The organism is Gordonia jinhuaensis, assembly GCF_014639795.1.
GTDB classification, from domain to species: Bacteria; Actinomycetota; Actinomycetes; order Mycobacteriales; family Mycobacteriaceae; genus Gordonia_B; species Gordonia_B jinhuaensis.
The window spans coordinates 171,773-258,086 of sequence record NZ_BMGC01000003.1 but is presented as its reverse complement, the minus strand read 5'-3'; the positions used below and the strand labels follow the sequence as shown (position 1 = coordinate 258,086).

General features: G+C 66.3%; 72 protein-coding genes. 31 read left to right on the top strand and 41 right to left on the bottom strand.

What is annotated here, in order from left to right; all coding sequences use genetic code 11:
• Positions 1–371: 371 nt before the first annotated feature.
• Both IEW22_RS03795 and IEW22_RS03790 read left to right on the top strand, forming a co-directional pair.
• Positions 372–1,325: a DUF222 domain-containing protein gene (locus IEW22_RS03795; RefSeq protein ID WP_188585240.1), complete on the top strand. Its 954-nt coding sequence runs from the start codon at positions 372–374 to the stop codon at positions 1,323–1,325.
• Positions 1,322–1,606 carry an HNH endonuclease gene (locus IEW22_RS03790; protein WP_188585239.1) on the top strand — a complete coding sequence of 95 codons (285 nt, stop codon included), beginning with the start codon at positions 1,322–1,324 and terminating at the stop codon, positions 1,604–1,606. Before IEW22_RS03795 ends, IEW22_RS03790 begins: the two co-directional genes overlap by 4 nt.
• A gap of 354 nt (positions 1,607–1,960) precedes the next feature.
• Here IEW22_RS03790 and IEW22_RS03785 read toward each other — a convergent pair whose 3' ends face one another.
• From IEW22_RS03785 to IEW22_RS03775, 3 genes are all read right to left on the bottom strand, one after another.
• A complete protein-coding gene (locus tag IEW22_RS03785; RefSeq protein ID WP_188585238.1) occupies positions 1,961–2,524 on the bottom strand; it encodes a YdcF family protein in 564 nt (187 codons plus the stop codon).
• A 138-nt stretch (positions 2,525–2,662) separates the two neighbouring features.
• Positions 2,663–3,313: a hypothetical protein gene (locus IEW22_RS03780; RefSeq protein WP_188585237.1), complete on the bottom strand. Its 651-nt coding sequence runs from the start codon at positions 3,311–3,313 to the stop codon at positions 2,663–2,665.
• A gap of 392 nt (positions 3,314–3,705) precedes the next feature.
• Positions 3,706–5,115: a sugar transferase gene (locus IEW22_RS03775; RefSeq protein WP_308421354.1), complete on the bottom strand. Its 1,410-nt coding sequence runs from the start codon at positions 5,113–5,115 to the stop codon at positions 3,706–3,708.
• Between the two features lie 1,087 nt (positions 5,116–6,202).
• Between IEW22_RS03775 and IEW22_RS03770 the strand changes: the two genes are divergently transcribed.
• Positions 6,203–7,315 carry a glycosyltransferase gene (locus IEW22_RS03770; RefSeq protein ID WP_188585235.1) on the top strand — a complete coding sequence of 371 codons (1,113 nt, stop codon included), beginning with the start codon at positions 6,203–6,205 and terminating at the stop codon, positions 7,313–7,315.
• Positions 7,316–7,500: 185 nt separating this feature from the next.
• On the opposite strand, the gene IEW22_RS03765 is transcribed toward IEW22_RS03770, so the two are convergent.
• Positions 7,501–9,186: an alpha/beta hydrolase-fold protein gene (locus IEW22_RS03765; RefSeq protein WP_188585234.1), complete on the bottom strand. Its 1,686-nt coding sequence runs from the start codon at positions 9,184–9,186 to the stop codon at positions 7,501–7,503.
• A 573-nt stretch (positions 9,187–9,759) separates the two neighbouring features.
• Here IEW22_RS03765 and IEW22_RS03760 point away from each other — a divergent pair.
• Entirely contained in the window at positions 9,760–10,434 is a 675-nt protein-coding gene (locus IEW22_RS03760) for an acyltransferase (protein ID WP_229742142.1), read from the top strand.
• 116 nt (positions 10,435–10,550) lie between these two features.
• On the opposite strand, the gene IEW22_RS03755 is transcribed toward IEW22_RS03760, so the two are convergent.
• Together IEW22_RS03755 and IEW22_RS03750 are read right to left on the bottom strand one after the other, a co-directional pair.
• A complete protein-coding gene (locus tag IEW22_RS03755) occupies positions 10,551–11,615 on the bottom strand; it encodes a lipase family protein (protein WP_188585233.1) in 1,065 nt (354 codons plus the stop codon).
• A 197-nt stretch (positions 11,616–11,812) separates the two neighbouring features.
• Positions 11,813–13,126 (bottom strand): polysaccharide biosynthesis tyrosine autokinase, encoded by a 1,314-nt coding sequence (locus IEW22_RS03750; RefSeq protein ID WP_188585232.1) that lies wholly within the window; start codon positions 13,124–13,126, stop codon positions 11,813–11,815.
• Between the two features lie 304 nt (positions 13,127–13,430).
• Between IEW22_RS03750 and IEW22_RS03745 the strand changes: the two genes are divergently transcribed.
• From IEW22_RS03745 to IEW22_RS03720, 6 genes are all read left to right on the top strand, one after another.
• A complete protein-coding gene (locus IEW22_RS03745) occupies positions 13,431–14,054 on the top strand; it encodes an acyltransferase (RefSeq protein WP_229742141.1) in 624 nt (207 codons plus the stop codon).
• Positions 14,055–14,183: 129 nt separating this feature from the next.
• Positions 14,184–15,305 carry a glycosyltransferase gene (locus IEW22_RS03740; protein WP_188585231.1) on the top strand — a complete coding sequence of 374 codons (1,122 nt, stop codon included), beginning with the start codon at positions 14,184–14,186 and terminating at the stop codon, positions 15,303–15,305.
• On the top strand, positions 15,302–16,405 hold the full coding sequence (locus IEW22_RS03735) for a glycosyltransferase (RefSeq protein WP_188585230.1): 1,104 nt from the start codon (positions 15,302–15,304) through the stop codon (positions 16,403–16,405). The genes IEW22_RS03740 and IEW22_RS03735 overlap by 4 nt, the downstream gene beginning before the upstream one ends.
• Before the next feature lie 34 nt (positions 16,406–16,439).
• Positions 16,440–18,029, top strand: coding sequence for a lipopolysaccharide biosynthesis protein (locus IEW22_RS03730; protein ID WP_188585229.1), 1,590 nt, complete (start codon positions 16,440–16,442; stop codon positions 18,027–18,029).
• Positions 18,026–19,126, top strand: a complete 1,101-nt coding sequence (locus tag IEW22_RS03725) for a glycosyltransferase (RefSeq protein ID WP_188585228.1) — start codon at positions 18,026–18,028, stop codon at positions 19,124–19,126. The genes IEW22_RS03730 and IEW22_RS03725 overlap by 4 nt, the downstream gene beginning before the upstream one ends.
• The gene (locus tag IEW22_RS03720) at positions 19,123–20,697 is read left to right on the top strand and encodes a hypothetical protein (RefSeq protein ID WP_188585227.1); all 1,575 of its coding nucleotides are present in this window, start codon (positions 19,123–19,125) and stop codon (positions 20,695–20,697) included. Before IEW22_RS03725 ends, IEW22_RS03720 begins: the two co-directional genes overlap by 4 nt.
• Before the next feature lie 398 nt (positions 20,698–21,095).
• Here IEW22_RS03720 and IEW22_RS03715 read toward each other — a convergent pair whose 3' ends face one another.
• Complete coding sequence (locus IEW22_RS03715; protein WP_229742140.1) at positions 21,096–21,641, bottom strand: arsenate reductase/protein-tyrosine-phosphatase family protein; 546 nt, start codon at positions 21,639–21,641, stop codon at positions 21,096–21,098.
• A 32-nt stretch (positions 21,642–21,673) separates the two neighbouring features.
• Here IEW22_RS03715 and IEW22_RS03710 point away from each other — a divergent pair, with 32 nt between their 5' ends.
• Complete coding sequence (locus IEW22_RS03710; protein WP_188585226.1) at positions 21,674–22,090, top strand: VOC family protein; 417 nt, start codon at positions 21,674–21,676, stop codon at positions 22,088–22,090.
• A gap of 20 nt (positions 22,091–22,110) precedes the next feature.
• On the opposite strand, the gene IEW22_RS03705 is transcribed toward IEW22_RS03710, so the two are convergent.
• Positions 22,111–23,154, bottom strand: coding sequence for an LLM class F420-dependent oxidoreductase (locus IEW22_RS03705; RefSeq protein ID WP_188585271.1), 1,044 nt, complete (start codon positions 23,152–23,154; stop codon positions 22,111–22,113).
• 339 nt (positions 23,155–23,493) lie between these two features.
• Here IEW22_RS03705 and IEW22_RS03700 point away from each other — a divergent pair, with 339 nt between their 5' ends.
• The 9 genes from IEW22_RS03700 (at position 23,494) to IEW22_RS03660 (ending at position 34,758) form a co-directional block, all read left to right on the top strand.
• Complete coding sequence (locus IEW22_RS03700; RefSeq protein WP_188585225.1) at positions 23,494–24,726, top strand: inorganic phosphate transporter; 1,233 nt, start codon at positions 23,494–23,496, stop codon at positions 24,724–24,726.
• Positions 24,727–24,750: 24 nt separating this feature from the next.
• Complete coding sequence (locus IEW22_RS03695; RefSeq protein WP_188585224.1) at positions 24,751–25,038, top strand: hypothetical protein; 288 nt, start codon at positions 24,751–24,753, stop codon at positions 25,036–25,038.
• A 114-nt stretch (positions 25,039–25,152) separates the two neighbouring features.
• Positions 25,153–25,437, top strand: coding sequence for a DUF3349 domain-containing protein (locus IEW22_RS03690; protein ID WP_188585270.1), 285 nt, complete (start codon positions 25,153–25,155; stop codon positions 25,435–25,437).
• A gap of 317 nt (positions 25,438–25,754) precedes the next feature.
• On the top strand, positions 25,755–26,159 hold the full coding sequence (locus tag IEW22_RS03685) for a DUF3349 domain-containing protein (protein ID WP_188585223.1): 405 nt from the start codon (positions 25,755–25,757) through the stop codon (positions 26,157–26,159).
• On the top strand, positions 26,156–27,340 hold the full coding sequence (gene menE, locus IEW22_RS03680; protein WP_188585269.1) for an o-succinylbenzoate--CoA ligase: 1,185 nt from the start codon (positions 26,156–26,158) through the stop codon (positions 27,338–27,340). Before IEW22_RS03685 ends, menE begins: the two co-directional genes overlap by 4 nt.
• A gap of 77 nt (positions 27,341–27,417) precedes the next feature.
• Complete coding sequence (gene malQ, locus IEW22_RS03675) at positions 27,418–29,520, top strand: 4-alpha-glucanotransferase (RefSeq protein WP_188585222.1); 2,103 nt, start codon at positions 27,418–27,420, stop codon at positions 29,518–29,520.
• Positions 29,521–29,903: 383 nt separating this feature from the next.
• Positions 29,904–31,085: an alpha/beta hydrolase gene (locus tag IEW22_RS03670; protein WP_229742139.1), complete on the top strand. Its 1,182-nt coding sequence runs from the start codon at positions 29,904–29,906 to the stop codon at positions 31,083–31,085.
• A 1,874-nt stretch (positions 31,086–32,959) separates the two neighbouring features.
• A complete protein-coding gene (locus IEW22_RS03665; protein WP_188585220.1) occupies positions 32,960–33,922 on the top strand; it encodes an ATP-binding cassette domain-containing protein in 963 nt (320 codons plus the stop codon).
• Positions 33,919–34,758, top strand: a complete 840-nt coding sequence (locus IEW22_RS03660; protein WP_188585219.1) for an ABC transporter permease — start codon at positions 33,919–33,921, stop codon at positions 34,756–34,758. The genes IEW22_RS03665 and IEW22_RS03660 overlap by 4 nt, the downstream gene beginning before the upstream one ends.
• 15 nt (positions 34,759–34,773) lie before the next feature.
• Here the strand turns inward: IEW22_RS03660 and IEW22_RS03655 are convergent, their stop codons facing one another.
• The gene (locus IEW22_RS03655; RefSeq protein ID WP_229742138.1) at positions 34,774–36,075 is read right to left on the bottom strand and encodes an MFS transporter; all 1,302 of its coding nucleotides are present in this window, start codon (positions 36,073–36,075) and stop codon (positions 34,774–34,776) included.
• The gene (locus tag IEW22_RS03650; RefSeq protein ID WP_188585218.1) at positions 36,072–39,362 is read right to left on the bottom strand and encodes a BTAD domain-containing putative transcriptional regulator; all 3,291 of its coding nucleotides are present in this window, start codon (positions 39,360–39,362) and stop codon (positions 36,072–36,074) included. The genes IEW22_RS03655 and IEW22_RS03650 overlap by 4 nt, the downstream gene beginning before the upstream one ends.
• A 133-nt stretch (positions 39,363–39,495) precedes the next feature.
• Between IEW22_RS03650 and IEW22_RS03645 the strand changes: the two genes are divergently transcribed.
• Complete coding sequence (locus tag IEW22_RS03645; RefSeq protein WP_188585217.1) at positions 39,496–40,380, top strand: 1,4-dihydroxy-2-naphthoate polyprenyltransferase; 885 nt, start codon at positions 39,496–39,498, stop codon at positions 40,378–40,380.
• Between the two features lie 16 nt (positions 40,381–40,396).
• Here IEW22_RS03645 and IEW22_RS03640 read toward each other — a convergent pair whose 3' ends face one another.
• From IEW22_RS03640 to IEW22_RS03625, 4 genes are all read right to left on the bottom strand, one after another.
• Positions 40,397–41,359 carry a Clp protease N-terminal domain-containing protein gene (locus IEW22_RS03640; protein WP_188585216.1) on the bottom strand — a complete coding sequence of 321 codons (963 nt, stop codon included), beginning with the start codon at positions 41,357–41,359 and terminating at the stop codon, positions 40,397–40,399.
• Between the two features lie 131 nt (positions 41,360–41,490).
• On the bottom strand, positions 41,491–41,730 hold the full coding sequence (locus IEW22_RS03635; protein WP_188585267.1) for a helix-turn-helix domain-containing protein: 240 nt from the start codon (positions 41,728–41,730) through the stop codon (positions 41,491–41,493).
• 482 nt (positions 41,731–42,212) lie between these two features.
• Complete coding sequence (locus tag IEW22_RS03630; RefSeq protein ID WP_229742137.1) at positions 42,213–43,340, bottom strand: L-cysteine desulfhydrase Cds1; 1,128 nt, start codon at positions 43,338–43,340, stop codon at positions 42,213–42,215.
• Positions 43,337–43,672, bottom strand: coding sequence for a DUF4229 domain-containing protein (locus tag IEW22_RS03625; RefSeq protein ID WP_229742136.1), 336 nt, complete (start codon positions 43,670–43,672; stop codon positions 43,337–43,339). Before IEW22_RS03625 ends, IEW22_RS03630 begins: the two co-directional genes overlap by 4 nt.
• 325 nt (positions 43,673–43,997) lie before the next feature.
• Here IEW22_RS03625 and IEW22_RS03620 point away from each other — a divergent pair, with 325 nt between their 5' ends.
• From IEW22_RS03620 to IEW22_RS03610, 3 genes are all read left to right on the top strand, one after another.
• Positions 43,998–44,195 (top strand): BldC family transcriptional regulator, encoded by a 198-nt coding sequence (locus IEW22_RS03620; RefSeq protein WP_188585265.1) that lies wholly within the window; start codon positions 43,998–44,000, stop codon positions 44,193–44,195.
• A gap of 403 nt (positions 44,196–44,598) precedes the next feature.
• Positions 44,599–44,802 carry a hypothetical protein gene (locus IEW22_RS03615; protein ID WP_188585214.1) on the top strand — a complete coding sequence of 68 codons (204 nt, stop codon included), beginning with the start codon at positions 44,599–44,601 and terminating at the stop codon, positions 44,800–44,802.
• A 460-nt stretch (positions 44,803–45,262) separates the two neighbouring features.
• On the top strand, positions 45,263–45,694 hold the full coding sequence (locus tag IEW22_RS03610) for a helix-turn-helix domain-containing protein (RefSeq protein WP_188585213.1): 432 nt from the start codon (positions 45,263–45,265) through the stop codon (positions 45,692–45,694).
• A 149-nt stretch (positions 45,695–45,843) separates the two neighbouring features.
• Here the strand turns inward: IEW22_RS03610 and ccsB are convergent, their stop codons facing one another.
• The 7 genes from ccsB to IEW22_RS03575 all read right to left on the bottom strand — a co-directional run bounded on the left by ccsB (position 45,844) and on the right by IEW22_RS03575 (position 54,107).
• A complete protein-coding gene (gene ccsB, locus IEW22_RS03605; protein ID WP_188585212.1) occupies positions 45,844–46,851 on the bottom strand; it encodes a c-type cytochrome biogenesis protein CcsB in 1,008 nt (335 codons plus the stop codon).
• A 26-nt stretch (positions 46,852–46,877) separates the two neighbouring features.
• The gene (gene resB, locus IEW22_RS03600) at positions 46,878–48,710 is read right to left on the bottom strand and encodes a cytochrome c biogenesis protein ResB (protein ID WP_188585211.1); all 1,833 of its coding nucleotides are present in this window, start codon (positions 48,708–48,710) and stop codon (positions 46,878–46,880) included.
• A gap of 24 nt (positions 48,711–48,734) precedes the next feature.
• Positions 48,735–49,613 (bottom strand): cytochrome c biogenesis CcdA family protein, encoded by an 879-nt coding sequence (locus IEW22_RS03595; protein ID WP_188585210.1) that lies wholly within the window; start codon positions 49,611–49,613, stop codon positions 48,735–48,737.
• Positions 49,610–50,164: a TlpA disulfide reductase family protein gene (locus IEW22_RS03590; RefSeq protein WP_229742149.1), complete on the bottom strand. Its 555-nt coding sequence runs from the start codon at positions 50,162–50,164 to the stop codon at positions 49,610–49,612. Before IEW22_RS03590 ends, IEW22_RS03595 begins: the two co-directional genes overlap by 4 nt.
• Positions 50,165–50,272: 108 nt before the next feature.
• On the bottom strand, positions 50,273–50,902 hold the full coding sequence (locus IEW22_RS03585) for a histidine phosphatase family protein (protein WP_188585208.1): 630 nt from the start codon (positions 50,900–50,902) through the stop codon (positions 50,273–50,275).
• A gap of 4 nt (positions 50,903–50,906) precedes the next feature.
• A complete protein-coding gene (hemL, locus tag IEW22_RS03580) occupies positions 50,907–52,286 on the bottom strand; it encodes a glutamate-1-semialdehyde 2,1-aminomutase (protein ID WP_188585264.1) in 1,380 nt (459 codons plus the stop codon).
• A 315-nt stretch (positions 52,287–52,601) separates the two neighbouring features.
• Positions 52,602–54,107, bottom strand: coding sequence for a PucR family transcriptional regulator (locus tag IEW22_RS03575; RefSeq protein WP_188585207.1), 1,506 nt, complete (start codon positions 54,105–54,107; stop codon positions 52,602–52,604).
• Positions 54,108–54,209: 102 nt separating this feature from the next.
• Here IEW22_RS03575 and gabT point away from each other — a divergent pair, with 102 nt between their 5' ends.
• From gabT to IEW22_RS03560, 3 genes are all read left to right on the top strand, one after another.
• Positions 54,210–55,571: a 4-aminobutyrate--2-oxoglutarate transaminase gene (gene gabT / locus IEW22_RS03570; protein ID WP_188585206.1), complete on the top strand. Its 1,362-nt coding sequence runs from the start codon at positions 54,210–54,212 to the stop codon at positions 55,569–55,571.
• On the top strand, positions 55,568–57,583 hold the full coding sequence (locus tag IEW22_RS03565) for a primary-amine oxidase (protein WP_188585205.1): 2,016 nt from the start codon (positions 55,568–55,570) through the stop codon (positions 57,581–57,583). Before gabT ends, IEW22_RS03565 begins: the two co-directional genes overlap by 4 nt.
• Positions 57,584–57,732: 149 nt before the next feature.
• On the top strand, positions 57,733–59,208 hold the full coding sequence (locus IEW22_RS03560) for an NAD-dependent succinate-semialdehyde dehydrogenase (protein WP_188585204.1): 1,476 nt from the start codon (positions 57,733–57,735) through the stop codon (positions 59,206–59,208).
• Between the two features lie 7 nt (positions 59,209–59,215).
• On the opposite strand, the gene IEW22_RS03555 is transcribed toward IEW22_RS03560, so the two are convergent.
• Complete coding sequence (locus IEW22_RS03555; protein WP_188585203.1) at positions 59,216–61,051, bottom strand: sigma-54-dependent Fis family transcriptional regulator; 1,836 nt, start codon at positions 61,049–61,051, stop codon at positions 59,216–59,218.
• A 198-nt stretch (positions 61,052–61,249) separates the two neighbouring features.
• Here IEW22_RS03555 and IEW22_RS03550 point away from each other — a divergent pair, with 198 nt between their 5' ends.
• From IEW22_RS03550 to IEW22_RS03540, 3 genes are all read left to right on the top strand, one after another.
• Entirely contained in the window at positions 61,250–62,851 is a 1,602-nt protein-coding gene (locus tag IEW22_RS03550) for a flavin-containing monooxygenase (RefSeq protein WP_188585202.1), read from the top strand.
• Positions 62,852–62,927: 76 nt separating this feature from the next.
• On the top strand, positions 62,928–64,133 hold the full coding sequence (locus tag IEW22_RS03545; RefSeq protein ID WP_188585201.1) for a serine hydrolase domain-containing protein: 1,206 nt from the start codon (positions 62,928–62,930) through the stop codon (positions 64,131–64,133).
• 218 nt (positions 64,134–64,351) lie between these two features.
• On the top strand, positions 64,352–66,331 hold the full coding sequence (locus tag IEW22_RS03540) for an acyl-CoA dehydrogenase family protein (protein WP_188585200.1): 1,980 nt from the start codon (positions 64,352–64,354) through the stop codon (positions 66,329–66,331).
• 99 nt (positions 66,332–66,430) lie between these two features.
• Here the strand turns inward: IEW22_RS03540 and IEW22_RS03535 are convergent, their stop codons facing one another.
• From IEW22_RS03535 to IEW22_RS03490, 10 genes are all read right to left on the bottom strand, one after another.
• A complete protein-coding gene (locus tag IEW22_RS03535; protein WP_188585199.1) occupies positions 66,431–66,676 on the bottom strand; it encodes a hypothetical protein in 246 nt (81 codons plus the stop codon).
• The gene (locus IEW22_RS03530; RefSeq protein WP_308421353.1) at positions 66,673–67,335 is read right to left on the bottom strand and encodes a hypothetical protein; all 663 of its coding nucleotides are present in this window, start codon (positions 67,333–67,335) and stop codon (positions 66,673–66,675) included. Before IEW22_RS03530 ends, IEW22_RS03535 begins: the two co-directional genes overlap by 4 nt.
• A gap of 10 nt (positions 67,336–67,345) precedes the next feature.
• Positions 67,346–67,729 (bottom strand): hypothetical protein, encoded by a 384-nt coding sequence (locus IEW22_RS03525; RefSeq protein WP_188585198.1) that lies wholly within the window; start codon positions 67,727–67,729, stop codon positions 67,346–67,348.
• Positions 67,729–68,739 carry a hypothetical protein gene (locus IEW22_RS03520; RefSeq protein ID WP_188585197.1) on the bottom strand — a complete coding sequence of 337 codons (1,011 nt, stop codon included), beginning with the start codon at positions 68,737–68,739 and terminating at the stop codon, positions 67,729–67,731. Before IEW22_RS03520 ends, IEW22_RS03525 begins: the two co-directional genes overlap by 1 nt.
• 100 nt (positions 68,740–68,839) lie before the next feature.
• Entirely contained in the window at positions 68,840–69,826 is a 987-nt protein-coding gene (hemB, locus tag IEW22_RS03515; protein WP_188585196.1) for a porphobilinogen synthase, read from the bottom strand.
• A 174-nt stretch (positions 69,827–70,000) separates the two neighbouring features.
• Positions 70,001–71,611, bottom strand: coding sequence for a bifunctional uroporphyrinogen-III C-methyltransferase/uroporphyrinogen-III synthase (locus tag IEW22_RS03510; RefSeq protein WP_188585195.1), 1,611 nt, complete (start codon positions 71,609–71,611; stop codon positions 70,001–70,003).
• Entirely contained in the window at positions 71,608–72,657 is a 1,050-nt protein-coding gene (hemC, locus tag IEW22_RS03505) for a hydroxymethylbilane synthase (protein ID WP_188585263.1), read from the bottom strand. Before hemC ends, IEW22_RS03510 begins: the two co-directional genes overlap by 4 nt.
• A 96-nt stretch (positions 72,658–72,753) precedes the next feature.
• Entirely contained in the window at positions 72,754–74,124 is a 1,371-nt protein-coding gene (locus IEW22_RS03500; protein ID WP_188585194.1) for a glutamyl-tRNA reductase, read from the bottom strand.
• Positions 74,121–75,014 (bottom strand): winged-helix domain-containing protein, encoded by an 894-nt coding sequence (locus IEW22_RS03495; protein ID WP_188585193.1) that lies wholly within the window; start codon positions 75,012–75,014, stop codon positions 74,121–74,123. The genes IEW22_RS03500 and IEW22_RS03495 overlap by 4 nt, the downstream gene beginning before the upstream one ends.
• Positions 75,015–75,119: 105 nt before the next feature.
• The gene (locus IEW22_RS03490; protein WP_229742135.1) at positions 75,120–75,368 is read right to left on the bottom strand and encodes a glutaredoxin family protein; all 249 of its coding nucleotides are present in this window, start codon (positions 75,366–75,368) and stop codon (positions 75,120–75,122) included.
• A 94-nt stretch (positions 75,369–75,462) separates the two neighbouring features.
• On the opposite strand from IEW22_RS03490, the gene IEW22_RS03485 reads away from it, so the two are divergent.
• Positions 75,463–76,770, top strand: a complete 1,308-nt coding sequence (locus tag IEW22_RS03485) for an HAD family hydrolase (RefSeq protein ID WP_188585261.1) — start codon at positions 75,463–75,465, stop codon at positions 76,768–76,770.
• A gap of 431 nt (positions 76,771–77,201) precedes the next feature.
• Here the strand turns inward: IEW22_RS03485 and IEW22_RS03480 are convergent, their stop codons facing one another.
• The 9 genes from IEW22_RS03480 to IEW22_RS03440 form a co-directional block, all read right to left on the bottom strand.
• Entirely contained in the window at positions 77,202–78,401 is a 1,200-nt protein-coding gene (locus IEW22_RS03480) for a lysophospholipid acyltransferase family protein (protein ID WP_188585192.1), read from the bottom strand.
• 124 nt (positions 78,402–78,525) lie between these two features.
• Positions 78,526–79,575 (bottom strand): NAD-dependent epimerase/dehydratase family protein, encoded by a 1,050-nt coding sequence (locus tag IEW22_RS03475; protein ID WP_188585191.1) that lies wholly within the window; start codon positions 79,573–79,575, stop codon positions 78,526–78,528.
• A 197-nt stretch (positions 79,576–79,772) separates the two neighbouring features.
• Positions 79,773–79,874 (bottom strand): 30S ribosomal protein bS22, encoded by a 102-nt coding sequence (locus IEW22_RS03470; protein WP_003402602.1) that lies wholly within the window; start codon positions 79,872–79,874, stop codon positions 79,773–79,775.
• 339 nt (positions 79,875–80,213) lie between these two features.
• Positions 80,214–80,435 carry a helix-turn-helix domain-containing protein gene (locus IEW22_RS03465; RefSeq protein ID WP_188585190.1) on the bottom strand — a complete coding sequence of 74 codons (222 nt, stop codon included), beginning with the start codon at positions 80,433–80,435 and terminating at the stop codon, positions 80,214–80,216.
• A gap of 280 nt (positions 80,436–80,715) precedes the next feature.
• On the bottom strand, positions 80,716–81,573 hold the full coding sequence (proC, locus tag IEW22_RS03460; protein WP_188585189.1) for a pyrroline-5-carboxylate reductase: 858 nt from the start codon (positions 81,571–81,573) through the stop codon (positions 80,716–80,718).
• A gap of 60 nt (positions 81,574–81,633) precedes the next feature.
• On the bottom strand, positions 81,634–82,533 hold the full coding sequence (locus IEW22_RS03455; protein WP_188585188.1) for a thioesterase family protein: 900 nt from the start codon (positions 82,531–82,533) through the stop codon (positions 81,634–81,636).
• Between the two features lie 68 nt (positions 82,534–82,601).
• Positions 82,602–83,486, bottom strand: coding sequence for a sugar phosphate isomerase/epimerase family protein (locus tag IEW22_RS03450; RefSeq protein ID WP_188585187.1), 885 nt, complete (start codon positions 83,484–83,486; stop codon positions 82,602–82,604).
• Positions 83,487–83,545: 59 nt separating this feature from the next.
• Positions 83,546–85,294, bottom strand: coding sequence for a hypothetical protein (locus IEW22_RS03445; protein WP_188585186.1), 1,749 nt, complete (start codon positions 85,292–85,294; stop codon positions 83,546–83,548).
• Position 85,295: 1 nt separating this feature from the next.
• Complete coding sequence (locus IEW22_RS03440; RefSeq protein WP_188585185.1) at positions 85,296–86,288, bottom strand: Ppx/GppA phosphatase family protein; 993 nt, start codon at positions 86,286–86,288, stop codon at positions 85,296–85,298.
• Between the last annotated feature and the right edge of the window lie 26 nt (positions 86,289–86,314).

The following is an 86,314-nucleotide window of genomic DNA, read 5'->3' as shown; positions in this document are numbered from 1 at the left end:
GTCGCGGAACTCCTGGGGATAGGGCTTGGGCACAGCTGGCATCCTTCCAGGCCGCCCGGCAGGGCAAGCCAGATCAGATGTCACCTACTCGTGCACCAGCCCCACATGACACAACAGGCGGTGTCCACGCAGGTCACGCGGCTGGACAATTACTGGGCACGCGATTGTTCGCCCGCAGCTCGAATGGGATGCGACTGACGGTGGCGGGCGAGATCTGCTCGATGTGGGCACCGCACCGATGTTCGGCATGCAGTCGTGCATTGTGACGCAGATTTACCGAAGTGATCATTGGTTATGAATGTGACCATTTCGCAACATGAGTCAGCACAAACGCATCCAGTTTCGAACATGTGTTCGTATACCTTGGAGGCATGAAGGCACCCGCTCTCGCCGCGACTAACCTCACCGCGGCCGATCTCGCCGGGAAGGCACTCGACACTGCACTCGATGTCACCGTCGACGATGCTGCGATCTTCTCGGATGCCCAAGCGTGGGCGAGAACTCGCAATGTCGCCGAGGCACGTCTGGTGGAGGCTGCAGTGGAGATGGACTCCCGAGGCCTGGCGCGCAAGCATGGGCGCCGACCGCGTGAACTGATGATCGCCGTGGGGCTCACACCAGGTGTCGCAACGCAGATCGTCCGGTTGTCGGACCGGATGCCCACACTGGATCGCATCTACACAGATCTTCGGGAGGGTCGCATGGGAGCGGAGATGGCAGACGTGATCGGCAAAGGTATCGCCCTCATCGAGCGGCGCGTCGGAAACCTCACGGAGACAGATCGATTCGACTGTGAGTCAAAGCTTCTCGCGCAATCGCGCTCGGCCGCGGCACCCCGCGATGTCGCCGACACCGCACGCGGTCTGGCCAACCGTCTGAGCGCCGAGTCGGACGAGGGTGTCGATCCGGCCACCGATCGGAGCAGCAACGACATGACGATTGTGCGCACCGATGACGGCCGGGTATGCCTGTCGGCGGATATCGATGTCACCACCGGCTCGGTGATCGCCGCGGCGATCGAGACGTTGGCCAAGCCACGACCCGAACCCGACGGCTCCCCTGACACGCGCACGGCCGGACAACGGAGAGTCGATGCGCTACTGCAGATCGCCTCCCTCACCGGCAACACGGTGTCCAAACCACACGTGTCGGTGACGGTCTCGGCAGAGGCACCCGAAGTGCCGACAATCCCCTGGCTGGGTGTGGTCCCCACGCTCACGGCACAGGTGCTGGCCGCGATTCGAAAGTCGAGGCGCTGGTGGTGGACGAGAACGGTGTCCCACTGGCGATGGGGAGAAGTGAGCGAACATTCCCGCCTGCGATGAAACGTGCACTCGCCGTTCGAGACAATGGTTGCATCAAGTGCGGTGCCCCAGCCGGCTGGTCGCACGCACACCACATCGTCTACTGGTCGAGCGGTGGCGCCACCGAGATCAGCAATGGTTGCCTGCTGTGCCCTGCCTGCCACGCCGCGATCCACCACGACGGGTGGGAGGTCGTCATGGGCGACGACGGCCATCCGTGGCTCAAGCCGCCTGCCAGTGTCGATCCGCGGCGTCGCCTACTGCGGTCGTACCACCGACGAACCATGACGCTGGCCGCCTGAGGTCGCTCACCTGGCCTGTTCGACAGACTGACCGCTTACCACCCTGACCGACAGGGCACCTGAACTACTGCACTGCGTGAATGCAGGGCCGGTTGCACACTCTGTGGCACTGGACCCCCAGAGCCACATGTCCTTTGACAACTCCATAGCGATATACCGGTCCAGTGTCCGGCGCGGCTGAGTTGATGCACATGTCTGCTGCGGTGCACATGTTCTCCTGATGCACTCGCGGCACTTCGCATGCGCACCTCGTCGCGCCGGACCACCTGGATGCACTCGTCTCGGCAAAGACCAGCGGGATCGAGATGTGCCTGACCCAGACAGGCAGGGTTGAGACGGGCAGGGTCGAGGGGCTCAGCAACCCAGAATCGCGGCCTTGACGAAGCCGACCGTCTGATAGACGTAGGTGTACTGCCACATCCCCACGCCGTAGTCGTACGTCCGTGGCACCGCGCGCATCGTGGTCTGGCCGCTGAAACACTGATGGAAGATGTAGCGCGCGCGGGGAAGGTGAAACCGCCAGCTGATGGCGATCACGTGATGCCATCCGTACTTGCGCGCCATGTCGCGGGTGAACATCGCCTCGCCGCGAGTTGTCGACGGATCGGGCGCGAAGCAGATGATCCGCACGCCGAGGTCCTCCCCGTTGCAGTAATGCTGCATGAAGTCCTCGCCGGGCGTTCCGCTCGGGTAAGGATTCGACAACAACACCGTCGACGCATACCCCTGTTGCGCCAATTGCACGCCGTACTGCACGCGGCCATCCTGTTCGCCACCCAGCACCACAATCGCATCGGCGTGGCTCAACGGGTCCTCATGGGCGCGAGTGAACAGGAAATAGCCCGTCACATTCAGCACGACCAGCGCTACCACCACAACGACGACAACGGACAGCACACATCGCCGTATCCACCGCATGCCCAAGAGTATGCAGGACCACCGATCTCACCTCGCCGATCGACCGGTACGTGACGAGGTGATCTCCGCGACGTCGATGCGTCACCGACCGCGGCCGCCGTCACTGACTCACGGGTCACTGGCTCACTAGCTCACGGTTCACTGGCTCACCGCCGCCGTTCCAGCGTGACCAAAGTGTGCGGCGGTCGCCGCGATCGCCTCGTCGTTCTCCCCACCCAACACATTGCCCCATGCCAGACCAGCGCCCCACGTCTCCACCCGTGACGGCGCAGTCCACGGCACCGACCTCGTCTGGCGAATCGGGATCCCCACCGCGGTCACAGCGAAGTGCAACCACACATCGTCAGCTCTCGGGCACAGGATCTTCCACGCGTCCCCGGCGTCACGGATCGCACGCTGTGCGGCCGGCCCGTACAAGACCCCCGAGGTGCCAGTGGCAAAGTTGTCGAGTGAGGCACGCGTGGTACGGCATTCCTTCCACGTGACATACGGGGCGATGCCTGAATCCTCGTGGCGCACCACATGAGCGCGATGACAGACCACCGGATCACGCCGGGCGGCGGACTGCTTGCCTATCCCCACCATTTCGTCACGGTACGAATCGTCGAGTCTGCGTAGCCACCAGCGGGGATAGATCACGTCGTCGTCTGCGGTCACCAGCACGTGGTCGTCACCCGCAAACTGCTCGCAGTACGGGTAGTACTTCTTGTGCGGCCCATAATCGGGACAGTGTCTGATCTCGAGCCCGCGCGCGACCAGTCGACGCAGCATCGCGGGTGGATTCTGCACTGCCCCCGCGTCATCGAGCCAGAGAATCAACCGAGTTGGTCGTTGCGCACCCCAGCAGATCGACTCCACAGTCGCGTACACACCCCGAATTCTTTTGCCATACGAGGTCAGACTGACGTCGATCGCGGAGGACGCAGCGCTCGAGCCGTCGGCCGCAGAAGTTCCCTCGCGGTCACACGCTACGACGCTGCGTGAGGACATTCGATTGGATACCGCATACACGGTGTACATCGCGTATGAATAACCCAAGGAGGCAACTGATTTCGCGCCATCGCGCAACAGGTGCAGCACACTGCCCATCTAGCACGACACCGGTGAACAGACGATGGCCAGGGCCGAAGCTCACGACGTATGGATGGTGAACTCGCCGCACATCCCGGCTCGGCAAGATGTCAGTACGCGCCGTCAGAGCCGATGACGGCTTTGGCGGTACGCCACAGGATCAGCATGTCCTGCATGATCGACCAGTTCTCCACGTAGGAGAGGTCCAGCCGTACCGACTCCTCCCAGGAGAGATCCGACCGCCCCGACACCTGCCACAGCCCAGTCATGCCGGGGCGAACCAACATTCGTCGCGCCACCTGACCGCTGTACTGTTCGACCTCGGACCTCAGCGGAGGCCGCGGACCCACCAGCGACATCGAACCGCCCAACACGTTGAACAGCTGAGGAATCTCGTCGAGCGACAAGCGCCGCAGAATCTTGCCCACCCGAGTGACCCGCGGGTCCTCACGCATCTTGAACAGCACCCCGTTGCCGTCCGACAGATGTACAAGATTGTCGACCTGCTTGTCCGCGTCGGCGACCATCGATCGGAACTTCCACATCACGAACGGTTCGTTGTTGAGACCGATCCGTTCCGCTCGATAGAAGATGGGGCCACGCGACTCGCATTTGACCGCGATGGCGCATGCGATCAGCACAGGCGTGATCATGACCAAGAGGACTAGCGAACCCAGGCGGTCGAACGTGGCCTTGAGGTAACGGTTGGCGCCCTCATAACGAGGCTTGTCGATGTGCAACAGAGGCAGTCCAGCGACCGGGCGCACCATCATGCGAGGGCCGGAAACGTCGACCACTCCAGGCGCGACAACCATGTCAACGTCCATACCCTCCATCTCCCAGGAGAGCTCACGCATTCGCGAATGCCCGAGTACTTCTGCGGAGGTCACCGCCACCACGGTTGCACCCGAGAGCGCGACCGCCTCACGGGCGGAGTCGAATTCGCCGTACATGGGGATGATCTTGCCTTTGATCTCCAGGGGTGCCCCACCCTTGTGATCAACGGGCAGACATACCCCGACGACCTCGTATCCGAGCCCCGGACTTGCCAGCAGTCGCTCGATCAACGGCTTGGCAGACTCAACCGACCCGATCACCAACACCTGATTGAGATCGAGTCCGCGCCGGCGGCGACCCGTCAGGTGACAGCGCCACATCCATCGTGTGAAGAGAAGTGCCGCCGCGCCGAGGGGGAAAGCCACCACCAGGAATCCCCGCGCCAGGTTAAGGCGGAAAATCGAATCCAGAATCGCCAGGACACCGAAAGCGAGGAAACTCGCACCGACCACTCGTGAGTATTCCGAACCACCCTCGGCCACCACGCGACGGTCGGCCGAGTGGGTGAGTCGAAGTGCGATGAGCCAGACGACGGCGAGGAATCCCGACACCATCCACATCGGAATCAATGCGCTGGTGGCTCCGACACTCGCCCCGCCGAACCGCACCCACTGCGCGACAACCACTGCGAGAGCCACGGAGAGGAAGTCGGTCACCACGATCCGACGGAGGTAGCGGTACACCCAACCATCAGCGCGGGTACGAATGAAATGGGATTGGTGCCGAACACCGACGGGTCCGGGGAACCGGTTCGTCCCGCGCATCGGATTAGCCACCGTGACACACCCTCCCCATCGAAATACTGCCCCGCCGAGGTGGGGCGCAGAACCGAAAGAGGATCGACGTCGATCCGCTGGCGCGATCGGTGTCGAATAGTGCGCAGGTCGTCAGACCGCGTCGATCGTCTTCATAAAGGGTAAGGCATTACGCTCAACACCGATAACCGAGTAGCCGTTGGCAACGCACTATTAACCCGTTCGGACGACGCGAGTGACGTGAGTCTCAGTTCAAGCGGCGTGTTCGATAAACATGGTGCGCCACAACGTATTCACTGCTTCGGATAAGTACTCCTCCACGGATGAGTCGACACCGACCCGCAGCATCGCGCGGAGTCCCCTCCGAACACACGGTGACATGGGAGGCGTTGACATGCGCGGGGTTCGCTTTGGTGACGACCGGGTCGCCCGCGGGAAACCTCATTCGCATCGTCCACCCGTTACCAGCCGAACGACATTCGATCGCATGATCGTGACGTACCGCATCGGGTGCCAGCCGGTCGGGTTTCCGATCCACAGCGAATTCTTAACAGGATCAGAATATCGGACAAATCGGCCAGTGACTTTCCACAAAACCGATCGCACGTTTTGTACCCGAATACAGCTACGTGAAATTCATGTGAACCCAGATCAACTCTGCGTGATCCCAACGGTGTTCACTGGCGCACACGCCCACCGATAATCGTGTCAAATCACCGCGAGAACAGCGCGAACAACGCGCCTCGCCGACGTCGTTGTCCGGCAGGGACCTCTGCGGACGGTGATAATGAATGAGATTGCATTTCAGGCCGGGAGTGGTGAGCCCGTGAGATCAGCACCGCCGACCCGCGATCGCCCGCGAGGCAACACGGCCTCAAGCAATACGCCCGATCCGTCAAGGAAGTGGCCCGATCCGTCGAAGAAGTGTCGCGTGATCGATCCACACCACATGAGATCCAACAGCCGGCAGTCCCACGCCCCACCATGGCAGGACCCCGGAAAGGGAGATTTTGCAATGTCGCCAACCGGAAGACGATGGACGATCTCGCACGACTTCTCCTTCGTGTTCGGCGGGGCAGAGCTGGTCACCAAGGTCATGTCCGAGGCACTGTTGCCCGACGCCGACGTCACGGTGCTCGCCGGAGACGACTCCGTGACAGCCCAACTCGGCAGCCGCACCCGCCAGCTGCTGTCGACCCGTCTGACCGCAGACAACTACCGCTATCTGCTGCCCGCGTATCCGTCACTGCTGGCCAGACAGCCGGTGATCGAAGGCGACATCCTCGCATCCTCCTACGCGTTCAGTCACCATCTGCAGTGCACGGGAAGAAAAATCGTCTACTGCCACAGTCCATTTCGACAGATCTGGAGCGCGGCTGAGGAGGTTCAGAGCAGCGGCCTGGTGCCACGACTGGCGCTGGAAATGTTCGGTGGTCGGTTGCGCGCGGCCGATCTGCGGGCCGCGTCGAGCGCACACCAGTATGTTGCGACGAGCATGGCAGTCAAGCGGCGGATCGAGGACTATTACGGTCGCCGCGATGTTCCGTTGATTCCGCCGCCCCTCGACCTCCCTGAACTCCACCCGAGCGGTGTGACAACCGATTCCGAACGCGACGGACTTCTCTGGGCCGGCCGAGTGATCGAACCGTATAAGAAGCTCGCACTTCTCGTGGAGACCATGCGATCATTGCCCGACCTCACCCTGACCGTCGCCGGTGACGGACGCGACCTGCCGGCGATCAAGGCCAACGCTCCGGACAATGTGCGTTTCGTGGGATGGCTGTCGAAACATGACCTCTACCAGGAGTATTCGCGAGCCAAGGTATTGGTCTTCCCCAGCGAGGATGATTTCGGCATCTCGGCGGTGGAAGCCCAGGCATTCGGCACCCCGGTGGTCGCGTATGGACACGGTGGTGCACTAGACACGGTCGAGGACGACCTCAACGGTCTCTTCTTCAGATCACAGACCGTCGATGACCTCCGAGAAGCGATTCGGCGAGCGATGAAACGGCAATGGGCACACGAGTGCATCGCTGCGAAGGTCCGGGAAAATTACGGAACACGTCGCTTCCTGCGCCAGATGCGCGAACTCCTCGACGAGTCGCCCAGCAGCCAATACGTGGCCTGACCAGGGAATCTGGTCGGGGTACGAGGCTGGCCAGGGGATATATCTGACCGGAGACAAACATCCGCCCGGAGACAACCCCTGACAGATACCACTCCGTCGGGAAATGGCTCTTCCCAAATGCGATTCTGCCGCCACACCTTTCGATGTGGCGGCAGAATCAGTGTCGACGGACGAGAACCGCGTTGCTACGACACAACCGTGGCCGGTGCCGTTGCCGGCTTGGTCACCGCAGTCGCCGATGCCGTCGAAGCGGTCGATGCCGTCGCGGTCGTATCCGTGGGAGCCGACTCGGCGGGTGCGGAGTCGGTGGCCGGCGTCGAATCGCCCGAGGTGGTCTCGACCGGTGCCGATTCCGACGGTGCCGGGGTCGCCGCGGTGTCCGTGGATGCGGGCGCCTCTGTGGTCGGATCGGTGGTGACCGGTGCTGGCTCCTCCGTATTCGCCGGAGTGCTCTGCGACTCCCCAGTCTCTCCAGTGGGAGCTGTGGTGCCCTGGGATCCGTCATCGGACGTCGAAGCAGGTGCCGTGCTCCCGGACCCGGTGGCCGCCGGATCCGAGTTCGTGGACTCCGTTGTGTCCGTGGGTGTTCCAGCCTCGGTGGTTTCCGAGGACACCGGGGTCACTCCGGCACTTGGGGTACCTTCGGGGGCGTCATCGGCAACGGTAGCTTCGGTGCCAGTGCCGCTCGGGTCAGTGCTGGCCGGGTCAGTGCTGGCCGGGTCAGTCGTGGCCGTGGTCGTCGTCGAGGTGGTCGTCGTCGCGGTGGTCGACGCGATCGACCCGTCGCTGTTGACCACGGTCACGGTGGGCAGTGCAGCCAGCTGATTCTGCACCCACAGTGCGTCACTGGGAAGGTTCTGCTCCCAGTGCGTCCAATCGTGCGCGCCGAAGGTGTAGACGAATTTCACCGGTGCACCGGTGATCGCTGCCTGAATGTTCAACACGACCGTCGACACCAGTGAACCGAGCTCCAGCCCCACGCCGACGCCGATGTTGTAGATGGTGGCAATCGGGTCGCCACCCATCGAGGTCAGCAGCGCACTCCACTCGGCCAGCGAACCCGGGAGCCCGATACCCACCGATACGATGGCCGTCTGCCCGTTCTTCTTCAGCTGGGCGAGATTCAGGCCGGCGTCGTTGATACCCCACGAGTTCGTGGGCGAATGCGGGTCACCCCACATCGCGGTCGAACCGTTGTTGATGCCGGCGGTGTACTTCTGGATGAACGGGATCAGGAACCAGCCGAGCGGGTTGTCGGTCTGATAGAAGCCCGACGTGCCGTCGGCGACAGACCACACCGTCGGATGCTTCTCGGCCAGCGTCAATGCCGAACCACCCGACATCGACAGGCCCACAATGGCATTACCCGATGTGCTGACACCGAAGTTCGTGTTGAGATAGTCCGGCAGCTCGGAAGACAGGAACGTCTCCCACTGTTCCTTCTGCGTGGTGCCGTCGGTCATCTGCGCGTCGGAATTCCAGTCGGTCATCCACGATCCGGCGCCACCGGCGGGCATCACGAGCGTGTACTGGGCGCTGTAGGCACCGTATGTGCCGATCTGCGGATACGACCAGGTGTTGCGATCAGCCGGAGCGCCGATGCCGTCGAGGAAGTACACGCCGCGTTCACCGTTGGTCGACGACCCGTCGGACGCACGGATATTGACCGTCACGTATTTCTGCATCGACTCGCTGTATACCGAGCACGACTGGACGAGGTACTGCGTGTCCACCCAATCACAGTGGGGCCGCAGCACGGCCTGGGTGTTCGCCGCATAAGCCGTGCCGACGCCTGCCACCATCGACGCACCGACGACGAGTGCGGTGACTGCGGTGACACGACGAGCGGGAACCCGGCTCCGGTCGCGCATCGACCGCGTTTGCGGCTCATCGATGCCGACGTGGTCGGCAGTCAAGACGGGAAGACCGGACGCAGCATCTCCCGCGCGAATCCGATCGGATGTGTGAGTTGCACGTTGCGCCCCCCTCGGTTCGGAGGAGGTGACAACCCACCCCGATCCGCAACGCGTCGTGCTGTCCACGCTGTCAGCGTGACGTCTGTGTCGCATCCTCCTGAAACCCTTCCCCCCAACCAGCCATTGAGAAAATCGGCGCACACATCGTGATCACGCACGATGATTGCTTCCGACGCCCATCGGACGGACCCCTCGAATTCAGCCCGATGCATGTGAAAATTATCATGCGCAACTCCATACGGCGCGCTGAGAAGTCGATCCGCCGAGAATCCCCACCGAATTACATCGTTCGACTGACGCCGACTTCATCTATCGAGAACATCATCGAGGTGATCGGCTCGATGATGTTCTCGTAACAATATGCACCGCCGGAGAAAATGCGCCCACCCGCGATCAGCTTTATCATCCAGTAGGCACTCGCTCGGTGATCTCGGGATCACCGATCAGGCAGGAGAAGGTGAGCCCAGCATGACCCACGACGCCGTGACCGACGAGTCCCTGCTCGACGACTCTTCCGCGCTCAACCAGGCTGCCGACACTCCCCGGCCCGCGTTCTACGACAATCAGGAAGCCCCGCACCTGGACTCCGAGTGCGTCCACCGCAACTGGCGGCATTCCGACAAGCGCGAAGTGCTCATGGAACGGTTGTTCAACTGGGCGGTCACCTACGTCCCCTCGCACACCGTTCGTCAGACCTGGTTGCGACTGTCGGGTGCCACCATCGGCAAGAACACGTCGATCATGTTGGGCACCAAGGTGATCGGGCCACTGAGTCTCACCGTCGGCAACAACTGTTCGATCGGTTCGCGGTGCCTGCTCGACGGTCGCGGCACGCTCACGATCGACGACGACGTGGTGGTGGCCAGCGATGTACAGCTGATCACCGGACATCACATCGTCAACACCGACGATTTCCATGGCCACTACAACGCAGTGCACATCGGTCATCACGCCTGGATCGCCAGCCGTGCGACCGTACTCGACGGGGTGGACATCGGCGCCGGAGCGGTGGTCGCGGCCTGCTCGCTGGTGCGCTTCGACGTCGAGCCCATGACGATCGTCGCCGGCATCCCCGCGAAACCCACCGGAAAGCGCGACTCCACGCTGGAATATCACCCCGATTATCGGCCACTTCTGTACTGACAGATCACCCAGGTACGTCAGCGCACAGCGGTGCACGAATGCCCGGGGGAAATCGTTGCTCTCGGGAAAGATTCCGTCCGGCCCACGGCCAGAAAGATGAATCCGGTTTCGAATTGTCACGGCCTGGTGGTCTCGCTGCACCCGGCCGGAATCTGGGCTGGATTCCCCAGACGCTGCGCCATCCACTCAGTCGCGTCGTAATCGTTGACACCGGAATGGCCGGCCTTCGGTGAGAACGTGGTCTCGATCCGGGAACCGAGGCCGCACGCCCGCGTGATCGCTGCGGCCGTCCACTGCGGATCGATGAAGGTGTCGGCCCCCGCGTAATAGACACGCATAGGTGCCGCGGCGCGCGTGACGGGCAATGCCATCTGCTGCAATACCGCGCGCAACCGCTGTGCGGCAGCGGCATTGGCCGGGGCGAGATCGGCGGGGTCCAGATGATCCAATGCGTTGGTGCGCGCACCAGAGGATGCGCTGTCACACGATGTGAGCAACCCCCACTGAGATTTCGCCGCTCCTCGACGATAGTCGTCGACCACCACGTCGGGGTGCGTCCGCGACACGGTGTCGACAACCGCGACATAGGCCCCCGCCTGATCGCGGCTCATACGTCGGTCGACCGCGAGATCGACCAGACCGCTGATGTCGGCGGGTGGGACGACACTGACGGTGCCCAGCAGGTTGAGATCGGGCGCATACGCGGCACTTTCCTCATTCGCGGCCCACACTGCAGCACCGCCCTGCGACGGACCGTAGGCCACCCACACAGCACCGACGTCATGCGAGGCTCGCCGCGCAGCGCGCACCGAGTCGATCACATTGCGTCCAGCCGTCGCCGCGTCGAGATAGGGGTGCACACCTGGCATGCCGAGCCCCTGATAGTCGGTGGCCACCACCGCAACCCCCGAGGCGAGGTATCCGCTGAGCTGCTTTCCCGCGCCGCCGAGTTCTCCACTCAGCGACGGTGCGCAGGACTCCTGGATGCCACTGGTCCCGTGCGCGAAAGCGAGCACCGGCCAACCACCTGCCGGCGGGGTTCCGTTGGGTAGCAGCAGAAATCCCGACACCTCGGTGGCGTGTCCGTCGGGTGCGTAGGTGGAGCGGTACACGATTCGCATCGCTCGGCTCGTCGCGGCCGCCACATCCCCGTCGAGGTAGGGGATCGTGCTCGCCGACACGAGAGAACCCGGTGACGTGCCCGAGGTGTCCACACCACTGATCGGGACGGCGGTCCGCCGCGGCGGCTCGCTGTCGCCTCCAGAACAGCCGGCCGATATCACCGTCACGGCAACCGCCGCCGCCATTGCCGTCGTGTGGACCCGCATTCGGGACAGGCGGGAGGCATCGATCCGACGACGCGCGCTGAAAAGACCGATCACAGCCCCGATGTCGCACGGTGTGCGTCGGCGAGCACTGTGCCGACGATGCCCGAACCACTCTGGTCGAAGGTCACCACGGCCTCGGCGACCTCCTCACGAGTGGCGCCGCCCTGCTCGACGGTGAACAGAACACCGTCGGTGGCCGGCGCGACCACCACGCCATCAGTGGACCGCGCAAGCGCCGGCGTGGCGACCAGGACATAGGAGAACTGCCCGCGCAGCTGCTTGAGGACGTCGACGAACGCCGACGAACCGAGAGCTCCGGCGGTGACCCGTGATCCGGTGCCACGCGGAAGCAGGCTCACGTTGTCGACCGACGTCTCGGCGAGCACGTCATCGACGGATACACCGCCGGCGAGGACGTCGGTGAGGCCTCGGCTGTCGCCGGCACCCATCTCCTCACTCACTCCGGCCGGGGTGTCAGAGGATTCGGCCGAGCCCAGACCGGCATCGAGAACCAGTACGCTGCGGCCTGTTTCGGCGATCGCAGCAGCGAGGTTGCGCACGTACCCGATCCCGTCGGCGCCCGCAGAGGTCCCGGTGAGCGTGACCACCGATCCGGTGTTGGTACGCGCCTGGGCGAACAACATGGTGCGCAGTTCACGGAACGCCTCGGTGATCGCACTTGCACCCGCGACTCCGAACACCTCCCCCTTCTTCGCGCGAGGAATCCGCGCGAGCACCGGGGCCGGCGCTCCGGCACCGGCCAGATCGCCGACAGTGCGGATGCGGTGATCGGTCTTGTCGCGCACGACCGCGGCGACGATGCCGATCACCACGCCCACCACCAGTGCGATCAGCAGATTCAGTCCCCAGTTGGGCGACGAGGGGCTCGAGGGGATCGTCGCGTTGTTCACCACCTCGGCCCGCGCCACCTGTGCACCCTTGCTCGAGGCCTCGAGATTCTCGATCGCCGAGGCGGTCTGCTTGGCGACCTCGGTGGAGATGTCACGGGCCGTACGCGCATCGGAGTTGCTGGCGGTGATCGACAGCATCACCGAGTTACTCGGTGCCTCAGCACTGATCTCGGACTGCAGTTTCTCCGGCGTCATCGCCAGACCCAGCTCCGCGATCGAGGCCTTGGCCACGTCGATACCGGTCGCGATGTCGACGTAGGTGGAGATGCGGTCCTTGGTGAACAGGCTTCCCTGATAGGCGTCACTGGCGGTGCCGTCACCGGATGCACTGAGGAAGATGTCTGACTTCGCCTCGTACGTGGGCGTTGTCGCGGCGGACACGCCGGCCGCCACTGCGAGTGCGATCACCACGGTGATCACCACGACCAGCCAGCGGCGGCCGATGGCAGCCACGTATTCCCCGATCCCCACTCGATCAACTCCCCACACGGAACACAGAATTATTTTGCGTACACGAATCCGAGAAATGAATTCGATGAAAACTTCGGTCTCGAATTGCATCCGCCACGGAGTTTCAGCGCTGACCTTCCGCCCTGCACACCCGAGCCGCCACCACAATGGCTGCCCGTCACGAACATCGTAAAGGCACCGAACCATACATCGCACGCCAACGTGCTTCGCGATCGTGAAGAGTTGGCGGTCACACACAACCGTCTCCAGACGAGCGAACCTGTTGCGACGACGTTACTGTGCTCGCATGACGCAGACCACCGCATCACCGTCAAGCGCGCACGGGGATCCCGCTGATTCGGTGCCGCCGGCCACGACGTCGGTTATTCGCACGTCATACGAACAGACGCGTCGACAGAAATTCGTCGAGCGCTTTTTCAATCTGCTCGTCACCCATGTGCCCTCCCACATGTTCCGCCAGGCATTTCTCCGATTCGGCGGGGCCACCATCGGCACCGACACCGCGATCATGCTGGGTGCCAACATCATCGGACAGGAATCGCTGGTGATCGGCGACAACGTGTCGATCGGGCCCGACGTGATGCTCGATGCACGCGGCGGACTGACCATCGATGACGACGTGGTGATCGCCGGCGACAGCCAGATCATCACCGGCCGGCATCTGGTCAACTCGCCCGATTTCGCAGCCGAGCTCGCGCCGGTGCACATCGGTCACCATGCGTGGCTGGCCTCACGCGTGACCGTCACCATGGGCGTCACCATCGGTTATGGCGCGGTCATCGGTGCATGCTCGCTGGTGACCAAGGATGTCGGCGACATGCGCATCGCCGCGGGCGTACCCGCCAAGGAACGCGGCACGCGCGAGTCGTCGCTGGACTACCACCCGACCTATCGGCCGATCATCACCTGAGCTCACATCATCTGATTTCACGACGACGTGACGAGGCCACAACGACACCCGGGCGGCACGTCGTGCGACGATTCGCCACGGGCCGCCGTGTCACCCCACCCGACACCGGTGAACCAGGAGGAGCTGATCATGAACTCGTCACTGGACGCTCGACTGGTGTACGTAGCCCCCGCCTCAGGCGGCGGAATCGGTGACTACGCAGAGGAATTCGCCTCTGCTGTCGCTCCGCACTTCACCGAGGTGATCCACTACCCGGTGACCGACTATCAGGCGACATCGCCGCGTGAGATCGCACGCGTCATCCGCGAGGTGCGCGATCTGGCGATCAGCACCGCCGATCGTGGGCCGGCGATCACTCATGTCGAGCTCGGTGGCCAGTCGACCCCGAGCTTCTGGGCGATGGCCTCACTTCCCGCACGCGTTCTGGCAACCGCCACGATCCACGATGCGCCACAACCGGTCTGGGCACCGTTCAAGATCGGGCCGGTCGCCTGGCACCCGCTGCTGTTCCACGGTGTGCACGTGCCCTTGCAGCCGGTGAGTCGCCGCGTGCAGCGGCGGGCACTGAGGGGTCGCACCGTGTTCACCCTGACCGGGGTCGCGGGTCGGCCGACCGAGGAATTCCTCACCGGCAGCGATGTGGTCACCGCACGGCATTTCATCCTCCAACGCCCCGATCTGGGTGCACTCACCGACCGGCCCACCGCTGTGGGCATGTTCGGCTACGTCTACGACGGCAAGGGTTTTGACCTCCTGGGCCGATTGCGCGAGGAACTCGACCCCGACGTGGGACTGGTGATCGCCGGCCGCGGCACCGAACACCTCGACGCGGTCGACGGCGTGAGCATCCTGGGCGAGGTCAACGGCACCGACGAGGACAAGTTCTTCGCCTCGATCCGCGCTCTGCTCGTCCCCTACAGCAAGGTGTTCCGCTACGGAAAGGTCTGGGCCGCGAGCGGAGCAGCCGCGCGTGCGCTGGCCTACGGCGTTCCCGTGGTGACCATCGACGACGCCGCGCAGGCCGAACTCATCGCCGAGGGAGGTGCGCTCGGAGCGGCGTCGGTTCACGATCTCGCGACCACGGTCAACGCCCTGATGCGCGACGTACCGCAACAGGTGGCGCTCGGTGAGCAGGTTCGCCGACTGCGCGAGGAGCGTACGCCGGCGCGGGCGGTCATGCCGTTCGTGAACACCTGGCGAACACTGTTGGGCGGCTCCGGCGATGCCCCGACGCGGACCGTGGCGTCATGACCGCACTCTCTGACGCTCGCCTGATCGACGCGCGCCTGATCTATGTCGCGCCGACCACCGGGCGCAGCGGCGTCGGCGATTACGCCGACGACTTCGCTGCCGCCCTCCGACCGCATGTTCGCGAGGTGATCGAATACCGGATCGCCTCCACCGGAAGCGAGTCGGTGGCCGACATCATCGGCGACGTGCGGGCCGTGCGCCGCCTTGTGCGAGCATGCGCACGGCGTGGACCGGTGATCGCGCACTTCGAGATGAGCTGTGGATCGGTGGCTCCCTTCTGGGCATCGGCGCTCGGCGCGGACATCGTCGTGACGGCGACCGCCCATGATGCCCCGCAGCCGGTGTGGTGGCCGTTTCGCACCGCCCTGCTCTCCCGCCACCTGCTGGTTCACCATGCGGTGCATTACCCGTCACGTCCGCTCATCGACGCCCTGCAGACGCGAATCACCGCCGGACGGACCCTGTTCGCACTCACCGGGATCGGCGCCGAGCAGATGGCTCGGCGCTATCCGCGAGCCCAGGTCCACGAGGCACGTCACTACATCCCCAAACGCCCCGATGTGACCCCGCTGAGCGGTCGTCCGCGTGCAGTCGGACTGTTCGGGCACGTCTACAAGGGCAAGGGATTCGATCTCATCGGCGAACTGCGTGCACACCTCGACGACGATGTGGAGATCGTCGTCGCCGGCCGCGGTACCGCTCAGATCGCGCCGATGCCCGGTGTGACCGTGCTCGGAGAGGTCAACGGTCCCGACGAGGAGAAGTTCTTCTCGTCCATCCGCGCACTCGTCGCACCGTATTCGAAGAGCAATTCCTACGGCACCATGTACTCGGCCTCGGGTGCGGCCTCGCGCGCCATCGCCTACGCGACGCCGCTGGTGTGCGTACCCGACGGCGCACTGACAGAACTCGTCGACGACGGTGTTGCCGTGGCGAGCGGTCCCGAACCGCATGCGATCGCTGCGCAGATCCGCGCGGTCATCGATGACGAGGCCAGACTCGACGCGTTGGAGCATGCCGCCTCGACTCTGCGCGCCGCCCGCTCGATCGACCGGGCCGTCGAGCCGTTCCTCGACGCATGGGCGGATCTGCTGTCATGACGTCGGCGCAGTCATCAGTGCGAGCGCTGCTCTCATGAAGATCTCGAACATCGCCAGCGCCAACGTGATCCGTACCGGGATCGCCGCCGCCTGGAATTACAGCGGCCGAGTCGTGGGACTCGGGTGGACCGCCGCATTGATCGGCTCACTCGGATTCGGCGCATACGGACAGTATTCGATCGCCTCGGCGGGTGCGGCGATCATCAACGCGACCGCCGACAACCCGTTCTTCGTGCGCTCGTTCCGCATCGACGAGGAGCGTTACAAGCGCGAGCTGTGCACCCGCACCGCGTATGCGACGGTGGCGATGTGCGTGGGCATCGCGGTGTTCTCGGTCAACTATGTGGTCGGCATGGCGATCATGAACGCGGCCGGCGAGCAATTGTTCAACGCGCTCAAGAGCAAGGACCTGCGGGCCGGGCGACCCGACAAGATCAACCGGTGGGACACCATCCGGCAGATCTCCAGCATCACTCTCGCCGTCGCATTCCTCTATCTCGCACCGATGTTCGGCCACCACCCGACATTGAAGACCACCACCGCGATCTACATGCTGCCGTATCTGGTGATACTGGTGGCCTCTCTGCGCTTCATCCCCGGTCACCGACCTGCGATGCCCGGCTGGCCCAAGGAGATGCTGCTGCTCTCCTCGGAAGCGTGCGCGGGTGCGATCTACGCCCAAGGCGCGGTGATCGTGATCGGATGGGTCTCGGGCGCCCAGATCGCCGGCTACTACTCGGTGGCACAGGTCAGCGCCCTGGCGATCGCGATGATCGGCACCAACTACGCCTCGACGTTCGTGGAGAAGCTGCGCGCCTCGGGTGGCCATGTGTCCACCGCACCGCCGGCGAGCCATGTCGTCCGGTTGGGTGCACTGACCGGCGGCGCGATGGTGGCCATCGGTGCCGCGATCCTGGTGTGGGGCGGCCACGACTACATCGGCTGGCTGTGCATCCTGATGGCGGGTTTCACCGCACTGCGGTCGATCAACTCGATGCTCGCGGTGGTGTTGTTCCTGCAGAAGAAGGACTGGCTGCGGGTGCGCACGACGGTGGGCGTCGCGCTCCTCCAGGTGGCGCTGCTGTTCCCGCTGGTGAAGTATCTCGGCGGCTACGGCGCGGCCATCGGCTGCATCATCTGCGACACCATCATGTTCGTCGTCTACTACCGCGAGATCTATCACACACCTGCTGCCGCACAGGATGATTCCGACGCACACCCCGCGGCGGTGATCGATGCGCCGACACCCGACATCGTGGCCGCAGACGAGCTGGTGGACACCGCCGCGATCGACACCACTGCTACCACCGATACCAGCGCTACCACCGATACCAGCGCTGCGCCCGATACCGCCGGCAGACATGCGGTTCGCCGTCCCCCGGCCGCTGATACCTGGGTGACGAGGAGACGTGATCCGGCACCCGGCCGTCACGACAGCGGGCAGTCTGCACCGGCCCCCGACGACGGCCCCACACCCACGGCCCGGTCCCGGGAGCACTCCCACACGACACCGGGGATCCCGACGACACCGGGGATCCAAACAACACCGGGCATCCACACGACACCGCGCAGCCAGACGACACCGCGCACCCAGACGACACAAGGAGGGGTGATGCGCCGATGAAGGTGACCTTCGTGCTCCCCAAGGATCCCTCGCATGAGGCCGGCGGCGACGTGACGATGCCGAAACTGGTCGCGGCACTGGCCCGCGAATCCCACGACGTGAACGTGGTCTGCCTGTCGGCGCAACCGGAGTCCACCGCCGATGGACACATCCGCGTGTTCAAACCCGCGCCGCGAGCGCGTGATCTCGCGGTGCGCAGCATTCTCGGCAATCGGAGTCTCGTACACACCCGATTCTCGATCGACGGTGTGACCGAGGCTGTCGACCGCCTCGACAGCGACCGGTTCGTGGTCGAACACGCCTACATGGCCGAGCCGCTATTGCATTCACGCCGACACGATCCGGCGGAATCGATGGCGATCAGCACGTCGGTCAGCGAGGTCGATGTCTGGCGGCGCACCCGCGGACGGATCGGACAGATCGAGGCACCGCGGATCGCTCGTGACGAACTCCGGACCGCGCGGGCCGCGCGGTCGGTGGGTTCCTACTCGGTGGGCGAGGCGCGACATCTGGCCGCGCACGGGGTGGCGCGTTCACATTTCCTCGACCTGACCCTGCCGCCGAACAAGCAGGTCGACATCGCCACCACGGGCCCGCGGCTGCTGTTCGTCGGCGACCGCAAGTGGCCACCGAATCAGCAAGCGTATGAACGCCTGCTGAGTCTGTGGCCGCAGATCTCCGCCGACATCCCCCACGCCGAACTGCTGGTGATCGGTCAACCGGATCCGGCGGCACCCCCGGTCGCGATCCCCCCGGGAGTGACCGTCGCCGGCTTCGTGCCCGACCTCGACGAGATGGTGGCCTCCTGTCGCGCACTGGCCGCCCCGGTTCTCACCGGCGGCGGGGTGCGGGTGAAACTGCTCGACATGGCCAGCCGTGGGATGCCGGTGGTGGCCACCAGCCACGCCGTCGGGTCGCTGGGAGATGCCCTGAGCATCGAGACCTTCGACGACACCGACGAATTCGTGGATCGCTGCCGCCGGTACCTGCTCGACCGGGAATGCGCCGCCGCTGACGGCAGGGCGCTCTACGAACGGAACTCGTCGCGATGGTTCGACGAGGTGCCCCACCGATCGGTCGAGGAGTTCCTGCGATGAGTCGCGCGATCAGCTCACGAAATGCCGGGCGCGCCCGGCCCGCCGCACAACACAGCACCGCCGGGTCCGCAGACAGCGCGCCCACTGCCGTGCGTTCGACGGTGAGTGAGCGCACCGGCAAGGTTGCGGTGGCGGTCCTCGTCGTTCTCGCCGCCGCGGCATGCGCGCTGATGCACTTCGGCACATTCGGCCTACTTCTGGGCGTGATGGCGACATTGGGGATCGCGGCTGTGGCGGTCGCGATCCTGAGTCCGCGGTGGATCTACGCGCTGCTGGGATTCCTGATGGCATGTCTGGCCAATGCCTCGATCCCGGGTGCGGGTATGTCGTTCGGCTTCGTGCTGACACTGCTCGCGTGGGTGGCGGTACTCACCCACCCGGTGACCCACAAGCGGATTCACTCGATGGAAATCGCCGTCCTCGCACTCGTGATCGCCTCATTCGTGGCCACCCTGGTATCGGCACAGAACAAGCACGACGTGAAGCTGTTCCTCACCTGGACCGTGGCCACCTCGCTCGTCTTCCTGCTGCTGCGGCTGTCCTCACGTGACCTCTTGCTGTTCGGCCGGGCGTTCACCCTCGGCACCGTCGCCGCCGCCCTGTTCGGCCTGTTCATGCTCGCCTTCGACAAGCAGGGCACCCTGCTCAACCATCTGTGGTTTCTGGGATACGGGACCGGACCTGACAGCGGCGGGACCAATCTGCGCTACTACCTCGGCGCCGACGGCACGCAGGCGGTCCGGCTCAGCGGCACCTACATCGATCCGAACGCCGGCGGCATCTTCTTGTTCATCGGGCTGGGTCTGTCACTGGCGCTGTACCGCGGAACCACCCGGGTCGTCTTCTCGGTGGTGATCGCGGTCGCGATGCTCGCCACGCTCAGCCGCTCGGCGATCGCGGCGACGGTCGTCGCCGCGATCATCCTGGTGTTGTTCCATCGCATGCGCACCGCCTCCCGGACGAACCTGGTGATCGGCATGGTGGTCTGCGCGGCCGCCGCACTGTCGGTCCCCACCGTCGCCGAACGGCTGCTGTCCTCCTTCGGATCGTCGGACAAGGGTTCCGCCGACCGTGGATCGGCGCTGGCCGAGTACCCCTCGCAGATGGCCGGCCACTGGTGGTTCGGACGCCCGTGGGCATCACCGGAATTCGTCGACGCGAAGGTCAACTACCAGACGAACTTCGTGGCCAACAGTCCGCTGCTGTCGACCTACCGGGGCGGTGTGTTCGTCGGTCTGGCGTTCACGGCGGTACTGATCGTCGGAATCCTCGTCGCCGCCCGGCGGGTTCGGCACCGCCGATTCGAGGTGGCGCTGCTCGGTGCCGGTTTCATCTCCTTCGCCATCACAGCCCTTCAGCTCGACTATCCGGTGGTCACGCTGACGCCGGTCACCGCGGTGTTCAGCATGTTCATCGCCTTCATGGTCGCCGCACCGCGGGTGGTCACACAGGCCGAACCCTCGCCCGAACCTGCGACGGAATCATCACCGGGAGCCCACCGCGCACCCGAATCCGGTCCACGCACAGTCGATCCGACACCGCGCCCACACGCGGAACCGCCCGTCGTCTGAACAGCGGGATGAGCACACGATTGAGCAGACCATAAAGCGACAGATAGTCTCCTGACGCACAGGAAGTCTGCACATCTCACGCGACGCGGCGACCTCCACCGGTGCCCGACTGTCACGAACAGGTCTCATCACTCCGGACGTTCCGACACCGTTCAGTGGCACAGTTGTTACACAGATTCCCGCAGAAGATGCTGACAAGGACTGATTTCTGTGGTGGCATGGACAGCGGCGGAGTTCTGGAAAATCCCCCAGCTTCAGACCCGCCGATCGAGGGAGGGGTTCCTACGGCTTTACCCCCCGAAGCCGTAGGCCCCTCCCGACACAATCCGCCTCCCGGAACATCCGGGAGGCGGATTTTTTGGTATGGCTTGGTACGGCGCTGCGTCGGCGACCAGACCTCAGCGTGCGTCGTCGCCGGGGCGGCTCATCACCCAGCGGGCCACGCTCTCGACAAGCGGCCAGAGCTTCTCGGCGGTCGACTCGAAGGCCTCCAGCGGTTGACCCATCGGGTCGAGAATGTCCCACTCGGGAGAATTCGCGTCGAGTCGTGGTCGGATCGACTCGTCGTCGAGGGCCGAGACCCCGTGTCCCACTTCGAGTCCAGCGACGAACTCGCTGAGAGTGAAGATCCGCTTCCACCGCACCGGGACCGCCTGCTGCGCCAGCTTGCGGTGTTCCCGCGTCATACACAGCACCAGATCCGCTGACTCCACGATCGCCGGGGTCAGCATCCGGGAGGCGAAACCGGCGGTGTCGATCCCCCGCTCGCGCAACGCCTGCTCGGTAAGGGGGTGCATGGCCGACCCGTTCATGGCGCCGGTTCCGGCGCTGGCGACCACCGGCGCGTCGACACCGGCGGGGACGAAATCGGTCTGGTGGTTGAGCATCCGTTCGGCCATCGGCGACCGGCAGATATTTCCCGTACACACGAAGAGAATCCTCACGGACGCCACGGTATCTGTGACACCGTGGGCGCATGGAGATTCTGGCCGCCCGTACCATCCTGATCCCCATCGACCCTGCGGTCACCACGTCGTTCTATCGCGACGTGGTGGGTCTGGCGACGGCGCGTGACTATCCGGGCGGCACGGTGTTCTTCGCCGGCAACGGTCTGATCGAGATCGCCGGACACATGCAGCGCGAGCCCGATAGCGATACCGATGCGGCGAGCATCGACGCGACCGCGACACCCGGCGATGACGCGGTGCTGTGGTTGCAGGTCCGCGACATCGCCGACGCCGCGCGGACATTGGGCGATGCCGTGGTGCGCGAGGCACGACACGAACCGTGGGGTCTGGTCGAGATGCACGCGATCGACCCCGACGGACGCCGCCTCATCTTCGTGGAGATCCCGCCGGAGCATCCGCTCCGGCGGGACGTCCGTGGTGACTGACCGACGCCAGGCGGGCCGGCTCAGGCCCCGATGAATCCGGCGACTGTGCCCATCTGTTCCACGCGCTCGGCGTGGGTGGGTGCCACCGCCTGCGCGAGCAGACAGCTGACCCCGGCCGCGCGGAACACCTCCACCCGTTCCTTCACGTAGGACGCGGGTCCGATCAGCGACATTGCGCGGACCAGCTCGTCGGGAACGGCAGCGGCGGCCTCGGTCTTCTTGCCGTCGAGGTAGAGGTCCTGGATCAGCTTGGCCTCGTCGACGAAGCCGTAGCGCTGGGCGAGTGTGTTGTAGAAGTTCTTTCCTCGGGCACCCATCCCGCCGATGTAGAGGGCGGCGAAGTTGCGCACCACCGACAGCGCGTTGTTCTGCGCGGTCTCGTCCTCGCTGATCAGCAGCGTCACCTGCGGGACGATCCCGAGCTCACCCAGAGCCGGATCACGCTTGGCCTTTCCCTCGGCCAACGCCTCACCGAAGGCCACGTCGACGTAGTCGGGATGGAACAGGAACGGCTGCCACTCCTCGAACATCTCCGCGGCCAGAGCGGTGTTCTTCGGTCCGATCGCGGCGAGCATCATCGGGATCCGTTCGCGGACGGGGTGATTGATGAGCTTGAGCGGCTTACCCAGTCCGCTGCCACCGTTCTCCTCGGTCAGCGGGAGGTGGTAGTACCGGCCGTCGTAGACGGCGCGTTCACGACGCCAGATCATGCGGCAGATGTCGGCGTTCTCGCGGGCGCGACCCACCGGCGCGTCATATTTCACGCCGTGGAAACCCTCGATCACCTGCGGCCCGGAGGCGCCGATGCCCAGTACCATGCGGCCGCCGCTGACGTAGTCCAGGCCCGCCGCGGTCATCGCGAGGTTCGTCGGCGTGCGGCTGTACATCGGCAGGATGCCGCTGGCGATCTCCATCGTCTCGGTGCGTGCTGCGATGTAACCGAGCTGACTGACGGCATCGAAACTGTATGCCTCGGGAACGGTGATCCGGCCGACGCCGACCGACTCGTAATCACCGAGATTGTCGATGGTCTCCCGAAAATCTCCCGCATAGTTGATCGGCATTCCCAGCTTCACTGCGCCTCCTCGCGCCGGATAACGGTCCCGACCGCACCACGATGTCCACCGGTTCGGCCGCGTCTGTGATCTCAGTCTCGCACAGGGGCATTGATCGGCCCGGACACGCTCGGCACTTCGCGCAGCGAACACGCACCCGTCGGTCGGGCACGCGCGAATACACCCGAGTCGTACAAATGACCCACACGAATCGGTGGACGGTCCGCAACGGCAACATGAACAGTTGGTGAACAGCGCTAAGAAGAGGACAAAACCGCTGGTCACGCGCACGGTTGCGGCACCGAGCGGTTGGTCAAATGGCACCCCGACCAACCACAATCTTCAGTCATGACCGCAGAGACCGCGATCCTCGTGCTCCTCATCATCACAGCGCTGGGGTTCGACTTCACCAACGGTTTTCACGACACCGGCAACGCCATGGCGACCTCGATCGCCACCGGCGCCCTCAAGCCCAAGGTCGCCGTCGCCATCGCAGGCATCCTCAACCTCGTCGGCGCTTTCCTGTCGGTGGAGGTCGCAGCGACCATCACCAAAGACGTGCTCAAGATCCAGAGCAAGAGCGGGTCGCTGGTCGACGGCCTCAACGCCGAGACTGCGGTGATCATCATCTTCGCCGGCCTCGTCGGCGGCATCCTCTGGAACCTGCTGACCTGGCTGTTCGGCCTGCCGTCCAGTTCCTCGCACGCCCTGTTCGGCGGCCTCATCGGCGCCGGCCTGGCCGCGCTGGGCACCTCGGGCATCAACTGGAACGGCACCATCGACAAGATCATCATCCCGGCCGTCGCGTCGCCGATCATCGCCGGCATCGTCGCCGCGTGCGGCACCTGGCTGGTCTACGCGATCACCAAGCGCGTCGGACAGATCACCAAGGAACGCGGCTTCCGCTACGGACAGATCGCCAGCGCCTCGATGGTCTCGCTGGCACACGGCACCGGTGACGCACAGAAGACGATGGGCACCATCGCCCTGGCACTCATCGCCACCGGACATCTCAACGCAGACAGCGTCAAACACGGACTGCCGTTCTGGATCGTGTTCAGCTGTGCCATCGCGATCGCACTGGGCACCTACATCGGCGGCTGGCGCGTGATCCGCACACTCGGCAAGGGGCTGGTGGAGATCGAGTCGCCCCAGGGCATGGCTGCCGAGTCGGCCTCGGCGGCGATCATCCTGACCTCGTCGACCGCCGGCATGGCGCTGTCGACCACCCACGTGGCCACCGGTTCGATTCTCGGCTCGGGTGTCGGCAAACCCGGCGCCACGGTCCGCTGGGCAGTCGCCGGACGCATGCTCGTCGCCTGGGTGATCACCATGCCGTGCGCCGGCCTGGTCGGCGCCGTCACCTACGGCATCGCCCACGCGATCGGCGGGCTGGCCGGTGCCATCACGATCTTCGTCATCCTGGTCGCACTGGCCGCGCTGATGTACTGGAAGGCCCAGCAGCAGAAGGTCGACGCGCGCAACGTCAACGCCGACTGGGACGACACCACCAACAGCGTGGTTCCCACCACCGCCGACGACGACCACTCCGACCGCCCGACCGCCGGCACCCCGGCCTGAGCGACGAAAGCGACCAACGCCGCCATGCATGAATTCCACGCGATCCTGCGAGTGCTGATCGTCGGACTGATCCTGGGCGCCGGACTCCCCGCGCTGTTCGCCATCGGTATGCGCGCCTACACCCTCGGCGAGACCACGCAGGCCGACGGCACCATGACCGGCCGACCCAACCCGGTCGGCCGTGTCGTGGGGTGGGGCGTCTTCGCCCTCGTCGCGATCATCGTCGCCATCGGGCTGCTGTGGGTGTGCCACAACACGATCAAGTACTACACCGGCGTGGATCTGTTCCCGTTCATCCACGCGGCCAAGTGACCGCGACAGCGTCACCGAGACAGACCCCGCCAGTACGACAACCGGGCAGCACCACGCCCGGGCAGCACCCATATCCGGGCAGCATGAGGAGAGATCGCAGTGGCTGACACACCCATGGAGCACGTCCTGAACTGGCTGCGCGCCGGGTACCCCCAGGGCGTTCCGCCGAAGGACTACTACCCGCTGCTGGCGTTGCTGTCGCGTTCGCTGTCCGAAGAGGAGATCACCAAGGTGGTCATGACCGTGCTGCGTGAGAGCGGTGCTGTCGAGCCGGTGACTCCCGAACAGATTCTGATGGGTATCGAGAAGGTTACCGAGCGCGAACCCAATCCCGATGAGATGCATCAGGTCGCCGCGCGACTGGCCGCAGTCGGCTGGCCGCTTGCGGCGCCACTCTGATCGATAACGGCTGATCGGCAACAGCTGATCGGGACTGCCGGTCGACTGCGCTCGGTCAGGGAAAACTCGGTCGGGGAACGCGGTCGGGGAACTCGATGTGAAGCCGCGACCGAGCGCACCGGCGGCCCGCGATCACCCGGAGCCGACTCCACGACGAGCGGGGTCGTGATCGGTCGCCATTCGCCATAAACTAGGTAGTCACCACCCACGCAGCGCGGCCGCGAAGTCACCCCGGACCTGCCTCACTGCGGACTCCGACACCTCGGAGCATCCCGCCCGTCGGGATCACCAGTTCACTCACCACATGAGGAGGGCGCATGGATCGGCCGCAGTTCCTCAGCTCGATCGTGGGCTGGTTGCGCAAGGGCTACCCCAACGGCGTGCCGAGCGGCGACTTCGTGCCGCTGGTCGCACTGCTGCGTCGCCGGCTGACCGAGGACGAGGTCCAGTCCATCGCCGCCCAACTCGTGCGCGGCGAACCCGAGGTGATCTCCGCGGTCGATGCCGGTGTGGAGATCATGAAGGTCACCGACGAGTTGCCTTCGGATTCCGACCTCGAGAGGGTGCGGGCCCTGCTGGTGGCCGGCGGCTGGCCCTTCGACAACGAGTTCGGCGGGGACTCCGACGGAAACCCTGACCCCGGGGAAGACAACCCCGGCGAGAACAACGGCGGCGAGGACGACCTCGGCGAAGGCAGCGGCGCGGGCGGCGATCGACCCTGAAGTTTCTGCGAACACTGCCCATCGGCCACGGCGAGCAGATTCTCGATTCGCTCGACGACCTCGCCGACATCGTCGCCGGGGTGGGCGACGCGCGCCTGCCGGTACCGGCCGACGATCCGGCGGAGACCGCGCGGCTCACACAGGCGCTGGCGCCGGGGACGCCGATCGACGACCGTACGGCGCTGGTCATGGCGACCTCGGGTACCACCGGCGTGCCCAAGGGGGCCATGCTCACCGCCGACGCGCTCGCGGCGTCGGCCGACGCGACGCATGCATACCTCGGCGGTGCGGGAAACTGGTTGCTGGCCTTGCCCGCTCACCACATCGCGGGAATGCAGGTGCTCTTGCGGGCGATCCGCGCCGGCCATACCCCGCACGTGATCGACGTGAGCGCGGGCTTCGATCCCGAGGCCCTCGTCGAGGCTGTCGCGGCGATGGATGCCCCGCGGCGCTACACCTCACTGGTTCCCACCCAACTGCACAAGGTGCTCGACTCCCCCGCCGCCACCGACGCACTGCGTCAGTTTGACGCAGTCCTCGTCGGTGGTGCCGCCACCCCGGCGGCGCTGCACGCGCGGGCCCAGCGGGCGGGCATCCGGCTCACCCGCACCTACGGGATGAGTGAGACCTGTGGAGGCTGCGTCTACGACGGCACCCCGTTGCGCGACACGATCATTCGCATCGACGACCCCGACGCCGACGGAGTGGGCCGCGTACTGCTCGGCGGCCCGACGGTCGCACTCGGCTATCGCGGCCACCCCGACCACCCCGCTTTCGCCGAACCCGGTTTCTTCACCACCGACGACCTCGGCGTGTTCGGCGACGGCGTGCTCTCGATCGTGGGTCGCGCCGATGAGGCGATCTCGTCGGGCGGGCTCACCGTGATCCCACAGGTGGTGGAGGCCGCGATCCTCGCCGACGAGCGCATCGCCGATGCCGCAGTGTTCGGGATGCCCGACGAGCGGTTGGGTGAGCGTGTGGTGGCCGCGGTGGTCGCCGGTGACATCGCCGCCGACCTGGTCGAACAGGCCGTCAAACAGGCTGTCGGTGCACGTCTGGATCGGTACGCGGTCCCCCGCGAGGTGTTCGTGGTCCACGCACTCCCCCGCCGCGGGCCGGGCAAGATCGATCGGCGCACGCTGCGCGAGAAGCTCTCCGATCGCGGTCGGGCTCAGGCCTGAGTCACTCCGGCGTTCACCGGAGTTCACCTCGTCGCGCGCATCCGGCGGGCGGTGGGCAAACCTGGCACGATCAGCACGTGGGCTACGCCGAGGATCTGCGAACACTGGCGACGCGCTGCGGCGTCTCCACCTTCTACACCGGCTGGGACTCGTTGCGTCACGACGTCTCCGACGAGACGCTCGTCGACGTCCTCGCCGCACTCGGTATCGCCGCCGACACCGAGGCAGATGTCGCCGCCGCAGAGGTCATGCTCAACGAGCGGCCCTGGCGGGCAATGCTCCCGCCGTCGCTGGTCGTCATCGAGGGACAGACGCCGACGTTCGCCGTGCACGTTCCGCACGGCGATCCGGTGACCGTGTGGGTGACGACCGAATCAGGTCGCAGCGTGCCGGCACCGCAGCGTGACGTGTGGGTGGAACCCCGGGAGATCGACGGCGCACTGGTCGGGCGGGCGACCTTCGAGGTACCGGCCGGACTCGAACTGGGCTGGCACACCGTGCACGCGAGCACACCAGCCGGATCCCATGCGACCTGCACCCTTGCGGTGACCCCGCCCACGCTCACCACGTTGCCCGAGGGGCAACGCTGGGGCGTTGCGGTGCAACTGTATTCGGTGCGGTCGCATGCGTCGTGGGGTGTCGGCGACCTGTCGGATCTCGCCGACATCGCCGACATCTGCGCCCGCCGGTACGGGGCCGATTTCATCCAGTGCAACCCACTGCACTCGTCGTCGCCGGTGACGCCGATCGAGAAATCGCCGTATCTGCCCACCACACGACGCTTCACCAACCCGCTCTACATCCGTCTCGAGGACATCCCCGAAGCATCGTCACTACCGGTGGACGACTACCGCGCGATGGACCGATCCGCGCGACGACTCCGCCGGCTCGACGACGACCCGAACAGAATCCGGCGCAACCGGGTGTTCAAGGCGAAAATGGCTGCCCTGCAGGATGTTTTCGCAGTCCCACTCTCACCCCGCCGGCAATCCGCACTCGACGACTTCCTCGAGCGCGAGGGATCGGGCCTGGTGGAATTCGCGACCTGGTGCGCGCTCGTGGAACGCTACGGAACGAAATCTCCGCGGTGGGACAAGGACTTTCGCGATCCAGCGACGTTGGAGTCGATCGTCGCCACGCTGGCCGACCGGGTGTCGTTCTACTGCTGGGTGCGGTGGATCTGCGATCAGCAGCTCGAGGCCGCGCAGCGCACCGCGATCGACGCAGGTATGGCCATCGGCATCATTCACGACCTGGCCGTGGGCGTGCAGCGCGGTGGCGCCGACGCCTGGGCGCTCGGCCATGTGCTCGCCGACGGTGTGACCGTAGGCGCCCCGCCCGACGGATTCAACCAGCAGGGGCAGAATTGGAATCAACCACCTTGGCACCCTTGGCATCTCGCCGAGGCGGGCTACGCCCCCTTTCGAGATATGTTGCGCACCCTGCTGCGTCATGCCGGAGGTCTGCGGATCGACCACATCCTGGGGCTGTTCCGGCTGTGGTGGATTCCTGAGGGCAGATCCGCCGCTGAGGGGACCTACGTACGTTTCGATCATGAGGCGCTCATCGGTGTGCTCGCACTCGAGGCGCAACGGGCCTCGGCTGTGGTGATCGGCGAGGATCTCGGCGTCTTCGAGCCGTCGGTGCAGGAGTATCTCGCGCAGCGCGGGATACTGGGTACATCGATCCTGTGGTTCGAGCACGGCCCCTATGCACCGATCCCGCCCGAGCAGTACCGCGAACTGTGCCTCACCGCGGTCAACACGCATGATCTGCCGCCGACGGCGGGTTACCTCACCGGTGAGCACATCCGGCTGCGAGCCGAACTCGGTCTCCTCGAATCCGATGTGGAGACCGAACGCGAGGTCGACGAACGCAACCGAGAATCGATCCTCGACATGGCCCGCGACCGCGGGCTGCTCGCCGAGGGCGCCAGCCTGCCCGAGACCGTGGATGCCACCTATGCGCTCATAGCGCGCAGCCCCAGTCGGCTGCTCGGTGTGGCGCTGGTCGACACTGTGGGCGAGTGGCGGATCCAGAATCAGCCCGGCACCGACGACTCGCAGTACCCGAACTGGTGCATCCCGCTCGCCGACGCGGCCGGGAATGTGGTCAGTGTCGAGGACCTGGGCTCGAATGCACGTTTCGACGAGCTGGTGAAGGCCTTCCTCGCCAGATGAGAGTGGCGCCCGCCGACGGTGGGCCCAGAGCGAGTGGCGCCGGGAGCTGGACTGGCTGGTCTCTGGTCTCTGGGCTCTGGTCGCCAGGCTCGTGACCAGGCGGTTCGCGGAGTCGACTCCGCAAAATCTCTCAGATACTGGGAAGTAGCACTCCAGCCGGACGGTAACGTCGGTGACGGGACGTGATGGTCGACGAGGACCATCACGCCGGACGGATCCGTCAGCATCATCGGCTACAGTGGCGCATCGGCGATCGATCCGGGGGGCGGGCGACTTCCAGTGCGCCATGCGATCCCATCCGCACGCGAGTACACGACGCCACAGCACTGTGGCTTTGGGGGTAGATGGCTTTGGGGGGAAGATCGATGATCAGCAGTAGGCGCATGCACGTACGGCGCATGGGCACGGTGGCGATGGCGACGGCGGCCGTGATGACGTCGCTGACCGCAACCGCTGTGTGTGCGTCGGGCGCCTCGGCCGCACCCGCTACCTCCCCAACTGCGACCTCACCGACTGCGACCGCCGAACCCAAGCCCAAGGTTCCTGCACCTGCGCCCGTACCGGTTCCGGTCGAGTCGGCATTCCCGAACGCCAAGTCCGCACCCGACGGTTCGCACATCGTGTCGGTCAGCAGGGTGTCGCCGCGACGCTTCATCATCGAATTACACTCGGCGGCAATGAATCGCACCGTCGGTGTGCAGATCATCCGTCCCGCCGACACCTCCGTTCCCGCGCCCTCGCTCTACCTGCTCAACGGGGCCGAGGACGGGCGCAGCTACAACGGCAATGCCACGTGGAAGACCGAGGGCGACGAGGTCAAGACCTGGGAAACCGCCACGGACGTCGTCGATTTCATGGCGGACAAGCATGTCAACGTGGTGACCATGATGGACGGTGCGTACACCTACTTCAGCGATTGGCTGCGCGACGACCCCAAGCTCGGTCGCAACAAGTGGCAGACCCTGCTGACCAAGGAACTCCCGCCGATCATCGATTCGGCGCTGCAGACAACTGGTCGCAATGCGATTGCCGGACTGTCGATGTCGGCGACCTCGGCGCTGCAGATCGCCGAGTCGGCGCCGGGCCTCTATCGGAGCGTCGGATCATTCTCCGGGTGCAGCGACATCCAGGATCCGGTGTGCGCGGCCGCGGTCGCGGGGGTGACCTCGCTGGGCGGGGCCAATCTGCTCAACATGTGGGGGGCGCCGGGTAGCCCCACCTGGATCGCGCACGATCCCACCACCGCGGACAACCTCGTGAAACTGCGCGGGAGCAACGTCGTGATCACCACCGGCAACGGCAAGCCCGGTATCCACGACACGTTGTCGGAGACCGACAACGACGCCTCACAGCTGTGGCGTCAGAAGACCATCGGCGGCAACCCCGAAAGTCTGGTCGCGGATTCCACCCACCGGGTCCAGGCCAAGTTCGCCGCCGCCAAGGTGCCGGCCACGTTCATGTTCCGCGGCAACGGCACCCACTCATGGGCCTACTGGCAGGACGACCTCCACGACGCCTGGCCGAGCTTCGCCGCCTCCCTCGGGATCCCGACCACCGGCCAGTAGCTGGTCGGAGCTGTCGACGCGCGTCCTGTGAACTGGTTGCGTTTGTGCCCGCGCAACCAGTTCTCACAAACGCAACCAGTGCAATGGTCGCGTCTACAAGAACTGGTCGCGTTTGTGAGCGCAGCCTGAGAACTGGTTGCGTTTGCGCCCGCGCAACCAGTTCTCACCAACGCGACCAGTGCAATGGTCGCGTCTACAAGAACTGGTTGCATCGACGACCCGCAGCCGACCATCCCGCGAATCGCGAACACCCTCCCGGTGACGCAGCACGCTTCCCAGGCCTCCGAGACCGACATCCGCGCAACCAGTTTCCAAGCAGACAGACTGTGCAATGGCTGCGCGGACACGAGGTGCCTGCGTCCATACCACCGCACCCAGTCATCCCGTGAAGCACGCCACTCACGCCGATCTCCGCATCGCCTCATCGACGCCGAGACGGAGGCGCCGATGCAGCCGCGCCGGATCCGTGGCCTCCGCCCACCCCCAATGAACAGTCGTGTTGCCGAGTTCCCAGAGTCGCTCGTCGCGTCGCCGACTCGCCCAATGTCGATCGGCAACCGACTCCCCTGGGCGTAGGTCCGTCTCGAACTTCGAGCGGCCGTCACACTCGCCGATCAGCTTGAGCTCCTCCCAGTAGAAGTCCACCCGGGCGATCAGGCGCCCACATTCGTCCAAGAATTCTTACTGAAGCTGAGGCATGGGAATGTCGGGAAACGTCAGCATTCCCGCTCGGCTCAGAGTCTCAGCAACGCTCTCTGCACGGTGGTCGGAACTTCCATATGCGTTGCGTGCCAGTGCAATTCCTCGCCATCCACACCCGCGAGCGAGAATGCCCTCGATCTCGTGACGCGAGGCGCCTCGGTGAAGTGCCGAGTCCATCACGACGAGCGCGCTCTCGAACGACTCGCGTGTACGTGCGAGATCGACGGCCGTACGCGCCAGCGATGTGACCGGGATTCCGTCGAGGGACGTGACCTCATACGACAGCAGCGGCGCGCCATGGGTGATCACCGAATGCCGACGGCGGCCACTGCCCCTGCGTGAAGCTGTGAAGTGAACGGCAACCGGTGGCGGCTCGAGCATGTCGATCCCGTGGAGAACAGCCGCCGACTCATGGCTTGCGACCCGATCGGTCATACTGCGGCTCGCGGCGCCGAGCACCTGGTCCCGATACTCCTCGAGACGACTCCTCGGAAGAACGTAGATTCCCCGGCCGGGACGCGACATCGTTCCCTCGCGAAGCGCCACCGCCAGATCGGCGTCGGAGCTTCCGAGAGCGATGGCGTGGCGCCGGAGGACGAAGGGATTGAGTCCGAACAATGGATCAGCCATGCAGCGACGATGACCGATCGCCCAGACACCACTCGGTGGAAGTCGTGTCCTCAGGGCAGATCGGTGGATCGATCAGAGTTTGTGGATAACGCAGCGAGACCGCGTGCCGGACGACTGCGTCCGATGGCGCTGTCGTGGCGACCATCTCACGAGGCTGGTACGACGAACGCAACCACTTCATGCGAACGCAGCCATTGCAAAGGTTGCGTCTGACAGAACTGGATGCGCGAACACAAACGCAACCAGTTCACGAAGCCGGCCCCACAAACGCAACCAGTTCACGCGAACGCAACCATTGCAAAGGTTGCGTCTGACAGAACTGGATGCGCGGACACAAACGCAACCAGTTCACGAAGCCGGCCCGACAAACGCAACCAGTTCACGAAGCCGGCCCCACAAACGCACCCAGTTCACGAAGCCGACCCCACAAACGCACCCAGTTCACGAAGCCGACCCCACAAACGCACCCAGTTCACTGAGACAGATGACCGACGACAGGCCATGTAAGACGCATGTAAGTGCGCCGGGGCACTCTGGTCACCATGAACACACCTGCCATCGAGGCACACGGCCTCGTCAAGAAGTTCGGCTCGTTCCGGGCAGTCGACGGCGTGGATCTGCTCGTGCCCACCGGGTCGGTGTACGGCGTACTCGGCCCCAACGGTGCGGGCAAGACCACCACCGTGAAGATGCTCGCCACGCTCCTGCGCCCCGACGCGGGCGAGGCGAAGATCTTCGGATACGACGTCATCAAGGATGCGGTGGCCGTCCGGTCGATGGTCGGGGTCACCGGTCAGTACGCGTCGGTCGACGAGGACCTCACCGCCAGCGAGAACCTGGAGGTGTTCGGCCGACTCCTAGGTCTGAGCGCCAGACAGGCGAAGGCCCGCGGCAGCGATCTACTCGAGGAGTTCTCGCTGACCGAGGCCGCCAACCGCCCACTCAAGGAATTCTCCGGGGGCATGCGCCGGCGGCTCGACCTCGCCTCCAGCCTCATCGCCACCCCTCCGCTGCTGTTCCTCGACGAGCCGACCACCGGTCTCGACCCACGCACCCGCTCTCAGATGTGGGAGACGATCCGCCATCTGGTGTCCGAGGGGGCCACCGTCCTGCTCACCACCCAGTACCTCGACGAAGCCGATCAGCTCGCCGACCGCATCGCGGTGATCGACCACGGAAAGGTGATCGCAGACGGCACGTCGAGCGAACTGAAGCGCTCCATCGGCTCGAGCACGCTCATCCTCACCCCCGCCGACCGCGAACACGCGGCCGATGCGATGGCCGTGGTCGAACGCGCGCTCGGCGAGAACGTGACACTCTCACCCGAGGCGGGCCGCATCTCCGCACCACTGTCCGACCCCGACCTCGTCACGAATGTGCTTGTGGCACTGCGCGAGAAGAACATCGGCATCGCCGAACTCACCGTCGCCCAACCCACCCTCGACGAGGTCTTCCTCACCATCACCGGCAAGCCTGCCGACGACAGCCCGGAAGAGGCCGCATGACCACCGTGACCACCACCCACACCACGAGCACACCCAGGCCGATCTCGACGGGCACACCGGTACCCACCGTCCGCCGCATCGGCATCCGCGCGACCATCTCGCAGTCGTTGACGATGGCCTATCGCGGCATGCTCAAGACCAAACACAACATCGAGCAACTCTTCGACGTCGCGATCCAGCCGATCATCTTCACGCTGATGTTCACCTACATCTTCGGTGGCGCGATCTCGGGCAGCGTCTCGAGCTATCTGCCGGTCATCATCCCCGGCATCCTCGTGCAGACGGTGATCACCGCGTCGATCACCACCGGCGTACAGCTGTGCGACGACATGGGCAAGGGCGTGTTCGACCGCTTCCGCGCGCTACCGATCTCCCGTGTGGCCCCGCTGGCCGGTGCGCTCATCGCCGACATGACCCGGTATGTGATCGCGATCGTCATCACCTACATCGTCGGACTGGCGATCGGCTGGCGACCAGATGCTCTGGGCGCCTTGGCCTCTGCGATCCTCGTGGTGGTCTGCGCATTCGCTCTCTCGTGGATCTTCGCCCTGATGGGTGTAGTGATGGAGAAATCGGCATCCGTGCAGGGAATCTCGATGCTCATCCTGTTCCCGCTGACCTTCATCTCGAACGCCTTCGTGCCGGTGAGCACCATGCCCGGGTGGCTGCAGGCCTTCGTCAAGGTCAACCCGGTCTCACATCTGGTGACCGCGGTGCGCGAGCTCACCATCAACGGACACTTCGGGATTCACGTCCTCTGGTCACTGCTCGGCGCGGCGGTGGTCATGATCGTCTTCGTGCCGCTGACCGTGCGAGCGTATATGCGCAAGGCGTGAGCGCGGCTGCGGTCCTCACCGCGGGCGCGCAGCACGAGGGTGCGGTGTCGGTGGGCGCAGCCGCAGGTGGCGCAGGGTCGCGATGAGCAGGGCGACCACGGCCAAGATCACCAGCGGCACACCGACACCGGTCACCCCGTCGAGTGAGACGAGGACGAGCGGGAGCACGAACCCGACATAGGTGCCGACGTAGAACACCCCGGTCAGGGTTCCTCGAACCGCCTGCGGCGCCAACGATTCGAGATCGAGCAGTCCCTCTCGCAGACATAGGCCGTATGCGCCACCGAGCAGCATCGCGCACACCACCAGCAGCCACTCCGGATAGGGCCGCGGCGACAGACCGACGACCACGAAACCGACAGCGGCCACAACCAGCCCGATCACTCCCGTCCTCGGGCCCCACCCTCGACCGCGCGCCAGCGTCTGCACCACGATCCCGGTGCCCAATGCCACTCCGGCGGCGATCCCGGCCCACAGCGCCTTGTCGGCGCCCGCGTGCAGTCTCGACGGCATGAACACGAATGCCACGGTCACCGTCGCGAACACCCACGGCGCCAGCGGCAACGCCCATCCCAGCGCACTCGCGGCTGAACGCACCTCCTCGACGGGGCGCACTGAGGCGAATGTCTCGGCTGAGGCCGGACCGGCAGGGAGCGGACCGGCAGGGGGCGCACCTGCGGGGGGCGCACCTGCAGGGAGCGGACCGTTCGACCCTGCGGTCGACGACGATGACCGCGGCCGCCCGGCGAGGGTCAGCACCACCGCGGTCGTGATGGCCACCGCCGACAGCACCGCCGAGGTGAGAAACGGGATCGACTGTGTCACAGCGGGAATCTGTTCGATCATACCCGAGACGACCGGCCCGAGACCGAATCCCAGGGTGAGGAAGACGCCAGCGAGTACGGTGCCGCGCGGACCCCGCAGATCGGCGGCCCAGGCGGTGCACGTGCCGATCGCGAGCCCGGCACCCACACCCACCACCAGCCGCCCGACGACGAGTCCGGATTCGGTCTCCCAGAACGCCAGGATGCGCGAGCCGAGGAAGGCGCAGACGGCCCCCGGCAGCGCGACCGCCGCCCGGCCGTATCGGTCTGACAGCGCGCCGCCGCCGAACAGTCCGGGGAGCAAGCCGATCGCATAGACGCCGAAGACGACGGTCGCGAAGGTTTCGGAGAGGTGCTCGTCGGAGGTGAGTACCGGCAACACCGCCGCGAAATGGTTGGCCGACCAGCCGGTGGTGAGGAGCACGGCGAGTACCGCGACGAACAAGGCCGCCGTGGCCGCCGACTCACGTGGTGTGGAGGTCCGCTGCGTCACAACCCCACGGTATCGACCACGGCGAGCCGATCGAGCAACTCCCCCAGCGCGGCACGCATCGACAATGCCTGCACACGGGCCGACAGATCGGCCCACGTGGCATCGTCGACAGCGCTGTGCGCGCGCAGATCCGACACCACAGCGTTCACCGACGGCATGTCACGTCGAGGCCGGACCCGCAGACCCAGGAGCATCAGTCGTGCGGCGTCAACAGAGCCGGGTTCGACGCATTCGGACGTCACTCCGACCGCGATCGCCGTCGATCCGGCCTGCGGGTAGTCGAAGAACATCGCCGAGTCGAACAACGCCCGGACCGTGGCCGCCGCACGGCGTGCCAGCACCGCGGCGGCAGAGATGCGTCCGGTCAGCACCAGCCCACAGATCGCATCGGCGATGAAGAAGACCACGGTCGGATCGCGTTCGGGCATCGGGTGCTCGGCGTAGAGTTTGACGGCCATCCGCTCGAACAGCGTTGCGGCCCTGTCATGATCGCCGTCGATGCGGGCGATCTCGGCGACGCAGAGTTCGGCGGCCGCAACCACCTCGGGCTGATCGGCGGCAGCCTTGTCGTCGACGTCGGAGTCGCGAAAAGCCTGGAACTGCGTGCTCGCCAGGTCGTGATGTCCAGCCGACAGCAATGCGAGCACCTCGTAGAGTCGCATCTGCAGGGCATCCTCGATGGCGCCAATCTCGAGCATCAGTGCGGCGGCCCGACGGTAGTTCACCACGGCGTCGTCGAATCTCCCGACCGACCCGGAGGCACCGCCGATCTCCGACAGCGCCATCGCCTCGGTCCACTGCTGACCGGAAATACGCGAGATCTCCAGCGCCTCACGGGCATATCGCAACGCTCCGCGGATGTTCCCGAGATTTTCCGCGGCATTGCTCTTCATCATCGCCGCATGTCCGCGGACCAGCGGATTGGACGAGGTATGCGCGCGCACGATGAGACGGAAAGTGCCATAACGTGATTGGCCGAAGCCCAGCGCGACGGCGGTGACGAAGTCCGCCTCGTTGGCGTATGTCTGATCGGGACGATGCAACTGCCGCAACATGATCCGCGCCCTCGCGACCAGTCGCAGGTCGACGGGCGGAATGACCATGATGTGACCGGCGGCGAACAGGACGCTCACCATCGTCAGCACTCGTTCGTCGTCGGTGAGGCGATCATCGCCGCCCGCCCACCGATCGGCCAGTGCGCTGATCACCGGCACAGCCCACGCCCGCACCTCGGCGTGCATACCGCGCGCCGACCAGTACACCGCGAGCACCGGGAAGCAGTGGATGATCACGTCGCGCCCGAGCCCGTCGACCGCTGCACCGGCCATCGACGTACGCACCGACCACACCAGGTTCCCGACCTCCGCAGTCATCCGCGACAGCGCCGTGCGCTGCTGACCGTTCTCGTTCTGCGCACGGATCTCGTCGCAGAAGGCGATGGCCCACAACGCCATGCGATGCTCTACCGCGTCGCGGCCACCTGCGGCGTCCAGACGCAGTTCACCGTATTCGCGCACCATCTCCAGCATCCGGTAGCGGATGTGCCCGTCGGATTCGACCACGGTGAGCAACGACTGGTCGACCAGCGCACCGAGAGCGTCCTCGAGCTCGATGTCGTCCATCCCGGACACCGCGCGGGCCAGGCGGAGGTCGAAACCGCCCGGCAGCAGACACAACGCCGTCCACACGCGCTGCGCGGCGGGATCGAGGAGCTCCCAGCTCCATTCGATGACCGCGGTGAGCGTGCGATGCCGTTCCGGTGATGACCGATCGTTGCTGCGCAACAGCGCGAATCGGTGCTCCAGTCGTTCGGAGATCTCCCCGACGCTCATGGTGCGCACGCGTGCAGCGGCGAGTTCGATCGCCAGCGGCAACCCGTCGAGCTGCGCACACAATCGACTCACTTGTCCGGGATCGAGTGCCACCCCGGGGCGGATCGCACGGGCACGGGCGGCGAACAGTCTCGGCCCGGCCGCATCAGGGCTGTCAGTGTCCAACGGCGGCAGCGGATAGATGCGTTCGGCGGCGATCATCAGTGGCGACCGACTGGTGGCCAGCACCGTCAGGTCCTCGACCGCCCCGACGAGCGTGTCGACGAGCGTCGCGCACGCATCGATCACCTGCTCACAGTTGTCGAGAATCAGCAGGGTGCGCCGCGTCGCCAGCGTCTCGGCAACGCGCAGAGTGAGGTCGTCGACGATCAGCCGCGGCCGGCCGCCGGCACTGAGATCAGTGTCAGAGATGCCGAGAGTCGAAGCGACCGAACCGATCACGTCGGCATCGGCGCGCACAGACGCGAGTGGCACACTGACCACCCGCGGGAACTGCTCACTCATGCGATGACCGACCGCATTGGCCACGCGCGTCTTTCCAGCACCGCCGGTGCCCTGGATGGTGACCACCCGCGAGGTCGAGAGCATCTCCTCGATGCGGTCGAGATCGTCATCGCGACCGATCAGCGCATTGGGTTCGGAGCGAAGGCCGATCGACACCGACCGCCGGGGAACCGTCGCGCCGGGTCCACGCCCATCCTCGGCATCGGCATCGGCATCGGCGAGCAGTCGACGATGCAGCGAGGTGACATCGGCACCCGGATCGGCACCGAGTTCACGTGAGAGTGCAAGGCGCAGGCGGGTGTAGACCGCCAGCGCCTCGGGGACCCGGCCCTGCGCTGCCAGAGTCTGCATGAGCAATGCCGCGGCGACCTCGTCGAGTTCATCTGCGGCGACCAGCGATTCGGCAATATCGCGGGCCGAATCGGGGTCCTTCGACTCCAGGGCAGCACGAATTCTCGCCTCGTCGAGCCGGCGTCGGACCGCACCACTCTCGGCGGCCACCGACCGGGCAAGCTGATCGTCGCCGAGATCGGCGCCGGGCAGTCCACGCCACAACGCGGCCGCGGCGTCGAGCCCACTGCGCTCACCACTGTCGATGAGCCGCCGTGCGCAGCCGATGTCGATCTGATCGTCGCGCAGCGTCAGCCGGTAGCCGTTGGCACCGGATTCGATCGCACCGGCGGGCAGCACACCGCGCAGCCGCGAGATCTGGGTGTGCAGTGCGGCGACGGGCGAGCGCGGCGCCTGCCCATCCCAGACGAGGTCGATGAGCGTGTGGGCCGAGACGTGTACGCCGGGTTCCAACGCCAGCGCGGCGAGCAATCGCCGTGAGCGGGTACCCGACACCGGCACCAGCGCGGACTCGTCAGCATCATCGGTCGCCTCGGACCGACGGGTCGCGACCGGACCGAGCAGTCCGACGACGATCGACCCGACACTGCGATGTTGCACTGCACCCTCTCATCATCCTGGACCCTCTCATCATCCTGGTGTCCCCCTGCACTCACGCCCTGCACCGACGCGGACAAGGTTAGGAACCGATGCCCCCGGGCCGATCCCAACAGTAGTGCGCGAGTATTGAGCCATGTCCTCGCAAATGCACGCGACGCCGGCACAGTGGCTCGAGGGTGCGCGCCCGCGCACCCTGCCCAACGCGATCGCGCCGGTGGTCGCCGGAACCGGTGTGGCCGCCTACTACGACCAGGTGGTGTGGTGGAAGGCGATCCTCGCCCTGGTGGTGTCGATGGCGCTGATCATCGGCGTGAACTTCGCCAACGACTACTCCGACGGCATCCGGGGCACCGATGACGATCGAGTCGGTCCGGTGCGGCTGGTCGGGTCGAGGCTCGCCTCCCCCGGTGCGGTCAAACGAGCCGCCTTCGCCTGCTTCGGGATCGCCGCGGTCTGCGGTCTCGTGCTGGCGATCACCTCGGCGTGGTGGCTGATCCTCGTCGGGCTCGTCTGCATCGCCGGCGCCTGGTTCTACACCGGTGGCGCACGACCCTACGGCTATGCCGGACTCGGCGAGATCGCGGTGTTCGTGTTCTTCGGACTCATCGCGGTGATGGGTACCGAGTTCGTACAGCGCGGCGCGATCAGCTGGGTCGGCCTGCTGTGCGGCATCGCGATCGGGTCGTACTCGTCGGCCGTGCTGGTCGCCAACAACCTGCGAGACATCCCCACCGACGAACTGTCGGGCAAGATCACCCTCCCGGTACGACTCGGCGATCACCGCACCCGCGTTCTCTACACCGCGCTCACGGTGATCCCCACCGTGATGACGCTGGCGCTGATCGGCGCAACACAGTGGGCACTGCTGGGGCTGTTCGCCGCTCCACTCGCATGGCGGGCAGGCGTCCCCGTGCGCAGCGGCGCCGGCGGTCCGGCGCTGATCCCCACGCTCGGCCTGACCGGGATGGCGATGCTCGCATGGGCCATCACCACCGCGATCGGCCTCGCGATCGGCTGATCCCGGCGCTCGAGGATCACTCCTGCTCGGGCGACTGGTCGGGAGAGTCGGTTGATTCTTCGTTGCGGATCGCGGCGAGCAGCGCCTCGGGGCTGGTCGCCGAGGAGATGACAGCGCGCGACGCGTCATCGCCGACCTTGAGGATTCCGCGCAGCACGTGCTCTGCGGTCAACTCCTCGCCGTCGGCACGGGCGTACTCGACGGCGTAGGCGAAGGCGGCCTTCGAATCGGCACTGAAGCGCGGGCGACCGAAGGGTCCGCGCCGGGGTCCGCGGCGACCCCGGCCACCGCCGCGCCGTGGGCCCTCGTCGGGATCACCGGGAAAGCCCGAGGCCGGATCGAACCCGCCCGGACCTGCGAAACCCGGGCCCGCGAAACCCGGACCTGCGAACGCTGCGAAGTCGGGGCGCTCGAAGAAGCGCTCGTCCGCCCGGGGTCCGCGACCATGCGGACCGCGCTCGAGTGGTCCGTCGGCGTCGGCGCCGCGCGGGTGGTGGCCGCGTCGACCGCGGCCATGCTCGTGATGGTCACGTCGGCCGTGTTCGCGGGCGTCCCGCTCACGGCGACGGTCGGTCGGGCGCATGGTCCACCCCTCGGTGATGTCATCACCGAAGCGTGCCTGGACCGCGGCCTTGACCTTGTCGAGGTCGATGCCGATCGCCGCGAGGGCCGCACGGTCCTCGTCGACACGCTCGCGCTCCTCGGTGCGCTGCTGCTCGCGGGCCGCGGCCGCGGCGGCCTCGTCGGCTTTCGTGGCGTCGTCGCCGGCGCGGTACTCCCGCGCGGCCGCACGCGCTGCCTGCAGCGTCAGTCCCTGCGCGGTGAGCGTCGAGAAGATCGGTGCCCTGGCGTTGCAGAGCATGCCGAGCAGTAGATGGTCATTTCCCAGCTCGCCGCTTCCGGCGCCGAGCTCGGAGGCTTCTTGATAGGCGAATGCCATGGTCATCGCGTTGTCACGCGACATATGTGGACCGAACATGGGTGTCTCCAATGTGTGGGCGGGCGGGCCTGTCATCGACCCGCGCCGCGGGATGTGGTCTGTGGGCGGACGCATGCGTCCGCGTCGATGCCGCCCGGCGGTCTCGCCGGCGCGACCTGCACGTCACGCGCTCAGGAGCGCGGTGGACGTGTCTGTGTGCTCCCGTACTTCTGATGAACCGCCTGCCTGCTGATCTGCAGGACGTCGGCAATGGTCTGCCAACTCCATCCCCGCTCGCGGGCGTTGGCCACCTGTACTTCTTCGAGTCGGTCGGCCAGGGTGCGCAGTGCGCGCACGGCGGCGAGGCCGGTTGCCGGGTCGCTACTGGCGGCGGCATCGGTCAGATCACCACAGTCGGTCGAGCCGTTCATGTCGGCACTGCTGTCGATGCTCGACTCCTCCTCGGCTGCACTGTCGCGTTGGCGGGCGTCGTCGTTCTGGGGCACGTTGTCAGGTTAGGTTGACATCAGGTGTGTGTCAATAAATGTTGACGTGCGACTGATGGAAATCTCCGCCTCGACCCGTATCTACTCACTTCTACTCAAGCAAGAACCCGTTTGAGCCGCGGCTACAATGCGGAGATCGTCCAGCGTTATCACTCCGTTATTCATTGGAGCTCAATTCGAGACACACGGGGGCTGTGCATCGTTACCGGTTGCCGCAAAGGTGAAGTTTGTGGCAGTAAAGCCGCATCCCGGTCGGGTGCCGTGCCCCTCGGTACACGACCACAACCCCTCACGTCGCGACCACCGGCTCGTCTCGCGCTCGCTAGCGCGAACGACGCCGGGGGTCGTGACGCCACAGACTCGCCGCGCGAATCCTGGGCAGAGGTGATCGGCGCGATCGAGCGCGATCAGTAGGCGCCGGTCCGGAAGAACCGCTCGATGCGTTCGCCGGCCGACGTGAGATCCAGTCCGGCCTGCGAAATCCATGCGTCGTCGAAGTAGGTGTTCGCATAGCGCGCGCCGTCGTCACACAACAGCGTCACCACACTTCCCGGCGTCCGCGCGGCCACCATCTCCGAGATCAGCGTGAACACGCCGACCATGTTGGTGCCTGTCGACCCACCGACGCGGCGATCGAGCACGTCGCTGACATATCGAGTGGCGGCGATCGACTCCGCGTCGGGAACCGCGATCATGCGGTCGATGACCTGCGAGACGAACGACGGCTCCACGCGCGGTCGCCCGATACCCTCGATTCTCGAGGACATGTCGGCGGGGCCGGTGATGTCGCCGTCGCCGGTGCGATAGGCGTCGAAGAACACCGAGTTCTCCGGATCCACCACGCAGACCCACGTGGGATGTCCGCGATAGCGCACGTACCGGCCGATCGTGGCCGACGTACCGCCGGTCCCGGCACCCACCACCACCCAAGTGGGCACGGGATACTGCTCGGAACCGAGCTGGTCGAAGATCGACTCGGCGATGTTGTTGTTACCGCGCCAGTCGGTGGCGCGCTCGGCCATCGTGAACTGGTCGATGAAGTGTCCACCCATCTCATCGGCGAGCCGGCGCGCCTCGTCGTACACCTCAGCGGCCCGGTGCACGAAATGACAGCGTCCGCCCTGTCGTTCGATCAGGCGAATCTTCTCCGACGAGGTCGACTCGGTCATCACCGCGACGAACGGCACCCCGATCAGTTTCGCGAAGTAGGCCTCCGACACCGCCGTCGATCCCGACGACGCCTCGATCACCGGCGTGCTCTCGGTGATCCATCCGTTGCACAGGGCATAGAGGAACAACGACCGTGCGAGTCGGTGCTTGAGAGATCCGGTCGGGTGCGTCGACTCATCCTTGAGGTACAGCGCGACGCCCTGCCCGCAGCCGTTCTCGTCAACCCAGGAGGCCCAGTCGCCCAACGGGAATCGAAGCAGATGGGTGTCGGCGCTGCGACGACTGTCTGCCTCGATCAGCGCGATGGCGCCCTCGACCCATCGCCGCGAGGAGCGGTGGTCGACCGAGGTCACCGCGGTGGTCACCGGCGGCCCGAGCCATTCGGGCTCCGGCCGGCGCCGCGCATCCGCGCCTCCAGATCAGCGCGACGGTTGCGTCGGGCGGTGTCGACCTCGGCGATGGACTCGTTCACCGCGTTGCGCTGGCGACGGAATGCGAGCATGCCCAGCGGCAATGCGATCAGCACACCGAACACGGCGGCCACCAGCAGTGGCACGGTGACCCCGGCCAGCGCTCCGATCCCCATGATCAGTGCCGCGACCACAACCACCAGACCCAGTCGGATCACGGTGTAGACCAGCAGGTTCACCGCCAGTCGGCGTCCGGCACCCGGTCGTGGTTCGTTGGTCTCGTTCACGGTGGTCAACCTTACTGTGCGCGGAACGTCAAGCCTGACACGCCACCTAGACGGTCGGCTAAGCGGACTTTGGGGAATTTTTTCTATGCTGTTTGGGTCGTGCAATCCAACAAATCGGTGTATTCATAGTGCAGGGGCATTTTCCGAACGAGAACTCGGTACAAGCAGATGCCAGTTCTTCACATCTCGACTTGACCCACCCCACGGGGTCAACAGAGGAGAAGAAATGACCGCGATCGAACCGACCACTGGCTTCACCACGACACCGTCCGTTCCGACTTCCCCTGCTGCTCTGGGCCAGATTCCTGGAGCCGCACCGGTTCCCATGCACATCACGCCGCGCGCTGCCAGCCAGCACACGCTGACACCCGGCCAGGTGGCCGCGATGTTCAACGTCAACCCGAAGACCGTGGCCCGCTGGGCCAGTTCGGGAATCCTCGGCGCGATCCGCACTCCCGGAGGCCATCGTCGCTTCCGCGAGGCCGATGTGGTTGCACTGCTCAACCGTCGCGTCGACGAGTGAGTGGTGTGATCTGACAGGTCGGGTGACGTCTGCACCCCACGCCGATGTCATGTCGATCGACGTGATGCGGACACACTGATCTTCATCGTTTTACTCTGCTCCGGATGGCCGGTTCACCGTCACAGGTGAACCGGCCTTCCGGCATCCAGGGGCCCGCAGCCATCGGACTCCGAGCCGCGATGGTGGACTCATCGGCGCCACAGGCGATTTCAGCCGACACGACTCGCTCGTCTCGAAGCGCCTGTCGGCGTCGGACCGCGTAACCTGACATGCACGTCGTGTGGTGTTCGCATCCGCGTCAGCAGCCTCCGCCATTGGCGGCATCGAGCCTCCGCCATCGGCGGCATCGGCAACGGACGGTGGGGCGGCAGGCGGAGACCGGCGAACGACCCGGAGGAGGGACATGGCACTGCCCTTGGCTTTGCTCGGCGTGATGGCACTCGCCTACCTGCTGTGGCGCGCATTCGGCCCCCAGAGCGAGGAGTCCCACCGCCGCGAGCATGCGCGGACCCCGCAGCGCCGGTCATCGGGACCGATCGGCCCTGATGACGATCCCGAGTTCCTCGCCGGCCTCGACGGTCGCGGCGACTCACACCACGACGAGTGACCACCGCAAAGACTGCCCACACCCCCGGAACGCCAGGTAATCCTCATCTCGGTTCAGTATGTCCGAATTTTGCGATTCTAAGTGACGGCGCTTTATGTCGAGCGTTCGTTCGACAGCTCCCACACTTTCGATAGTGCGCTGACCAGGGGAAATGCTGTTTTCCTGGTGACACGCAGGGAGAACAGGGGTCGGCTTTCGTTTTGCGTGCTTTGCGTACAGGTGTACGCTATTAAGGACCGCAAACATTTGTGCCGAGTATCACTCGACGGGCCGAGCCCGGTGTGATGTCGGGCGCAGGCTGGATCAGAAGCGCGTTCAGAGTGCAGCGCGTTGGTGTCGCACAGTCACTCGGTGCGCATCGAACGATGTCACGGCCACTGCGGGTGGAAGCAGCACTGCACAGACGAGGTCGCACTGAAGCACGGGTTGGTCAGCAAACACATCGGGGAGCGTTTGTCTCATGCATGAGGTTGAGGAATCCAAGTCGTTCGCCGAACGCATCAATGAACTGTTCGATACGGTGCGCGACGAGAACGGCGTGCCCTACACGGGCAAGAAGATCGCGCAACGCGCGAATGAACTCGGCTACACGCTCAGCGATGCCTACATCTCTCAGCTGCGTACCGGCAAGGCCAAGACGCCGTCGTTCAGGACTGTCGAGGCGATCGCACGCGCCTTCGGCATCAGCGTCACCTATTTCCTGAGCGATCCGGACGAGGATCTCAAGCGCGTCGAACAGCAGCGGGAGTACGTCGCACTGGCCGCCGAGACCGGTGCCCATCTCTCGGCGTTTCGACACGAGTCGATCTCACCGGAGACCATCGACGTGGTGATCGAACTGCTCAAGGTGGTCAAGAAGCAACAATCAGAGCGCGAGTCCGACGCCGGCTGATCCCACACCGGCCTCGCTTGTCGGCCGTGGCCGATTCGCCGTGGCAAAAATCATCCCCGTGAGGGCCGCCGAGGGCATAGTGCCCTCCGCTCCGCTCACGGGGATGTTTTTTGCCATCGCCCTGCACGTGCAGGCGATGAACCAGCGGGTCAGAGCCCGGCGTAGGAGTGCAGGCCCGAGACCACCAGGTTGATGATGAACAGGTTGAACAGCATCGCCACGAAGCCGGCGATGTTGATCCAGGCGGCGGCCTGACGCCAGCCGGCCGTCGCGCGGGCATGCAGGTAGGCGGCGTAGATGATCCAGGCGATGAACGACACCGTTTCCTTGGGGTCCCATCCCCAGAACCGGCCCCACGCCGACTCGGCCCAGATGGCGCCGCAGATCACGCCGAGACCGAACAGCGGGAAGGCGAAGACCACGGTGCGGTAGGCGAGCCGATCGAGCGCCTCGGCCGAGGGCACACGCGACAGGATGCGACCCCAGACCGAGTCACTGTCGGAGGCGTCGGGGTACTTGCGCTTGATCAGGTACAACGCACTGGCCACCCCGGACACCAGGAACACACCCGAGCCGATCGACACGATCGACACGTGGATGGCCAGCCAGTACGACTTCAGCGCGGGCACCACCGGCGCGGCCTGGGTGTAGAGGTATTCGCCACCGAAGAACATCAGCAGGGCCACCGGCACCAGCACGAACGACAGCAGCGGCCGCTGCTCGGGGCGGCGCAGCACGATCAGACCTGCGATCACGCCTGCAGCGCAGGTGATCGAGATGAACTCGTACATGTTGCCCCACGGCGCGCGGTGGGTGGCGAACCCGCGGAGCACGATCGAGGCGACGTGGGCGATCGCGCCGACGATCAGCACCGCATAACCCATCTTGGCCAGCTTCTCGCCGCGGGAGACGCGCACGGTGGTGTCCACGACGCGCCCGGGTACGCGGGTGTCGGCGGGCGGCGCGCTGGTGATCGACGTCGAACCACCCGACGACGCCCCGGCGCCGACCAGTTCGGCCTTCTGCGTCACCACGGAGGTGCGGGTCCGCGCCGAGGCGAGCGACCACAGCAGAAGCACCATCGCGATCACGTAGATCGTCAGCGCGGTGCCGAATGACAGGTCGGAGAAGCGTGACAGGTTCTCGTTGACGTCCATGTACCCCGTGTTCCTTCCCGATCCGATCAGTTGTTCCGGGCCCGCTCGGACACGCCCGGTTGAGCATCTGTGGCCGCCTCGTCACGTCCGACGAGACCGGCGGCGAACTTGGGGAAGCCCTCTCCCCATCCGGCCTGATCAGTCCTGGCCAACCCGGCCAGCTCTACTACTGTATGTCGTTGCGCTGCCGGTGCCGAGTCCCCGGCCGATTTCGGCCCCTGGTCGTCAGCCGATTCCGGCACCTGGTCCCCGGCCGATTCCGGCACCGGGCCGCTGATCCGTGCCCACACGCGCCGGCGCTTGATGAGCAGCGAGATCAACAGTCCGACCAGCATCGCGATGGCGCTGATCAGCACCCATTCCTGCGCCGGGTTGTGCGAGACCTGCAGCGACACCCAGCGCTGGTAACCGTCGAACCGCACGGTGGTCCCGTCGGGGAGCTTCGACTGCTGACCCACACCGAGGTTCACGCGATCCTTCTTGAGCAACCGCCCCTGGTTGATCATGTCGCGGTCGAGCTCGTAGACGTTCTGCGGTGCGCCGGTGTCCAGACCGGTGTCGCCCTGATAGATGTCGATCGCCACCGCCGGATTACGCGGCTCGGGGAATGCCGAGCTGAGCAAGGTGCCCTGCAGTGTGGCCGTCGGTGCGAACAACCCCTCCAGCGCGACCTGATGTTTGCGACGCTCGTCGGGGTTCGGGTACAGACCCGCCGGGGTGTCGAACCGCACCGCACCCGAGGACAGCATAATCGACAGCTCGTCGGGACGGAACGGTACGGTCTGGGTCCGCGACTCGCCGTTGGGGAAGGTCACCGTGAACGTCGGGGCGAACCCGTTGCCCAGCACGTACACCCGGTCGCCCTCGGTGCGCAGCGGGTGGTTGACCTTGATGGTGGCGTCCTCGTAATTCTGCGAGTCGAGCTGAGAGGCCTTCTGGTAGTGCACCCGTGCGGTGTACATATCGGGCTGGCCGCTGGGCAGGTAGGTCGCGTCGAAGCTCTGGACGTTCACGCAGAACGGGGTGAGGTCGGTCCCGTCGACCAGCCCACCTCCGCGAAACGAGTCGTAGACGGCCGTGGAGGTGTTGCAGAAGGGCTGTGTCCCGTCGGCGACCACGATGCGGGTGCCCTCGTACCCGTAGACCTTGCCCACGGCGATCGCCACGAGCAGCCCGAGCAGGGCGAAGTGGAACAGCAGATTGCCGAACTCGCGGAGGTAGCCCTTCTCGGCCGAGACCTCGACGGTCACCGAGTCGGCGGCGGCGACATTCGCACGCTGCTCGTCGGTGAGGCCGTCGGCGCCCACCTCGAATGTCTCGGTGCCGGTGGATCCCACGAGCGTGACCCGCATCGCCTTGCGCCACCCGCGCAACCGGCTCATCACCTGCTCGCCGAGCGCGATCGGGTCTGCGTCGGAATCGTCGTAACGGACGTGGCGGGGCAGCCGGTCGAAACGGCGCGGTGCGCGCACCGGCCTGGCCCGCAGCGTGCGCGCCTGTTCGATCATGCGCGGGGTCAGGCAGCCCACCAGCGAGACGAACAGCAGCACGTAGATCGCGGTGAACCAGACACTGGAGAACACCTCGAAGAACTGCAGCCGGTCCAGGATGCGCCCGACGAGGCCGTGATCGGCGATGTACTTGGCGGTCTTGGCCTCGTTCAGCTCGCGCTGGGGTAACAGCGCCCCGGGGACGGCGGCCAGGGCCAGCAGGAACAGCAACGCCAGCGCCGTGCGCATCGCGGTGAGCGATCGCCACAGATTGCGGACCGGCCACCACACCCGGCGGATCAGCACATGCGGCTTCGCGGGTCGGGGCGGCGGTGTCTGCTGCGGCGGCTTGACGTCAAGGTCGGTCATGGTTGTGCGACTCGAATCAGAACTCTAGATCGGGGTGGTGGCATTGGAGACGAACAGATCGCGGACCCACCACACGAAGTGGTCCCACTGCCCGCTGACGAGCAGGATGCCCACGGCGAGCATCAGCACGCCGCCGGCGATCTGAATCGCCCTGGCGTGGCGGCGGATCCAGCCGAATGCCTGCATCATCCAGGCCGAACCCAGCGCGACGAGGATGAACGGCAGTCCCAGACCCAGGCAGTAGGCGACGATCAGCACCACCCCGCGCACCGCGGTGGTGCCCTCGGTCGACGAGGCGGCAGCGATCACCGACGACAACGTCGGTCCCAGACAGGGCGTCCACCCCAGTGCGAACACAGCTCCGAGCAGCGGGGCTCCGACCAGATTGGAGATGGTGCGCGGATGGAACCGCGCCTCGCGCTGCAGCGCCGGGATCAGCCCGACGAACGCGAGACCCATCACGATCGTGATGACTCCGCCGATGCGCTGCAGCAGGTCGTGGCTGACGATGAAGGTGGTGGTGATACCCAGCACCGCCGACGTCGCGAGCACGAAAACCACGGTGAAGCCCAGCACGAACAGCAGTGCCGCACCGGCGACACGCAGTCGCGCACCGGGCGGCATCGACGGGCGCTGCGGACGGGTGCTCACCGCGACCGCGCCGTCGGCACCGGCTGTGGTGGTGCTGGTGGCAGTGGCGGTGCGAGCCATGTCGGGCGCCTCGGCGCCGACCAGTCCGGCCAGATACGACAGGTATCCGGGCACCAGCGGGACCACGCACGGCGAGGCGAATGACACCAGTCCCGCCAGCACGCAGGCGCCGAGCGCGAGCAGCAACGGACCGGTACTCGCGGCGGAGGAGAAACTCTCGCCCACCGACGACGCCACCGCGACGGTACTCACGACCGATTCTCCTGTTCAGCGGCCAGCCCCTGGACCAGCGTGGTCAACTCGTCGGAGTTGACGGTACGCAGGAACACCGCGGCAGCGCGGTGGTCGCGGTCGAGCACCACGGTGGTGGGGACCACCGACGTGGGCGTGGTCAGCGCGACCAGCGACCGGCCGCCGTAGTCGTAGATGGACGGGTAGGCGACGTTGCGATTGCGCACGAAGTCCTGGGCACTGCCCTTGTCGTCGCGGAAGTCGATACCCAGGAACGCCACCCCGCGATCCTTGGTGGCGGCATAGGTCTGTTCGAGATCGTCGGACTCGGTGCGACACGGTCCGCACCACGAGGCCCACACATTGATCACCACGACCTTGCCGGCAAAGTCCGACAGGTGAATCGTGTTGCCGGTCAACAGGTCTGGACCGCTGAGATCGCGGATGTGCTTACGCTCGGAGGGCGGGTTGTAGAAGATCTCGGTCTTGCCGTTGGGCGAGACGAACTGGAAGGTGTCGCCCTGGGAGACCGCATCATCACCGGTCGAGCAGGCGGTGACACCGAGCACCATCGACAGGACGGCCGCCAGCGCCAGCACGAGCGCAGGCCGACGGTGATGACGTCGGCGTGCGGGCGCAGGCGTGTCAGCGCGACGGTGCGTAGGCGATCGGAGCGGCATTCACGCCCCGGTCGTCAGCGGATCCGACGATCCAGCGGGCTCGGAGTACACGATGTCCACGAGTGCGTCACCGTCGAAGAGCAGGCTGGTCAGCGAGGCCAGCGAGCACTGCCGGGCGCGCGGATCGTGCCAGAGCCGCTGCCCCTCGAGGAAGCGTCGCAGCGTGTACACGGGCAGTTGATGACTCACGCACACGGCTTCATGTCCCTGAGCAGCCTCGCGCGCCTTGGTGGCCGCGGCGAGCATGCGGTGGGCGATGTGGATGTAAGGCTCGCCCCACGACGGGGTGAACGGGTCGCGCAGCTTCGCCCAGTGGCGCGGACGACGCAGCGCACCGTCGCCGACGGATACGCGAAGACCCTCGAAGACGTTGTCGGCCTCGATGAGACGGTCGTCGGTCTCGATGGTCAGGCCGTGGGCGGCGGCGATCGGCGTCGCGGTCTGCTGCGCACGCTGCAGCGGCGAGGCGAACACGTGGGTGATGTCGTGGTCAGCCAGCACGTCGGCGACCTTGTTCGCCTGTGCCACACCGTCAGACGACAGCCGGAAGCCGGGCAGTCGCCCGTAGAGGATGCCGTCGGGGTTGTAGACCTCCCCGTGCCGCATCATGTGCACGACAGTGCGCGTCATCGCGCTAACTCACCTCCCCGGACTCGTCACGGCGGTGCCGCGGCCTACTCGTGACAGGCTCGCTCTCGGCTGGTCGTGCCGCGGCTGCGGCCCGCGCGGCCGCCGGCAGGGCGTCGCCGATCACACCGAAAGCATCCTCGTCCAGCGCCGCGGAGACAAACCAGGATTCGAACGCCGACGGCGGCGCGTACACACCGGCGTCGAGCAGAGCGTGGAAGAACGGCGCGAATCGCCAGGTCTGCGTGGCCTTGACCTGCTCATAGTTGAGCAGCGGGGCCGAGGGATCGGAGGTGAAGAACACACTCAACAGGTTTCCGGCGTACTCCACGCGGTGACCCACACCCTCGGCGTCGAGCGCCTCCCCGATCATCGTCCCGAGTCGCTCGGCGTTGTTGTCGAGCGCCGCGTAGACGTCGGCGTCGGCGTGACGCAAGGTCGCGATGCCGGCCGCCACAGCCACCGGATTACCCGACAACGTGCCCGCCTGATAGACCGGCCCGGCCGGTGCGAGGTAGCTCATCACGTCGCGGCGTCCGCCGAACGCCGCCGCCGGCAGACCGCCGCTCATCACCTTGCCGAAGGTGTAGAGGTCACCGGGCACCTGCTCGAGCCCGAACCACCCGGCGCGGCTCACGCGGAAACCGGTCATCACCTCGTCGATGATCAGCAACGCGCCGTGGCTGTTGGCGATCTCCTTGAGACCGGCGTTGAAACCGGGCAGCGGCGCGACCGTGCCCATGTTGCCCGCGGCGGCCTCGGTGATCACACAGGCGATCTCACCGGGATTGGCCTCGAATGCTGCGCGTACCGCGTCGAGGTCGTTGTAGTCGACGACGATGGTGTCGGCGGCTGCCGCCCCGGTGACGCCGGGACTGGTCGGGAGACCGAAGGTGGCCAGCCCCGACCCCGCAGCGGCCAGCAGAGCGTCGGAATGTCCGTGATAGCAGCCGGCGAACTTGATGATCTTGGGTCGACCGGTGAAGCCGCGGGCCAGCCGGATCGCCGACATGGTCGCCTCGGTGCCCGAGTTGACCAGCCGAACCTCCTGCACCGGATCGACACGCGCGATGATCTCCTCGGCGAGGACCAGCTCCGACTCGGTGGGCGCACCGAAGGACAGTCCGGTCTGCGCGGCCTTCTGCACGGCTTCCACCACGGCCGGGTGGGCGTGCCCGAGGATCATCGGACCCCACGACGACACGAGATCGACATAGGTGTTCTTGTCGACGTCGGTCAGGGTGTAGCCCGACGCGGATTCGATGAATCGCGGCGTCCCGCCCACCGCCGCGAAGGCGCGGACGGGCGAGTTCACACCGCCGGGGATGACACCGGTGGCGCGCTCGAACAGCGCCTCGGACTGGGATGTAGATGGTTTGTGCGACACGGTCACGGGCTCCAGTGTTCCAAATCGTTTCGCGGGACCCGCGTCCGAGGTGCTCGGGAGTCCGCTGATCTGCGATTTCACGGATGGTCGGTGGCTTGTCGTCGGGGCGCGGGGGTTCGGGAGTGCGGTTCAGAACTGGTTGCGCGGGTGCAAACGCAACCACTCCTCAACCACGCAACCATTGCACTGGTTGCGTCGAGCAGAACTGGTTGCGCGAAGACAGACGCAGCCAGTTCTCACATGTGCAACCAGTTCGCGACCGCGCAACCAGTCCACGTCCGCGCAACCAGTTCACGACCGACCAGACCCCGGACCTCATCGCGCCTGCGCGTCGTGACCGAGAAGGACCAGCAGCAGCTCGGCACGGGTGCGGGCGTCACGCAGGTCCACCGACAGCAGTCGCTCGATCCGGTCGACGCGCCTGCGCAGGGTGTGGCGGTGCACACCGGCGGCGCTGGCGGCCCGATCCCACTGCCCGCCGGCCTCGAGGTAGTCGCGCAACGTCTCGACCAGTTCGGTCGCATTCGGGTCGTCGAGCAGCGCACCCAGCATCGACGGGTACGCCGCACTCAGCCCAGCGCGGATCTGTTCGTTGGCCAGCAGCGATCGGCTCGTCGACACGTCGAGTACCTCGCCGGGTGCAGCCGTCCGCGCGACCAGCGCCGCGTCGGCATAGGACGCGGCCGTCTCGGCGATCGGCACCGCGAGGCCCACCCCCACTCCGGCCGTCCTGCTCAACCGCTGCGACAGCGACCCGGCCAGCGCCGGGCCGTCGTCGCCGCGCAGCAACACCGCCACCTGGCTGCCGCGCTGGGTCACGAACGCCGGTCGCCACAGGTCCGTACACGCCGAACCCAATTCGGCGACGGAGTTGCGCGCCACCCGTTCGTCGGTGAACGCGAACACCGCCACCCGCACCGTCTGCGACCGACCGCACGCCCGTGCGAGCATCGACGCCACGTGGCCGGTGGCCGCGAGCCCGTCGAGCACACCGGCGAGTACCTCCCCGAGGAGGGCGCGCTGATCGAACACCACCTGGGTCGGCTTGGCGTGTTCGAGGGTCAGCAGCGACGCTGCATGACCCACGAGCACGCGGGCGAGGTCACTGAGCGGCTCCGCTCCGGTCACCACGAGATGGCCGAACACCTCCTTGCCCACGCTGATGCGCTGCATCGTGAACGCACGATCGGCGCTGATGCGCACCCCGCCCGCCGACCGGCGTTCATGGTCGACGAATTCGCGCACCTGGCTCATCAGGTCGGGCGCCGGGACGCCCGGCCGCGCGGCGACCAGTTCGCGGCGCGCGTCGAGCAGGATCACCGTCTGACCGATCGCGACGGCCAGCTCGGCAACCACTCCTTCCACCCCGCGCGAGAGGATCGCCCGCGTCATCGACGGCTGGGTCCGCGAGGCACGAACGAACTGTTCGTAGCGGACCTCGGCGATGCGGTCGAGCACGATGCGCGCGATCGCCGCGAACGGGACGCGCAGCGGCACCCGGACGAGCGGCATCGACAGTTCCTCGGCGGCATCGACGAGTGCCTCGGGGATCTCCGGGTGCGAGAGCCCCACCCCGAAACCCACACCTGCGACGCCTGATTCGACGAGCCCCCGGATGTATTGACGGCATTCGGCGCGACCGTCGGGCAGTCGCAATCCGGTGGTGAGCATGAACTCCCCACCCGACAACCACTGACCGGGGCTGGCCAGCTCGGAGGTGATCACGCAGTCGATCTCCCCGTCGAGACGACCCGACCCGGCGACCAGCGTCAGGTCCAATGCCGGTCGGTCCAGCAGCCAGCGCACGGTAGTCGACGTCACCTGCACAAATATGCCAGCTGTGGACACAATGTCGCACCTGCACGCTCGAATGCGCCATTTTGCACCATCGCTTGATCGCCCCGGAGTGACCACACTTGTCCCATGACGATCTCCTACCGGTTGCCTCAGCAGCGCACGCTCTCCACGGCGGTCCCCGGCCCGCGTTCCACCGACCTCGCCGCACGACGCTCGGCCGCAGTTGCCGCACGTGTCGGATCGTCGGCTCCCGTCTACGCCGCCGACGCCGACGGCGGGGTCATCGTCGATGTCGATGGGAACTCGCTGATCGACCTGGGCTCCGGTATCGCAGTCACCACCGTGGGCGCCTCCAACGCCCAGGTCGCCGACGCGGTCGCCGCCCAGGCCGCCCGGTTCACCCACACCTGTTTCATGGTGACCCCCTACGAGGGCTACATCGAGGTCGCCGAACGCCTCAACCGGCTCACCCCAGGCGATCACGAGAAGCGCACGGTGCTGTTCAACTCCGGTGCGGAAGCCGTGGAGAATGCGATCAAGGTCGCCCGTCTGGCGACCGGACGTGACGCCGTGGTCGCCTTCGACCACGCCTACCACGGCCGCACCAACCTCACGATGGCGCTGACGGCCAAGTCGATGCCCTACAAGCACCGGTTCGGGCCGTTCGCCCCCGAGGTCTACCGGATGCCGATGTCCTACCCCTACCGTGACGACCTCGGCACCGACGGTGTCGCGGCCGCCAAGCGCGCGATCACCACGATGGACAAGCAGATCGGGGGCGACGAGATCGCCGCGATCATCATCGAGCCGATCCAGGGCGAGGGCGGATTCATCGTTCCCGCACCGGGTTTCCTCACCACACTGGCCGAGTGGGCGCGTGAGAACGGAATCGTGTTCATCGCCGACGAGGTGCAGAGCGGATTCGCCCGCACCGGATCGTGGTTCGCCTCCGACCACGAAGGTCTGGTGCCCGACATCGTGACCACGGCCAAGGGCATCGCCGGCGGTATGCCGCTGTCGGCCATCACCGGTCGTGCCGAACTCCTCGACGCCGTCCACGCCGGCGGACTCGGCGGCACCTACGGCGGAAATCCGGTCGCGTGCGCGGCAGCCGTCGCAGCCATCGATTACATGGCCGCAGAAGACCTTCCGGGTCGCGCGGCACACATCGCCGAGATCGCAGTGCCGCGCCTGAAGGCGTTGGCCGAACAGATCCCGGCGATCGGCGATGTGCGCGGACGCGGCGCGATGCTCGCCATCGAGCTGGTGGATCCGCAGACCGGTGCGCCCGATGCCGCACTCACCAAGGCGGTCACCACCGCGGCCCTCGCCGAGGGCGTGATCCTGTTGTCGTGCGGCACATTCGGCAATGTGATCCGCCTGTTGCCACCGTTGGTGATCCCCGACGAACTGCTGCTCGACGGACTGTCAGTCCTGGAATCGGCGCTGCGGACCGCCGCGCTGGCCCCGGCGGTCACCGCGTCATGACCACCGATACCACCGAGGTCGACAACGTGTCGGCGATACATCCGCTCGACCCGCTGTCGGCGGACGAATTCACCCGTGTGACAGAGATTCTCGCGCACGACCGCGGTGTGGGCGAGGGCTGGCGATATGCCTCGATCATGCTGATCGAACCCGACAAGGAGACGCTCTACGCCTTCGGCAAGCACGGTGAGGCACCCACCCGACGGGTGCTCGCGACGCTGTTGAACACCGAGCGCAACGCCACCTACAAGGCGATCGTGTCACTGACCGCGGGCCGGACCGAATCGTTCGACCACGTGCCCGGTGTCCAGCCGAACTTCATGGTCGACGAGTGGGAGGAGTGCGATGCACTCCTGCGCGCGGATCCCGACGTGATCGCGGCGCTGGCCCGGCGCGGTATCACCGACATGGACCTGGTGTTCATGGACACCTGGACCTATGGTGCCGCGGTGATGCCGCCGGAATACCGCGACCGGCGAATCGGCTGGAGCGACACCTGGGTTCGCAGCGGGCCGGGAATGAACCCCTACGCCCATCAGGTCAGCGGATTCCATTGCGTCGTCGATCTCAACACCATGGAGGTGCTGCGGATCGAGGACGACGGCAGCAACGAGCGACCAGAGGTGATGGGCGAGTACGTCCCTCGCCACATCCCCGAACGACTGCGTGCACAGTCCACGCGTCCGCCGGTGAAGCCACTGGAGATCGTGCAGCCGGAGGGCCCCTCATTCGAACTCGACGGCAATCTGCTGACGTGGCAGAACTGGTCACTGCGTGTGGGTTTCAACTACCGCGAGAGTATGACGCTGCATGAGGTGAGCTACGACGACAACGGCACGGTCCGCACGATCGCCAACCGGATGTCGTTCGCGGAGATGATCGTCCCCTACCGCGACACCACCGTCGACCACTACCGGCGCACCGCCTTCGACATCGGTGAGTGGGGTCTGGGGTTCATGACCACCTCACTGGAACTCGGATGCGACTGCCTTGGTGAGATCCGTTATCTCGACGCCACATTGCACAACAGCAAGGGTGAGCCCTACAGCATCCCCAACGCGATCTGCATCCACGAGGAGGACGATGCGATCGGCTGGAAGCACGTCGATCACGACGCCGGAGCCGAGGTGCGCCGGTCGCGTCGCCTGGTGGTCTCCTTCCACGTGACGGTGGCCAATTACGAGTACATCACCTATTGGCGCTTCTACCAGGACGGCAACATCGAGTGCGAGGTGCGTGCCACCGGCATCATGGTGACCACGCCGTTCGCGCCGGGTCAGCAGCCGCCGACGGGCGTCCTGGTGGACACGCAGACCTATGCGCCGTTCCACCAGCATTTCCTGGTCGCCCGGCTCGATCTCGACATCGACACCACCGCCGGCGCTCCTGCCGGCGATGACAGCGCCACCGTCGCCGGACACGAACAACGATCCGGCAACACCGTTGTCATGACCGAGTCCTATGCTCCGCCGATCGGTCCGGACAATCCGTACGGCCTGTCGGTGGTGACCCGCAACGAACCGCTGTGCACAGAGCTGCGCGGCACCGGCGATCTCGACTTCCACACTCAGCGCACGTGGAAGGTGGTCAACCCCAACGTCACCACCGCTCTCGGTCATCACCCGGCCTACAAGCTCGTACCCGGCGGCGCGATACCGGCGATGTTCGACCCGGCAGCACCGGTGCTCCAACGTGCCGGGATCATCGGACACACCGTCTGGGTCACCGCAAACGAGCCCGAGGAGCGTTGGCCGGCAGGTGAATTCGTCAACCAGTCGGAATTCGACACCGGTATCACCGAATGGGTCAAGGCCGATCGCAACATCGAGAACACCGATGTGGTGATGTGGTACGTCTTCGGCATCCACCACATCACCCGGCCCGAGGACTGGCCGGTGATGCCGGTCGACACAGTGTCGTTCTGGCTCAAGCCGTTCGGGTTCTTCGACCGCAACCCGTCGCTGGACGTGCCGGCCTCGCCGCCGTCGCACTGCCACCCCGGCGAGCACTGAAGCGGCACTCGCATGGGTCGCGCCGGCGAGACGCACCGTCGCGCCGGCGCGACCCTGGCCGGGTCGACTGTGGCCGGGGCGACCGTGGCCGGGGCCCCGCATCCCCCTGATTTCCATCCCATCGACAACGAGGGTGTAAGAGCATCATCATGACCGAAACCGCAATCCTGCCCGCCGCCTGCCGCGACCTGCTCGACTCCGTCCCGACAGGACTGTTCATCGACGGCCGGTTCCGCCCGGCACAGTCGGGCGCCACGTTCGCCGTGAGCGATCCCGCCAGCGGCGACACACTGATCGAGGTCGCCGACGCCGGCGTCGAGGATGCCTCGGCGGCAATGGAATCGGCGGTCGGCGCATTCGACGCGTGGGCCGCCACCGCACCGCGCGAACGTTCGGAGATCCTGCGCGCGGCATTCGACCTGGTCCGCAAGCGCGCCGACGACTTCGCACTGCTGATGTCGCTGGAACTGGGTCGCGCACTTCCCGACAGCGTCAACGAGGTCAACTACGGCGCCGAGTTCCTGCGGTGGTTCGCCGAGGAGGCCGTGCGCATCAACGGCCGCTACACCACCTCGCCATCGGGCAACGGGCGGATCCTGGTGACCCACCAGCCCGTCGGTGTCGCACTGGCCATCACGCCGTGGAACTTCCCGCTGGCGATGGGCACCCGCAAGATCGGTCCCGCACTGGCCGCGGGCGCACCGATCATCGTCAAGCCGGCCGAGGAGACTCCGCTGACGATGCTCGCGCTGGCGCAGGTGTTCGACGAGGTGGGGCTGCCGCCCGGTGTCCTGTCAGTGATCCAGACCTCGCATGCCGCACAGGTGTCCGCACCGCTGATCGACGATCCGCGGCTGGCCAAGATCAGCTTCACCGGGTCGACCGAGGTCGGCAGGATGCTGCTGGGACAGGCCGCGCAGAATGTGCAGCGCACCTCGATGGAGCTCGGCGGCAACGCGCCGTTCCTGGTGTTCGAGGACGCCGACATCGACCTCGCCGTGCAGGGTGCGTTCCTGGCCAAGATGCGCAACGGCGGTGAGGCCTGCACGGCGGCCAACCGCTTCCTCGTCCACGCCGACGTCGCCGAGGAGTTCACCTCGTCGCTGATGGACAAGATGGGACAGCTGCAGGTGGGCCCCGGATACGCCGAGGGCACCACGCTCGGACCGCTGGTCAACCAGCAGCAGTTCGATTCGGTCGCTGCCTCGGTGGTGGGTGCCGTGGGTGAGGGCGCCCGTATCCGGCTGGGCGGTGAGGCGATCGAGGGCGCCGGGTACTTCTACCCGGCGACCGTACTCGACGAGGTCCCCGCCGACGCCCCGGTGACGCAGGCCGAGATCTTCGGTCCGGTGGCGGTGGTCTCCACCTTCACCACCGAGGACGAGGCGGTCAGCGCCGCCAACGCCACCGAATTCGGCCTGGCCGCCTACATCTACACCCGCGACGTCGACCGGGCGTTCCGCGTCTCCGAACGTCTCGAGTCGGGCATGGTCGGGGTCAACCGCGGAGTCATCTCCGACGTCGCGGCACCGTTCGGCGGGGTGAAGCAGTCCGGACTCGGCCGCGAGGGCGGCTCCGAGGGCATCTACGAATACCTCACCACGAAGTACATCGCGTTCACCTGAGGCCCCGTCAGATCCCGGTGATGCCGTAACCGCGGATCTTGCGGTATATGGAGCTGCGTGCCATCCCCAGCGAGCGTGCTGCGCGGGCACGGTTGCCGCCGCATTCGGCCAGTGCGGCGACAATCGTGTCGCGTTCGTTGATCTCGAGTGGCGTGAGTACGCGACTGGTGGTGGTCCGACAGAATCCCGGCAGGTCCTGGGACTGGATCTCCCCGACCGGTCTCCTGGAGAGCGCGTACCCCAACGCCTGCCTCAGCTGTGTGAGGTTCTGTGGCCACGTGTAGGCGGCGAGGATACGCGCCGCTTGCGGACTCAGTCGCGTATTCCGCCGGGGCGCAAGCTCTCTGAGCGTCCGATCGATCAGCGCACCGAGGTCCTGGCCGCGTAGGCGCAACGGCGGCAGCTCCACACTGTCGCCGAAGGCGGCGAGCAGCTCCGCGTATGACCCCGGGTCTGATGGGAGGCCGGCCGGATCCATCGTTGCGGCAACGAGATGGCCTGCGGCGCTCGCCGACTCGATCAGCGCCCGCACTCCGGACATACTCGGGATCGCCGGTCGGTCGATGTGCCGGATGACCACCAATCCGGCCACATCCGACTCGCCCACATCCGACCCGGGACCATCCGACCCAGCACCGGCCGGACACGGCGGTATCTCCAGGACGGGCAGCGGTTCGCATGACTGCGCATCGACCACCAGGATGGGCGCCTGCCCGTAGTGCGCGGCGAAGGTCTCGGTGAGCACCGTGGTGCGGCCCGTCCCCGGTTCGCCCATCACGATCAGGTTGCGCTGCTCGGCCAGACACCGCGCGATCTCGGCCTTTGCACACGTCCACGCCGAACTACTCATACCTGCGCGGCCACTCTCCCCGACCGCGTGTGACTGTTCCGCGGACTCCACCGCGTGCAGATGCCGTCCTCCCGCGGCGTCCTCGCGGATCAGCTCGACAACCACCACGGTCCCGACCACCTCGTGATGACTGCTGATGTGTTTGGCGCGCAACCGAATACGTCGACCACCCTCGAGTGAGACGATGCGCGACGCGGCCTCCTCACGTGACATGAGGAAGCGCGCGTACTCCCCCACGTCGTCGATCTCCTCGGGGCTGAGCAACATCCGGGCACGCTCGTTGACCATCACCGAATTTCCGAAGGCGAGAACCGCCTGCCCCGATCTGGCGTCGGCGTGCAGATAGGTCTCGAACAGTGCGCGTGTGGCGTGTCCCCGGTCGAGGAGCAGATTGCGCCCGATCTCGGCGGCCGCCGACCGGACCACGGCATCGACGAGCGGGTTCCAGCTCTCGGCGAGCATGCTTACGTCGAGCACCCCGGCCACCCGACCCGTGAGGGGGTCGGCGATGGGGGCACCGGTACATGCGAACTGCACCAGCGACTGGTTGAAGTGTTCGGAACCGACGACGCTGACTGCCGCGCCGACCTCGAACACCGTGCCCACCCCGTTGGTACCGACCGAACTCTCCTCGAAGGAGAACCCTCGATTGAAATCCACACGATCGAGCACTCTGCCCACCGCGGCCGAGCAGTCACGTCGGTCGACGATCCGGGCGCACGCGTCGGTGAGCGCGATGGTGACCGGGACCTCGGACATGTCGACCGTCAGCCGCTCCAGAACCGGCGTGGCGCATCGCACGAGCCGGGAGTCGACATCGATGTCGTCGTGAAACGGCACCCGATAGACGTCGGCATCGACGCCGGCCGCAGAACTGCGCTGCCACGATGCCGACACCAGATCACAGACACCGCCGGCTCCGGCGGCACCGTATTCGAGGAAGTCGGCACGTGCAGCGGCGATCCGGAGTTGATGTTGACGAGGCTCGGGCATCTGCCAGCTCCTCCCGCGTCGGCGATGTCACGACCCCACGGGCGGATTGTGACGCGGGACACATTATTCCTCGCCGCGCGCCGTTCCACCACCACCGTTCGCCGGGCCCGTGCGTCCCAAATTGGGACACCGCGCTAGTGTGAGACAGGTCAAACATTCTCCACATCGTGAATATCGTCACTCACCTGAGGAGATCGAATGTCAGACACCACGCTCGACGCACTGGTGATCGGAGCCGGCGTCGCCGGTCTGTACCAGCTTGATCAGCTGCGCGAACAGGGATTGACCGTCCGCGCCTACGACACCGCATCCGGGGTCGGGGGCACGTGGTACTGGAACCGCTACCCCGGTGCGAAGTTCGATTCCGAGGCCTACATCTACCAGTATCTGTTCGACGAGGATCTGTACAAGGGCTGGAGCTGGAGTAGTCGATTCCCCGGTCAAGCCGAGATCGAACAGTGGCTCAACTACGTCGCCGACACCCTCGACCTGCGTCGCGACATCTCCTTCGACACCACGATCGTGCGGGCCGTCTTCGACGAGGACACCCATCGGTGGACGGTGACCACCGACTCCGGTGACACCATCGACACGCAGTATCTGGTCACCTGCGCGGGGATGTTGTCGGCACCGATGTCGGATCTGTTCCCCGGTCAGCAGGACTTCGCCGGCCAGATCGTCCACACGGCACGGTGGCCGTCCGAAGGCGTCGACCTCGCCGGCAAACGTGTCGGCGTGATCGGCAACGGCGCCACCGGAATCCAGGTGATCCAAACCATCGCCGACCAGGTCGACGCGCTGACGGTGTTCATCCGCACGCCGCAGTACGCGCTGCCGATGAAGAACCCGAGCTACGGCCCCGACGATGTCGCGGCCTACAAGGCCCGGTTCGACGAGCTGCGCGAGAACCTCCCCCACACGTTCACCGGCTTCGAATACGACTTCACCGACGCCTGGGACGATCTGACTCCCGAGCAACGCCGTGCGCGGCTGGAGGCCGACTACGAGAACGGGTCGCTCAAGCTCTGGCTGGCCTCATTCGCCGAGATCTTCTCCGACGAGCAGGTGAGCGAGGAGGTCTCGGAATTCGTCCGCGCGAAGATGCGTGCCCGCCTGCGCGATCCCGAGCTGTGCGATCTGCTGATCCCGTCGGATTACGGATTCGGCACCCACCGCGTGCCGCTGGAGAGCGGCTATCTGGAGATCTACCACCGTGACAATGTGAAAGCGGTTGCGGTGAAGGACAATCCGATCACCGAGATCGTGCCCGAGGGCATCGTGCTCGCCGACGGGACGCGCCACGACCTCGACGTGATCATCATGGCCACCGGATTCGACGCCGGCACCGGCGCACTGACCCGCATCGACATCCGCGGGCGCGACGACCGCTCCCTCGCCGAAGAGTGGGGTCGTGACATCCGCACGATGATGGGGCTGATGGTGCACGGATACCCGAATCTGCTCACCACCGGCGCCCCGCTGGCACCCTCGGCGGCGCTGTGCAACATGACGACGTGCCTGCAGCAGCAGACCGAATGGATCAGCGACGCCATCGGATACCTGCAGGCGCACGGCAAATCAGTGATCGAACCCACCCAGGAAGGTCAGGACGCGTGGGTGGCCCATCACGACGAGCTGGCCGACGCCAACCTCATCTCCAAAACCACGTCCTGGTACGTCGGATCCAATGTGCCGGACAAACCGCGACGGGTCTTGTCCTACACCGGCGGTGTCGGAACGTACCGGGACGAGACCATCGAAGCGGCCGAGGCCGGGTACAAGGGTTTCGCGATCTCATGAGCCGATCTCGCCCGCACCACGCGCTGTGCCCACAGACCCTGTCAGCAACAACGGAGCCCAGGAAAGGACTCACGATATGACAAGTTCGGTAACAGGTTTCGACACGTCGGTCTTCGGACGGGCCGCCGATGCGGTTCTGCAGTCCGCGGTCGACGACGAGGCACCTGTCGCGGGAGGCGTCGCGATGGTGACCGATCGGGACGGCAACGTCTACGAGGGGGCCGCCGGCAAGCGCCGTCTCGGCGGGGACGCCGAGATCACCACCAACGACGTCTTCGCGTTGTTCTCGACCACCAAGGCGATCACCGCCACCGCGGCACTGCAGCTGGTCGAGGAGGGCAAGCTCGATCTCGATCGCCCGGCCACCGAGTACGTGCCCGAACTGGGCGAGCTGCAGGTGATCGACGGATTCGACAGCTCCGGCGAGCCGATCCTGCGGGCACCGAAGGCCTACCCGACCACACGTCAGCTGCTCACGCACTCAGCAGGATTCGGCTACGACTTCTTCAACGAGACCTATGCCCGACTGGCCGAGGAGAAGGGCCAGCCCAGTGTCATCACCGCCACCAAGGCAGCGCTGATGACACCGCTGCTGTTCGATCCCGGTGAGCGCTGGAACTACGGCACCAACGTGGACTGGGCGGGCCAGGTGGTCGAGCGACTGCGCGGCAAGCGGCTGGGCGAGGTGTTCACCGAGCACGTCTTCGCACCGCTGGGTATCGAGGACATGAGTTTTGTTCTGCGCGAAGACTTCCGGTCGCGGCTCGCCGAGATGCATGCCCGCCACCCCGACGGCACGCTGACCCCGATGGACTTCGAGCTGCCCTCCCCGCCGGAGGTCGACTTCGGCGGCCATGGGCTCTACGGCACCGTCGGCGAGTACATGAAGTTCATCCGGATGTGGCTCAACGACGGTCAGGGCGAGAACGGCCGCGTACTCAAGCCCGAGACGGTCGAGATGGCCGTGCAAAACCACCTCGGCGATCTGGCCGTCACCATGCTGCCCGGTGTCATCCCATCGCTGTCCAACGACGCCGAATTCTTCCCCGGACAGTCGAAGTCGTGGTCTCTGCCGTTCATGATCAACAACGAGCTGGCCCCGACCGGACGCCCCGCCGGCGCACTGGGTTGGGCCGGATTGGCCAACCTGTTCTACTGGATCGATCGCGAGAACGGCTACGGCGGCTACTGGGCCACCCAGATCCTGCCGTTCGGCGATCCCACGTCGTTCGGCAAGTACATGGATCTCGAGACCGAGTTCTATCGCACGCTCGGGAGCTGACCGGCCGGGGGAACATCCCCGGTTCGTGTGCCTGCGGCGCGGGGTCCGCGGGCACACACAGATCCGTGGCTGTCAGGGCCCCGGCGCCATGTGGCGGCGGGGCCCTGACAGCGCTCATGCCGACCGCGCATACGCCGCTCGACGCGATGTCCTGCAGTGCGCAATCGGAGTGAACATACCCACCCTCGCAGATGCGGCTTGATACGTAGGCTTGATCCATGACGGTCACCGATGCCCATACATCCCCAGAAGACACCACGCGGTCAGAGCTCGTCGCCGATCTGGAGCGCACGCTCGACGGCCGCTGGCACGAGCTGCGCGAGTACATCCGTGCCCATATGGACCGCGACGACCTGCTTCCGGATCCGTCGCTGGGGATCGAGGATGCGCGGGACGTGACGTTCGCCCACCTGCGTGAGCTGGCCGATCTCGATTTCGCCGCCGCGGGATTTCGGCCCGAGCACGGTGGCACCGGCGATGTCGGCGGTGCGATCACCGCCATCGAGATGCTCGGCTACGCCGACCTGTCGCTGATGGTGAAGGCCGGCGTGCAGTGGGGTCTGTTCGGGGGTGCGATCGAGAACCTCGGCACCGCACGCCACCACGATGCCTATGTCGCCGACCTGATCAGCCTGGACCTGCTCGGATGTTTCGCGATGACCGAGACCGGGCACGGCTCCAACGTGCAGGCCCTGCAGACCACCGCCACCTACGACCCGGCCACGCAGGAATTCGTGATCGACTCCCCCACGCCCTCGGCGCGCAAGGACTACATCGGCGGTGGAGCACGGGATGCACGCGTTGCCGCGGTGTTCGCGCAGCTGATCACCGCCGGACCCAACGACTCCGAGCCGACCGGTCAGGGTGTGCACTGCTTCGTGGTCCCGATCCGCGACGAGGCCGGCGCCGACCTGCCCGGGGTCACCACCTCGGACTGCGGGGTCAAGGGCGGGCTGGCCGGAGTGGACAACGGCCGCATCGTGTTCGACCACGTACGCGTGCCGCGGGCCAACCTGCTCAACAAGTACGCCGATGTCGAACCCGACGGCACCTACACCTCCCCCATCGAGAACTCCAACCGGCGCTTCTTCACCATGCTGGGCACGCTGATCCGCGGCCGCATCAGCGTCGCGGCGACCGGCGGCAGCGCAGCGCGCAAGGCGCTGACCATCGCCACGCGATATGCCGAGCAGCGCAGGCAGTTCGACGCGCCCGACTCCGACACCGAGATGCTGGTGATGGATTACCGGGTGCATCAGCGCAAGTTGTTGCCGCTGATCGCGAAATCCTATGCGCTGCAGTTCGCGCAGAACGAGGTGACCGCGGAGTTGCACGAGTTGCAGTCGGGTCCCGAACCGAGCCTGGAGGACAAGGCGTTTGCCGCGCGCCAGCGCCAACTCGAGAGCGCGGCAGCCGGTTTGAAGGCGATGAGCACCTGGCATGCCTCCCACGCCATCAACGTGTGCCGCGAGGCATGCGGCGGCGCCGGCTATCTCGCCGCCAACCAGCTGTCGACCATGCGCGGCGACATCGATGTGTTCACCACCTTCGAGGGCGACAACACCGTACTCACCCAGCTCGTCGGCAAGGAGCTGCTCACCGCCTACGCCGATGACGTACAGGGGCTCTCGACGGTCGGTCTGGCGCGCTTCGTCGCCGGCATGGCCCGCGATGTGTTCCTGGAGAAGTCAGCGGCACGACAGGTGGTGCAGACGTTGCTGAACTCCTCCGACGAGGATCTCGAGAAGTCCGATCTCACCAACCGTGGCACCCAGCTGCGGCTGTTCCGCGGCCGCGAGGAGCACCTCCTGCGCACCGCCGCCACCAGGATGCGGCGCGCGACCGGCGATGACGCCGACCCGTTCGAGGTCTACAACTCCGCACAGGACCACATCCTCAAGGTCGCCTCAGCCCACACCGAACGCGTGGTGCTCGAGGCCTTCATCGAGGCGATCGACGACGTCGATTCACCCGAGACCAAGGAGCTGCTGTGGAAGGTCTGTGACCTCTACGTCTACAGCGCACTCGAGAACGATCTCGGCTGGTTCCTCATGCACCGCTTCGTCTCGGTGGAACGCGCCAAGAGCATCCGCCGGGGTGTCAACGACCTCTGCGAGGAACTGCGTCCGCACGCTCGCACCCTGGTCGATGCCTTCGGCGTGCCCGAGGCACTCCTGAAGACCGAGATGATGGCGTGAGGTTCACGGTCTGACAACGATCAGATGAGACCGGTGGTTGCCTGTCGCAGGCGGGCAACCACCGCGGCGCGCTCACTGCGCGTCATCACTGCGCGGTCATCACTGCGCTGGACGGGTCGACCGGGTGAACCCGACGAACACCGCGCACAGCACCATGATGGCGCCCACGGTCGCGATGGCCACCCAGTTGCCATCGATGATCAGCTGGTCGTACGGGCCGGCGATCTGCTTTCCGTTGTAGGTGGTCGGCGGCATCGACGCGGTACGCGTGGCATTGAGACAACCGAGTACGAGCATCACCACCCCCGCCACGGCAACGACGACTGCGATCAACCGGCGGATCATGAGGACTGCCCCTTGCCTGGATCGTCTGCGTGATTCGCATCGCGGCCGGTGTCGTCCTCCGGTGCGGTGTCGTCCTCCGGTGCGGTGTCGGTCGCGGGAGCGGGGCCGGAACCCCTGTCGGACCGCTTCTTTCGCTTCGTCTCGCCGGTCTGCTGTCGAGCGGCGATCTGTGCGGCCAGATGAGCCTCACTGAGCTCCCGCCGGAAGGTGTCGACGTCGCGAGCCCACGCCTGCGCCAGCTTGCCGTCGTCGAATCGCAGCCCGATCCCGTGGCGGCGCCGCGGTACCCCGCTCAACTCACCGAGTGCCGGGGCACTCTCCCACTTCTCGGCATCGCTGCCGCGGTTCTCGGGATAGATCGCGCGGATGTCGGTCAGCGCTATCGTCTTGGTGCCCTGACGCAGGTGCGTGTCGGTCAGTTCGACGCTGACATGTCGCCGTGCCGCGACCACCTGCACCGCGGAGAACCCGGTGACGATGAGGCCGAAGATGATCAGCACCGCCCAGTGCACATGGCCGTCGCCGGTGAAGGCCTCGAGCAGGATCACCGCGAGAACCAGCACCGGCCCGATGAGCACCACCCACCACGAGCCGCCGTCCTCGCGGAAGAGCACCTCGCGGTGTTCTTCTCCGGTCGGCTGCGATGACGGTGTGCTCACGGTGTCGATGTCAGGACTTCGGGTTGAACCACGGCTCGGATGTGGGGCGATAGGACATCAGCGAACCACCGAGCGCGAACAGGGAGGCGAGCAGCAGCATCGCCACCGCCGTCCCGAGAATGACGGCTCCGATCATCGACAACATGGTCACCACGAGCGTCAGCACCGACACCGCCGAGCGCGCCCGCGAATCACGACCGAAGGCGCGGCGCCCCAGCACGATGTCGGCGATGCCGATCAGCACATAGATGATGCCGATCGTGCGGACACCCGCGTGATCGTTCACGGCGGCCACGATGACGCCGAACAGCACCAGCAGCACACCGCCGGTCCACCAGAGCCCGATCGCCCATCGCGCGGTCTTCGGCGGCGTCGTCGCCGGGGTGGTACTCATCACTGGTTGTCCTCGCGGTGGTCGTGGTCGGGTGTCGAGCGGGGATCCGGGGCGGTCGGGCCGCGCTGCGCGCGATCGTCTGCCTGATGTCGACCGGACTGCTCCCCCGGCTGCTGCCCAGATGCAGGGTACTGGCCGGGCTGCGAGTACTGGCCGGGCTGTGGGTACTGGTCGGGCTGCTGGGGCGGACGGTACTGACCCTGCGGATACTGGCCGGTCTGTCCCAGATACTGCTCGGCACCCGGCGGCTGCCCAGACGAGTGCTGACCAGACGAGGGCTGCCCAGATGGGGGCTCACCGGGCCGGTACTGACCCTGCGGGTATTGGCCGGGCGGGTAGTTGCTGGGCGGGTATTGCCCGGGTGGGTAACTATTCGGCGGGTACTGCCCGGGTGGGTAACTACTGGGCGGGTACTGGCGGGGTGGGTAGTTGACCTGCTGATACGGGTTCAGATATCCCGACTTCGCCGCCCGACGCCGCGTGCGCCAGACACTCATGTCGGCGAAGTAGCCCGAGGAGTCGCGCTGTCCGAGCAGGAACAGCGCGCCGAGCGCCGCGACGCCGCCGATCTCGGTGGGCACCATCGTCCACGACGTGCGATCGCTGGTGAACCACACCGACACCGCACCGACCACCACATAGGCGCTGAAGAAGATGAGCACCATGCGCGCCCAGTTGTAGCCCTGTCGGGTGAACCAGACCACCGTGAGACTGATACCGGCCATGATCACGCCGACGACCACCCACATCGTGACCAGGAACGCCGTGGAATTCACCAGATCGGCCGCCTCCGGCGAGTTCGCCGCGTCGCGCATGATGTCCCGGCCGCGCGAATACTCCCCGACGTAGGCCACGATCTGCATGAGGATCACCACCAGCCACAGCTCGGTGGCCATCGCGACATGCTGGACCAGCGGCGGACGCACTGAGGGATCCTTCGGCGTCGTCTGCGGTGGCTGACCGTATGGCGGATACGGACCGGCCTGATGAGGCCCCTGAGAATCCGACATGACACGAGGATAGTGACCGACTCCCGCACGCATTCGACGGACCGGGTCACATCACCGCCTATCGCCCTGCCCAGCGGGCCGTTACCGCGGACTCAGCGGGTCACGACAACCAGCCGGCGACCTCGGTCGCCCAGTAGGTGAGGATGATCGACGCACCGGCGCGCCGGATCCCCACGAGCGATTCGAGGACGGCGGCGTCGCGGTCGATCCAGCCCCGTTCGGCGGCGGCGGTGATCATCGCGTACTCACCGGAGATCTGGTAGGCCGACACCGGCACGTCCACCACATTGGCCACGTCGCGCACGATGTCGAGGTAGCTCATCGCCGGCTTCACCATCACGATGTCGGCGCCCTCGGCGAGATCGAGCTCGAGTTCGCGGATCGCCTCGTCGCGGTTGTGCGGATCCTGCTGGTAGGTCTTGCGGTCGCCCTGCAGACTCGACCCGACCGCCTCGCGGAACGGACCGTAGAACGCCGAGGAGTACTTGGCGGTGTAGGCGAGGATGCCGGTGTCGGTGAATCCCTCGGCGTCGAGCGCGGTGCGGATCGCGGCGACCTGACCGTCCATCATCCCGCTCGGCCCGAGCAGATGCGCTCCCGCGCGTGCCTGCGCCAGCGACATCGACACATACCGCTCCAGCGTCGCATCGTTGTCCACCCGGCCGTCGGCGGCGAGTACACCGCAATGGCCGTGATCGGTGAACTCGTCGAGGCAGGTGTCGGCCATGAGCACCGTCGAATCGCCGAGATCGCTTCGCAGATCAGACAATCCGAGGTTGAGGATGCCGTCGGCGTCGTCGGCTCCCGAACCGAGCGCGTCCTTGTCGCCGGGCGACGGGACGCCGAAGAGCATCAGCCCGCCGACGCCGGCCTGTACCGCCTCATGGGCGGCCTTGCGCAGCGATTCGCGCGTGTGCTGGACCACCCCGGGCATCGACTCGATCGGGCGCGGGGCGTCGATGCCGTCGGCGACGAACATCGGCAGCACGAGATTGCGTGGCTCGAGAGTCGTCTGCGCGACCAGCCGTCGCATCGCGGGGGTGGTGCGCAGTCGGCGCGGACGGATGTAGGGACGATCGATCGACATGACAACCAGCCTACGAGCACAGCTACCGACACTGCCCTATGGGCATTCTCACCAGCGCAGGTGTGAACCCGTGAACGAACGATCCCACCGCCCCGAGGGGAGGTGGGATCGTTCGGTGTCCGGCAGTGGCACACGCGTCACACGACGCGGCGTGAACGGGCGGCGACTCGCGAACTAGGAACGCGAGCGACGGGCCTTCTTACGCGGCGGGGGCAGCGTGCCCTCGGCGCGCAGTCGCGCGGCGTGCTCGGCGAGCGCGTCGACGAGTTCGCAGATCGACGCACTCTCGGGCTGCACGTCCACACGCAACCCGAATTCGATTGCGGTCTCGGCCGTCTTCGGTCCGATGCACGCAACGATGGTGCGCGCGTGCGGCTTTCCGGCGATACCCACGAGGTTGCGGACCGTGGAACTCGAGGTGAAACAGACCGCGTCGAATCCGCCGGTCTTGATCATCTCGCGGGTCTCCGCGGGCGGCGGTGCTGCGCGCACCGTCCGGTAGGCGGTCACGTCGTCGATCTCCCAGCCGCGCTCACGCAGACCCTCCGAGAGCGTCTCGGTGGCGATGTCGGCGCGGGGCAACAGAACTCGGTTCACCGGGTCGAAAACGTCGTCATAGGGCGGGAAGTCGGCGAGCAGGCCGAGGGAGGACTGCTCACCGGATGGCACCAGCTCGGGGTTGATACCGAACGAGCGCACCTTGGCGGCGGTGGCCTCACCGACACAGGCGATCTTCACGCCGCTGAAAGCGCGTGCGTCCAAACCGAATTCGTCGAACTTCTCCCAGACGGCCTTGACCGCGTTGGTGGAGGTGAACACCACCCACTGGTAACGACCGTCGACGAGACCCTTGACCGCGCGCTCCATCTGGGCGGGGCTGCGGGGCGGCTCGACGGCGATGGTCGGAACCTCCTTGGCCACCGCACCGTGTACACCGAGGCGGTCGCTCATGTCGCCGGCCTGATCCTTGGTGCGCGGCACCAGCACGGTCCAGCCGTACAGCGGACGCGACTCCCACCAGTTCAGCCGGCCACGACCGGAGGCGATCTTGCCGATCGTCACCACCAACGGGCCCTGCAGGTCGGCACCGTTGTCGTTGAGCGTGGCCAGTGTGGCTTCGATGGTGCGCTGGTTGGTGGTGGTCCCGCCGACCGTCAGCGATGCCGGGGTCTGGGGTGCCACACCGTGTTCGGTCAGCTCACTGGCAATCTCGGCGAGATGTCCGGCGGTCGCGTGCAACACCAGGGGCGCCGGGGCGGCAGCCAGCGCCGACCAGTCGACACCCGAACGGACGTCGGCGACGGTGTGGGTGGAGCCCAGCGGGGTGCCCGCGTAGGTGGGAACCGCGGCGTGTGAGGAGAGTCCGGGGACCACCTCGAACACCACCGAGGTGCGCGCGACGGCGTTGACCTCGTTCATCACCGAGTCGGCGGTCAGAGGGTCTCCGGCGACCAGCCGGACCACGTCCTCACCGGCCTTCGCCGCGGCGATCAGCGCCTTGGCGACCTCACCGGGATCACCGAGTGCCGGCTGGATCACCGAGGACTGCTCCTGCTCCTCGGGCTCCTCCGGGGTGCGCTTGGAGGTCGGCTCGGGTTGTTTGGGCCCGTCCTGGCCCACACCGACGAGTTCGAGTACGCCGGCAGGCACATCGGGATCGACGAACACGCTGGTCGCGGTCTCGATGATGCTTCGGGCACGAATCGTCAGCAGGGCGGGATCGCCGGGTCCGGCCCCCACGAACAGGATGCGGCCGGGTGTGGTCTTCTTCGTCGTACGGCTCATGCGTTTTCGTTCTCCTGCCCAGTTCGGGCGTCCACTCCCCCGTCGGGAGCGGCTTGTGATGAGTCCACTCGGTGTGCGTCGCCGTCGGTCGCCTGCTCGTCGTCGGCGAGGGCGACCAGTTCGGCGGCGCCGAGATCGAGCAGCTCGGCGGCAAGTTCCTTGCCGAGTTCAGCGGCCCTGTCGACCGATCCGACGACCGAGGCCTTGATCGTGTCGGATCCGTCCACCGCCGCGACGATCGCGCGCAGCGACAGCTCCGTGAAGATGCGGCCGCTCTCGTCGATCGATTCCACGACGTCGGCGATCGCACCGACGGGTGCGGTGCACCCGGCTTCCAGAGTCGCCAGCACCGCGCGCTCGGCGTCGATCGCCGCCCTGGTGGGGGCATCGTCCAACTCGGCGAGAATGCTCACCAGTTCGGCATCATCGGAGCGGCACTCCACGGCCAGCGCGCCCTGTGCGGGTGCCGGCAGCAGTACCGCCGGGTCGAAGGACTCGGCGACCTCGTTCTCGCGTCCGAGCCGGACCAGACCGGCTCGGGCGATCACGATGGCGTCGAGCTCACCGCTCGCGACTTTGCCCAACCGAGTGTCAAGGTTGCCTCGCAGGGGGCGGATTTCCAAACCGAGACCCGATGCCCTAAGCTGTGCGGCCCGGCGGGGAGCCGAGGTGCCGACCACCGATCCCGGGGGCAGCTCTCCCAGAACCCTGCCACCACTGCTGACCAGTGCGTCTCGCGGATCCTCGCGCGTCGGCACGGCCGCGATCGTCAGACCGGGCTCGCCGGCAGTCGGAAGGTCCTTGTAGGAGTGGACCGCGACGTCGATCTCGCCTGCGGTCAGCGCACTGCGCAGCGCCGAGGTGAACACGCCGACGCCGATCTTGGCCACCGGTTCGGCCGAGAGATCGCCCGGGGTGGTGATGATGACCAGCTCGGCGGGATGTCCGGCGGCGATGAGCGCATCGCGCACGGTACCGGCTTGAGTGGTGGCCAATAATGATCCGCGGGTTCCGATGCGAATTGTCTGTTCAGCCACGTCATGCACCGTACCCGCACCCTGCCCGAAATGACGAATCCCGCTCAGTGTATGGTGCACGCCCCCGCACCCCGGATTGTCAAACCGGGCGGGCGGGCGCGGTGGTCAGCCTCGGGTCTCGGAGTTGCCCAGCGCGGTGTCCGACGCCGAGACGGCCTCGGCGGCACCGGGTTTGAGCTCGAACAGTTCGCGCAGCGCCTCGGCATAGTTCTCGCCGTTGGGTGTGGACGCGAGCTGCTTGACCCGCACGGTCGGGGCGTGCAGCAGCTTGTCGACCACTCGCCGGACGGTCTTGGCGACCTCGTCGCGCTGGGTGTCGTCGAGGTCGGGAAGCCGACCCTCCAGGCGCATCATCTCGGCCTCGACCACCTCGGCCGCACGCTGACGCAGGGCGGTCACCGTCGGGGTGACCTCGGCCTGTCGCTGTGCGGTCAGGTAGGCGGCGAGCTCGTCGGCGACGATGCCCCGCGCGGCGGTGGTCTCCGCCGAGGCGGCGTGGGTCCCGGCGTCACCGCGCAGCGACTCGATGTCGATCAGCTGCACCCCCGGCAGTCGACCGGCGGCGGCGTCGACGTTGCGCGGCAGGCCCAGATCGCAGATCACCAGCGGCGAGGTGCGCGTACGAGAGGCCAGGGCCGAGTGCACCTCACCCACCCCGACCACCGAGCCGATGGCCCCGGTGCACGTCACGAGCACGTCGGCCTCACGCATCGCGTCAGCGAGGTCGTCGATATGACGGGCCCGCGCAGCGACGTCGTGTTTGGCGGAAACGTTGCGGGCGAGATTCTCGGCGTTGGAGAACGTGCGGTTGACCAGCGTCAGCTCCGCCACACCGGCCCGGGCGAGATGGGCCGCTGCCAGCCCACCCATCGCGCCGGCGCCGAGCACCACGGCCGAGCGGATCCGACCCGACGGCAACGTGTCCGCACCGGCCGGTGAGTCGGCGAGTGCCGATTCGGCCTTCGACAGCGCAACCGAGACCACCGACGCACCCGCGCGGTCGATACCGGTCTCGCTGTGAACGCGTTTACCCACGTGCAGGGCCTGCTGCGCCAGTTCGTGCAGCGCGCGACCAGCGCTCTGGGTCGCGTCGGCGCTGGCATAGGCCGATCGGATCTGACCGAGGATCTGCTGCTCGCCGACCACCAGCGAATCGAGTCCGGCTGCGACGGTGAACAGGTGCTCGACCGCGGCCTCGGAGTAGCGCACGTAGGCATAGCGGGTCATCTCGTTGACGTCCATACCCGAGTACTCGCCGATCACCTCACCGACGGCCTCCAGCGCGGGGTGGAATGCATCGACCACCGCATAGATCTCCACGCGGTTGCAGGTGGAGACCACCATCACCTCGGAGATCTGCGGGGTGGCCAGCAGCTTGTCGGCGACCTTGGCGCGGTCGTGCTCGTCGACGGCGAGGCGCTCGAGTACCGGAACCGGCGCACTGCGGTGGGAGACGCCGAAGAGGAAGACGCTCATCGCAGTGCCGCCCCGACGCCGGAGGTGCCCGCGCTCGCGGCGCGTTCATCCGCCCCGGCATCAACCGCGGGGTTCGTGGCACGGGAGGCGTCGAAAGCCAGCACCTGCAGCTCCAATCCGATGTCGACGGGTCGCACGACCACATGGTCGGGGACGCGCACCGGCACACTCGTCATGTTCAGCATCTGGCGCACGCCGGCGCCTGCGAATGCATCGCAGGCGGCCTGCGCCGTGTCGTCAGCGGTGGCGATCACAGCGATGTCGACCCCGGCGACGTCGCACACTCGCGCGATGTCGTCCATCGGCTCGACGACGACCTCGTCGGGAACCGTCTGGTCGGCACCCGAACCGATCGACTCATCTGCTCGCGCCTCCGCATACGTCTGTCGGCGCATCGAATACCGACGGCCGATCTCGGCGGGATCGGAGTCGAACATCGCGACGACCTCGAACCCACGCCCCGGCCCAGTGTGCGCCATCAGCATGCGTGCGAGCACACCGGCACCGGCGAGGGCGACGCGGAATTCACCGGTGGCATGCAGTGCCAGAGAGATCCGGGCCGTCAGTCGCGCCACGTCATATCCCACGCCGCGCACGCCGTTGGCGCCGATGTAAGAGAGGTCTTTCCGCAGGATCGCGGGGTTCACCGACGCGGCCGTGGCCAGCTGGGAACTCGACACGATCATCGCTCCCTCACGTCCGAGTGCACGCAGAACGTGCAGGTAGGACGCCAGCCGAGCCACGGATGCCGACGGGATCTCAGCGGTGTCGAGGCGGGCCTCACCGCGTGCGGGACGTGCGGTCACCGACGCCGACGCGGCGCGCGGGCCCAGGTGCGGCGGTACGGCTGCTGTGGCCACGGTGCCACGCGTCTCGGATACTCCCGCCATGGCTGTCGAGGGTATACCGCTTGTGAATGTCTTCACAAAAAGACGCGGGCGGCCGGAGAGGCTGGCGCGGTATGTCGCGTTGTGCGGCCGGGGGTCTGTCGGGGTTCAGCGCAGCGCGGCGGCCAGGTCGGCGCGCAACTCGTCGGGATCCACACCCCAGCAGCTGTGTTGTTCGCCGTCGAGCAGCACCACTGGGACGAGATCGCCGTACTCGACCTTGATCTCCGGATCGAGCGCACGGTCGACGTCGATCACCTCGAGCGCGACGCCGAATTCGGCGGCAATGGGGGTGATGTCGGCGAGTGCCACCTCACAGGTATGACACCCGGCCCTGCTCATCAACGTGATTCGCACGCTGCCAGTCTGGCATGCGCCGATCGGGCCGACATCGGGCCCGGCGATCCGAGCGACTGCTGTCGGGTCGCTGAACTAGTGTGGTCACGTGTCGATGGGAGGTGACGACGTGACCGACGGCTCGAGTCCGGACGAGAACGTGTCCGACGAGGGGTTCGTGGATCCCGAGCCGCGCAACACGGAGTCGGCATCCCCCGATGTCCCTGAATCCCCTGACGTCACCGAATCCCCTGACGTCACCGAGCCCGGAGTCCAGGCAACCGGGGCGGAGGAGACCGGCGACGACCACGGTCAGGTCGAGGACGCGTCGGTGGAGAGTGGGCCGGCCGAGGGCGGATCGGTCGAGGGGGACGACATCAGCGTCGTCGAGGTCGAGATCGTCGAGCAGTTCGAGGACGAGCAGCCCGAGGACGACGACACCACATCGACAGTCGCCACCTGGCTGACCGCACGGGCGAAACTGCCGCGCCGGATCATGTCCGAGGGACGCTTCCGTCAGTCGCCCGCGCAGCTGCGTGCCTCACTCGCCGGCGAGGCGAGTGCCATGGCAGCCTACGAGAAACTGCTCGAACGCGGCGAGACCACCTCTCCCGGAACCGAATTCGATGAGCCCGGAGTACCCGGTGAGGTCCCCAAGGATCTCACCGCAGCCGCCTTCTTCGACGTCGACAACACCCTCGTGCAGGGTGCGTCGATCGTGCACTTCGCGCGTGGCCTCGCCGCACACAAGTACTTCACCTACAGCGATATCCTCAATTTCGCGTGGGTGCAGGCAAAATTCCGCATCACCGGTCGGGAGAACCCCGATGACGTCGCCGAGGGTCGCGACAAGGCCCTGTCGTTCATCGCCGGTCGACGCGTCGACGAGCTGGTCGCGCTCGGCGAGGAAATCTACGACGAGTACATCGCCGACAAGATCTGGCCTGGGACCCGCACGCTGGCGCAGATGCACCTCGACGCCGGTCAGCAGGTGTGGCTGGTGACCGCCACCCCGCTCGAACTCGCCCAGACCATTGCCGATCGCCTGGGGCTCACCGGTGCGCTCGGCACGGTTGCCGAGAGTGTCGACGGCGTGTTCACCGGGCGACTGGTCGGCGACATCCTGCACGGCCAGGCCAAGGCCCACGCCGTGCGCACTCTCGCCGTGCGCGAGGGACTCAACCTCGCCCGGTGCACCGCCTACAGCGACTCGCACAATGACGTCCCGATGCTGTCTCTGACCGGCACCGCCGTCGCGATCAACCCGGACGCCGATCTGCGTCAGGTCGCCAAGGTCCGAGGCTGGGAGATCCGCGACTACCGCACCGCCCGCAAGGCCGCCAAGGTCGGCGTCCCCGCCGCATTCGCACTCGGTGCCGCCGGCGGTGGTGCCGCAGTCGCCCTGCGCCACCTCAAACGCTGAATTCGGTTGCGCCGTAGAGGTTCTGAGTCCATTTCAGAACTGGTTGCGTCCATACGAACTGGTTGCATGCGTAAGAACTGGTTGCGTCCGTAGAAACTGGTTGCGTCCGTGTCCACGCATCCTTTTCTGGTCGATGCATCCTTTGCAATGGATGCATCTACCAGAACTGGATGCGGGAGGTCAGACGCGACCAGTTCGTACAGGCGCGACCAGTTCACGGGCGGACACGGTCCGCGCAACCAGTTCACCGACGGACACACATCAGGCGCAACCAGTTCACGGGCGGACACGATCCGCGCGACCAGTTCATCGGCAGATACACGACAGCCGTAACCACTTCGTACAGGCGCAACCAGTTCACCAAGCCAGCGGCAACACGACCCAACACGTGAACGGTCGCACCCGACAACCTCGAACGGGACGGGAAACCGTCAGAACCACACTCGATCGCGACGCGAGAGCATGCGGTAGAGGGTCTGCTGGATGTCCTCGCGGACCTCGTCGGTGAGGTCGAAGACCACCATCGGGTCGTCGGCTGCCTGGTCGTCGAAGCGTGCGGTCTCGATCGGCTGACCGAAGTGGATGTGCCAGCGCGACGGGAGTGGGATCACGCCCAGCGGACCGAGTAGCGGGAACGTCGGCGTGACCGGGAAGTACGGGAAACCCAGAAGGCGCGCAAGCGGTTTGAGATCGCCGATCTTCGGATAGATTTCCTCCGAGCCGACGATCGAGACCGGGATGATCGGCACACCCGTCCGCAGCGCGGTGGTGACGAATCCACCGCGACCGTACCGCTGCAGCTTGTAGCGGTCCCGATACGGTTTGCCGAGCCCCTTGTAGCCCTCGGGCCACACGGCGGTGAGCTCACCGGACTCGAGCAGACGCTCGGCGTCGGGAACGCATGCCAGCGTTGCGCCGGTGCTGCGCGCGATCTCACTGACGAACGGCGACTCGAATGCCAGGTCAGCGGCGAGGATCCGCAGATGTCGATTGCGCGGATGGTGGTCGTGGACGGCGACCGTTGTCATCAAGGCATCCAGCGGCAAGGTCCCGGCGTGATTGGCGACCAGCAGCGCGCCCCGCTCGAGCGGCAGGTTCTCGGCTCCGGTGACCTCCACGTGGAACCACTTGTCGAACAGGACTCGCAGCGTGGGCAGCACGATGTTGTCGGCGAAGTGCTCGTCGAATCCGAAATCGTCGATCTCGTATTCACCGGTGAGCCGCTCACGCACGAAGGACGCCGTCGAGGTGAGGCTGCCCGCCACCGCGCCGCGCAACCCACCGAGGATGCCGCCACCGCGACTGCCGGCCTCGGCGATCTCACCGTGCAGTGCGACGTCCTCACTGATCGGGGTGACCGCACCCGAAGCGATCTCGGCGGCCGTCGGGCGCCTGGATTCGCCTGCCTTCGTTGCTCTTTCGGGAGCACCGTCACTGCCGGAACGTCCGTCGGCACCCGTCCGGCGACGAGACGCGACATCACCGCCCGGACGAGCACCACCCGGGCGGGCCACAGCTTGCTGCGAGGGATGACGCCTGCGCACCTGCTCCCTCGAGGGGGTCTCGGGTGTGGCGTAGAGCTGGATCACCTTGCCCGTACGCTCGTCCGGTACACCGCCACCGTTCGCCATCACCCACCCCCTTTCCACACGCTGACTCTGACCGACTGTGTATGCGAGATCACTGTGCTCAGATTGTACGGCTGTGGCCAGGCGTATTCTCGCCAGACCTGAAATGCACTGTCCCCGTTACCCTTCAGGCAATTCGGTCGGCGACGCGTCGCACGCCACCCTCCACCGAGTGCCAGAACTCCGGCGGGAGGATCGGCTCCACCCCGCGTCGGGCGATGAAGTCGTCGAGCGTCTCCGAGGAGGTGTGCGTCGGCGCGAACCCGAGTTCCGTGCGCATGCGCGTGGTGTCGAGAACCCGTCCGAACGTGAGGTAGCCGCCCTCATCGCCCTGGATGCGCGCCAACTTCAGTCCGCGCAGCACTCCGGCGACGGTCCCGAGCATCGGCTGCGGAACGGGCATCTGCAATCGCCCACACCGCCGCAGGGCCTGAGTCAGGGTGACCGCGCCCTCTGCGGCGACGTTGAACGTCCCGGGCACCCCGGCCAGCGTCGCATGCTCCATAGCGGCGAGGGCGTCCTCCTCGTGCAGGAACTGCAGCCGAGGTTCGAAACCCATCGCCGTGGGGATCACCGGTGAGCTGAGGTAGCGGCTGATCCGGGTGTGGATCCGAGGTCCGAGGATCGCCGCAGGCCGCAGGATGGTCACGGTCATGTCGGGACGACGCCTCGACAGCCCGCGCATATACGACTCGATGTCCACGAGGTCGCGTCCGTATCCGCTCCGCGGGTCGACGGCCGGCACATCGTCTTCGGACATGTGCGAGGGATCGCGCGAGCTCGACCCGTAGACCATCCCCGACGAGCGCATGACCACCCGCTTCACCGTGGGGCTGCGCTGACAGGCCGCACACAGCTGCATGGTCCCGATGACGTTGAGTTCTTTGATCGCGGTGGTGTGCGAGGTGGTGTCCATCACCGACGTTGCCGCATGGACCACGGTGTCAACCGACTCGGCATCCATCAGCTTGCTGATTGCACTGCGCCGGATGTCGACACGCACGAACTCCGCCCGACCCATCCGGCGGATCATGTCCTTGCTCGGCGCACGGGAGTCGATCGCGAGCACCCGCTCGATGTCGGGGTTACGTGCCATCCGGCGGATCAGATAGCCGCCGAGAAACGTCGCGGCACCGGTGACCATCACCACACGTGGGCGCTCCGCGGCAACAGTCATGTCGCCCACCATAGTTCGCCGGACCCGATTCCTCGCAGCGAACGATCGTATGAATTCGCACCGGTCACGACGCCTCCCCGGCGGCTCCGACGCCGGCGAGCCGAATGACGCGGACAGCACAACGGCCCGTCCCGACAAGGGACAGGCCGCTGGTGACGGTGACGAGTTACCGGCCGGCCGTCAGGCCGACCCGCAACTCACTTACCGAGTTTTCTACGCTGCACGCGCGTACGACGAAGCAGCTTGCGGTGCTTCTTCTTCGACATACGCTTGCGGCGCTTCTTGATGACGGAACCCATCGGCGCACTTCCTCACGATCCGGGCCTGGCGGCCAATTTCACTCGTCCGGCCGCGACGGCCGGTATGCATCTGGTGCATGTGCCGCCCCCACCACCGCCGGGAACCCGACGGACGCGCGTACAGCACAACGACCATCCACATTACCGTGCGGGTGTCGGACGAACGAAATCGCCCCACGTCACTCACCGCAACCTAGCCGCTGACCTGCACCGATGCCTGATCGAGCCAGCGGCCGGACACGACGAATCACGGAGCGTGACCGACGCCGACAGCCCACAGGACCGCCGACGACCCACCGGACCGCCGACAGCCCACCAGAGGCTGAGGGCTCACGAGACTCAGCCCACGTCGAAGTACGAGGTCTCCAGGTAGTCGTGCACCGCTTTGGCGGGTACGCGGAACGAACGGCCGACCCGCACGGCGGGCAACTCCCCGCTGTGCACCAGTCGGTAGACGGTCATCTTCGAGACACGCATCAGCGCCGCGACCTCGGCGACGGTCAGAAACTGCGACCCCGCATCGGCGGGGCCTATCTCTCCAGGCTTGCTCGCAGGCGCCATGGAATTTCCACACCTCCATGCACGCGTCGCGGCCACCGGCTTCCCCTCCGGCGGACATCAGACACGCACGTGCTAGACGGAGCTTAGCGTGACTCGTGAGGTTGATGCGACGTGAGTGCAAATAACTCGCGGCGTTTCCTCACGTCAACGCCCTTACCTGCCACATTGGGCCACTTCACGCTCGACGTCAACCGAGGTCACAACCTCAACTAGATGTCGAGGTTCCACCCTCGCGGGGCCGATTTTCGCCTCATACGGGCCCCGCCGACGTCGACCCTGCTCAGGACCGGTCGGGCGACACCGCCGCACCCTCGGAACTCGCCGACGCGCCGCCCGCACCCTCGGCGCTTCGTGCAGCACAGGCGAAGGCTGCTTCGTTGACAGCGCTGCGCACGGCGTGTCGTTCGAACTCGCGTAACGCGGCCGCGGTCGTGCCGCCCGGCGAGGTGACCGCGGCACGCAGATCGGTTGGCGACGAGCCACTGTCGGTGAGCAGGATGCCCGCACCCTTGATGGTCTGGGCGGCGAGTTGGGTTGCCTGCGCGCGGGTCAGGCCCAGTCCCACGCCCGCGTCGACCATCGCCTCGGCGAGGAAGAACGCATAGGCCGGACCGGATCCGGAGATCGCGGTGACCGCATCCATCTGACTCTCGGGTACCACGAGCACCTTGCCGACACTGCTCATCATCGCCACCACGAGATCGATGTTCTCCTGCGAGGCGAATCGCCCCGCCGACACACCCGACATCGACTCGCCGACGAGCATCGCCGTATTCGGCATGACGCGGATGATCGGAAAGCCGGCGGGAAGCTTGTTCTCGTAGTGCGAAATGGTCACGCCCGCAGCGAGACTGACGATCACATGCTCGAGGTCGTCATCGTCGTCGAGGCGGCTGAGGGCTTCGATCACACCGTCGACGTCCTTGGGTTTGACGGCGACGACCACCACGGAGGCACCCTCGACGGCGGTCGTCAGATCAGTGGTCAGCACACCGTAGGTGTCGGCGATCTCCGCCGCACGCGCGGCCGAATGCTCGACGACCACGAGATCCTTTACCTGCGTGCCCGATTCGAGCAAGCCCGCCAGAAGTGCTTCACCGATACGTCCGCCGCCGACGATCGCGATTCGTTGACTCATGATCAGCAACACTTCCACATGCCGGTATCCGTGCGCAGCCCCACACCGGCCCGGGCGGTGTCACTGCGGCAGGAGTGCCAGCTGCCGCGACTGCGCGACCACCTCACCGAGGGAGTCGATGATCAGGTGGTCCTCTTCGAACCAGCCGTCACCGATCTCCGAACTCGACGCCTGGATGCGCAGCCAGCCCGGCGCGGGCAGACGGCGCACGTAGGTGGTGAGCTGCATGGTGGGGGCCCAGCCGAAACGACCGATGTTCATCACCACCGGCATCGAGATGTCACCGGCGAGGATGGCGAAGGCGGTGTCGGGATCGGCGTCACGCGGACGTGTCCACAACCGCGTCACCGGCTCCCCTGTCTCACCCCGCGCGAACGGGATCGACGTGGAGTCGACCCACAGCTCGAGTGCGTCATGCAGGTGCATGACCTCACCGATCGGCGAATTCCTCACCTCCACGGCACCGGAGTCGGGCTCGGTGGCCAGCGCGCGCAGGGCGAGATCGCCGGTGTAGCTGCCGCCTCGGGGGTCGGGAGAACTCACCGTGATCGACGACGACACCTGCGTACGCCCGTTCTGCTCCACGTCGACGTCGACGACCGACACCCGACGACCCGCCTTGCGGATCGTGACGGCGAGCGTGACCTCGCCGGGGTCGGGAGCAGACAGGAATGAGCTCGATGTGGCCACGGGGACCAGATCGTGTGCGCCAGCGACATCGGCGACATCGGCGACGTCGTCGCGAGTGGCGGCCAGCGCCTCGACGGCAGCATGCGCCGAGAGCATCTGCAACGTGCCGCCGTGCACCTTCGGCCCGATGGTGAACACCGGATCGATGACCGCGCGGTAGAACACCGCGGGAGCCGGGCGTGCGCCGGCCGGCGAATTCGCGGTGGCCGGGTCGGCGGTGACGTCGATCGGGGTCAGCGTCAACAGCCCGGCAAGGCTCGATGCAGTCATCGTCGCTCCTTCTGCGAGTGCGGTTCACCTGCGAGCCGACAGCAATGTCAGCGCCGGCGACGGCGAGTTCAGCGCGGGGCGACAGCGAGGTTGCGGCGCGCGAAGCTCAGTGCCCTGGTGAGTATTTCACTGCGCTCACGACGATCGCGGGCACCACCCGTGGTGACCTCCAGAACTGCCGCGCCGGTGAATCCGCGCTCCACCAGGCGACGGCACACCTGCTCGCACGGCTGCGAACCATCGCCGGGGATCAGATGCTCGTCGACGGCCGACCCATCCCCGTCGGCCAGGTGCAGATGCGCCAGCCGATCCCCCATGCGGTCATAGAGCGCGAGTGCGTCGACGCCGGCGGTTGCGGTGTGCGACAGGTCGAGCGTGTAGTGCGCGAATCCGTCATCAGTGGGGTCGATGGACGTGCCGTAGCCGGACACATGCCGACCCGGGCCCTGCCCGGACGCGGCGCGCTCACGGGCCGAACGCCTGGCGAAGAGGCGGTCCACGATCCGCAACGGGAACATGTTCTCCACCGCCACCGCGACATCTGAACGCTCTTCGAGCTCGGCGACGAGATCGGCGAAATGCGCTGTGTACGAGCGTTGCCAGCGAAACGGCGGATGAACCACCACCACACCGGCGCCGAGGTCTTCGGCCGCGTCGACCGACCGGGCGAGTTTCGCCGACTGGTCGCGACCCCAGACACGTTGCGAGATCAGCAGACACGGCGCATGGATCGACAGCACCGGCATCTGGTATTCGTCCATGAGCTGTTCGATCCGGCCGATGTCCTGGCTGACCGGGTCGCTCCAGATCATCAGCTCCACACCGTCGAAACCCAGGTCGGCGGCGTAGGCGAATGCGGCCTCGGTGTTCTGCGGATACACCGAGGCCGTCGACAAACCGATCGGTACGGCGGGACCGGCGAGCTTGTCGGACCGATCGGCAGCCACACTCATCGGATCGCTCCTGTACGCGGTGCGTGTCGCGCGGGGGCCCAGATCACCTGGCGCGCCGGCTAATTGGTGGAGGCGAGGAAAGCAAGGGGACCAATCGTGACGATCAGCCCCACGGCCAGCGCCAAGAACGTGGTGAGCAGATCAGGCGTCTTGCGCACGATGTGCACCATCGTGACCAGACCGAAGATCACCACGATCGCCAGCACGAGCGCGAAGTAGACGTTCCATTTCCACAACTCGGTGAAACCCCAGAACAGACCCACTCCGACCGCCACACCCAGCACGATCTCGGTGACGAACACGAGCCACTGCCGCCCCGGAGACGAGGTGTCGGCACCGGCATCGCCGGAGGTCGTGTCGGAGGTGGCCGCCGTCGGCGCCGAGGCTGGGAATGACCCTGCTGTCGAGGACGCTGCGGTCCGGGACGAGACGGCTGATGACAATGCCGCCGGCGCCGATGGTGGCGTTTCAGCGGTGTCGGATCCGGCCTCGTCGGTGTCGACAGAGTTGGTGGATGCGCCGGGGAGATCGTCCGCACCGGTGCGGCGACCCGACACGGTTGACTTCTCGTGGCTTTCGGCCCGGTCGGCGGCGTCGAATTCGTGCTCGAACTCCGAGAGATCCAGGGGGCCCGATCGCCGCGATGTCGGTTCGTCGGCGGCCGCGCCTGTGATGTCGGGGTCGGTGACCTCGGTGTCCGAGACCGCCCTGCGCCCCGTCTCCGCGTGTCCGGTCTCCGGGTTCTCGTGCCCGGTGTCCGGAGTCTCGTGGTCGGTGTCCACGACACCTGCGCGGTCGAGCGGATTGGTCACCGCCGCCCGACCAGTTGTCTGCGTGCTGGTGTCGTCGGCTGCCTCGGCTGCGCCGGCTGCTGCCTGCGTGCGCGCGCCCCGACCGAACAGCCGCGAGATCAGCGATCGCTTGACCCCGACATCGGCACTGGTCACAGCTGGCGAGGCCTGAGGGTCGGGAGTCTGCGCGTCGGCGAAGTTGCGGTAGCGGTCGAAGTCGTATTCGTCGGTGTCGCGATCGTCGTCGGCGAGGATCGCGGGATCGAATTCGTCGCCGCGCACGCGGGGGATGATTCCGGTCGCCGCATCATCGGCGGGCGTCTGATCGGCCGAGTCGTCGTCGCGCGGATCGAGCCGCCGGGCGATCTCGGACTGGCTGATGTCGCGGGTCGGCGGCATCGGCCTCGCCTGAGACGCCGGCATCTGCCGACCCGGCGTCTCTTGCACCGGGGGCTGGGGTGCGGGTGGCTCCGAATGCGGGAACGGCTCGTCGGTGCGTTCGGTGTCCTCACGCGCGGGCACCGGATCATCGGACGTCGGGAACGGCTCCTCGCGCCGGTCTGCCGCGTCGTCGCTGATCCGCTCCCCGTCTGTAACAGCGCCGTCTGTATCAGCGCCGTCTGTGTCGACACCACCCACCTGGTCGGAGCCGACGACCGCGTCCTGCGCCGGTGTCGAGGTCTCACCGGCGGCGGAGTCCGCGGACTCGATCGTCTCGGTGGCGTCACCGGCCTCACCGGCCTCAGCGGCACGGCGGTGACGACGGCCTGATTCGGTGGTCGAGCCTGCCTGCGCCTCGGCTGCCTGCGCCTCGGCTGCCTGCGCGTCCGCACGATCGGCTGCCTCGAGATCTTCCTTGCTGATCCGCGGGATCTCCCCCGTCAGTTCGGCGACCGACAGCGACCCCTCACGCGCGCGCCGGCGCGTGCGGCTCTGCGACGGCGGGTTCTCACCGCTGCGCGCAAGGAGTTCGGCGACCGAGATCGGTCGCGACTCGGGGTCGCGTGAGCGTGCCACGTCAGTTCACCATCCTCGCGTCCGCATGGACTTCGATGCTGTCGTCGTCCAGGCGGGCAGCGTTCTCGTTCGGTTCCCGGTCGAGTCTGCGCAGGATGACTCCCTCACGCAGTGCCCACGGGCAGATCTCCAATGTATCGACCGACAGCGCGCGCATGCTCGCTTCGGCCACCAGCGCGCCCGCCACGAGCTGTCCCGCGCGGTCGGCGCTGACGCCTTCGAGTTCGGCGCGATCGGCGGTGCTCATCCGGGAGATGAAGGAGATCAGCTGACGCAATCCGCTGGTGGTGAGGCTGCGTTTGACGCGCGGACCGGCGCTTGAGGGCGCCGCACCGGTCAGTCGTGCGAGGCTGCGGAAGGTCTTCGAGGTGCCGACCGCGACGTCGGGCCGCCCGGCGTCGAGGAGTTCTTTGGCCGGACCGGCCAGTTCGGCGTCGAGCCAGTCGCGCAGCACGCCGATCCGACGTCGTCCGGGCGGGTCCTCCGACAACCATTCGCGAGTCAGCCGGCCCGCACCCAGCGGCAGCGACAACGCCACGTCGGGCTCCTCGTCGACACCGTTGGACATCTCCAGCGAACCGCCGCCGATGTCGAGGTTGAGGATGCGCCCGGCACTCCAGCCGTACCAGCGACGGACGGCCAGCGAGGTGAGCCGGGACTCGTTGGCGCCGCTGAGCACCACCACGTCGACGCCGGTGGTCGCCCGCACATGGGCCAGCACCTCGTCGCAGTTGGTGGCGTCGCGCACGGCCGAGGTGGCAAAGGCCATCACCTGCTCGCACCCCGACGTCAGCGCGATCTCGGTGAACTCACCGACCGCCTCGACCAGCGATTGAGCGCCCCGACGAGTCAGCCGCCCGTCATCGTCGATCTGCTCGGCGAGGCGCAACGTCGCCTTCGTCGAACTCATCGGGGTCGGGTGACCGCCACGGTGGGCATCCACCACGAGGAGGTGCACCGTGTTGCTTCCGACATCCAGAACTCCCAAACGCACGGGTCCAATTTAGTGCGTCGCCGGGT

Excerpts from the sequence above, each read along its gene's own strand:
- IEW22_RS03725 (WP_188585228.1), top strand. The coding sequence starts at position 18,026 with ATGAAGGTGACCTTCGTGCTCCCCAAGGATCCCTCGCATGAGGCCGGC.
- IEW22_RS03510 (WP_188585195.1), bottom strand. The coding sequence starts at position 71,611 with ATGAGCCGTACGACGAAGAAGACCACACCCGGCCGCATCCTGTTCGTG.
- IEW22_RS03765 (WP_188585234.1), bottom strand. The coding sequence starts at position 9,186 with ATGCGCGACCGGAGCCGGGTTCCCGCTCGTCGTGTCACCGCAGTCACC.
- IEW22_RS03470 (WP_003402602.1), bottom strand. The coding sequence starts at position 79,874 with ATGGGTTCCGTCATCAAGAAGCGCCGCAAGCGTATGTCGAAGAAGAAG.
- IEW22_RS03745 (WP_229742141.1), top strand. The coding sequence starts at position 13,431 with ATGACGCAGACCACCGCATCACCGTCAAGCGCGCACGGGGATCCCGCT.
- IEW22_RS03730 (WP_188585229.1), top strand. The coding sequence starts at position 16,440 with ATGAAGATCTCGAACATCGCCAGCGCCAACGTGATCCGTACCGGGATC.
- IEW22_RS03525 (WP_188585198.1), bottom strand. The coding sequence starts at position 67,729 with ATGAGTACCACCCCGGCGACGACGCCGCCGAAGACCGCGCGATGGGCG.
- IEW22_RS03465 (WP_188585190.1), bottom strand. The coding sequence starts at position 80,435 with ATGGCGCCTGCGAGCAAGCCTGGAGAGATAGGCCCCGCCGATGCGGGG.
- IEW22_RS03535 (WP_188585199.1), bottom strand. The coding sequence starts at position 66,676 with ATGATCCGCCGGTTGATCGCAGTCGTCGTTGCCGTGGCGGGGGTGGTG.
- IEW22_RS03720 (WP_188585227.1), top strand. The coding sequence starts at position 19,123 with ATGAGTCGCGCGATCAGCTCACGAAATGCCGGGCGCGCCCGGCCCGCC.
- IEW22_RS03690 (WP_188585270.1), top strand. The coding sequence starts at position 25,153 with ATGGAGCACGTCCTGAACTGGCTGCGCGCCGGGTACCCCCAGGGCGTT.
- resB (WP_188585211.1), bottom strand. The coding sequence starts at position 48,710 with ATGACCGACCTTGACGTCAAGCCGCCGCAGCAGACACCGCCGCCCCGA.
- IEW22_RS03660 (WP_188585219.1), top strand. The coding sequence starts at position 33,919 with ATGACCACCGTGACCACCACCCACACCACGAGCACACCCAGGCCGATC.
- IEW22_RS03770 (WP_188585235.1), top strand. The coding sequence starts at position 6,203 with ATGTCGCCAACCGGAAGACGATGGACGATCTCGCACGACTTCTCCTTC.
- IEW22_RS03495 (WP_188585193.1), bottom strand. The coding sequence starts at position 75,014 with ATGGCGGGAGTATCCGAGACGCGTGGCACCGTGGCCACAGCAGCCGTA.
- hemB (WP_188585196.1), bottom strand. The coding sequence starts at position 69,826 with ATGTCGATCGATCGTCCCTACATCCGTCCGCGCCGACTGCGCACCACC.
- IEW22_RS03475 (WP_188585191.1), bottom strand. The coding sequence starts at position 79,575 with ATGACTGTTGCCGCGGAGCGCCCACGTGTGGTGATGGTCACCGGTGCC.
- ccsB (WP_188585212.1), bottom strand. The coding sequence starts at position 46,851 with ATGGACGTCAACGAGAACCTGTCACGCTTCTCCGACCTGTCATTCGGC.
- IEW22_RS03665 (WP_188585220.1), top strand. The coding sequence starts at position 32,960 with ATGAACACACCTGCCATCGAGGCACACGGCCTCGTCAAGAAGTTCGGC.
- IEW22_RS03640 (WP_188585216.1), bottom strand. The coding sequence starts at position 41,359 with ATGTTCGGTCCACATATGTCGCGTGACAACGCGATGACCATGGCATTC.
- IEW22_RS03450 (WP_188585187.1), bottom strand. The coding sequence starts at position 83,486 with ATGAGTGTGGCTGCCGATCGGTCCGACAAGCTCGCCGGTCCCGCCGTA.
- IEW22_RS03695 (WP_188585224.1), top strand. The coding sequence starts at position 24,751 with ATGCATGAATTCCACGCGATCCTGCGAGTGCTGATCGTCGGACTGATC.
- IEW22_RS03555 (WP_188585203.1), bottom strand. The coding sequence starts at position 61,051 with ATGCCCGAGCCTCGTCAACATCAACTCCGGATCGCCGCTGCACGTGCC.
- gabT (WP_188585206.1), top strand. The coding sequence starts at position 54,210 with ATGACGATCTCCTACCGGTTGCCTCAGCAGCGCACGCTCTCCACGGCG.
- IEW22_RS03790 (WP_188585239.1), top strand. The coding sequence starts at position 1,322 with ATGAAACGTGCACTCGCCGTTCGAGACAATGGTTGCATCAAGTGCGGT.
- IEW22_RS03550 (WP_188585202.1), top strand. The coding sequence starts at position 61,250 with ATGTCAGACACCACGCTCGACGCACTGGTGATCGGAGCCGGCGTCGCC.
- IEW22_RS03500 (WP_188585194.1), bottom strand. The coding sequence starts at position 74,124 with ATGAGCGTCTTCCTCTTCGGCGTCTCCCACCGCAGTGCGCCGGTTCCG.
- IEW22_RS03480 (WP_188585192.1), bottom strand. The coding sequence starts at position 78,401 with ATGGCGAACGGTGGCGGTGTACCGGACGAGCGTACGGGCAAGGTGATC.
- IEW22_RS03585 (WP_188585208.1), bottom strand. The coding sequence starts at position 50,902 with ATGACGCGCACTGTCGTGCACATGATGCGGCACGGGGAGGTCTACAAC.
- IEW22_RS03620 (WP_188585265.1), top strand. The coding sequence starts at position 43,998 with ATGCACATCACGCCGCGCGCTGCCAGCCAGCACACGCTGACACCCGGC.
- IEW22_RS03735 (WP_188585230.1), top strand. The coding sequence starts at position 15,302 with ATGACCGCACTCTCTGACGCTCGCCTGATCGACGCGCGCCTGATCTAT.
- IEW22_RS03635 (WP_188585267.1), bottom strand. The coding sequence starts at position 41,730 with ATGAACGGCTCGACCGACTGTGGTGATCTGACCGATGCCGCCGCCAGT.
- IEW22_RS03590 (WP_229742149.1), bottom strand. The coding sequence starts at position 50,164 with ATGGTGCTCGGTGTCACCGCCTGCTCGACCGGTGATGATGCGGTCTCC.
- IEW22_RS03610 (WP_188585213.1), top strand. The coding sequence starts at position 45,263 with ATGCATGAGGTTGAGGAATCCAAGTCGTTCGCCGAACGCATCAATGAA.
- IEW22_RS03455 (WP_188585188.1), bottom strand. The coding sequence starts at position 82,533 with ATGACTGCATCGAGCCTTGCCGGGCTGTTGACGCTGACCCCGATCGAC.
- IEW22_RS03565 (WP_188585205.1), top strand. The coding sequence starts at position 55,568 with ATGACCACCGATACCACCGAGGTCGACAACGTGTCGGCGATACATCCG.
- IEW22_RS03520 (WP_188585197.1), bottom strand. The coding sequence starts at position 68,739 with ATGTCGGATTCTCAGGGGCCTCATCAGGCCGGTCCGTATCCGCCATAC.
- IEW22_RS03710 (WP_188585226.1), top strand. The coding sequence starts at position 21,674 with ATGGAGATTCTGGCCGCCCGTACCATCCTGATCCCCATCGACCCTGCG.
- IEW22_RS03670 (WP_229742139.1), top strand. The coding sequence starts at position 29,904 with ATGCACGTACGGCGCATGGGCACGGTGGCGATGGCGACGGCGGCCGTG.
- IEW22_RS03700 (WP_188585225.1), top strand. The coding sequence starts at position 23,494 with ATGACCGCAGAGACCGCGATCCTCGTGCTCCTCATCATCACAGCGCTG.
- proC (WP_188585189.1), bottom strand. The coding sequence starts at position 81,573 with ATGAGTCAACGAATCGCGATCGTCGGCGGCGGACGTATCGGTGAAGCA.
- IEW22_RS03545 (WP_188585201.1), top strand. The coding sequence starts at position 62,928 with ATGACAAGTTCGGTAACAGGTTTCGACACGTCGGTCTTCGGACGGGCC.
- IEW22_RS03685 (WP_188585223.1), top strand. The coding sequence starts at position 25,755 with ATGGATCGGCCGCAGTTCCTCAGCTCGATCGTGGGCTGGTTGCGCAAG.
- IEW22_RS03740 (WP_188585231.1), top strand. The coding sequence starts at position 14,184 with ATGAACTCGTCACTGGACGCTCGACTGGTGTACGTAGCCCCCGCCTCA.
- IEW22_RS03540 (WP_188585200.1), top strand. The coding sequence starts at position 64,352 with ATGACGGTCACCGATGCCCATACATCCCCAGAAGACACCACGCGGTCA.
- IEW22_RS03615 (WP_188585214.1), top strand. The coding sequence starts at position 44,599 with ATGGCACTGCCCTTGGCTTTGCTCGGCGTGATGGCACTCGCCTACCTG.
- IEW22_RS03645 (WP_188585217.1), top strand. The coding sequence starts at position 39,496 with ATGTCCTCGCAAATGCACGCGACGCCGGCACAGTGGCTCGAGGGTGCG.
- IEW22_RS03785 (WP_188585238.1), bottom strand. The coding sequence starts at position 2,524 with ATGCGGTGGATACGGCGATGTGTGCTGTCCGTTGTCGTCGTTGTGGTG.
- IEW22_RS03795 (WP_188585240.1), top strand. The coding sequence starts at position 372 with ATGAAGGCACCCGCTCTCGCCGCGACTAACCTCACCGCGGCCGATCTC.
- IEW22_RS03560 (WP_188585204.1), top strand. The coding sequence starts at position 57,733 with ATGACCGAAACCGCAATCCTGCCCGCCGCCTGCCGCGACCTGCTCGAC.
- IEW22_RS03485 (WP_188585261.1), top strand. The coding sequence starts at position 75,463 with ATGGGAGGTGACGACGTGACCGACGGCTCGAGTCCGGACGAGAACGTG.
- IEW22_RS03760 (WP_229742142.1), top strand. The coding sequence starts at position 9,760 with ATGACCCACGACGCCGTGACCGACGAGTCCCTGCTCGACGACTCTTCC.
- IEW22_RS03705 (WP_188585271.1), bottom strand. The coding sequence starts at position 23,154 with ATGCCGATCAACTATGCGGGAGATTTTCGGGAGACCATCGACAATCTC.